The sequence below is a fragment of the Pleomorphomonas carboxyditropha genome, assembly GCF_002770725.1.
GTDB classification, from domain to species: domain Bacteria; phylum Pseudomonadota; class Alphaproteobacteria; order Rhizobiales; family Pleomorphomonadaceae; genus Pleomorphomonas; species Pleomorphomonas carboxyditropha.
Map to the genome: position 1 here is coordinate 1 of NZ_NQVN01000001.1, position 114,542 is coordinate 114,542.

The following is a 114,542-nucleotide window of genomic DNA, read 5'->3' on the forward strand; positions in this document are numbered from 1 at the left end:
CGGCCTGGTGGTCATGGCGGGGAGAAATGCACCCGATCCCATCCCGAACTCGGCCGTGAAACTCCCCAGCGCCAATGGTACTCCGTCTCAAGACGCGGGAGAGTAGGTCGCCGCCAGGCCTGCAAAGAGCAAGACACTAAACACAAGATCAAACCAAACAAACAACATCACACGACAACCTCTTCGCAAAACCACACAACACAACACACAAAAGCCCTCCGAGAGTAATCTCCGAGGGCTTTTTGCTATGCAGAAACAGGCAATCCCCAATCCATTGAAGCGGAGAGGCCCATAACCGCCACTCGCCAAGTCCGCAGGAGGGCCGCCGCCGAACGCGCAGGAGGACAGATCTATAGTTCTGTTCGCATATATAAATCTGTCATCCTTCGCTTCAGGCGGAGGACCTCAGCCAGAAAAGCGCAAAAGGCAAATATAAAACGCCTTGGAGGATTCTTTATTGTTTCAGGTGCGGCCCAAGCCGGTAGCAATCCTCAGCAGGGACTCTTCTCGGATGTTCCGGCCGCCACGAAGGCCAGCAATTCCTTCTCGTTATAGGGCTTGAGGATGATCGGCGATCCCCGGAGATCGGCGGGCAGCAGGTCCGTCATGACCAGGCCGGTCATGAAGGCGAAGCGGATGCCCCGCTGCTTCAGTTCGCGGGCCACGCCGAACGACAGTCCGTTGAAGAGATAGACGTCGAGCAACGCCGTCTCCGGCTGGGTTCGATCGAGGCTGTTGATGGCGTCGTCGGCCGTCGCGTACGGTCCGATGACCGTATGTCCGTTGGCGATCAGCAGATCCTCGAGATCCATGGCAATCAGCGGCTCATCCTCGAGGATGAGAATTCGCTTGCCGCCAGCCATGTATCACCTCGCGATCTTCAAGTTCACTTGCAATAGTTCTTGCTTTGATATTAAGGATGTTAATCGCGAAGGTCTTTTGTGTATGTCCAATGTTGAACATACCAAGTTGATCTTATGCGATTTTTACATCCGTAGGAAAACGTATGGCAGCGATAACGACGTCCGAGGGCAAGACCGGCAACAATCTCATCGATGCGTTGCGCCCCCGGGAAAGGGAGCTTCTGGTCTCACGTCTGCAGACATGGTCCGGCGCCGTCGGCCGCACGATACAAACGCCGGGCAGCCCGGTGGAATGGGCCTATTTCCCGATCGGCAAGGCGATGGCGTCCTATCGGATCACCTTCAGCGACGGACGGGAAGTGGAAACCGCGCTCATCGGCAGGGAAGGCGCCGTGGGCGGCATCGTCAGCCGCGGCCACCTGCCCGCCTTCGCCCTGGCCGTGGTTCTGTTCGGCGGCACCTTCGCCCGGATATCCCTCTCCGAGCTCGAAGCGCTGAAGGCCAAGGAGCCGGCCATCGAGTCGCTGTTCAATCGCTACGCCGATTGTCTCCTGGCGCAGGTATTCCAGGCGAGCGCCTGCAACGCCTCCCACACGCTTCAGCAACGCGCCGCCCGCTGGCTGGTCGCCGCCTGCGAGCGCACCGGATCCGACGAGCTGACGCTGACCCAGGAACAACTCGCCGGAATGCTCGGCGTCGGCCGCAGCTACACGACGCGCGTCCTCGGCCGCTTCAAGGCGGAGGGCGTCGTCGACATGCGCAGGGGACACCTCACGGTGCTCGATCACGACAGTCTGGCGGCTATGTCCTGCTACTGCAACGATGTGATCCGCAGCCATTTCAATACGGTGCTGAAGGGCGTCTATCCCGAGACCGAGCCGGAAAATGGCAAAGCCTACGGCTTGACTACAGCACCCTGAGGCCCAGCTCCTTCAGGAGCGACGTCGCCTGGGCGCGCGAGATGACGGCGCCGCGGAAATGCGCCGCGTCGCCGAGCCGGATGCCGCCGAGGTCGGCGCCGCGCAGGTCGGCGCCTTCGAAGCGGGCGCGCATGAGCTGCGCGTCGCGCAGGCTGCAGTCTTCGAACACCACGCCGCGGAAATCGGCGCCTTCCAGCAGGGCGCCGGACAGGTCGACCCGCGTCAGCGTCCGGTCGCGGAAGGACACTTTCGGCAGGCGCGCGTCGACCGCCAGCACCTCTTCCAGCCCGAGGTCGACGGTGCGGGCGTCGGTGAAGTCGGCGCCGGTCAGCTTCGAGCGGCGGAAGGTCGTGGAGGTCAGGATCGCCTGACGGAACAGGGCGTTGTTGAAGTCCGAGGCGACGATCTCGGCGTCGACCAGATCGGCGCGGCCGAAGTCGGCGAAGGCGGCCTTGCAGGCCGACCAGCGGCTGTCGGCGAGCCGGGTGCGGACGAGGCGGCAATGGCCGAGGTTGCAATTCTCGAACCGCCAGCCGCCGAGGTCGACCTCGCCGAACGTCAGGCCGCCGAGCTCGGCGCCGACGAGGCGACGCGGCGCGCCGGCGGCCAGCAGCCTGTCGAGGCCGGCCTGATCGACGGTCGCACCGGCAAGCTCGATCGTCGGGATCTCTGCCATGAGAGACTTGCCTTTGTCCCGCGATGCCGCCGAAACGGCTTCCTCATACCCATTCGCGAAGATGCTGCCGCATCCGCTCATTGAGGCAAGCGGAATACCAAGAGGCATTTTCAATGCCTCTTGGTATCACTCGCCTTCGAAGGCGATCAGCGTGCGGACGGCGACGTTGAGCGCCCGGAGCTTGTCGGCGCCGCCGAGCCCCGGCAGGTCGACGATGAAGCAGGCCGCCTCGAGCTCGCCGCCCATCTGTCGGATCAGGTTGGCGGCGGCGCTCGCCGTGCCGCCGGTGGCGATCAGGTCGTCGACCAGCAGGACGCGCTCGCCGGGCAGGATGGCGTCCTTGTGCATCTCGATCTCGTCGACGCCGTATTCGAGGCTGTAGACCATCGACACCGTCTCGTGCGGCAGCTTGCCCTTCTTGCGGATCGGCACGAAGCCGGCGCTGAGCTGGTGGGCGACGGCGCCGCCGAGGATGAAGCCGCGCGCCTCGATGCCGGCCACCTTGTCGATCTTGCCGCCGGCCCAGGGCTGCACCAGCTCGTCGACGGCGCGGCGGAAGGCGCGGGCATTGCCCAAGAGGGTGGTGATGTCGCGGAAGATGATGCCCGGCTTGGGATAGTCGGGGATCGCGCGAATGGTGTCGGCCAGGTTCATGGAGAGGCTTCCCGAAGAAGTTACGGCCCGTTCTAGAGCATCGGACCGAAAAGTGGAATCCGGTTTTCGGTCCGATGCGACGATCTAGCCAACCATCCCCCGGCCGCAACCGTTTCGGCCGGGTATCCCGCTTGGTCGGCAGGCAGGAAGGGCGCGTCCATCATCAACAGCGCGGGTAATTGAAGATCCCGATCATGGCGTTGAAGCGGAGCTGGAAGGTTCCCTGATCATATTGGAGCGCGTTGTTGAGATTCCAGGCAGGGGCGTCGGGCCGTGGAACGTAATCGCCATGCTCGGCATGCTGAATGACCGTCCGGCCCAGCGCCAGAAAGTCGTTGATGGCGCCCATCATGCTGGTGCAGCCGTTCGGCGTCGCTTCCTTGACCTTCCTGTCCCAGCCGTCGGCCATGGCCGCGACCTGATCCAGGCTGGCGCGGAACGGTTCGATCGCCTCCTTCGATCCCTGGGTCTCGAAAACGGCGTCGCCGAGCCTGACGGCCTGCTTGGCATTGAGGATCAACCCGGCGCGGTAATAGTCCTGCGAGTCCTTGGCAGCCTTTTCGAAAGCCGTTCGGGTATTGAGTTCATCCCGCTTCTCGATGCCGGACAGGAAGGCCGCCTCGGCATTCGCCACGTCCGTCAGGGCGGCGACATAGGCCGCGTTCCGCTCGCGCGCCTTCTTGCCGCCGTCGGACAGGTAGCCCTTCGAGTCGGCATAGTTGCCGAGCTCGGAATCGATCGGCTCGAACTTCTTCAGCGCCTCCTCGAAGCTTTTGGCCGGCGCATCGATTTCCGGCATGGCGAAGGGCAGGGCCGTCGCCTTGCCCAGCTTTTCCTTGATGTTGGTAACGGCGAGCGAGGACGCGACGGAATAGTTGTCGAGCTTGTTGCCGGATATCACGTCCGGCTCGCGATATTGCCGATAGTCCGACAGCTCCTTGGCAAAGGGCGTATTCAGGCTGTTCGCGGTCTCGACATAAGCATTGTACTTGGCAATTTCCTGCTGTTCGGCGGAGGATTGCGTTTGCTGCTCGGCGGAGGATTTCTGATCATTGCATGCGGAAAGCGCGAGGCTGCAGGCGAAAAGGATGCCGGCGGAAATGGTATTCAAGCGCACGTTTTTCTCTCTATCGGCTGTGGGTATCGGTCGATGGACTCAGGTTTGCTGAACGCGATAATGAAATGCATTTTCCTCCGGGTCCAGTTCCGGAAACGTTCGGCCGGTTTGTTGAAACGCAAAAAAGGGCCCTGTGGAGGGCCCTTTCTGCGTTGGCCGTGCGAGGGTCAGTGGGCGATGTCGCGCCAGACCTGCCGCTTGACGAAGTAGAGGATGCCGGCGAAGACGATCAGGTAGAGCATCACCTTGAAGCCCAGCTCCTTGCGGGCGTCGAGATGCGGCTCGGCCGCCCACATCAGGAAGGCCGACACGTCCTCGGCATACTGCTGCTTGGTCTGCGGCGTGCCGTCGGCATATTCGACGACGTCGTCGTCGATCGGCGGCGGCATGCGCAGCGAGATGCCGTTGATGAAGTGCGGATTGTAATAGGTGCCTTCGGGCACCGTCACGTCTTCCGGCGGGTCCTGGTAGCCGGCGAGCAGCGAGGTGATGTAGTCCGGCCCCTGCTCCTGGTAGGGCCAGAACGCGTCGAATATGAACCAGGGGAAGCCGCGATGGACGGCGCGCGCCTTGGCGATCAGCGACAGGTCGGGCGGCAGGGCGCCGCCGTTGGCGGCCCGCGCCGCGTTGTCGTTGGGGAAGGGCGAGGGGAAGGGATCGGAGGGCAGGCGCGGCCGCTCGAACATTTCGCCGGCGTCGTTGGGGCCGTCCTCGATGGCATAGGTGGCGGCCAGCACCTTGACCGCGTCCTCGCTGAAGCCCGGCCCGCCCTCGTCGGCGAGGTTGCGGAAATTGACCAGCTTCATGGCATGGCAGGAGGAGCAGACATCCTTGTAGACCTGATAGCCGCGCTGGAGCTGCGCCTGATCGTAGCGGCCGAAGATGCCGGCGAACGACCATTCGTGGCGGGCGGGCTTCAGAAGCGGATACTCGACCGCCTCCTCCTGGGCGACGGCGATCGAGGCGGTGAGGGCGATGCCGGCGGCGAGAGCGGCGGCGGCCCAACGGATCATCTTGGCAGTCATGATTTCTCTCCGTCGGGCGTCAGTGTGCCGATTTCGCCAGGATCGCGTCGTTGATCGATATCGGCAGCGGCTTCGGCTTCTCGATGTAGCCGAGCACAGGCAGAATGACCAGGAAATAGGCGAAATAGTAGAAGGTGCTGAGCTTGGCCCAGACCACGGCCTGCGCGCCGAGGATGATGTCGTCGGTCTTCACCGAGCCGAGGAAGCCGAGGAAAAGCGCGTTGAGGCCGAACAGCCAGAAGGCGACCTTGAAGATCGGCCGGAAGCGGCCCGAGCGCACCTTGGAGGTGTCGAGCCAAGGCAGGAAGGCCAGGACGGCGATGGCGCCGAACATGGCGAGCACGCCGCCGAGCTTGGAGTCGATCGGCCCGATGTTGAAGTCGATGGCCCGGAGGATGGCGTAGAACGGCAGGAAATACCATTCCGGCACGATGTGGGCCGGCGTCGACAGCGGGTTGGCCTCGATGTAGTTGTCCGGGTGGCCGAGGAAGTTCGGCTGATAGAAGACGAACCAGCCGTAGAAGATCATGAACAGCACGATCCACAGCACGTCCTTGGACGTGGCGTAGGGCGTGAAGGGCACGGTGTCCTTGTCGCTCTTCGCCTCGATGCCGAGCGGATTGTTCTGGCCGACCACGTGCAGCGCCCAGACGTGCAGCACCACGACGCCGGCGATCAGGAACGGCAACAGATAGTGCAGCGAGAAGAAGCGGTTGAGCGTGGCGTTGTCGACCGAGAAGCCGCCGATCAGCAGCGTCTGGATCGGCTGGCCGACGAAGGGCAGGGCGGTGAAGAAGTTGGTGATGACGGTGGCGCCCCAGAAGGACATCTGGCCCCAGGGCAGCACGTAGCCCATGAAGGCGGCGGCCATCATCAAGAGGTAGATGATGACGCCGAGGATCCACAGGATCTCGCGCGGCGGCTTGTAGGAGCCGTAGTAGAGGCCGCGGAAGATGTGGACGTAGACGGCGATGAAGAACATCGACGCGCCGTTGGCGTGGAGATAGCGGATCAGCCAGCCCCAGTTGACGTCGCGCATGATGCTTTCCACCGAGTGGAAGGCGACGCGGCTGTCGGCGGCATAGTGCATGGCCAGCACGACGCCGGTGACGATCTGCACCACCAGCATCATGGCGAGGATGCCGCCGAAGGTCCAGAGCGCGTTGAGGTTGCGCGGCGTCGGGTAGGAAACGGCGGTGTCGTGCAGGAGGCGGACGACGGGAAGGCGCGCCTCGAACCACTTCCCGATGGCCGTCTTCGGGACATAGGTCGAATGACCGGACATGGAATACCTCGTCGGGAAGGGCGATCAGCCGATGCGGATCTTGGTGTCGGAAAGGAAGGCGTAGGGCGGGATCGGCAGGTTTTCCGGCGCCGGCCCCTTACGGATGCGGCCGGCCGTGTCGTAGACCGAGCCGTGGCAGGGGCAGAACCAGCCGCCGAATTCGCCGGACTCGTCGAGCGGAATGCAGCCGAGATGGGTGCAGACCTTGGTCATGACGAGGATGTTCTCCTTGCCGGCGGCGGCGCGGTTGGCATCGGAGGCGTCGGCGGAGGCGTCGGCATTGGCGTTGCGGGCCAGCGGATCCTTCAACTCCTCGAGCTTGACGGTCTTGCCTTCTTCGACTTCCTTCTCGGTACGGTTGCGGATCACCACCGGCTTGCCGCGCCACATGATGGTGATCGCCTGACCGGGCTGGACGGCGGCGATGTCGACCTCGACCGACGCCAGGGCGCGGGTGGAGGCATCGGGGTTCATCTGGTCGATGAACGGCCAGGCCGCGGCAGCAACACCAACCACGCCGAAAGCACCGGCTGCATGCAGGAGGAAATCGCGGCGGGTTGGTTCTGCCGGTGTGTCACTCTCAGCCAAGATCGCTTCCTTTCGCGCGGGGAGCGGCCGCCGCCGACCGGCTGGCGACCGCCTCACGGCCCCGCCGCCGCCACCCCGTCCGTGGCAGTCGGTGCGGGCGTGAAGAAGAGGTTTCAACAACTTGCCCGGCCTCCGCGGCGGGCGTCACTACGCCTTGCTACGGATGGCTCTCCGGCCCTCTTTATGCATCAACGCCAAGCGTTGTCCAGTTGGTCCGGTTGAGAATTTGGTCTGATTTTTGGATTTATTCCAAAAAGATCGGGCGCCCTACAGCTCGCCGGCGATCCGTTCCCTTTCGGCGTCCGCGTCTTCGTCGTCGAGGTCGAGGAAGCCGCCGGTCTGGCGGCTCCACAGGCCCGCATAGACGCCGCCCCGGGCGACCAGCTCGGCGTGGCTGCCCATTTCGACGATGCGGCCGCCCTCCATCACCACCAGGCGGTCCATGCGGGCGATGGTGGAGAGGCGGTGGGCGATGGCGATCACCGTCTTGCCTTCCATCAACAGGCCGAGGCTGTCCTGGATCGCCGCCTCGACGTCGGAATCGAGCGCCGAAGTGGCTTCGTCGAGGACGAGGATGGGGGCGTTCTTCAGGAGCACGCGGGCGATGGCGATGCGCTGGCGCTGGCCGCCCGAGAGCTTGACGCCGCGCTCGCCGACATAGGCGTCGTAGCCGGTGCGCCCCCTGTTGTCGGTCAGCTCGGGGATGAATTCGTCGGCGTGGGCCATGCGGGCGGCGGCCAGCATCTCCTCGTCGCTCGCGTCGGGCCGGCCGTATTTGATGTTGTCGCGGATCGACCGGTGGAGCAGCGAAGTGTCCTGGGTGACGACGCCGATCGCCGCCCTCAGCGAGTTCTGCGCGACGGTGGAAATATCCTGGCCGTCGATGCGGATCACGCCGTCGGTCAGGTCGTAGAGGCGCAGCAGCAGGCTGACCAGCGTCGACTTGCCGGCGCCGGAGCGGCCGACCAGGCCGATGCGCTCGCCCGGTGCGATGGTCAGCGTCAGGTCGTCGATGGCCGGCCGGCTGCCGCCATAGCCGAAGCTGACGCGGTCGATATCGATGCCGCCACCCTTGACGGCGAGCGGCCGGGCGCCGGGACGGTCGGTGATCAGCTGCGGCCGCGACAGCGAGCGCACCGTGTCGTCGAGCGTGCCGACGCTCTCGAACACGTCGGACAGGCTCATGGTGGCGAGGCGGGAGAGCTGCTGGATCTGCAGCGTCATGGCGATCACCGAGGCGATGTCGCCGGGCGTGGCGAGGCCGTGGCTCCACAGCAGCACGCCGACGAGGCCGCTGGCGGCGAGCAGCAGGCCGTTGAGGAAGGTGAGCAGGCTAGACAGGCCGGTGAGCAACCGCATCTGCTTGCCGGTGGCGGTGACGCCGCTTTCCAGCGCCTCGCGCACGTAGGCGTCCTCGCGCGTCGAGGCGGTGAACAGGCGCACCGTCAGGTAGTTGGAATAGCCGTCGACCAGGCGGCCGGAGAACACCGAGGCGGTATCGGCCACCTCGCGGGCGGCGGCCCGGCTCCTCGGCACGTAGGCATAGACCAGGATGGCGTAGGCCACCGTCCAGACGATCAGCGGCGCGGCGAACAGCGGATGGCGGACGAGCAGGTAGCCGACGACGCCGGCCATGTAGAGCACGACGAACAGCAACTGGTCGGCGAACAGACGGATCAGCGAGCGGATCGCCTGGCCGGTCTGCGTCACCTTGGTGGCGATGCGGCCGACGAAGTCGTTCTGGAAGAAGGAGATATCGGCGCGGGCGACGAATTCGTGGGTGCGCCAGCGGACCAGCGTGCCGATGTTGCGCGACAGCACCTGGTTGCGGACGAGCTGGGAGAGGAAGGTGACCAGCGGCCGGGCGGCCAGGAGCAGCAGGATGAACAGGACGACGATGCGCCAGTCGATGACGCGGACGCCGGCCCGGTCGGCCTCGGTCACCGCGTCGATCAGCCAGCCGATGCTGATCGGCAGCAGCACCTCGATCAGCGACAGCATGAGGGTCAGCACGGCCATCACTGCCAGCGGCCAGCCGGTCTCGCCGAGGAAAAAGCGCAGGATGCGCCACTTGGTGGTGGGCGGCGTCAGCGGATGCACGCCCGACGTCGGCTTGAAGGGATCGATCCGACCCTCGAACCAGGCAAACAGGCGGGCGATGGGCGAGAGGAGGGAGGGCATGAAGCGAATGTGGCTGTGACGGCGGGAAGGGCAAGGGAGAAATGGTAGGGGCGGGGAAATTTCGCGTGATTCCGGTGGTTCCTTGCCTCAGTCAGTCGGACGGGACGTAACGGAGCGTGCCCGCTCGGCGCGTTGGCTTGCCGGTGTCGTTCGTATGATTGATGCCGTCCATCACGGGCACCTCGGAGAAGTCGAATGGGCTTACCCCGTCGAGGCAAGCGACGTTCACGGCATGGAGGTTTGGATCGGATCGACGCTGATGATGGGTATATATGCCGCAGCGGGAACAGAAGAAATGCTTCACTGTTCTGGTGTTGAAGCGATAGGTGGTCAGCATGTCCTCGCCCTTGAGGATATTGACCCCGCCCATTTCCGCCATGACGACGACGGCGCCGCGCATCCGGCAGTAGGAGCAATTGCAGCGGCGGATCGAGCTGAAGCCGTCACTGAGCGCCACTTCGAAGTGTACTGCACCGCAATGGCATCGACCCGTCCGAATGTTCGTATCTCCCGGCATGATATGCCTCCTATTCGGATCGCTTCGACATCCGGCCTTGGCGGAAGGGTTCGGTCTCGTTGTAGACGTCCTCGGGCGGACCGGTAGTTCGCCGGCATCCGCCTTATCCAAGGTGGCTGTCCCCGCCTCCATGCCGGTACCAGCTATTCCTCGTTCGGCCCTGTCCGCCGGTACGATTTGGCCACGAAACGGTTATTAGCGGAAAGTACTATCTATGCCGCTCTGAAGAAGCTTTTTCCTTCGTCATAGCTTTCCGCTTGACCGAGCCGTTCCAGAGAGTGAAGCACGTCTCGCACGTCGGCTAAGGTCTCGGTCGACGATGTAAATGCAACGGCGATTTCCTCTGCTGTGAGAGGTGCTTTTGCACGGGCCATAAGGCTGAGGACCACCTGTGCTTGGTCCTGTCTTGCGGCTGGGAAGGGGATCTTCTTCGCCCGTACCTTGGTGGAAAGGATCGCTTGGACGCGGTCGCCGCGATGTGCCAGCGGACCAACCTTGTCGATCTGATACTCGGGCCGCAGCCATTTGATGAAACCCTGGCGCTCTTCGGCGGCTCGGACTTCGTTCAACTGGACAAGGCTATAGAGGATTTCTTCGACATCGATATCCGCGTGCCATCCGTAGGATTTCACGACGGCAGCGTCCAGCCGATCATGAAGCTCTCGCAGGATAAGGACACGTCCACGGCTTCGAATGTCCTGATCCTTGCGGGATAGTGGGGTGCCTGCTCGGACGGCTTCAAGGACATTGTAAAGTGCGGTTAGAGTCAGTTCGGGATGCTCGGCAAGGATTTGCTTGCGCGTAATATCCAATTCCTCTGCGATCACGCTAATTTCGGCGCGGATCGATGCACTGGCATGAGGAAACGGGAAGGGATCGAAGCACCGAGACTTTGAATATCTTGGATCGTTGCCGACGCCCTGGCGACCTCCAGTGCGTAAAGCCCAGGCCACATGCACCTTCGAAGACAATACGCCGAGATGAAAGGAGTTATCCGACGCAATCGCGACCAGCATGTTGTCCGGAAGCACTTCGGCCTCCATGAACTGGAAGATGCGGTGCTTCATGGTCTCCACGGTGGCGATATAGCGGGGCAACCCTTCCAAAGCGGGACGTAATTCGGTTCTGGGCTTTCCGAATAACCACCAATGATCAAGGTAGTCTCGCGCATCCTGAGTAGGAGATTTCGCGAACGTATCAACACGTTGCTTTCGAACTGTCTCAAGAAGGTGTTGGTAGACTTCGGGAAAGTCGCGTCGGGCCTCGTCAGATGTCTTGCCAAACAGGTCGATAACCATCACTCCCCGTGATCGATATGTCAGATCCTTGCCGTTTCGATACTCACGGATGTGCCGACCAAGGCCCGGTCGCTTTCCAAGACCGAGCTCAAGTGCTTTCTCCTGTGTGACAATGAAGCCGTCACCATGCAGCTTCACTCCCGGTGAGCAGATCGCATGGTTTGCCATCAATGCCTTCGATTTGGTGACATCCACGCCGATCGTGAGATCGGGATTGATCCTTCCTTCACGTTCAACGAACTCGATCATGGGTTCGTCCGTGTCGAGACCTCCCTCTTTCGTCACAAGGCGCAAAACGCCATCTCGTTCACCGGCCTCAGCTACGGTCATGGCAATTCTGACCGCGGCCGCATCCTTCGATGCTTTGGTCCACGGATGATCCGGGATAGCGAGCACCAACGAAACGGGCGAAGTGCCTGCCAGATGTCTTTCGAGGACGCGCCGCTGGAATACCTGCGTTATCGAATTGGTCGTGACGAAGCCGAAACGGCGCAGCCGAGTTCCCTTCCTTACGAGCAAATCGGCTGATCGGTCCCACCAATACATCACGAAGTCTGCCGCAGGATTCATCTGCGGATTAGCCCCCCATAGGGCCTGGGCGTAACCCGCACCCAGTCGCCCGCGAATGTCCTTTCCACCAATGAAGGGAGGATTCCCAACAATGAAATCGGCCTCTGGCCAATCGGCGTTGATCGCGTTCGGGTAGACGTAGGTTTCATTGCCTTGACCATCGGCCACTGGTTTGCCCAGTGCATCACGCTTGAGTTGCGGATGGGGGTAGCCCGACCAAGTGATGAGAGCATCCTTCGCGTGAACATGGTCACTGCTGCTCATCACTGGTTCGGAAGGTGCCGTGGATCGGGTTCGTATATGCCATTGTATGTAGCCAATCCAGAGGACTAGCTCGGCAATCTCGACGGCTCGCTTATTAAGCTCCATACCAAAAAACTGCTCGGGCTTTACCGATATGTCCGCAACGCGCGCGACCACTTCGTCGCCACCGATATCCTGCAATTGCTTGAGCGCCTCGCCTTCCAGCTGCTTCATCCGGCGGAGGGCGACGTAGAGGAAATTCCCGGTACCACATGCCGGATCGAGTACCCGCACGGTCGCTAAGTGCCTTAGGAAGTCTTCAATCTCGCGAATGGCTGCTGCGGTCGAGCCGCTCCGCATCGCGCGCTCGGCCGCAGATTGATGACCGATCCAGTCCTCGGTAAGGGGTTCGATGATCGTAGCATCCACGACCCGTTCGACATATGCGCGTGGCGTGTAATGCGCGCCAAGACGTTTGCGCTCAACAGGGTCCAGCGCCTGTTCGAACAGGGTGCCGAATATTGCCGGCTCCAAATCGCACCAATCGGCATCCGACGCATCACGAAGAAGATGTATCTCGTCCTTGGTCAAGGGAAGCGACGCGGCGCCCTTGAAGAGTTTGCCGTTGAAGCGAAGCAATTTCTCGCCGATGCCAGGCGAGTAATCCCCTCGATCCATGTGCCGCCAGAGATCCTCGATCTCGAAGGTAAACCGCTTGGGATCGTCGAGACACCTCGTCAGAAGCTCCGTGAACCCCTTCTTGCGGAGAAGCCCTACGTCCTCGACGAACATCGTAAAAAGACACCGCATGAGGAAAACCGCGACGCTACGAGCCTCAAAACCGCGTCCTTCAAGGGCTTTCGAAATTTTCGCAAGCTGCCCGGCAATCTCTCTGGTTACCTTGGCTGTCTTCCGTGCAGGATCCAGGGATTGAGGCTCTTCCCATACGGCACGTAGCAGTTCTCGTGTATCAGGATTCGCCAACTGGTTAAGTTCGATGCGGAACTGTCGTGCATCGGGGAACTGGGAATAATGACGTCCATGACCGGAAAAGTCGGCGTAGAGTTCTATAGCTCGCCCCACATCGCACGCGATGATGAAGGGCGGATATGGATGATCGAGGGGTAATGAAGCCGCATATCGCTCGGCCTGTCGGCGCGCCTGGACCATGACGTGATCTAGGCCGGAGACCACTGTGTCGGCGGGTTGTCTCTCCATAGTAGCGAATAGGTCCGTCTGACCTTCTGGTATCGCTTTCTTGCCGCCGTGAAGTCGGTTCTGCTTTGCTTCGAGGATAAAGCACCCTCGCTTGTAGAGATCGATGCGCCCGGCCTCAATTGTTCCGTCCGGACGTTTTCTTTCTACGCGCCGTTCAAACACGTAGTCATTGAAGTGATGGGCAGCTAATGCAGGATCGGGGCGTCTGACCTCAATCACATCGCAAAGCTCTGTTAAGAAAAGAGAATAGTTTGCCCGTTCTTGACCACCGTCAAGGTTAGACCATCGCCCAATAAAATCGGCGATTGTTAATTCTTTATTAACGTTTTTCCCATGTTCCATGTAAAAAAATAACATTATTCAGTTACTAAACGATAAATAGGAATCCCCAAGTTGCGGGTAAGCTACTATCGATATAGTCTTGAGAATGTAGGAATTTCGAAAGGGCAGTGGGAGCTAAATGATTACTTCGATGAGATCGCCGTAGAAGCGGACCAAGCGCTTCCGATCCCAAAACTGTCTGGCGCAGTCCCCATTTTCGATGTTTGGACGATTCGCCGCCGTTCCAAATTGGCGAGCTTAAAAGGGCAGAAACGGGGGAATTCCAGATGGTTGGAGCCTAACTCAACCCCGCCAAAACAGGCCTCTGCATCGCTCATCCGCCCGGAAAGTCGTCCGACTTTCCGGGCGGATATTTTCTCTCACGCATCCGCCTTATCCAAAAAGTCCGCGACTTTTCGGGCGGATGCCTCACCCTCGTCGACCAGGAACCCACCAGTCTGCCGGCTCCACAGCCCAGCATAAAGGCCACCCCTGGCGACGAGGTCGGCGTGGCTGCCCATTTCGACGATGCGGCCGCCGTCCATCACCACCAGGCGGTCCATGCGGGCGATGGTGGAGAGGCGGTGGGCGATGGCGATCACCGTCTTGCCTTCCATCAGCGCGCCGAGGCTGTCCTGGATGGCCGCCTCGACGTCGGAATCGAGCGCCGAGGTCGCCTCGTCGAGCACCAGGATCGGCGCGTTCTTGAGGAGCACGCGGGCGATGGCGATGCGCTGGCGCTGGCCGCCGGAGAGCTTGACGCCACGCTCGCCGACGTGGGCGTCGAAGCCGGCGCGGCCGCGGTTGTCGACGAGATCGGGGATGAAGCCGTCGGCATGGGCCATGCGGGCGGCGGCCTGCATCTCCTCGTCGCTCGCGTCGGGCCGGCCGTACTTGATGTTGTCGCGGATCGACCGGTGGAGCAGCGAGGTGTCCTGGGTGACGACGCCGATCGCCGCGCGCAGCGAGTTCTGCGTGACGGCGGCGATGTTCTGGCCGTCGATGCGGATGGCGCCGCTCTCGAGGTCGTAGAGGCGCAACAGCACGTTGACCAGCGTCGACTTGCCGGCGCCCGACGGACCGACTAGGCCGATCTTCTCGCCCGGCGCGATGGAAAGGCTGATGCCGTCGAGCGCGCCCTTCGCCTTGCCGTAGTGGAAGGCGACGCGGTCGAACTCGATGCCGCCGCCGCTGACGGCGAGCGGCCTGGCGTCCTTGCGATCGATCACCGTCTGCGGCTTGGAGATGGTGGTGATGCCGTCCTGCACCGTGCCGATGTTCTCGAAGATGCCGGTCAGCTCCCACATGATCCAGCCGGACATGTTGATGATGCGGACGATCAGGCCGCCGATCAGCGCGATGGCGCCGGTGGTCACCGCACCCTGCATGAACAGCCAGACCGCCAGGACGCCGGTGACGACCATCAACAGGCTGTTGATGGTGGTCAGCGACATGGTCATGGCGGTGATCAGCCGCTGCTGGGCGTAGAACACCGAGGTGTGGTCTTCCAGCGCCTCGCGGGCGAAGTCGTCCTCGCGCTCGGCGTGGGCGAACAGCTTCACCGTGTGGACGTTGGTGTAACTGTCGACGACGCGGCCGGTGAGCAGCGAGCGCGCTTCCGACATTTCCTCGGACTTGCGGGCGATGCGCGGAATGAAGCGCCGGAGCACCAGGAGGTAGGCGGCGATCCAGATGACGAGCGGCACTGCCAGGCGCATGTCCGCCTCGGCGAACAGCACCAGCGCCGATACCGTATAGATCAGCACGAACCACAGGGCGTCGGCCGCCTGCGTGGTGGATTCGCGCAAGGACGGGCCGGTCTGGATGATCTTGTTGGCGACGCGGCCGGCGAAGTCGTTGTTGAAGAAGGCGATCGACTGGCGCAGCACGTAGCGGTGGTTCTGCCAGCGGATCAGGTTGGTGACGCCGGGCGCGATGGTCTGGTGGATCAGGAGGTCGTGCAGGGTCTGGAACACCGGCCGGGCGATCAGGATCACCGCGCCCATGCCGAGAAATTCCCAGCCGTGGCGGGACATCACCTCGGCCGGCGGGGTGTTGCTCAGATAGTCGACGATGGCGCCGATGTAGCGGAAGATCGACACCTCGATCAGCGCCACGAAGAAGCCCACCACCATGACGGCGGCGAAGCTCGGCCAGACCTGCCGGAGATAATGCCAGTAGAAGGGAATGAGGCGGTCGGGCGGCTGGCCGCCCGGCCCCTTGGCATAGGGGTCGATAAGGCGTTCAAAGAAGGCGAACATGATGGCACCGAAAGAAGGCGGTGAGCCGGCGGCCGGATGACCGCGGCGGAGTGCTGGAGGTGGGAATCGGGGGCGAAGGGGCTCGGGACGGCGCGCGTGACGCGGCGCGGTCCAAAACTGACCTCGGGAGCCGGCAAATCGGCCCGACCGGGTCAAGCTATGAGAAGAGAACCACCATTCGACGCTCCTCCTTGTGACTGGAGCGCCGGCAAGGTAGCAGAAGAGCTTCCGAGTGCAACCGGCTGGAGGCCGGCAGCCTAAGACGATTCAAGAAGGGTGGCGGAAATGCCACTCTCCATCACGCCCATCGATCGAAATCCATCGGAATCGTTGATGATCGACCTTGCCCTCTATCAGCCGGACATCGCCCAGAACACCGGCACGCTGATCCGGCTGGCCGCCTGCCTCGGCACGACGCTGCACGTCATCGGTCCGGCCGGCTTCGACCTGTCCGACCGCAGCCTCAAGCGGGCCGGCATGGATTACATCGAGCTGGCGACGGTGGTGCGGCACGTCGGCTGGACGGATTTCGAGGCTTTCGCGACAGGGGCAGGGCGGCGGCTGGTGCTGGCGACCACCAGGGGATCGGTTCCCTACGCGGACTTCGCCTTTCGCGGCGACGACATCGTGCTGATGGGGCGCGAATCGGCGGGCGTTCCCGAGGCGGTGCACGCGCGCGCCGACGGCCGGATCGTCATCCCGATGCGGCCGGGCGTCCGGTCGATCAACGTGGCGCTGTCGGCCGCCATGATCATGGGGGAGGCGCTCAGGCAGGTCGGTGGCTTCCCGGCCGGACATTCTACCGGGGCGGGCATCTAGCATCGAATCCGGCGCTTCCGGTGCTCGTGTTCGTCGCCAGCTTCGCTCCGGGAACCCTATATCGGCCGCTCACTCCATCCTGCCCGAGGTCCTATGCCTTCGCATAGGAAGACAAAATTATATATAGAAAACAAATATATAGCGTAACCATGGCCCGTCCATCGGGTGTCATCCTGCGCGAAGGCGCAGGACCTCGGGCCGAAAAGGGCACGCGTTGGCCATAGGGCTTCCATCTGCCGCACCGAAGCGAATTTCCGGTCAGGCTCCAAACTTCATTGGGCCTGATCGCCGGCATCATCGAAATGCGTTGGACGGGCGGCCGGCTTTGTTCAATTCTCCGTGCGTCAAGTTTCGGAGAGACGACATGAAGCTCCTCATCGCCAACAAGGGTTATTCGTCCTGGTCGCAGCGCGCCTGGCTTGTGCTCCGGCATTTCGGCATCCCGTTCGAGGAGACGGTGCAGCCGATGTATGTCGACGGCTGGAAGGAGGCCATCCTGAAGGTGTCGCCGACCGGCAAGGTGCCCTGCATCATCGACGGCGACATCACCGTCTGGGAAAGCCTCGCCATCATCGAGTATCTCGCCGAAAAGTTCCCCGACCGCGGCATCTGGCCGGCCGATCCGGCGGCGCGGGCGCACGCGCGGTCGGCATCGGCCGAGATGCACGCCGGCTTCCAGAATCTCCGCCGCGACTATACGGCCAACTGGCGCCGCACCTATCCCTGGAAGCTCAGGGGCGACGGCTCGGCGCTGGAGGATGCCGGGCGAATCTTCGCCCTGTGGAAGGAGGCGCGGCAGCGTTTCGGCCAGGGCGGACCGTTCCTCTACGGGGCGTTTTCGGCGGCCGACGCCATGTATGCGCCGGTGGTCGGCCGCTTCACCACCTATTCCTGGCTGGTCGATGCGGAGACGGAAGCCTATATGGAATCCGTCCGGACGCTGCCGGCCTATGCCGAATGGGTCGAGGCCGGCCGGGCGGAGCCGTGGACGATCGCCCAATACGAACACGACGAATAGCAACGGGCGACAGGACGGAACCGGCCGCAGGCGTGCCGCGTTTATGGAGCATGAACAGCCGAGGAGGCCCAATCATGATCAAGATTTTTGCCGCAACCGCCCTTTCCGCCGTCATGGCGATCACCTCGGTCGTGTCGGTGCAGGCATTTCCGATAGCGCCCGTCAGCCAGCCGAGCCAGATCGAAAAGGCCCAGTGGAGCAACAGGGGGGGGCGTCAGGATTACGCCGCCCCGCAGGGATCGGGATCGCTACCGTTATTGGCATGGCCATCGCGGCTATCACGACTACCGTCCGGGCTATCGCCGCCATAACGATGGCTGGTGGTATCCGCTGGCCGCCTTCGGCGTCGGCGCGGCGATCGTCGGCGGCCTGGCCGCCCAGCAGGCGCCGCGGCCGCAGCTCGGCGTCGCCATGCCGGCGAGCCACGTGCAGTGGTGTCAGGCGCGCTATCGCTCCTATGACGCCTACAGCAACACCTTCCAGCCCTATAACGGCCCGCGCCAGGCCTGCGTGTCGCCTTATGCTCGCTGAGAATTGACAGAGCGGGGCGGCGGTAAACGCCGCCGTCTCGCCTCGGCGCTTGGCAAGCAAGGGTGAAAGCGCCTAAATCACGCTCCGTGAAACCGGAGTGTCCGTCTATGCCGACCAGCGCCGCCTCTCTTGCGCCGACCGCGCTGCCGCCCGACCTCGAGGGCAAGAAGGCACTCGCCGCCGACTGGTTCGCCGAGCTGCGCGACCGTATCTCTGCCGTCTTCGAGGAGATCGAGGCCGAGGGCGCGGCGGCGGCCGGGGTGGAGCCGGGCCGTTTCGTGCGCACGCCCTGGCAGCGCACCGACCATACCGGCGCGCCGGGCGGCGGCGGCGTGATGAGCCTGATGCGCGGCGCCGTCTTCGAGAAGGTGGGCGTCCACGTCTCCACCGTTCACGGCGAATTCGCCCCGGAGTTCCGGGCGCAGATGCCCGGCGCCGAGGAAGATCCGCGCTTCTGGGCGAGCGGCATCTCGCTGATCGCCCACATGCAGAACCCGCATGTGCCGGCCGTCCACATGAACACCCGCATGGTGGTGACGAGCCGCCAATGGTTCGGCGGCGGCGCCGACCTGACGCCGATGCTCGACGCCCGGCGCACCCAGGAAGACCCCGACACCATCGCCTTTCACGCGGCGATGAAGGCGGCCACTGCCGCCCATCCGCACATCGACTACGCCGACTACAAGGCCTGGTGCGACGAGTATTTCTACCTGAAGCATCGCGACGAGATGCGCGGCGTCGGCGGCGTCTTCTACGACTACTTGCACTCGGATGCCGGCTGGGCGGCCGATTTCGCCTACACCCGCGACCTCGGGCTGGCCTTCCTAGACATCTACCCGCGCCTCGTCCGCGCCAACATGCGGACGCCCTGGACGGCGGTCGAGCGCGAGGAGCAACTGGTGCGGCGCGGCCGCTATGTCGAGTTCAATCTGCTCTACGATCGCGGCACGGTGTTCGGCCTCAGGACCGGCGGCAACATCGACAGCATCCTGTCCTCCATGCCGCCGGTCGCCAAGTGGCCGTAAAGGTGCCCTTCGCTTGTACGGGGGGTTATAGGGCGCGCCTTGTTCCTTGGAGCGCTATATCGACCCTGTGCCTCTTCCTGCCCGAGGTCCTACGCCTGCGCGTAGGAAGACAGATTTATATAGAGGAAACAGCCGGATAGCGCATCGCCCTCCATCCTTGCCCCCTCCCCATGGATTGTCTTCCTGCGCGAAGGCGTGGGACCTCGGGCAGAAAAGGGCGGAAGGCGCATATAGGGGTGCTCCTGGGAAAAAGCCTCCAGCCGGTTCGACATGGGGCCGGAGCGGCCCGATGCCATTTTTCAGCGCAAACGCCGGAGTCTTGAGCTCCGCCTGGAGAATATGTTGACGTCCATATGCCGTTCTGGTATTTCATGGGGCGAGGAAATAAACGTTTAGGACGAGATTGTAGTCCGCCAGGGCGAGCCGGGTGGCCGTATAGGCCGCCCCGGACCGAGACTGGCGAGGGTGCTAACGGTTTTGCCGTATAAACGCGAAGCCTGGGGTCAGGATCGTCGCTGGAAGTGGCGTGTCCCGATGCTGTTGATTCAACTGGCTTCATAAACGTTTATGATGGAGGTTGGCTTGGGAAAGGTCACCATACGCGACGTGAGCCGGGTCACCGGGCTGTCGACCTACACGGTGTCGCGGGCGCTCAGCGGCGCCCCCGGCGTGTCGGCCGACAGCCGCGAGCAGGTGCTGGCCGCCGCGCGGGAGATCGGCTACATCCCCAACCGCGCCGCGCAGGGGTTGCGCCGCGGCAGCCGCGACTCGATCGCCGTCATCGTCGCCAGCACGGCCAACTCCTACTATCTCGACCTGATGACCGGCATTCAGCAGGCGCTGCGCCATTTCGACTGGACGGTCATCATCGCCGACGTCGCCGTCGACGGCGTCTACAACCCGCGCCTCGAGGATCGCATCGTCCAGCGGCTGATCGAGTCGCGCACCGCCGGCGTCATCACCACGCTGACGCTCAGCCCCGAAAACACGGCGCTCCTCGCCAACTGGGACGTTCCGATCGTCTTCGTCGACTCGGCGCCGCCCGAATCCGCCAACTTTCCGAGCGTCACCACCGACAACTACAACGCCAGCCTGATGGTCGGCGACCATCTGGCCGAGCACGGCTACCGCGACTGGCTGTTCCTGGTCTATCCACGGCGGTGGACGACGCGGATCGACCGCGAGCGCGGCATCCGCGACGCCGCGAGCTCGCACAACGCCCATGTCGAGGTGCTCGAGAGCGAAAACGACGAGGATTCGGCGTTCCGCACGCTCGAAGCCTATCTTGCCGGTTCGGAGCGTATTCCGCGCGTTCTCATCGCCGGCAACAATCCGCTGCTGCTCGGCGCGCTGCGCCTCATCCGCGATCGCGGCATCCGCATCCCGGCCGACATGGCCGTCATCGGTTACGACGAGTTCGCCTGGGCTTCGCTGCTCGATCCGCCGCTCACCGTGCTGGACGAGGACAGCGAGGCCATTGGCCGGCTGGCCGGCCAGACGCTCGCCCAGATCATCAACGAACAGGTCGAGGCCGCCAAGCGCGGAGAGTCGCAATCTCCCGTCTATCGGCCGGAATACCGGCGGCAGGTGGCGGGACGGCTGATCGTCCGCCGCTCCTGCGGCTGTCACGTCGACAACGAACGTCCGCGCTGAAGAGAAGGCGCGACCGATACCGAACTTGCGAGGCCGGCGGCGCCGCCGTCCGGCAGCGCGATGTCGCGGGGTGCGTCCCGCGAAAAGAGCAGACCCCGCAGGCCGTCACGTCACGGCGGCCCGCCGAGTGGAGGAAACGATAATGATGCTCAAGCGCTTTGCCCGACTGGCCATGTCGGTTTCGACCGTGGTGCTGGCGGCTGGGTGGACAGTCGCCGACGTCTCCGCCAAGACGCCGGAAAAGATCGCGCAGATCGGCCTGATGGTTCAGGACATGTCCAATCCGTTCTTCTCGGCCATGGACAAGGGCGCCAAGAAGGCGGCGGCCGAGATCGGCGCCACGCTCAACACCCAGGACGCGCAGCTCGACCTCGCCAACCAGAACACCCAGATCGACGCCTTCATCCAGCAGGGCGTCGACCTGATCGTCGTCTCGGCCGTCGACGAGGCCGGCATCGAGCCGGCCATCCAGCGGGCCAAGGAGGCGGGCATCATCGTCATCGCCGTCGATACGCCCGCCCACGGCGCCGACGTGGTGATCATGACCGACGCCGTGCAGGCCGGCGAGCGCTCCTGCGACTATCTGTTCACCCAGATGGGCGGCAAGGGCGAGGTCCTGCTGGTCGACGGCACGCCGATCCAGACGATCATCGATCGCATCACCGGCTGCCGCAACGTCGCCAAGAACTATCCGGACATCAAGATCGTCGGCCAGCAGGCCTCCAAGAACGACCGGGCGTCGGGCCTGGCGGTGACCACCGACATGCTGACCGCCCATCCGGACGTCACCGGCATCTTCGGCATGAACGACCCGTCGGCCCTCGGCGCCGTGCTCGCCGTCGAGCAGGCCGGCAAGGCCGACCAGATCAAGGTGACCGGCGTCGACGGCAGCCCGGAGGCGGTCGAGGAACTGAAGCGCGAGGGATCGCCCTTCATCGGCACGGCCACCCAGAGCCCGGGCGTCATGGTCGAGGAGGCGGTGAAGATCGCCGTCGAGATGACCAAGGGCAACAATCCGGAGCAGAAAACGGTGCTGATCCCCAGCGTCCTCGTCGATCGCAAGAACGTCGAGCAGTATCCGGGCTGGTGAACCCTTGCTCCGGCGGCGGTCTGACGGCGCCGGAGCATCCGCCGGAGCGCGACCGGCATCCTCCCATGCCGACCGGCAGCCCGCCGGGGCGGCTGGGCGCCGGTCGCCAGAAGCGAGGCAAACATGACCCTCTCCGCTCCACCCCTGCTCCGACTTGAGCAGGTCAGCAAGCGTTTCGGCCCGACGCTCGCCCTCAACAAGGTCGACTTCGATCTTCATGCGGGCGAGGTGCATGCGCTGATGGGCGAGAACGGCGCCGGCAAGTCGACGCTGATGAAGATCCTGGCCGGCAACCAGCCGCGCGACGCCGGTCGCATCCTGATGGACGACCGGGAGATAGAGATCCGCTCGCCGCGCGACGCCGGCGCCTACGGCATCGCCATCATCCACCAGGAACTCAACACCGTCCCCGACATGACCATCGCCGAAAACCTGGCGCTCGGCCACGAGCCGGTCACCCGGTTCGGCACGCTGGACCGCCGGGCGCTCGACCGTCAGGCCCGGGAGAAGCTGGCCCGCATCGGCGCCGACATCGATCCGCAGCGCCGCCTCGGCTCGCTCAGCATCGGCATGCAGCAGATGGTCGAGATTGCCCGCGCCGTCAGCGAGAACGCCCGCGTGCTGGTGCTCGACGAGCCGACGGCGGCGCTGTCGCGCGCCGAGGCGCAGCAGCTCTATCGACTGATCGGCCAGATGCGGGCGTCCGGCGTCGGCCTGATCTACATTTCCCACCGCATGGAGGAGGTCTGGCAGCTTGCCGACCGGGTCACCGTGTTCCGTGACGGCGGCCATATTGGCACCGCCAGGATGCAGGACATCACGCCGCCCGACGTGGTGCGCATGATGGTCGGCCGGCCGATGGGCGATCTCTACGACCATCCGCCGCGGACGGCCGGCGACATCGTGCTCGAGGTCGAGGGTCTCGCCGGCAACGGCGTCGGCCCGGTCAGCTTCCATGTCCGCGCCGGCGAGGTGGTGGCCATGTCGGGGCTGATCGGCTCCGGCCGCACGGAGATCGGCCGGCTGATCTTCGGCTCCGATCCTCGGGATGCGGGCATCGTCCGCATCGACGGCAAGACCAGCACGCCGTCGGATTGCGTCGACGCCATAGCCGACGGCATCGGCATGGTGCCGGAAAACCGCAAGGAACAAGGCCTGTTCCTCGGTCACAGCGTCGAGGACAATGTCGCCATCAGTTCGCTCGATCGCTATGTCACGGCCGGCGTCCTGCATCGCGGCGCCATCCACGCCGCGGTTGCCGAGGAGATGGCGCGCCTCCGTCTCAGGGCCAACGCCATCGATCTGCCGGTGAAGTCGCTGTCGGGCGGCAACCAGCAGAAGGCCGTGCTGGCCCGCTGGCTGCTGCGCGACAGCCGCCTGCTGATCCTCGACGAGCCGACGCGCGGCGTCGACATCGGCGCCAAGCGGGAAATCTACGAGATGATCGACGCGCTGGCCCGCGCCGGCAAGGCCATCCTGATGATTTCCTCCGATCTCCCCGAGGCCATCGGCGTGTCCGATCGGCTTCTGGTGATGCGCGGCGGGCGCATCGTTCGCGAACTCGCCTCCGCCGCCGCTTCGGAGGAGGACGTGATGTTCCATGCCACCGGCACGGCCGGCGACCGGACGGCCCGAGGCCACGGAGGAACCCAATGACCAAAGATACCGAAAACCTTCGCCCCGCCGCCGAGCCGGTCCAGCGCGAACCCTTCGATTTCGCCCGCTGGTGGGATCGCGTCGGCATCCTGGTGGTGCTGGCCGTGCTGGTGGTGTTCATGGCTGTGTTCGCGCCCAACTTTGCCCGCGTCGACAACCTGCTCAATATCGCCCGGTCGATATCGGTCAACGCCATCCTGGCCGCCGGCATGACCTTCGTGATCCTGACGGGCGGCATCGATCTGTCGGTCGGCTCGATCATCGCCGTTTCCGGGGTCGTCGCGGTGATCTCGGCGATCGCCGGCCTGCCGGCGCCGGCGGCCGTGATGCTCGGCATGGTGGTCGGCGCCGCCTGCGGCCTCGCCAACGGCGCGCTCAGCGCCTACATGGGGCTCGCTCCGTTCATCGTGACGCTCGGCACCATGACCTTCCTGCGCGGTCTCGCCTACACCATCACCGCCGGCCAGCCGATCGTGTCGAGCGCCCTCAATTTCCGGGACATCGGCAACGGCTATTTTTCCGGCATTCCCGTGCCGGTGATCGTCATGATCATCGTCTACCTGGTGGCATGGTTCCTGCTCGAACGCACGCGCTACGGCCGGCATGTCTACGCCGTCGGCGGCAACCCGGAGGCGGCCAAGCTGGCCGGCGTGCGCGTCAAGCGGATCATCACGTCGGTCTACCTGTTCGCCGGCGCCTGCGCCGGGCTTGCCGGCGTCATCTTCGCCGCCCGCGTCGTTTCCGCCCAGCCGACGGCCGGCACCGGCTACGAGCTCGATGCCATCGCCGCCGTGGTGCTCGGCGGCACGGCACTGGCCGGCGGACGGGGCCGCATCGTCGGCACGCTGATCGGCTCGGTGATCCTCGGCGTGCTGTCGACGGGCCTGATCCTGATGAACGTGCCCTTCTTCACCCAACTGCTGATCAAGGGCGTCGTCATCATCCTGGCCGTGGCGATCGACAGCCTGAAGCAGCGCAGGTTCAGCTTCCGTCTGCCGCTGTTGTCCCGTTCCACCTCGTCCCGGACCTGAAGCCGCCGCATCGCTTCCCGCATTTCGCCTCCCGGAGATTGTTCCCATGACCCTCGTCGTCGATATCGCCGATCCGCTCGCCGGATCGCGCGTGAGCGAGCCTGTCGTTTTCACCGTTCCCGTCGATCTCGCCGCTCCGCTCTACCGGGCAACGCTCGCCGACGGCACGCGCCTCGCCTGCCAGCGCCTCTCCGATGGATCCGGCAACGGCCATACCGCCTTCGTCGCCTGCCTGAGCTTCACCGGAACCGCCCGCCTCACCCTCGGCGAGCCGCTGGCCGACGCGGAGGCCGCCGCCCTGCCGGGCATTCGCGTCCTGCCGGGGCGGGAGGCCGACTGCTTCGCCCGCCTCGATACCGGCGCCTTCGATCTGGAGCTTTGCTCCGGCACCGCCGAGGGGACCGGGGCCTCCAAATGGGGGGTGCGCCACTTCAAGGGTCTTGCCGACGGTTTCGAGCTGCTGCCATCGGGCAACAACGCCATCGGCGGCTTTTACGGCCCCTTCTTCACGCCGGAGAACGGCCTGATCAATCCGCCCGAGCATACCAGGGTCGACATCGAAATCGTCGAGCGCGGACCGCTCCTTCACCACTACCGCATGCGCGGGGCGATCCCGGACGGCCTGCTGCCCGAGCTGCGCGGCAAGCGCTTCGCCATCGACTGGCGCTTTACCTACGGCACGCCCTATTTCCAGCGCCGCTACCAGGTGGACGATTTCCAGACGGTGATCAACGGCCGCTCGGTCACCAACAAGATCACCGTCGGCGACGAGTTCGAGGGCGGGGTAGGGCAACTGGTCTTCGATCGCTTCGCCGCCTACGGCGGCACGCGCTACCGCGCCGGCGATCCCTATGCCGGGCTGCTGGTCGACATGGTGAACGAAACACTGGCCGAGGCCACCACCGACAATCCCAAGTTCGCCGCGTTCCGCGACAAGCTGAGCCGGATGGACGAGGCGCATTGGGATCTCTACTGGCGGCTGTTCTCGGCCTGGGAAAAGGCGTTGCCGGAGGCGGAGATTGCCGAGCGGCTGGCGCGGGTGCGGGCGGCGGCCCACGTGGCGGCCGACCTCAACGACCGGGCGTGGACGCTGGCCGACCGGCCCGTGGACGTGTCGGCCGTGCCGCATGAAACGATCTTCCCCGGGCCGGCCAGCAAGACGGCGGAATTTCACGTCGCTTCGGGGCGCGCCATGGTCTGGTGGACCTCCGCTCCCTCCGGTGCCTTCCAGATCGTTCAGCGGCGCCAGTCGGGCTGGGTCAATTGGGGCTCGAACGGCGAAAACGAGTGCCCCGAACTGCCGGTGGGCGTCGACATCAAGACCGCCTACGGCCCGTTTGCCGAGAGCTGGCAAACCGTGGCCGACCAGTTGGAGACCGCCCCCTCGGCCGTCGTCAGGCTCTCCCCCTGACGACGCCGACGCGCCGCCCGCCTCGCCTCCCCCCGGAGAGGCGGGCGGCTTCCATGGTGCAGGAGGGATGGTAAATGCCCATTTGATCGATAGGGCGTCCTATATCGGCCCTGTGCCTCTTCCTGCCCGAGGTCCTACGCCTTCGCGTAGGATGACAGTGAATTATATATATGGAACAATAGGATAGGTTGTCATCCTACGCGAAGGCGTAGGACCTCGGGCATAAAAGGGCGGACGGCACATATGGGGTTCTGCTGGAATAGGGCTCCCCCGGAAAGAAAAAGCCTTCCTGAATCCGCCCACCGGTGACTGCCTCCTAACGATATGATGGTTGCTCACTGCGCAAAATGACACTATGTAACGATTCATAAAATCGATTCATACTTGTTTATACGCGTTGTTGTTCTCGTTTGTGCACGTTATAAGGCGGCATGTCCGAGGAACTGCCGCTTGCCCGCCGTGATCTGATCGCCGCCCGTCTCGCCGAGGGGCAGTCGGTGGCGTCGGTCCAGCTCGCCGCCGAGTTCGGCGTGTCCGAGGACGCCATCCGTCGCGATCTCCGGGCGCTGGCCGCCGACGGGCGCTGCCGCCGCGTCTATGGCGGCGCCTTGCCGCTGCCGGTGAGGCCGCTGTCGGCGCGGCTCGGCGAAGGCGTCGGCGCCAAGCGGGCGCTGGCGGCGCGGGCGGCGGTGCTGGTGGGGAAGGGGCAGTTGATCTTCCTCGACGCCGGCAGCACGCATGTGGCGCTGGCCGATGCGCTGCCGGAGGATTTCGGGCTGACGGTGGCGACCAATTCGGTGGACGTCGCCGCCGCCGTGCTCGGCCGGCAGGACATCGACCTGCTGATGATCGGCGGGGCGGTGGATGCCGCCATCGGCGGGGCGGTCGATGCCGTCGCCGTCGAGGCGGTGTCGTGCCTTGCCGTCGATCTCTCCTTCATCGGCGTCTGCGGCCTCACGGCCGCCGATGGCGTCGGCGCCTTGCACCATGCCGATGCCGGCTTCAAGCGCGCCGTGATGGCGGCGAGCCGGCAAAGCGCCGCGCTCGTCACCAGCGACAAGTTCGATGCCCGCGCGCCCTATCGCGTCGCGCCGGCGGGCGCCTTTTCGCATTTTATCGTCGAGGAGGGCGCGCCCGAGGCGTTTCTCGCCGACCTCAGGGGAACCGGCGCCGAGATTCTGACGGCCGGCGGCCCATCATGAATTTCCGGAGCTTGACAGCATGACATCCGTAGATCGGCCGGCCACCCGGCTTGCCACCCGTCTCGCCTTCCTGGTGGCCGGCTTCGGCGTCGCCTGCTGGGCGCCGCTCATTCCCTATGCCAAGGCGCGGCTGGCCGTCGACGACGGCGTGCTGGGCCTCCTGCTGCTCTGCCTCGGCATCGGCTCGGTGGTGGCCATGCTGATGACCGGCATGCTGAGCGCCCGCTACGGCAGCAAGCCGATCATCATCGGCGGGGCGATCGGCATGGCGGTCTTCCTGCCGCTGCTCGCCGTGGCGTCGACGCCGCTGACGCTCGGACTGGCGCTGTTCCTGTTCGGCGGCTCGCTGGGTTCGCTGGACGTCGCCATGAACATTCACGCCGTCGAGGTGGAGAAGGCGGCGAAAAGGCCGCTGATGTCCGGCTTCCACGGCCTCTACAGCGTCGGCGGGTTCATCGGCTCGATATTCGCCATCTTCCTGCTGTCGGTGCGGCTCGGGCCGCTGCCGACCATGCTGGTCGCCGCCGCGCTGATGCTCGTCGCCACGCTGGCGATCGCGCCGCGCCTGATCACGGCGGTCGGCGCCCGGGGCGGCCCGCTGTTCGCCGTGCCGCGCGGCTTCGTGCTGCTGCTGGCCGTGCTGACGGCCATCGTCTTCCTGGTCGAGGGCGCGGTGCTCGACTGGGGCGCCCTCTATCTCACCGGCGCCGGTCTGGTCGCGGCGGAGCAGGGCGGCATGGGCTACATGGTGTTCTCGATCGCCATGACGGTGATGCGGCTCGCCGGCGACGCGGTGGTCGGCCGCTTCGGCGACCGGGCGACGCTGTTCTGGGGCAGCATCATCGGCATCGCCGGCTTCGCCGTGGTGCTGGTGGCGCCGGTCGCCGCTATCGCCATGGCCGGCTACCTGCTGGTCGGCGTCGGGCTCGCCAACATCGTGCCGGTGCTGTTCCGGCAGGCCGGCAACCAGTCGGTGATGCCGTCCGGCCTGGCGGTCACCGCCGTCACCACCGCCGGCTATGCCGGCGTGCTGTTGGGTCCGGCCGGCATCGGCTTCGTCGCCAAGCTGACCAGCCTTCCCGCCTCGCTGTGGATGCTGACGGCGCTGATGCTGCTGGTGACGCTGACGGCCGGCCGGGTGGCGGGACGCAAGCATTGAGGAGAAGACGCATGCGCCTTGCCCACGTCGCCCTCTGGACGCTCGATCTCGACGCCGCCGTCGCCTTCTGGCGCCGCCATTTCGACGCCGAGGTCGGCGAGCTCTACGAGAGCCGCAACCGGCCGGGCTTCCGCTCGCGCTTCATCCGGTTGCCGGACGGTGGCGCTATCGAGCTGATGGCCAGGCCGTGGGTCGAGGCGGCGTCGCCGGCCGAGCGGGCCGGCTGGGATCACGTCGCCGTCTCGCTGGGCGGCGACGCAGCGGTCGATGCGCTCGCCGCCCGCTGCCGGGACGACGGGTGTCTTCTGTCCGGCCCGCGCCGGACCGGCGATGGCTTCTATGAAGCCGTGATCGCCGCGCCGGACGGCACGCGCATAGAGATCACGAGCTAAAGAAGCCGCCTTGTTGCAAATATTTTCGTCTAATAGTTTTTGCAGCCCTGACCATAATTACAAAGTGAAACTGTGCCGAATGCGCTCAATTTAACGGAAGTGAATCCATCCGAACTGGAAATGCTTCCGCCGGTCAGAAGTCCGTGGAGAAATATTGCGATCCCGATAATGAGGGAAGACTTTACAATATCGCTCATTTTATCCTCATATGATCTACTTATATCTAAACCGGGGCCCAGACGACGTCCTCGATGGAGCGGGCGCCGCTGGCCAGCACCACCAGCCGTTCGAAGCCGAGGGCTATGCCGGAGGCCTCGGGCATGTGGGCGAGGGCGGCGAGGAAGTCCTCGTCGAGCGGATAGCGCTCGCCGTAGATGCGCTCCTTGATGTCCATCTCTTCCTCGAAGCGGCGGCGCTGCTCGGCCGGGTCGGTCAGCTCGCCGAAGGCGTTGGCGAGCTCGACGCCGCAGGCATAGAGCTCGAAGCGCTCGGCAAGGCGCGGGTCGCCGGCGACCGGGCGGGAGAGGGCGGCCTCGCAGGTCGGGTATTCGTAGAAGATGGTCGGCCTGTCCATGCCGAGGTTGGGCTCGATGCTCTCGACGAGGACGCGGGAGTAGATGTCGGTCCAACTGTCGTCGGCGACGACGCGGTAGCCGCGCGCCCCTGCCTGCGCCGCCAGGCCGTCGCGGTCGGGCGCGCCGGGGTCGTCGGTGAGGGTTGCGAGCAGATCGATGCCGGCGTAGCGGGCAAAGGCCTCGGCGACGGTGAGCTTTTCCGGCGCGGCGAAGGGATCGGCGGTGCGGCCGCGCCAGACGAACTTGTCGCGGCCGAGCGTCGTGGCGGCGAGCCGCATCAGCGCCACCGCGTCGTCCATCAGTTGCTCGTAGGGCTCGTTCGCCCGGTACCATTCGAGCAGCGTGAACTCGGAGGAATGCAGCGCCCCCTTCTCGCGGTTGCGGAAGACGCGGGCGAAATCGAAGATGCGGCTCTCGCCGGCGGCGAGCAGCTTCTTGGCCGTGAACTCCGGCGAGGTGTGGAGATAGCGCGGCTGCCGGCTGCCGTCGGGGCCGACCTTCTCGGTGGCGAAGGCGTGGAGGTGCGCCTCGTTGCCGGGCGACACCTGCAGCGCCGGGCATTCGACCTCGGTGAAGCCGGCCTCCTCGAACCAGGCCCTGACGGCGCGCTTGATCTCTCCCCGGGCGGCCAGGAACGGACGGCGGGCCAGATGGCGCTCGGTCGACCACCAGGGCGAATCTCCGGCCGTTTCGTGCATTCCGCCTCTTCCTTTTCCGCTGCAAAAATGTCAGGAGAGACGCGAAGCACGCCCGGAGCCACCGCTTCGAGGCCACGCCACCCTTTTGTCAGGATATCCGATACGTCATGGTCAAGGTCATCGCTAGCCAAATCCGCAAGGGCAACGTCGTCGAGCTGGATGACAAGCTCCACGTCGTCCTGCTGGCCGAGAATTTCCATCCGGGCAAGGGCACGCCCACCACGCAGATCGACATGCGCCGCATCAACGACGGCGTGAAGGTGTCGGTGCGCTACAAGACCACCGAAATGGTCGAGCGCGCCCAGATCGACGAGCGTCCCTACACCTTCCTCTACGAGGAAGAGCATGGCTTCGCCTTCATGCAGATGGAGACCTACGAGCAGATCTCCGTGTCCAAGGACGTGGTCGGCGACCGCGCGCCCTTCCTGGCCGAGAACATGGAATGCCATATCGGCGTCTACAACGACGTGCCGGTGTCGATCGAGCTGCCGCAGCGGGTGACGCTGGAAGTCACCGAGACCGAGCCGGCGGTCAAGGGCCAGACGGCCGCTTCCTCCTACAAGCCGGCCATCCTGTCGAACGGCGTGCGCACCATGGTGCCGCCGTTCATCACCATCGGGACCCGCATCGTGGTGATGACCGAGGACGCCTCCTACGTCGAGCGCGCCAAGGACTGATTTCAGGCCGGTCGCCGCCTTTGGCGACGATCCCGGCGAAGCACCGGGGGGCCGGCGATCCTGGCGATCGCCGGAACGGCCGCGGGCGATCGGAAAGCCTACCCCTGATTGCCGTTGAAATTGGCCGCGCTGCAATTCCGCGCGACGGCCTCGAGGCCACCGATGGCAAAATCATAAAGATGATCCGCCAGATCCTGGCGCGGCGAGCCGAAAATGGGATCGGCAAGGATCGGCAGATTCCGTCCGGCGACCAGAAGCATGGCACAGGGCGCTCCGATGCTGATCAGGCACCGGTTCAGAGCCGGATGACCGGCGGGAATCGTGGTGATCTCGCTCAGCAGAGACAGGACGATCTGCAATTTCGGCAGAATTTCCTTCTGCTCCAGGACTTGCAGATGCGATGAGGGAGACAGCAACTCCCGGCCCAGGACCCTGGCCTGCCAGCCCCGATGGCCGACCACAGCGCCGACCAGTCCCTCGATCAATTTCCTCAGCTTGTCGCGTGCCGGCGCTTCGAGCGCCTCGATCCGGCGCAAATCTTCGATGTTGATGAGATAACGGTGCGCCGCGACGAGGACCGCCTCGTAAAGACCGCCACGGCTGCCGAAATGATAATTGATCGAGGCCAGGTCCACGTCCGCCCGGGCAGCGATCATCTTGTTCGTCGTTTCGGCAAAGCCGTTCGATGCGAACAGCTCTCCCGCCGCCTCGAGTATGCGTTGATAGGTTGCCTCGCCATCGGTGCGCTGGGTGCGGACTGCTTTTTTCATGGCGCCGATCCAAACGAGCCCATTTCCTGTTTCCTCAAGCCTTTGGCGCGATGGCCCGGACATCATTGCGATCCGGCAACGATCCGCGCCGCCCCCGTGAACGGCGCCGACAGGACGCGCCCGGTGGTATCTAGCAGATAAACACCGGCCTGTCGGATGCCATCGGGCAATCCGCCGTCCCTTGCGGCGTCCGAATAGCGTGCTGCGAACGCTATGAAGCGATCGTGGTTGAAGCCGTCGCTGGCGGGCATGGTCGTGATATCGATGAAACGCATGCCATCCGAGCGGACGATGTCGAGGATTCGCGGGTCGTCGACGCTCATCGAGCCGAGGCGCGGCCTTCCGCCGGCGAGCCGGCTCGAAATGGCGAGCGCGCGGTCGTCCGCCGATACCAGCACGGTCAGCGGCGAGGAGAGACGGCCGACGGCGGCGGCTTGTTTTCGGAAGACGTCGATATCGATATCCGGCGCCGCGAGCCCGACTTGAAGGTGAGCGATGACTTCGTTCTCGCCCTCGAGCCGGAGCTGCCGAAGCGCCTCCATGACCAGCCAGGCGCCCATGCTGTGGCCGACGACGGCAATCCGCCCGCCGGGTCGCGATCGGCCCAGCATGACCAGCAACCGCGCAAGATCGTCGCGTGCGAAAGTAGTCGAATCCCGGTCCGCGACATAACCCGCGACGCTCGCCTGCGAAGGCCAGGAGAAGAGAACCGGAATGATCGTTTGCCCGGCTTCGGCGCTCAATTGGGCGAGCCGGAAAACGGCCTCCTGATAGCTGTAGTTGTAGCCATGGACGAATATCACGATCGTCTCGCCCCCCTTTTTTTGCATGCTCGCGACGTGTCGGGCGAATGCCGTTTCGTCGAGAGCCCGCCGCTCGGTGGCGACGAAGTCACCTGACGGGTCAGTGTCGGGAGAATGTACGGAGGGGTACGGCCCGCCGTTCGGCGCTTTCTCGAGCATCGTGATTGCTTCGTAGCTCAATATTCCCCGGTCGACGCCGTAGACGGGCGGCGTGACCTGCGCCGGCGCGCGATCGGTTGCCGCGAGAATGGTGATGCTCTTTGCATCTTTCAGGGAACTGGGGATGGGGTCGAGGGTTTCGGGACCGGGGCGCGCGGCACAAGCCGTCAGCGCCATTGCAAGGACCACGGCCGACAGTGAGAAGCCCGGCACCGCCAGCCGGGTGCCGAAAGCGCGCGGTGAGTGTCGGCAAGGCAAGGCCCGGCTCCGGCAGCCGGTAAGGGATGCGCCTTCCGGCCGGCAAATCTTCACCGTGCCGTCGCCGGAGGTGCAAGGGGCGGCATTCCGTTTCGCTCGAAGCCAGGTGTCGGGTGCCAAAATCGTTCCTCTCGCTTTGGACTGGACAATAGCAATGTCATATTCTAAATCCAATTTAAATTTAAAATCTGGTTCGCCGGATCGATTGGGCGATTTAGGATTTTGCAGATGAAGAGAAGCCTTGTTGCCATCCTGTTGCTCGCCGCGATTGCTGCCGCCGGCTGGTATTGGTGGAGCCATCGCGATGCCGATGAGACCGGTGAACTGGTGCTGCATGGCAATGTCGACATCCGTCAGGTGTCCCTCGCGTTTGACAACGGTGGCCGGATCACCGAGCTGACAGCCGAGGAAGGCGACCGGGTAAAGGCCGGGCAGATCGCCGGCCGGCTCGATACGCGCGCCCTGGAGATCCAGGCCCGACAGACCGAGGCCAACGTCGAAGTCCAGCGGCAAACCCTGCTGAAACTCCGCAATGGTCCGCGTCCGGAAGAGATCGCCCAGGTGCGCGCCCAACTGGCCTCGGCCGAGGCTTCAGCCGCTCATGCCGAGCAGGACCTTTCCCGCGCCACCCGCCTGCAGGCGGCCGGCAATGGCACCATCAGCCAGCAGAGCTACGACCAGGCGCAGGCGGACGCCAGGGCTGCCGGAGCCAAGGTCAGCGAGCTGCGCGCCGCCCTGCAACTGGAGGAGGCCGGCAGCCGCGCCGAGGAGATCGCCGGCGCCGAGGCGGAGCTCAAGGCCTCGGAAGCGGGTCTCGACCTGCTGCGTCTCCAGATCGATCAGGGTTTGCTGCGCATCCCCGTCGATGCCGTCGTGCGCTCGCGGCTGCACGAGCCGGGCGACATGGTGAGCTCGTCCTCGGCGGTGCTTGCCCTGGCGCTCACCGAGCCGAAGTGGGTGCGCGTCTACGTCGGCGAGCCGGATCTCGGCCGGATCAGGCCGGGCATGGCGGCGGAGGTGTTCACCGACAGTGAGCCGGATCGCCCTGTCGCCGGCAAGGTGGGCTACATCTCGTCGGTTGCCGAGTTCACGCCGAAGTCGGTGCAGACGGAGGAACTGCGCACCAACCTTGTCTACGAAGTGCGCGTCGTCGTCGAGGATGCCGGGGATGTCCTGCGCCTCGGCCAGCCGGCCACCGTTCGTCTGGCGACCGGGACCGCGCCATGAACGGTGCCGAAATCACCGTCTCGGTCGAAGCGCTGCGCAAGACGTTCGAGGCGCCCGATGGCGGCGCCGTCGCCGCCGTTGACGGCATATCCATGACGGTGCGTGCCGGCGAGTTGACCGCGCTGGTCGGTCCGGACGGCGCCGGCAAGACGACTCTCATGCGGATGATCGCCGGACTCCTGAAAATCGACGCCGGATCGTTGCGCGTGCTCGGCCTGGATGTCGCCGCCGATCCGCAGTCGGTCCAGGACCGCATCAGCTACATGCCGCAACGCTTCGGCCTCTACGAGGATCTGAGCGTGCAGGAAAATCTGGACCTCTATGCCGACCTGCACGGCGTACCGCAGCAGGAACGGCGCGATCGCTTCGCCCGCATGCTTGAAATGACCGACATGGCACGGTTCACCGAACGGCCGGCGGGTAAGCTTTCGGGCGGCATGAAACAGAAGCTCGGCCTTGCCTGCACGCTGGTCCGCTCGCCCGATCTGCTGCTGCTCGACGAGCCGAGCGTAGGGGTCGACCCGCTGTCGCGACGCGATCTGTGGAAGATCGTGCAGCAACTCGTCGACGAGGAACATCTCAGCGTGATCGTCAGCACCGCCTACATGGACGAGGCGGAGCGTTGCGCGCAGGTCTTCGTGATGAACAGGGGCCGGCTCCTGGCCGAGGGCGCGCCCGAAACCCTGCGGACACGAGCGCAAGGCCTGACCTTTACCGCGACGCCGTCCGAGGGGATGCCGGCGCGCGAGTTGCAAGCCAGGCTGATCGACGCGCCGGACCGCATCATCGATGCCGTCCCGAGCGGCGGCAGCGTCCGCTTCATCCGCCAGCCCGAGACGGATGATGCGCGGTTGCGGGACCTGCTGCACGACGCGCCGATCGAGCCGCGTCCGGAAGAACTGGAAGACGCCTTCATGATGCTCCTGCGGCAGGAAGAGGCCGAGGTCGCGACGGCACTGACCGACCAGCCGGCTTCCGAACCCGCTTCGGCGCAGGCCGATCAGGACAAGCCGGTGATCGTCGTGCGTGACCTCGTGCGCAAGTTCGGCGACTTCACGGCGGTCGCCAGTACTTCCTTCGACGTCGCTCGCGGCGAGATATTCGGACTGCTCGGCCCGAACGGAGCAGGCAAGACGACGACCTTCCGCATGTTGTGCGGCCTCCTGCCGGCCACCAGCGGCCATCTGGAAGTGGCCGGTCTCAACCTGCGCACCGCGCGGGCGGCAGCGCGCGGGCGCATCGGCTATGTCTCCCAGAAATTCGCGCTCTACGGCAATCTCTCGGTCCGTGAAAATCTGGAATTCTTCGGCGGCGCCTATGGCCTTCGGGGAAAGAGGCTCAAGACGCGCGTGGCGGCGTCCCTGGAGCAATTCGGCCTCGATCCCTCGGCGCAAAGCGGCATTCTGCCCGCTGGCTACAAGCAGCGCCTCGCCATGGCGACCGGCCTCATCCATCAGCCGGACATCCTGTTTCTGGACGAGCCGACCAGCGGCATCGATCCGCTCGCCCGGCGGGCGTTCTGGCGGACCATCACGGCGCTTGCCGGAGGCGGGGTGACGATCATCATCACCACCCACTTCATGGAGGAAGCGGAATATTGCGACCGCATCGCCATCCAGGATGCCGGCCGGGTGCTGGCGCTCGGCACGCCGCGCGATGTGCGCCAACAGGCCGGTGACGCGGGCGTCATGGACATGAACAGCGCCTTCATCGCCATCGTCGAGCAGGGCCGTGCCAAGCATGACGCCAAGGAGGCGGCGGCATGAGCGCTTCCGGCTTCGCCACCCGGCTGATCGCTCTCACCCGCAAGGAAACCCGGCAGATGTTGCGCGACCGCAGCAATCTGATCGTCGGGCTTCTGCTGCCGGTCGTTCTCATTCTGCTGTTCGGTTACGGCCTCTCCTTCGACGTGAAGGACGCCCGCGTGACCGTGGTGCTGGAGGACAGCTCTCCGACCGCGCGCAATGCCGTCGCGGGAATGCGGGGCTCACCCTATCTGGCGCCCGCCTGGGCCACATCGATGGCCGAGGCAGAGCAGATGATCCGGGCTGGCCAGACCGACGCCATCCTGCGCGTGCCGGGCGATTTCTCGCGACGGCTGGCCGCCGGCGATGCCCAATTGCAACTGCTGCTCAACGGCGTCGACTCCAATACCGCCGCGACCATCGAGGGCTACGTCAGCGGCGCCCTCGCCATTCCGGCGCAGCAGCAGGCCGATCGCGCCGGCAACAAGCCCTCCGGGGTCGCCAGTGTCGTCGTCGTGCAACGCATGTGGTTCAACGAGGCCGGCGAAAGCACCTGGTATCTGGTGCCGGGACTGGTGGTGCTGGTCATGACGCTGATCGGCGCCTTCCTGACCTCGCTGCTGGTCGCACGCGAATGGGAGCGCGGCACGCTGGAATCGCTGTTCGTCACGCCGGTCCGGCCACTGGAGCTGGTGCTGGCCAAGCTGGCGCCCTACATCGTCATCGGCGCCATCGACCTCGCGATGTGCCTGCTGGCGGCGCGGTACCTGTTCGACGTGCCGATGCGCGGCTCGCTCTGGGTGATCATCCTCGCTTCGCTTCTCTACCTGATGGTCTCGCTCGGTCTCGGCCTTTTCATCTCCGCCACGACGCGCAATCAATTCGCCGCCAGCCAGATGGCGCTGCTCACCAGCTTCATGCCGGCCATGATGCTGTCCGGTTTCGTCTTCGACCTGCGCAACGTGCCCGTGGTGATCCAGGTCGTCAGCAAGGTGCTGCCGGCGACGCATTTCATGGGGCTGATCAAGACCCTTTTCATGGCAGGCGACTACTGGCCGGACATCCTGCGCGACTGCGCCATCCTCGCGCTCTACGCCGTGGTGCTGATCGCGGCGACGCGCCGCTCTCTCAAAAAGAAGCTGGACTGATGCGATGCAGAGGGCAATCGACTATCTGGCGAGGACACTGGCGCTCATCCGCAAGGAGCTCCTCGCCTTGCTCAAGGATCCGTCGAGCCGTACGCTTCTCTTCGCGCCCGCCGTATTGCAGGCGCTGCTGTTCGGCTATGGCGCGACCTACGATCTCACCCATGTACCCTATGCCGTCCTCGACCAGAGCCGGGGTGCCGCTTCCACGGATCTCCTGGCCCGGCTCGACGGGACGGGCGTGTTCAAGCGCGTGGCGACGCTGACGACATCCAGCCAGATTGCGGAGATGATCGATGGCGGCGATGCGCTCCTTGTGATCGGCATTCCTTCCGACTTCGAGGCGCGCCTGGCTTCCGGCCGGCAGGCCCCGCTGCAGGTGATCCTCGACGGCCGCAATTCCTCCACGGCCGGTTCTGCGTCGGGGTACGTGTCCTCGATCGTCGCCAGTTACAACCAGTCGCTCGGCAATACGTCATCCATTACCGTCGTGCGACGCGCCTGGTTCAATCCCAACCTCGAATCCCGCTGGAACATGATGCCGGCTCTCATCGCGTCGCTCAGCATGTTGCAGACACTTTTGCTGGCGGCATTGTCGGTGGCGCGCGAGCGAGAACAAGGCACTTTCGATCAACTGCTGGTGACGCCGTTCACGCCGCTGCAGATCCTGATCGGCAAGGCGCTGCCCTCCATCCTGCTCGGTCTCGTCCAGTCGACGATCATTTTCCTGATCATCCTGTTCTGGTTCCAGATCCCGATGAACGGCTCGGTCTGGCTGCTCTATCTCGGGCTCTTCATGTTCACGGTGGCGGCCGTCGGCATCGGCCTGTCGATCTCGGCGGTGTCGCTGACCATGCAGCAGGCCATGCTCTACACCTTCATACTGGTCATGCCCCTCATGCTGCTGTCGGGCCTGCTGACGCCGGTTCGAAACATGCCGGCTATCCTTCAACTCGCCACCTACGTGAATCCTTTGCGTTTCGGCATCGATCTTGTGCGCCGCGTCTATTTGGAAGGCGCCGGCTTTGGCGATGTCGCGTTCGACTTCGTGCCCCTTCTCATCGTCGCCGCTCTTACGCTGCCGCTCGCCGCCTGGTTGTTCAGGCATCGGCTCAATTGAGGCGCCTTTTCACCGACGGGGCGGGGCGATCCGACGGAAACCGGAACCGAGCGGCTGAAAGAGCTCGACCGGAAATTCTACTCCCGAGTGTTTTTCTTTGTGGACGTGGAACCGATCGCCCTCCCGATGCGTCTCATGGAAAGGCCTGCCCGGCCGCGTCTTAACAGGAAAGGCTCCCCCATGTCCGTAAAGTCCATCCTCAGCATCGGTATCGTCGCCCTTTCGGTCGTCGCCTTCGGCGGTTGCGCCAATACGATCCGCGGCGTCGGCAAGGATACGGCCAACGCCGTCGACGCCACCCAGTCCGCCGGCAACAACATCGGCAACGCCGCCGCCCGCTGAGCGGCCGCCGGCGGCGCCGGCATGGGATGACATGGGCGGGCCGGCTTTCCCGGCCCGCTTTCCAGGACAGAGCTCCGCCGATCCCTGGGGATGGCGGGGCTTTTTCTTTTGGCGGAAGGGCGGCCGAAGCCGCGTTCGGCACGGGCAATTTCTGCCGGCCGGCCCCGTCCGTCCGGGCGAAAGGGCCGGCCGAAGGCGGACGCCCGGCTTTTTTCAGTGCTGATTTTGTCCGGATATTGCCGATTGCCGGCCGGGAAGCGCCCCGGCGCGGCCGATTCCGCTTGGTGAACGACTTGTTAAGCCTAACGCCTCATAAATGTGGAGAGCTGTCATCAGGCAGTACGTACCGCTTGGCTTTCGTTGACGCCCCACATGATCCCATGCTATCCCAAATCATCCCGGCAAGCTGGTGATCCGAGCCCGACGTCTCGCGGATTTCGAGGGTCAGGCGGACATTCGAGGCCGGGCTCCGCCGTGACGGGCTCTTGCAGAATGCAACGACCGTCCCGGCCGCCGGTTGTGTCCGCGTCATGCGAGCCGCCAGGTCGGATTGCTTCTGAAGAAGCGGTTCTCCGGCCAACAAAACGGGAAATCAGGCACCGCTCGCGGCGGGTTGCGGGGATCGATGAACGGCTTCGTATCGCGCGTCACCAACAGGATCGATCGGAAGGGGCGGGTGTCCATCCCGGCGCCGTTCCGTCAGGTTCTGTCGCGCGACGGCTTCGAAGGTCTCTACTGCTATCCGTCGATCGACATGGAGGCGGTGGACTGCGGCGGCAACCAGCTCTTGGCCGAGATCGAGCGCAACCTCGCCCGCTACGCGCCGTTCTCCGAGGATCACGATCTGTTGTCGACCGCCTTCTACGGCTCCTCGGATCGCCTGACTATCGACAGCGAGGGCCGGATCGGCCTGACGCCGGCGCTTCTCGAGATCACCGGCATCACCACCGAGGTCACCTTCGTCGGCCAGGGCTACAAGTTCCAGATCTGGGAGCCGTCGCGCTTTGCCGCCTACGAGCTGACGGCGCGCGAGCGGGCGCGGGCGCTGCGGCGCGCGCCGAAGCCGGCCCAGAAGCCGGAGGACGGCGCATGACCGCTGTCGAGCCCGGCGCCGCGCCGCATATTCCCGTGCTGATGGCCGAAGTACTTTCGGCGCTGGCGCCGCTCGACGGCGCGGTAGCGATCGACGGCACCTTCGGGGCCGGCGGCTACAGCCGCGCCATGCTGGCCGCCGGCGCCGGCCGCGTCATCGCCATCGACCGCGACCCCACGGCGATCGAGGCGGGCGCCGCCCTGGTCGAGGCGAGCGCCGGCCGGCTGACGCTCCTGCCCGGCACCTTCTCCGAGCTCGATCGCCTCGCCGCCGAGGCCGGCGCGGCGCCGGTCGACGCCGTGGTGCTCGACATTGGCGTTTCGTCCATGCAGCTCGACCGGGCCGAGCGCGGCTTTTCCTTCCGCGCCGACGGCCCGCTCGACATGCGGATGAGCCTTGCCGGACCGACGGCGGCCGACGTGGTCAACACGCTGCCGGTCAAGGAGCTCGCCCGCCTGTTCTGGATCTACGGCGAGGAGAAGCAGTCGATGCGCATCGCCCGGGCGATCGCGGCGCGGCGCGAAAGCCAGCCGTTCAGCCGCACGGCGGAGCTGGTGTCGGCCATCGAAAGCGTGCTGGGCGGCAAGCGTTTCGGCGAGATGCACCCGGCGACGCGCGCCTTCCAGGCGATCCGCATCCACGTCAACGGCGAACTCGATGAGCTGTCGGATGCGCTGGCCGCCGCCGAGCGCGTGCTGAAGCCGGGCGGCCGGCTCGCCGTCGTCACCTTCCATTCGCTGGAGGACCGCATCGTCAAGCGCTTTTTCGCCGACCGTTCGCGTGAGCGGGCCGGCGGATCGCGCCACCGGCCGGAGGCGGCGGTGCCGCCCGCCACGTTCTCTCTTTCGGGCCGTCTCGAAGGCCGGCAGCCGGTCGAGGCCGGCGAGGCGGAGCTTGCCGTCAATCCGCGCGCCCGCTCGGCCAAGCTCAGGTTCGGCATCCGCACCGAGGCGCCGGCCCGGCCGCTCGACCGCGCCGCGCTCGGCGTTCCCAGCCTTTCGGGGGAGAGGCCATGACCCGCTATATCAACGCCCTCCTGGTGTTCCTGATGGTGCTGTCCGCCGCCGCCGTCTACGACATGAAATACGAGGCGGAGATCGCCGCCGAGAACATCAGCAAGAAGCAGGCGGAAATCGCCCAGGCGCGCGAGGACATCTCGCTGCTCAAGGCGGAATGGGCGCTGTTGACGCGGCCGGCCCGCATGCAGGACCTGCTGGCGCGCCACCAGGACATCCTGAACCTGACGCCGATGTCCTCCGATCACATCGGCACGCTCGCCGACATTCCCGAGAAGCCGGTGATGCCGACGGCCGGCGCGCCGGCCGAGCGGTCGGCCGACGGCTCGGCGGTGCTGCCCCACATTCAAGACGACACGAGACGGGTGCAATGAATTTCTGGTTTGGTCCGTTCCGAAAGTCCGCCGAGCCGACGGCCGCCGCCGCCGGCCGGGATTTCCGTGCCCCGGCACGGCGCGGCGCGGGCGATACCATGCGCGGTCGGCTCATCCTCGCCTCGGCCTGCTTCGTCCTGGTCTACGGCGCCATCATCGGCCGCCTCGTTCAGATGGGCGTCAGCCTGCCGCAGGAATCGGTGACACTCGGCAACGCCCAGGCGGCGGTGTCGGCCGCCCGCCCCGACATCCTCGACCGCAACGGCGAGATCCTCGCCACCGACATCAAGTTCGCCTCGCTCTACGCCGAGCCGCGCCGCGTCGTCGATCCGGACGAGGCGACCGAGCAGCTCGCCACCGTGTTCCCCGACCTCGGCACCGACGCGGTGCGCCAGCGTCTCGCCTCCAAGCAGGGCTTTCTCTGGCTGAAGCGCGAGATCACCCCGGCCCAGCAGGCGGCGGTGCACGCCCTCGGCATTCCCGGCATCGGCTTCCTGACCGAGAACAAGCGCTTCTATCCGTCGGGCCGCACGGTCGCCTTCGTCACCGGCCACGTCAACATCGACAACCAGGGCATCGCCGGCATCGAGAAATACATCGACGACCAGTGGCTCGGCGACCTGCAGAAGGCGGGCATGGCCTCGAGCAACCTCGAGCCGATCCGCCTGTCCATCGACCTGCGCGTGCAGCAGGTGCTGCACGACGAGATCACGGCGGCGATGCAGCGCTACACGGCCAAGTCGTCGGCGGCGATCGTGATGAACGTCAAGACCGGCGAAGTCGTCGGCATGACGTCGGCGCCCGACTACAACCCGATGAACCCGGCCGAGGCGCTCGACCCCAACAACATGAACCGCGCCTCGGCGGCGGTCTACGAGATGGGCTCGACCTTCAAGATCTTCGCCACCTCGATGGCGCTCGATTCGGGCAAGGTGAAGCTGACCGACAGCTTCGACGCCACCCAGGGCCTGACCATCGGCGGCTTCACCATCCACGACTTCCACGGCAAGCACCGCGTGCTGAGCGTGCCGGAGATCTTCATCTACTCGTCCAACGTCGGCACCGGCCGCGAGGCGCTGAAGGTCGGCTCCGAGGGCCAGCAGGAATTCCTGAAGCGCATGGGCCTGATGGACAGGGTGCCGACCGAGCTGCCGGAGATCGCCCGGCCGATCCTGCCCAAGCGCTGGTCGGACCTCGTCACCGTCACCGTGTCGTTCGGCCACGGCATCTCGGTGTCGCCGCTGGCCACCGCCATGGCGGCGAGCGCGGTGATGAACGGCGGCATCCTGATCCCGCCGACCTTCTTCCCGCGCAGCGAGGAGGAGGCGCGGCTGATCGGCAAGCGGGTGCTGAAGCAGTCGACCTCCGAGCAGATGCGCTACCTGATGCGCCTCAACGTGCTGGCGCCCGGCGGCTCGGGCAAGTCGGCCGACATCCCCGGCTACCGCATCGGCGGCAAGACCGGCACCGCCGAGAAGGTGGAAAACGGCCGCTATTCCAACAACAAGCGCTTCAACGCCTTCGTCGCCACCTTCCCGATCGACGACCCGCAATATCTGGTGCTGGTGGTGCTCGACGAGCCCAACCCCGAGCGGCCCGGCCTGCCGGCCACCGCGGGCATGAACGCCGGCCCGACGGCCGGCAACATCATCGGCCGCATCGCGCCGATGCTCAACGTCGAGCCGCGTTTCGACGACGTCGACGTGCCGCTGATGGCCGCCTACTGACGGCGCCGCCCCTCGCGGCAGGGGCGCGCAGGGCGGTGTGGAAAGAGTGAGTTGTCCTCATTTCGATCGCAAATCGAGGACAGTGTGCGGCGTCTTGCGATCAACTTATGGACCGACAGATGAAGCTCGCCGAACTCGCGCCCGACATCCTCACGCTCGATCCGGCCCTGCGCCGGATATCGATCACCGGCGTCACCGCCGATAGCCGCGAGGTGGTCCCCGGCTCGCTGTTCGTGGCCTTGCCCGGCACCCGCGCCAGGGGCGTCGACTTCATTCCGCAAGCCATCGAGAAGGGCGCGGCGGTGGTGCTCGCCGACACCGAGGACGAGCTGCCGGGCGGCCTCAGCGTGCCGGTGCTGCGCGACAACGATCCCGCCCGCCGCTTCGCCCGCATGCTCGCCCGCTTCTACGGCCCGCAGCCGAAGACCGTGGTGGCGGTGACCGGCACCAACGGCAAGACCTCGGTCGCCGCCTTCGTCCGTCAGATCTGGCTCGCCGCCGGCTACCAGGCGGCGTCGATCGGCACGGTCGGCGTGACGACCAGGGCCGGCAACGCCTACGGCAACATGACGACGCCCGACGCGGTGACGCTGCACCGCACGCTGCACGATCTCGCCGCCGACGGCGTCGACCACGTGGCGATGGAAGCCTCCTCACACGGCCTGATCCAGCGCCGGCTCGACGGCGTCGAGGTGGCGGCCGGCGCCTTCACCAACCTCTCGCGCGACCATCTCGACTATCACGGCACGATGGAAGCCTACATGGCCGCCAAGATGCGGCTGTTCGACACCATCCTGCATCCCGGCTCCCCCGCCGTCGTCAACCTCGACGACGCCTACGGCGAGGCCTTCGCCTCGGCGGCGCGGATTTCCGGCCTCGATCTCCAGAGGGTCGGCGCCGCCGGCAGCCGCATCCGCATCCTCGACGTCGCCCGCGACGGCTGGGCGCAGGTCGCCACCGTCGACATCGGCGACGGGCCGCGGCCGGTGCGCATCCCGCTGGTCGGCGCCTTCCAGGTGTCGAACGCGCTGGTCGCCGCCGCCTTGGCCGCCGCGCCCGGCGAGGTGTCGCTGTCCGACGCGCTCGACGCGCTCGACGGCATCAAGGGCGCCAAGGGCCGGCTGGAGCTCGTCGGCTACGCGCCGTCGGAAGCGCCGGTGTTCGTCGATTTCGCCCACACGCCGGCCGCCCTCGAGGTGGCGCTGCAGTCGCTGCGTCCGTTCACCACCGGCCGCCTCGTCGTCGCCTTCGGCGCCGGCGGCGACCGCGACAAGGGCAAGCGGCCGCAGATGGGCGAGGTCTGCGCCCGCCTCGCCGACGTCGCCATCGTCACCGACGACAACCCGCGCACCGAGGACGCGGCGACCATCCGCGCCGAAGTGCTGGCCGGCTGTCCCGGCGGCGTCGAGATCGGCGACCGGACGACGGCGGTGCGCGAGGGCGTCGCCATGCTCGGCCCGGACGACGTTTTCCTGATCGCCGGCAAGGGCCACGAGACCGGCCAGATCATCGGCCGCGAGACGGTGCATTATTCCGACCACGAGGCGGTGCTGGCGGCGCCCGGCGTGACGCCGGCCGACCGGTCGCTGTGGCTCGCCGACGATTTCGTCAAGGCGATGGGCGGCCGCGCCGAGGGCGCGGTGCCGCCGGTCGACAGCATTTCCATCGACAGCCGCACCGTCGAGCGCGGCGGCGCCTTCTTCGCCATCGCCGGCGACCGCTTCGACGGCCACGATTTCGTCGTGGCGGCGTTCGACAAGGGCGCGGCGGTGGCCGTGGTGTCGGAGGCCAAGCGCGCCGCGCTGCCGGAGGGCGCCGGCCCGCTGGTGGTGGTGGAGGACGTGTTGGCCGGCCTCGGCCGGCTCGGCATCCGGGCGCGCGAGCGGACGGCGGCCAGGGTGATCGCCGTCACCGGCTCGGTCGGCAAGACCTCGACCAAGGAGGCGCTGCGCGAGGCGCTGGCGCCGTCGGGCGCCGTGCATGCCTCCTCCGCCTCCTTCAACAATCACTGGGGCGTGCCGCTGACGCTCGCCCGCATGCCGGCCGGCAGCCGCTACGGCGTGTTCGAGATCGGCATGAACCACGCCGGCGAGATCACGCCGCTCGCCCGGATGGTGCGGCCGCACGTCGCCATCGTCACCACGGTGGCGCCGGTGCATCTCGAGCATTTCCCGTCGGTCAAGGCGATCGCCGAGGCCAAGGCGGAGATCTTCGCCGGGCTGGAGCCGGGCGGCACCGCCATCCTCAACCGCGACAGCGAGTTCGCCCCCCTGCTGGCCGAGCGGGCCCGCGCGCAGGGCGCCAGGGTGGTGTTCTTCGGCGAGCATGCCGACGCCGACGCCCGGCTCGTCAAGTGCTCGCTGCACGAGGACTGCACCACCGTCACCGCCGACATCCTCGGCGACAGCCTCACCTACAAGCTCGGGGCGCCGGGCCGGCACATCGCCCAGAACTCGCTCGCCGTGCTGGCGGCGGTGAAGATCGTCGGCGGCGACCTGCTGCGGGCAACGCTGGCGCTGCAGGGCCACCAGCAGCCGAAGGGCCGCGGCAGGCGCCACGTGCTGCCGGTGTTCGGCGGCACGGCGCGGCTGATCGACGAGAGCTACAACGCCAACCCCACCTCGATGCGGGCGGCGATCGCCCTGCTCGGGGCGGCGTCGGTGGAAGGGCAGGGCCGGCGCGTCGCCGTGCTGGGCGACATGCTGGAGCTCGGCCCCGAGGCGGCCAAACTGCACGCCGGGCTGATCGAGCCGCTGGCGGCGGCCAGGGTCGACACGGTGTTCTGCGCCGGGCCGCTGATGCACAACCTCTGGCAGGAGCTGCCGCGCGGCATGCGCGGCGCCTACGCCGAGACGTCGAGAGCGCTGACCGACACGCTGCTCGACGACGTCAGGGCCGGCGACGTGCTGATGATCAAGGGCTCGCTCGGCAGCGCCATGGGACCGCTGGTGGACGCGCTGATCGCCCGTTTCGGCAGCGAGGCGAATGGCTGAGCCGTCATGTCCGGCGCGGGTAGGCAACGCGGGACGGAGGGACTAATACGGGGCCGCGTTGCCGGCCAAGAGGGCGAACACGCCCCGGCGGCGGCGCTTGATGGGATCTCCGGCCAATTGCCTGGCAGGGCCGGAGGGGGATTTCCGAATATCCGCGGCGCAGGGGCGGATATCCGGAAACAGGACATGCGAGCTCCGGCCCGGTCGGCCGGATTCCGCATCATGGAGAGCGTGGGAAAATGCTGGTCTATCTGGCCGATTTGGCGGGGCAGTTGTCGGTCCTGAATGTCTTTCGCTACATCACCTTCCGCACGGGCGGGGCGGTGATCACGGCGCTTCTGTTCGTCTTCCTGTTCGGGCCGACCATCATTTCCTCGCTGCGCATCCGCCAGGGCAAGGGCCAGCCGATCCGCGACGACGGCCCGCAGAGCCACCTCGCCAAGAAGGGCACGCCGACCATGGGCGGCCTGATGATCCTCTCCGGCATCCTGGTGGCGACGCTGCTCTGGGCCGACCTCAAGAGCCCCTACGTGTGGACCGTGCTCTTGGTCACCGTCGCCTTCGGCACCATCGGCTTCTACGACGACTATCTCAAGGTGACCAAGCAGTCGCACAAGGGGCTGTCCGGCCGCGCCCGGCTGATGCTGGAGGCGGTGATCGCCATGCTGGCCTGCCTGGTCATCATGTCGGCCGGCCAGGCGGCCGCCGTGCCCAGCGAGGAGCATCTCGCCACGTCCCTGACCTTCCCCTTCGTCAAAGACCTGATGATCAACCTCTGGTACTTCTACGTGCCGTTCGGCGCCTTCGTCATCGTGTCGGCCGGCAACGCGGTCAACCTGACCGACGGCCTCGACGGCCTCGCCATCGTGCCGGTGATGATCGCCGCGTCGAGCTTCGCGCTGATCTCCTACCTCGCCGGCAACTACGTGTTCTCGGGCTACCTGCAGATCCATTTCGTGGTCGGCACCGGCGAGCTCGCCGTCATCTGCGGCGCGGTGATCGGCGCCGGCCTCGGCTTCCTGTGGTTCAACGCGCCGCCGGCCGCCATCTTCATGGGCGACACCGGTTCCTTGGCGCTCGGCGGCCTGATCGGCACGGTGGCGGTGGCGGTCAAGCACGAGATCGTGCTGGCCATCGTCGGCGGCCTGTTCGTGCTGGAGGCGGTGTCGGTGATCATCCAGGTCGGCTCCTACAAGCTCACCGGCAAGCGCGTCTTCAAGATGGCGCCCATCCATCATCATTTCGAGCAGCTCGGCTGGACCGAATCGCAGGTGGTGATCCGCTTCTGGATCATCGCCGTCGTGCTGGCGCTGATCGGTCTGTCGTCCCTCAAGCTGCGCTGACGGAGGCCCGGCGATGATCCCCATCACCTCGATGAAAGGCAAGCGCGTCGCGGTGTTCGGCCTCGGCGGCTCCGGCCTTGTCACCGCGGAAGCGCTGGTGGCCGGCGGCGCGGAAGTCATCGCCTGGGACGACAACGAGAGCGCCCGCGCCGCCGCCGAGGCGCGCGAGATTCCCATCACCGACTGGCGGGGCACCGAGTTCGGCGCCTATTCAGCGCTGGTGCTGGCGCCCGGCGTGCCGCTCACCCACCCCGAGCCGCACTGGTCGGTGAAGATCGCCCGCGAGGCCGGCGTCGAGGTGATCGGCGACATCTGCCTGTTCGCCCGCGAGCGCAGGTTCCGGGCGCCGACGGCGCCGTTCGTCGCCGTCACCGGCACCAACGGCAAGTCGACGACGACGGCGCTGATCCACCACATCCTGAAGTCGGCCGGCAAGGACGTCGAGATCGGCGGCAACTTCGGGCCGGCGGTGCTCGGCCTCGATGACCTCGCGTCCGACCGCTTCTACGTCATCGAGTGCTCGTCGTTCCAGATCGATCTCGCGCCCGGCATCGACCCCACGGTCGGCATCCAGCTCAACCTCACCGAGGACCACATCGACCGCCACGGCTCGATCGAGGGCTACGCGGCGGTGAAGGAGAAGCTGGTGGACGGCGCCAAGGTGGCGGTGGTCGGCACCGACGACGCCTTCAGCGCCGCCATGGCATCGCGGCGGGAATCCAAGGGCCTCGAGACGCTGCGCGTCTCGACGCGCGGCGCGGTGGCGCGCGGCGTCTGGGCGGTGTCCGGCCGCATCATCGAGCCGATGGGCCTTGCCCAGACGGTGGTCTACGACCTACACGGCCATCCGATCCTGAAGGGCGTCCACAACGCCCAGAACGTGGCGGCGGCGGTGGCGGCGACGCGGCGGCTCGGCCTCGGGCTCGACGAGGTCCGCAAGGGCATCGAGACCTTCCCCGGCCTTGCCCACCGCATGGAGCCGGTCGGCCGCGCCGGCCCGGTGATCCTGGTCAACGACAGCAAGGCGACCAACGCCGACGCGGCGGCCAAGGCGCTTTCGAGCTACGACACCATCTACTGGATCGCCGGCGGCAAGCCGAAGAGCGGCGGCATCGCCCCGCTGGCCGGCTTCTTCCCGAAGATCGCCAAGGCCTACCTGATCGGCGTCGCCGCCGAGGAGTTCGCCGCCACCATCGGCGGCGCGGCGCCGCACGCCATCGTCGAGACGCTCGACCGCGCCGTCCCGGAGGCGCTGACCGACGCGCTGGCGGCCACCGAGGAAAATGGCGGCGAGGCGGTGGTGCTGCTGTCGCCGGCCTGCGCTTCCTACGACCAGTTCAAGAACTTCGAGGTGCGCGGCGATCATTTCCGCGAACTCGTGCTGACCGATCCCCGCGTCAAGCCGTTCCAGGAGAACGCCTGATGGTCTCGCGTGCCGAACGAAACCCGGTGGCCGACTGGTGGTTCACCGTCGACAAGCTGCTGCTGATCGCCTTCCTGGCGCTGATCTTCGGCGGCATCGTGCTGTCGCTGGCGGCCAGCCCCGCCGTCGCCGAGCGCATCGGCATCGCCGACAGCTATTATTTCGTCAAGCGCCAGGCGATCTTCGCCATCCCCGGCGTCATCACGCTGATCGGCGTCTCCTTCCTGTCGCCCAAGCAGATCCGGCGGATGGCGTTGGTCGGCTTCGTCGTCTGCGTCGGCCTGCTCATCCTGACGCTGCTGATCGGCCCGGAGGTGAAGGGCTCGCGCCGCTGGATCACCATCCTCGGCATGTCGGTGCAGCCGTCGGAATTCATGAAGCCGATGTTCGCGGTGCTGGTCGGCTTCCTGCTGGCCGAGGGCCAGAAGCGGCCCGACCTGCCGGGCCGCAGCTTCTCGATGCTGCTGCTCGGCATCGTGGCGGCGCTGTTCGTCGCTCAGCCCGACTTCGGCCAGACCATGCTGATCTGCCTGACCTGGGCGGGCCTGTTCTTCATCTCCGGCATGAGCTGGATGTGGATCCTGGCGTTCGCCGGCGCCGGCGCCGGCGGCATCCTCTCCGCCTACGCGCTGGTGCCGCACGTCCGCTCGCGCATCGAGCGCTTCATGAACCCCGAGGCCGGCGACACCTTCCAGGTGCAGACGGCGCAGGAAGCCTTCATCAACGGCGGCTGGTGGGGGCAGGGGCCGGGCGAGGGCACCTTCAAGCGCATCCTGCCCGACAGCCATACCGATTTCGTGTTCGCCGTGCTGGGCGAGGAATTCGGCCTCATCCTCTGCATGTTCCTGGCGCTGGTGTTCGCCTTCGTGGTGCTGCGCGGCATGAGCCACGCGCTGAAGGAGAACGACGGCTACGTGCGCCTCGCCGCCACCGGCCTGATCATGCAGTTCGGCCTGCAATCCTGCATCAACATGGCGGTGAACCTGCACCTGATGCCGGCCAAGGGCATGACGCTGCCGTTCATTTCCTACGGCGGCTCGTCGCTGGTGGCGGTGGCGCTGTCCATGGGCATGCTGTTGGCGCTGACCCGCAAGCGGCCCGACCAGACCCGCTTCGTGGCGCCGATCGAATTCTCGCCGCTGCCGAGCCGAGGCTGACCCATGACCCGCACCATCCTGATCGCCGCCGGCGGAACCGGCGGCCATCTCTTCCCGGCCGAATCGCTGGCCTACGCGCTGGCGCCGCGCGGTTTCGAGGTGCATCTCGCCACCGACCACCGCGCCAACACCTACGGCTCGGAGTTCCCGGCCAAAGAGATCCATATCATCGCCTCGGCCACCTTCGGCGACCGCTCGCCGCTCGGCCTGATGAAATCGGCAACGAACCTCGCATGCGGCGAGGCGCAGTCGCTGTCGCTGGTGCGCCGGCTCGATCCGGCGGTCACCGTCGGCTTCGGCGGCTATCCGACGCTGCCGCCGCTCGTCGCCGCCTGGCTGACCAGGCGTCCGACCATCGTCCACGAATCCAACGCGGTGATGGGGCGGGCCAACCGCTTCCTCGCTTCGCGCGTCACCGCCATCGCCACCACCTTCAGGGACACCGGCCTGATGGGCGCCGGCGCGGCGCGCACCGTGGTCACCGGCAATCCGGTGCGACCGAAGGTGCTGGCCGCCGTGGCGCCCTATCGGGAGCCGACAGCCGACGGCAAGATCGACCTCCTGGTATTCGGCGGCAGCCAGGGCGCCCGGGTGTTCGGCGAGCTCGTGCCGCGGACGATCGAAAAGCTGCCGGCCGAGGTGGCGGCGCGGCTGCGCCTGGTGCAGCAGGTGCGGCCGGAGGATATCGACCGCGTTGCCGCCATCTACGCCCGTCTCGGCATCGACCACGAGATCGCGCCGTTCTTCGCCGACCTGCCGGCCCGCATCGCCAATGCCCATCTCGTCATCTGCCGGTCGGGCGCCTCGTCGGTGGCCGAGCTGACCGTCATCGGCCGGCCGTCAATCCTGGTGCCGCTGCCGCACGCCCTCGACAACGACCAGAAAACCAACGCCCTCGGCCTCGAGAAGGCCGGCGGCGCCGTGATGGCCGAGCAGGCGTCGCTGACGTCGGACAGACTGGCCGACCTCATCGCCGGCTTGGTACGGGCGCCCGAGCGTCTTTCCGCCATGGCCGCCGCCGCCAAGAGCGAAGGCCGCCCCGACGCGGTGGAGCGCCTCGCCGATCTCGTCGCATTCATCGCCTCCGGCGGCAAGCCCGCCGATTTCGCTTCCAAGGAAATACGTCCATGAAAATGCCCCGCGACATCGGGCCGGTCCATTTCGTCGGCATCGGCGGCATCGGCATGAGCGGCATCGCCGAGGTGCTGGCCGATCTCGGCTACCGTGTGCAGGGCTCCGATCAGGCCGAGGGCGGCAACGTCGAGCGTCTCAGGGCCTCCGGCATTCCGGTGATGATCGGCCACAAGGCGGAAAACCTCGGCGCCGCCGAGGTGCTGGTGGTGTCGTCGGCCATCCGGCGCGACAATCCCGAGCTGGTGGCGGCCCGCGAGCGGCATCTGCCGATCGTCCGGCGCGCCGAGATGCTGGCCGAGCTGATGCGCTTCAAGCAGGCGATCGCCATCGGCGGCACCCACGGCAAGACGACCACCACCTCGCTGGTGGCGGCGCTGCTCGACGCCGGCGGCTTCGATCCCACCGTCATCAACGGCGGCATCATCAACGCCTACGGCACCAACGCCCGCATGGGCGCCGGCGACTGGATGGTGGTGGAGGCCGACGAGAGCGACGGCACCTTCGTGAAATTGCCGGCCGACATCGCCATCGTCACCAACATCGACCCCGAGCATCTCGACCATTACGGCACCTTCGACGCCGCCCGCGCCGCCTTCCGGCAGTTCATCGAGAACGTGCCCTTCTACGGCTTCGCGGTGATGTGCCTCGACCATCCGGAGGTGCAGGCGCTGGTGTCCAAGATCGAGGACCGGCGGATCATCACCTACGGGCAGAACCCGCAGGCCGACGCCCGCTTCACCGACCTCCGCATCGAGGGCGGCCATTCGCGCTTCTCGGTGGAGATCCGCGACCGGGTGAGCGGCGTCGAAACGGTCATCCCGGCGCTGGAGCTGCCGATGCCCGGCCGGCACAACGTTTCCAACGCCACGGCGGCGATCGCCGTCGCCCACCGGCTGGGCATTCCGGCCGAGGCGATCCGCAAGGGGCTCGGCGCCTTCGGCGGCGTCAAGCGCCGCTTCACCCGCACCGGCGACTTCAACGGCGTCACCATCTACGACGACTACGGCCACCATCCGGTGGAGATCATGGCGGTGCTCCGGGCGGCGCGCGAAGGCGCCACCGGCAAGGTGGTGGCGGTGATGCAGCCGCACCGCTACAGCCGCCTGCATTCGCTGTTCCCTGACTTCTGCAAGGCGTTCAACGACGCCGACACGGTGATCGTCGCCGACGTCTATCCGGCCGGCGAGCAGCCGATCGAGGGCGCCGACAAGGATCATCTGGTCTCCGGCATCAAGGCGGCCGGCCACCGCGACGCCCGCGCCCTCGAAGCGCCGGACAAGCTCGCCGGCGCCATCGCCGCCATCGTCAAGCCCGGCGACATGGTGGTCTGCCTCGGCGCCGGCAACATCACCCAGTGGGCCTATGCGCTGCCCGGCCAGCTCAAGGCGCTGGCGGAGGAGGCATGATGACTCTTCGCGCCCGCCTCGGCGACACCTCGCATATCCGTGGTCCGATCGAGGATAACCGGCCGCTCCGGGACCTCGTGTGGTTCAAGGTGGGCGGACCGGCGGAAATCCTGTTCCAGCCGGCCGACGAGGCCGATCTCCAGGCCTTCCTGAAGCTGGTGCCGGAAGATGTGCCGGTCACCGTCATCGGGCTCGGCTCCAACCTTCTGATCCGCGACGGCGGCATTTCCGGCGTGGTGATCCGCCTGTCGGTGCGCGGCTTCGGCGGCACCGAGGCGCTGTCGCCGACCCGCATCCGGGCCGGCGCCGCCATACCCGACAAGTTCCTCGCCGCCAAGGCGCTGGAGCTCGGCCTGTCGGGCTTCGCCTTCTATCACGGCATTCCCGGCGGCCTCGGCGGTGCGCTGACCATGAACGCCGGCGCCCATGGCTCGGAGACCGCCGAGCGGCTGGTCGAGGTGCGCGGCGTCACCCGCCAGGGCGAGATCGTCACGCTGCCGGTCGGCGCGCTCGGCTATTCCTATCGCCATTCGGCGCCGCCGCCCGGCTTCATCTTCACCTCGGCGGTGCTGGAAGGCGTTCCCGCCGACAAGGAGAGCATCGCCCAGGCGATGAAGGCGGTCGCCGAGCATCGCGAGGCGGCGCAGCCGATCAAGGCGCGCACCGGCGGCTCCACCTTCAAGAACCCGCCGGGGCATTCGGCCTGGAAGCTGATCGACGAGGCCGGCTGCCGCGGCCTCAGGATCGGCGACGCAGAGGTCAGCGAGATGCACTGCAATTTCCTGATCAACACCGGCGAGGCGACGGCGCACGACGTCGAACTCCTGGGCGAGACGGTGCGGGCGCGTGTCTTGGAGACCCACGGCATCCGCCTCGACTGGGAGATCAAGCGGCTCGGCGCCTTCGTGCCGGGCGCCGGGGTCGAGCCGTTTCTCGGAAAATAATTCGGGCGTTGGAGCGCCAGCAAGGGGACAGAGCTTATGGCCAAGCATGTGGCGGTACTGATGGGGGGATGGTCGTCGGAGCGGCCGGTCAGCCTCAATTCGGGCAAGGCCTGCGCCGACGCGCTGGAGGCGCGCGGCTACCGCGTCACCCGCGTCGACGTCGACCGTACCGTCGCCGCCGTGCTGGAGGAGCTGAGGCCCGACGTCTGCTTCAACGCGCTGCACGGCATCTACGGCGAGGACGGCACCGTCCAGGGCATCCTGGAGGTGATGGATATTCCCTATACCCATTCGGGCGTCCTGGCCTCGGCGCTGGCCATGAACAAGCCCAAGGCCAAGCACGTGATGCGGGCGGCGGGCATCCCGGTGGCCGAGCACAAGCTGGTCCACAGGCTCGAAGTGGTTAACGGCCACGTGCTCGAACCGCCTTACGTGGTCAAGCCGCCGGCCGAGGGATCGAGCTTCGGCGTGATCATCGTCGCGGCCGGCGCCGCCCATCCGCCGCAGGAACTCGGCCGCCCGGACTGGCGGTTCGGCGACACGGTGATGGTGGAAAAATACGTTCCGGGACGGGAACTTACCTGTGGCGTGATGGGGGACCGCGCCCTCGACGTCATCGAGGTCCTGCCGCAGGGCGAAGCCTTCTACGACTACGACGCAAAGTATAGGCCCGGTGGATCGAAGCACGTTCTGCCTGCCGATCTTTCACCGTTTATTTACCAAAATATTCAAACATTGGCCCTCGAAGCGCACCGCTCGCTCGGTTGCCGTGGCGTCAGCCGGGCTGATTTCCGCTTCGACGACAAGGGCGACGGGACCGGGCAGATCATCTGCCTCGAAGTGAATACGCAACCGGGAATGACGGCGACCTCGCTCGTGCCGGAGATGGCCGCCCATGCGGGCATCGGCTTCGGCGAGCTGGTCAGTTGGATGGTGGAGGACGCAAGTTGCAGGCGATGACGACAGGCATGGCGAAGCCGGCGCGGCGCAAGAGGTTCATCCTCTTCGGCCGTCGCGGTGTTTCGCGCCTGCGTCGCAAGCCCGTCTGGCGTCCGGCCGGCCTGCTCGCGGCACTGCCGCGCGGCGCCGGCGTCGCCATGTCCGTTGCCTATCTCCTCGCCTGGGGCGCCTACGGCATGGTGCTGTCGGGCCGCACCGTCGAGGTTCTGAACGATACCACCGCCGAGCTCGGCTTCCGCATTTCCGCCGTCCGCATCACCGGCCAGCGCGAGATCGACGAGGGCGACGTGCTCGACACGCTGTCGATCCATTCGGGCCAGTCGCTGTTCTTCTACGACGCGGCCGCCGCCCGCGAGCGCCTGCAAACCATTCCCTGGGTCGAGGACGTGTCGGTGATGAAGCTCTATCCGGGCACGCTCCGGGTGATCATCGAGGAGCGCGTTCCCGCCGCCCTGTGGCAGCCGTCGATCGACGCGCCGGTGGTGGTGGTCGACAGCGCCGGCAAGGTGATCACCGACCGGCTGGAGACCCGCTATGCCCGCCTGCCGCGCGTGGTCGGCGAAGGCGCCCAGCTCAAGGTCGCCGAGATCACCTCGCTGCTCGACGACGTGCCGGAATTGCAGAAGAAGGTGCGCGCCTCGATGCTGGTGTCCGACCGGCGCTGGGACCTGTTCCTCGACAACGGCGTGCAGGTGATGCTGCCGGAGGTCGATCCGCAGAAGGCGGTAACCGAACTGGAAAAGACCGACCGGGAGTCCGGCCTGCTCGACCGCGACATCACCGTCGTCGACCTGCGCCTCGCCGACCGGCTGGTGGTCCGCCTTTCCGACGACGCGCGCAAGGCCCGCGACGAGCTGGTGGCGGCGCGCAACAAGGCCCTCAAGAAGCGGGAGCAGGGCGCATGACGCACGCATCCGAAGCCCGCGTCCAGCGCATGCGGCCGCTGCCGCCCAAGCGGCCGGTCATCGTGTCGGTGCTCGACGTCGGCACCTCCAAGATCTGCTGCGTCATCGCCCGCTTGACGCCGCGGCCGATCGGCGACGTGCTGCCCGGCCGCACCCATCTCATCGAGGTGCTGGGCTTCGGCTACCAGCGCTCGCGCGGCATCAAGGCCGGCGCCGTGGTCGATCTCGACCAGGCCGAGAAGGCGATCCGCCTCGCCGTCGACGCGGCCGAGCGCATGGCCGGGCTGACCGTCGAGTCGCTGATCGTGTCGATCTCCTGCGGCCGGCTCGGCTCGGAAACCTTCTCGGTCAAGTACGACCTCTCCGGCTCGGAAGTGTCCGAGAACGACATCCAGCGGGTGCTGGAGATCGGCGCCTCCTACAAGGTCAAGGACGGCCGCACCATCGTCCACGCGCTGCCGATCGGCTACGCGCTCGACAACAACCGCGGCATCCGCGATCCGCGCGGCATGATCGGCTCGTCGCTGGCCGTCGACACGCACCTGGTGTCGGCCGACGCCGTGCCACTGCGCAACCTCGAGATCTCGGTCAATCGGGCGCATCTCGAAGTCGAGACCATGGTGGCGACGCCCTACGCCTCCGGCCTCTCCACGCTGGTCGACGACGAGACGCAGATGGGCGTCGCCTGCGTCGACATCGGCGGCGGCACCACCAAGATTTCCGTGTTCGCCGACGGCCAGTGCGTCCACGTCGACGCCTTCGGCCTCGGCGGCCATCACGTCACCATGGATCTGGCGCGGGCGCTGTCGGCGCGCCTCGTCGACGCCGAGCGCATCAAGACGCTCTACGGCTCGGTGATCGCCACCGACAGCGACGAGCGCGACATGGTCACCGTCGAGCCGGTGGGTGACGACGACGTCGCCCATCAGGTGACGCGCGCCCAGCTCGTCGAGATCATCCGGCCGCGCGTCGAGGAGACGCTGGAGGTGGTGCGCGACCGGCTGCACGCCTCGGGCTTCGCCGGCCGGGTGGGGCGCCGCGTCGTGCTGACCGGCGGCGCCAGCCAGCTCACCGGCCTGCCGGAGCTGGCCCGCAAGGTGCTCGGCCGCAACGTCCGGCTGGGACGGCCGGTCGGCGTCGCCGGGCTGCCGGAAGCGGCGCGCGGGGCGGCATTCGCCACGGCGGTGGGTCTGATGATCTACCCGCAGGTGGCCCAGATCGAACAGTTTTCCGGCCGCCGGAAGTCGATGGCACTGGTCGCCAACGGCGGTTTCGTCTCCCGCATGGGGGCGTGGTTCCGGGAGAGTTTCTGATCCGCGCCGGCAACGGAACGGGTCAGTGCGTAACAGGCGTAAAATAGCGTGCGGTTGCAGCGGCGGCCGCTGATCTGAGGACAGAAGGACGTATCGGCGAGAGCCGCTTGCAGAATAACGAGGCAACCATGACGATTAACCTAAAGATGCCCGACCTCACGGAGCTCAAGCCGAGGATCACCGTCTTCGGTGTGGGTGGCGCCGGCGGCAACGCCGTCAACAACATGATCCAGTCCGGCCTGCAGGGCGTCGAGTTCGTCGTGGCGAACACGGATGCCCAGGCCCTGGCCTCCTCGCGGGCCGAACGCATCATCCAGATGGGCGTCGCGGTCACCGAGGGTCTCGGCGCCGGCTCGCAGCCGGAAGTCGGCCGCGCCGCCGCCGAGGAAGTGATCGACGAGATCAACGACCACCTCGCCGGTAGCCACATGGTGTTCATCACCTGCGGCATGGGCGGCGGCACCGGCACCGGCGCGGCGCCTGTCATCGCCCGCGCCGCCCGCGAGCACGGCATCCTCACCGTCGGCGTCACCACCAAGCCCTTCCAGTTCGAGGGCGCCCGCCGCATGAAGATCGCCGACGCCGGCATCCAGGAATTGCAGTCGTCGGTCGACACGCTGATCTGCATCCCCAACCAGAACCTGTTCCGCATCGCCAACGAGCGGACGACCTTCGCCGACGCCTTCGCGATGGCCGACCAGGTGCTCTATTCGGGCGTCGCCTGCATCACCGACCTGATGGTCAAGGAAGGCCTGATCAACCTCGACTTCGCCGACGTCCGCTCGATCATGCGCGGCATGGGCAAGGCGATGATGGGCACCGGCGAGGCGTCCGGCGAGAAGCGCGCGCTGCAGGCGGCCGAGGCGGCGATCGCCAATCCGCTGCTCGACGAAGTGTCGATGCAGGGCGCGCAGGGCCTGCTCATCTCGATCACCGGCGGCAAGGACCTGACGCTGTTCGAGGTGGACGAGGCGGCGACCCGCATCCGCGAGGAAGTGGATTCGGAAGCCAACATCATCCTCGGCGCCACCTTCGACGACAGCATGGAAGGCATGATCCGCGTGTCGGTGGTGGCCACCGGCATCGAGCCGGACCTCGTCCGCCAGGAAGCGGTGGTTCGCAATTCCAGCGCCGACGCCGTCGGCCGCGCCGCGCCGACCCGGCCGGTGCAGGTGACCACCTCGACTGCCGCCGCCGTCGCGGCACAGGAGGTGCGGCAGCCTTTTAGCCAGCCGGCCGTGCGCCCGGCGGCGATCCGCGAGGCCGCCTCGGCCACGGCGATCGCCCCTGCGCCCGCGCCGGTTCCGAACTACACCGAGGCCGCCGCCGCTGCCGCGCAGGTTTCCGTCGAGGCCTTCGAAGCGGCGCTGGCGCTGCCCGAGGCCGACATCGAGCCCGAACCGGTGCGCACCGTGACGACGCCGCACGACCCGCGCGTGTCGATCGAGCCCTACGAGCCGGCGATGAACCACTACGACGCGCCCGCTCCGGCCGCCCAGCCGCAGCAGACGCGCGTCGCCGAGCCGGCGCCGGCCCAGCAGCCCTACGTGCCGCCGGTCGCCGAGCGTCCGTCGGGCGCCGTCCAGCGCAGCCGCGTGCCGTCGATCGACGAGTTCCCGCCGATCGCCCAGCGCCAGGCCGCCGCCTCGGTGCAGGTGCATCCGGAGGACCATGACGGCGAGCGCCGTCCGCTCGGCCTTCTCCGCCGTCTCGCCACCGTCGGCCTCGGCCGCCGCGAGGACGAGGCCCAGCCCGAGGCGCCGCGCGCCGCCGCCCCGCAGCCGGCGGTGCGTCCGTCGGCGGCGAGCGAGTTCGTCAAGCGTCCGGCCGCGCCGGTCCAGGGGGCCGCCGGCCGCCTCGATCAGCAGGGCCGCATGGCGCCGCAGCCGGCGCCGCGCGCCGCCGACGACGACATGGAGATCCCGGCCTTCCTGCGCCGCAAGTGATCCGGTCGCTTCCTTGAAAAAAGGCCCGCGAAGGCGACTTCGCGGGCCTGCTGCTTTTATGCACTATGCTCAGTCGTAGAGAACGGCGGAGATTTCCGGCGTGTCCATGTTGGACTTGTCGTAATAGTAGAAGCCGGTGTCGATGTTCTTGGGCACCGTTTCGCCCTTCACCGCGGCGACGGCCGCCTTGACGGTCTCGTAGCCGATGCCGATCGGATTCTGGGTGATCGCCCCGGCCATGATGCCGTCGCGGATCGCCTGCTTCTGGGCGGCGCCGGAATCGTAGCCGATGATCACGACGTCGGACCGCCCGGATTCCCGCACGCCGTTGACGACGCCGATCGCCGACCCCTCGTTGGCGCCGAAGATGCCCTTGAGATCGGGATTGGCCTGCAGGATCGACTTGGTGATTTCGGTCGACTGCAACTGGTCGCCGGCGCCGTACTGGATCGAGACGATCTCGATGTCCGGATAGGCTTCCTTGATGCGGTTGACGAAGCCGTCGCGCCGGTCGATGCCGGTGCGGGACGTCTGGTCGTGCACCACCAGCGCCACCTTGCCCTTGTTGCCGATCAGCCCGGCCATCTTGTCGGCGGCGAGCGCCGCGGCGGCGAGGTTGTCGGTCGAGGCGGTGGCCAGCGGGATGTCGCTGTCGACGCCGGAGTCGAAGGCGATCACCGGAATCTTGGCGTCCTGCGCCTGCTTGAGCAGTGGGATGGCGGCCTGGCTGTCGAGCGCGGCAAAGCCGAGGGCGGCCGGGTGCTTGGCGAGCGCCGCGGCGAGCATGTCGATCTGCTTGTCGACCATGGTCTCGTTGTCAGGCCCCTCGAAGGTGACGTTGACATTGAGCTCGGCCGCCGCCTTGTCGGCGCCGGCCTTGACCGCCTGCCAGAACTGGTGCTGGAAACCCTTGGAGATGAGCGGGATATACAATTTGTCCTGGGCCTGGGCGAAGCCCGCCGAGGCGGCAAGAAGAGCCGTGGCGCCGATGGCGCCGAGCACGCTGCGTCTGGTGAACATGTTCTTCCTCCTGGACTTTGTTCATGTGAACAGCCGAGCTTAGGTTCGGAGTATTCTGCTACTCTCTTGTCGTTGCGCCCCTCCTCGGGCGGATTGGGTCAATTCCGGCGGCGGCGCATCATGTCGGCGTAGACGGCGACGATGATGATCGATCCGGTGAGCACGGTCTGCCACTCCTGGGCGACCGACAGGATGCGCAGGCCGTTGAGCAGCACCGACATGATCAGCGCGCCGATGATGGTGCCGAGGATGGTGCCGCGGCCGCCCGACAGCGACGTGCCGCCGATGACCACGGCGGCGATGGCGTCGAGCTCGTAGCCCTGGCCGAGCGCCGGCTGGGCGGAATTGAGCCGCGAGGCGATCAGCAGGCCGGCGATGCCGCAGATGGCGCCGGTCAGCGCGTAGATCGCCATCTTCCAGCCGTCGGTATTGACGCCGGACAGCCGCACCGCTTCCTCGTTGGAGCCCAGCGCGAAGCAGTAGCGGCCGAGCACCGTGCGCCCGAGGACGTAGGACACCGCCCCGGCCACCAGGAACAGGATCAGCACGCCGTTGGGGATCGGCAGCCCCGGCACGATGGCGCTGATCAGCGAGCTGGTGGAGATCATCGGAAAGTTCGGCGTGCCGTTGAAGTAGATCGGCTTGGTGCCGGAGATGACCAGCGACAGCCCCTTGAGGATCAGCATCATGCCGAGCGTGGCGATGAACGGCGGAATGCGCATCTTGGCGACCAGCGTGCCGGAAATCAGCCCGCAGACCGCGCCGGCGGCGATGGCCGCCACGATGCCGAACGGCAGCGGCAGCCCCCAGTAGGTGAGAACGACGCCGGCGATCACCGCGCAGAAGGTCATCAGCGTGCCGACCGACAGGTCGATGCCGCCGGTGATGATGACCAGCGTCGCGCCGATCGCCAGCACGCCGTTGACGCTGGTCGCCTGCAGGATGGCGATGATGTTGGATGTCTGCAGGAAATTGGGCGAGGCCAGGCTGAAGACGATGATCAGCGCCACCAGGCTCGCGAAGGCCAGGAGCTTCTGATAGGCGCCCGATGATTTCAGTCCCGCATCCCATCCAAGTTTGATCGCGCTCATGCTGCGTGTTCCTTCGAGATCGTGTCGCGCTGGGTGGCAAGGTGCATGATGTCTTCCTGGCTGGTCGCCGCGCCGCCGGGCAGGATGCCGGTGAGGCGGCCCTCGCACATCACGGCGATGCGGTGGGAGACGCGGAGGATTTCCGGCAGCTCGGAGCTGATGACGATCAGCGCCTTGCCCTGCTCGGCGAGCGAGGCCAGCAGGCGGTAGATTTCCGCCTTGGCGCCGACGTCGATGCCGCGGGTCGGCTCGTCGAAGATCAGCACGTCGCAATCGCGCAGCAGCCACTTGGCGACGACCACCTTCTGCTGGTTGCCGCCCGACAAGAGGCGCACCTCCTGGCGATCCGACGGCGTGCGGATGGTCAGCGAGGCGACGTATTTCCGGGCGGCGGCGGCCAGCCCCTTCTCGTCGATCCGGCCGAAGCCATCGGAGTAGCGCTTCAGCGTCGCCATGCCGATGTTGGCGCGCACGTCCATGCCGAGCGCCAGGCCGAAGTTCTTGCGGTCCTCCGACAGGTAGCCGATGCCCGCCTGCACCGCTTCCCGCGGCGAGCGGATGTTGCGCGGCTGGCCGTCGACGATGATCTCGCCGCCGTCGCGCGGATCGGCGCCGAAGATGGCGCGCGCCACTTCCGTGCGGCCGGCTCCCATCAGACCGGCAAAGCCGAGGATCTCGCCGCGCCGCAGGGTGAAGCTGACGTTCTTGATGACGCGGCCGCGCGACAGGTTGCGGACCTCCAGCGCCGTCGGCGCATGGGCGAGGTCGGGAACCCTGACGGCCTCGTCGGTCAGCGCCCGGCCCACCATCATCGAGATGATGGTCGACACCGGCGTCTCGGCGGCGCCGACGGTGCCGACGAATTCGCCGTCGCGCATGACCGTCACCCGGTCGGCGATGCGCTTCAGCTCGTCCATCTTGTGCGAGATGTAGACGATGCCGACGCCCTCGGACTTGAGCACGCGGATGATGGCGAACAGCTCGGCGATCTCCGAGTCGGTCAGCGCGGCGGTCGGCTCGTCCATGATCAGGATGCGCGAGCGGTTGGAGAGCGCCTTGGCGATCTCGATCATCTGCTGGCGGGCGATGGTCAATTCGGATACCGGGGTGCGCGGATCGACGTTCATGTGGATCGAAGCCAGCGCCGCCGCCGCCCGCCGGTTCAGTTCGCCCTCGTCGAGGCGGCCGAACGACTTGCGCGGCTCGCGGCCGATCATGATGTTCTGCGCCACCGTCAGATCCTTCATCAGGGACAGTTCCTGATGGATGATGCCGATGCCGAGCGCCTGGGCGGCGCGCGGCCCGGCGACGGTGACCTCCTCGCCGGCGACCTCGATCTTGCCGGCGTCGGGCTGGTAGATGCCGGCCAGCACCTTCATCAGCGTCGACTTGCCGGCGCCGTTTTCTCCCATCAGCGCGTGCACTTCCCCGGGCTGAAGCTCGAACCGGGCGTTCCTCAGCGCATGAACGCCGGGAAAGTGCTTGTCGATTCCCGTCATCCGGACCAGATCGCTCATCCTGCCTCCCTTATCGATCAGGCTTCGGCCGGACATATCCGGCCAGGTCTCTTGTGGGGGAGGGCGCCGGCGGCGGTATCAGGCCAGGCGAAATCGCCGCGCCGGACCGCACGGAACCGCCAATCGCCGGAACGGCGCAAGCGGCCGCGCCCAAGCAGCCGGGACGGCAAACGCCGGCCGGACTGCTCGCCGCAGCCCATGGGAACAGGAATGGCGCTCATGATGTCGGCGGCCTCCCTTCCGCCTCGTCACAACGTCCCGAATGCTAGTCTAAACGTTTAGAAGACGCTACCATCCTTTGTGATAGATCTGTCTGCCATACCGGCCGTTTGCTCAATTTTGTTGCATTATTGACCGGAAGAAGCCAAACTCAAGTGAGAAAATAGTATGAAACGTTTAGAGAAATGACTTCGACACCACGCAGGGCCAACGGCAAGTCGAGGGCGCCGACCATGCTTGACGTAGCACGGACCGCGCAGGTGTCGGTCGCCACCGTCTCGGCGCTGATCAACGGCACCACCCGGGTCAGCCCTGCCCTGACGCAGCGCATCGAAGCGGCCATTTCCGCCATCGGCTACGAGCGCAACGCCATCGCCCGCAGCCTGAAGCTCGGCGCCACCAACACGATCGGTCTGATGGTGAGCGACATCCGCAACCCGTTCTTCACCGATATCGTGGCGACCATCCAGTATGCCCTCAACCGGGTCGGCTACGCCGTCATGGTGTGCAGCAGCGACGAAAATACCGAGTTGCAGGACATGCAGATCAAGCTGCTGCTCGACCGCGCCGTCGACGGCCTGATCATCGCGCCGGCCGGCGAGGATGTCATGCTGAAGGATTTCCTGGCCTCGGTGCGCCGGCCGATGGTGATCGTCGACCGCACGTGCGAGGGGCTGGACGTCGATACCGTCACGCTCGACAACCGCAAGGCCGTGCTGGATGCGACGAGCTATCTCATCGGCCTGGGGCACCGGCGCATCGGCTACATCGCCGGTCCGCTGATCACCTCGACCGGCCGCGATCGGCTGGCCGGCTACCGCGACGCCCTGGCGGCGGCGGAGGTTCCCTATGTCGACGAGCTGGTCCAGGACGGCGATTCCCGCGAGGCGGGCGGCTACCGCGCCGCCATGCAGCTTCTCACCCAGCGGGACCGGCCGAGCGCCATCTTCTCGGCCAACAACCTGATGACCATCGGCGCCATGCGGGCCATCCGCGACGCCGGGCTTTCCTGCCCCGACGACATATCGGTCGCCTGCTTCGACGACTTTCCCTGGGCCGACGTGTTCCGCCCGCACCTGACCACGATCGCCCAGCCGGTGCAGGCGATCGGCGAGTATGCCGCCAACCTGCTGCTCGACCGCCTGTCCGGCAAGGCCGACGAGGCGCCGCGCCGGCTGGTCATCCAGGGCCGGCTGATCGTCCGCGAATCCTGCCGGGCGCTGGCGAGGCCATAGTACTAGCCGAAAGCCAACCGCAGCAGCGCGGCGGTGGCGACGCCGACGGCGACCGTGGCGATCAGCGGCAGCCGCAGCGCGAGGACCAATACCACCAAGCCGGCGGCCGCCTCGATGGGGCCGGACATGACGATCGGCGCGATGACGGCGACCAGCACGGCCGGCGGCAGCGCGTCGAGGGCGACGCGGACCGGGCCGGACTTCGGCAGCCGGTCGGCGATCAGGAAGCCGAGGATGCGCGTCATGTAGGTGAGGACGCCCATGGCCAGGATGGCGGCGAAATTGACGGGATCGATGGTCATCGCGTCGCCTCCCCGGCAGAGGCCGGCACTTCGTGCGGCGCGGTGACGACGGCGGCGGCGATGCCGGCCAGCGCGCCGGCGATCACGTACCAGGCGCCGGGCACGGTGGCGTGGACGGCCACCGCCACCACGGCGCTCGCCACCAGCACCGGGCCGGTGCGGCGGGCGCCCTTCCAGAAGCCGAGGGCAAGGGCGATGAAGATGGCCGGGAAGGCGAAATCGAGGCCGAAGGTCTCGGGGTGCTCGAGATAGGCGCCGAACAGCGTGCCGAGCACCGAGGCGACCTGCCAGCAGACGAACAGCGTCAGCGCCACGGTGAAGTAGAAGGTGCGGCTGATCGGCTTGTCGAGGGCGCGGCGCTCGCTGAGCGCCCAGGCCTCGTCGGTGAGCAGGAAGGCCGCCACGAACCGCAGGCGGCCGAAATGGGCGATCTTGCCGGACAGCGAGGCGCCCATCAGCACATGCCGGAGGTTGACCAGCAGCGCCATCAGCGCCAGGGCGGCGACCGGCGCCGGCATGCTCCACAGGCCGACGGCGATCAGTTGCGACGAGCCGGCGAAGACGATCGACGACATGGCGAGCATCTCGGCCGGCGTCAGGCCCTTGGCCGTCGCCTGCTGGCCGAGGATGAGGGCGAAGGGCACGGCGGCAGCGACGGTTGGAAAGACCGCGACCAGGCCGGCCCGGAAGTCCGCAAGAGGTGTTGTCATGTCCAGCTTTCTTTAGGTCAATATTATTGACCTTTTATAGGTCAGCTCTTATGACCTAGTTTGTGAAGGCTGTCCACCCGAAAATCGCAATATCCGGAAAATCAGTCGGGCGATGCCGCAACAATTCTAAACGATCCGATCGCTGGTCGTGCGTGCCACGCCGGCGGCGGCCATGTCGGCCCAGGCGCGCTTCAGCGAGCCGGAGAGGTCGATGGCGCGGCAGGCGTCCTCGATCACCGTGACCCTGAAGCCGGAGCCGGCGGCGTCAAGCGCCGTCCAGGCGACGCAATAGTCGGTGGCGAGGCCGACGACGTGCACCTCCTCGACGCCGCGTTCCCGGAGATAGCCGGCGAGGCCGGTCAAGGTCTCGCGGTCGGCCTCGCGGAAGGCGGAATAGCTGTCGACGCCCTGGTGCCAGCCCTTGCGGATGACCAGCTGGGCGGTGGTGACCTCGAGGTCGGGATGCAGCTCGGCGCCGGGCGTGCCCTGCACGCAATGGTCCGGCCACAGCACCTGCGTGCCGTAGGGCATTTCGATGGTGTCGAACGGCTCGTGGCCGTGATGGGCGGAGGCGAAGGAGGCGTGGCCCTTCGGGTGCCAGTCCTGGGTGACCACCACCTGCCGGTAGCGCGGCACCAGCGCGTTGATTACCGGCACGACGGCGTGGCCGCCGCCGACCGCCAGCGCGCCGCCGGGGCAGAAATCGTTCTGGACGTCGACGACGATCAAGGCGGTGGCGGGCGAAGGCATGGCGCGACTCCGGGCAGGATGTTCGGAGCCGATTTATTGCATTGGTCCGGAGAGGCGGCAAGCGCTCCCCTGCTGGGTCAGCTCGGGAAATAGGCGGAGCTGTCGAGATCTTCGATAAGGCCGATGCCGGTCGGCTGCCAGCCGAGCTCGCGGCGGGTCCGGTCGCTCGACGCCGGGCAGTCCATGGCGGCGAAGGCGGCGAACCAGCCGAAATGGTCGGCCGCTTCGTCGGCGGCGATGCTTTTCACCGGCAGGCCGAGGCGGCGGCCGATGATTTCGGCGATGGTCTTCAGCGGCACGCCCTCGTCGGCGACGGCGTGGTAGCGGGCGCCCGCGGTGCCCTTCTCGACGGCGAGCCGATAAAGGCGGGCGGCATCGAAGCGGTGGACGGCCGGCCAGCGGTTGGCGCCGTCGCCGACATAGGCCGCCGCGCCTTTGTCGCGGGCGATGCCGACGAGCTGCGGCGTGAAGCCGTGATCGCCGGCGCCGTGCACCTGAGGCAGGCGAATGGCCATGGCCCGGACGCCGCGCGAGACGAAGGCGAGGGCCGCCTGCTCGGACACGCGGGGAACATGCGCGTCGGCCGGCGGCACCATGTCCTCGGTGGCGAGGCGGCCGGGCGACAGCATGCCGAGGGCGGAGGTGACGACCAGCGGCCGGCCGGAGCCGGCGAGCGCCTCGCCGAGCGCCGCGATGGCCTGCCGGTCGATGTCGCAATTCTCCCCGAACCTGGAGAAGTCGTGGACGAAGGCGGTGTGGACGACGGCGTCGCTGGCCGCCGCGCCGGCCTTCAGGCTGGCGATATCTTCGAGCGAACCCGGATGGACGTCGGCGCCGGCGGCTCTGAGCGCGGCCGCTCCCGCCTGCGAGCGGCTGAGGCCGAGGACGGAATGGCCGGCGGCGATCAGGTCGGAGACGACGGCCGAACCGACGAAGCCGGTGGCTCCGGTCACGAAAACGCGCATGAAAAATCTCCCGAGAGGATGACGATGCCAGTGTCGTCCGGCCACGTATCGGGGTAAAGTAGTGATCGTATCATGGTATAAGGACTAACAGGATGGACGCTCCGCTGACCGACGGCAACGCGCTCGGCGCCTTCCTGCGCGACCGGCGCTGCCGGCTGGACGCCGCCGCCTTCGGTCTGCCGATGACGCGGCGGCGGACGCCCGGCCTCCGGCGAGAGGAGGTGGCGCAGCGGGCCAACGTGTCGGTCACCTGGTACACCTGGCTGGAGCAGGGGCGGGGCGGCGCGCCGTCGGCCGACGTGCTCGACCGCATCGCCCGGGCCTTGATGCTGACCGACGTCGAGCGCGAACACCTGTTCCTGCTCGGCCTCGGCCGGCTGCCGGAGGTGCATTACCGGGAGAGCGACGGCGTGTCGCCGCGCCTGCAGCGCGTGCTCGACGCGCTGGAGCTCAGCCCGGCCATCATCAAGACGGCGACCTGGGACATCATCGCCTGGAACCGCGCCGCCGCCGTGGTGCTCGGCGACTATGGCGCGCGGCCGCCGCGGGAACGCAACGTGTTGCGCATGATGTTCTGCGATCCGGCGGTGCGGGCGCGCCAGCTCGACTGGGAGAGCGTCGCCCGCTTCGTCGTCGCCACCTTCCGCGCCGACGCGGTGCGCGCCGGGGCGGCCGGCAACGTCGAGGCGATGGTGAACGAATTGAGCCGGGCCAGCCCGGAATTCGCGGCGATGTGGCGGGAGAAGGAAGTCGGCCACCACGGCGAAGGCACCAAGCTGCTGCGCCACCCGACGCTCGGACTGATGTCGCTGGAATATTCGGCCTTCGCCGTCGACGGCCGGCCCGATCTGTCGATGGTGATCTACAATCCGGCGACGCCCGAAGTCGCGGCGGAGGTCAAGCGGCTGATCGGGGCGGCGAACGCCGGGTAGAGTGTTGCCGTGTTTCCCCTTCCTATGTCCTGGCTTCGGCATGTCGGGCACATGACCCTGGGGGATAAAGCCCAAACTCTTTGGTTGTATTATAACACTAATACGTTATATTTGATGTAATATAAATCGCAATTCACGCTTTGATTGGATTGGGACGACAATGCAGCCAAATGAGGCACGACTCGATCGGGCGGTCGATCTCATTAGCTCGTCTACTTCTATCGATGCTCTCCAGGCCGCTCTTTTCGAGATCCGGGATCTTTATTGCGCGGCGCACCTCGATTATCACCCCCTCCATATCAACAACGTGGCACGAACCAATCTCCCGATCCTGTCGACAACGGACCGAGCCTGGATTTCGCATTATCAGCGCCACGAGTTCGTCAGGATTGATCCGATGGTGTCGACCAGTCGAAAAACGGTGCTCCCCATAGACTGGCAGCTCCTAGTCGACAGCACCAAGGAGTCCCGGTTTTATTTCTCGGAAATGCGCCGCTTTGACATCGGCTCGAACGGCATCGGGATTCCAATCAATGGGGCACAGGGAGACAGGGCGATTTTTACGGTTACGTCCCACGTCTCTGATTGCGGACGATGGGAAATGTTTATCCGCCGCTGCGTACCGGAACTTGTCGTTGTCGGGCGTTATCTCCATGAATATGTCATGAAATTCATTGTGCCAGTGGGCGCGAACGCTGGGCCTCTCAGCCGCCAGGAGCACAACTGCCTTCAATTGTTTGCGGATGGCCATGATGCCGCAGCCATCGCCGATATGCTCAAGCTTTCGATCCATACAGTTAGGATGCACCTTCGTCGGTCGCAACGTCGGCTGGGCGCAGCATCACGACCGGAAGCCGTCGCCATAGCCTTGGTTCAAGGCTTCATCAAAAGAACTTCGCTTGTCGTTGCAGCAACAGCGGCGTGTGCGAACTTCTGGAGCGATCTTTTGGCAATTCTTGTCTAGTACGTTTCTAAAAACATTTTTTAATGACAATGAATCTGAAAAATTTCAAATAGTTGCACCAAGAATACATCAGTTTGCGCATATTGCGCGTTTCTCCACTCAGCATCAGACTGCATGCGTTCTTGCACCTTAAGGGTGCATCCTTCAGGGGGAAGGAATGCGTGCAACTGGTGTTGGCAAGCCGAAAACCCACCGGGGGGCTAGATGGCTCGTAATCGGCGCCATTTGCGGTGGCCTATTTTCGGGGGCCGTGAATCTCCTCGGCCTTGCTGCACCTCTATTCATGCTCGAAATTTACGATCGCGTCATTCCGAGCCGCAGCGTCCCGACACTGGTGGCACTGCTCGTACTCGTCGTCGGAGTCTACGTCTTCTCGGCAGTTCTGGACATTGTACGCGGCCGAGCCATGAGCCGTATCGCCGGCCTTCTAGATGCTGAGATTTCCAGCCGGGTCATTACCGCTATCGCCGGAGCTTCATTGCGTACACGGATAACGGGCGATGTTCTCCGCCCTGCACAAGAAGCGGATCAGATCAGAGCATTTCTGGCCGGTCCCGGCCCGATGGCCCTGTTCGATCTTCCGTGGATGCCAGTCTATCTGGCGATATGCTTCTTTCTGCATCCGATGATCGGCTGGTTGGCGACGGTAACAATGGTCTTCCTCATGGCTCTCACGCTTGCGGCGGAACTGCTGGGCCGCCGTAAGGCGAAGTCGATCTCGGATGCCCACTCTACGCGGAACCAGCTTGGGGAGGCGGCGCAACGCAATGCAGAAGCGATTGCCGCCATGGGATTGTTACCTAGGGTTCGAGAGCGCTGGGCAGAGGCACACGAGCGAGTGGTAGAACTCCAGTTCGGCAATAGCGACGTGACCGGCCTGTTCGCCGGGGTGTCGCGTGGAATTCGCTTGACGGTACAATCAGCTTCTCTGGCTTTGGGAGCCTGGATCGTTCTGCAGGGCGATATGACGGGGGGTGCGATTGTCGCGGCGTCGATCATCATTGCCCGTTCACTTCAGCCGGTTGAACAAGTGATTGCTAACTGGCGCAGTATGATCGCGGCGCGAGACGCCTGGAGGCGTCTTCAGGCGCTCTTCCTCGCCTTTCCCGAAGACCAGGACAGGACAAAACTCCCGTCACCGGTAGGCTCTTTACTTGTCGAGGGACTGTTCGCCGCGCCTCCGGGCGATCGGCAGCGCATGACGGTGCAGAACGTCAGCTTTCGCGTCGAGGCGGGTATGGCGATCGGTATCATCGGCCCGAGCGCATCGGGTAAATCCTCCCTGGTTCGGGCCATAACCGGCGTCTGGCCGGCTCTGAAAGGACGCGTTTGCCTCGATGGTGCCTCGCTCGAGCACTGGCCTCCGAACGAACGAGGTCGCCATATCGGCTACATGCCGCAAAGCTCCGACCTGTTTCCTGACACGATCGCGCAGAACATCGCGCGCCTCGACCGGGATGTCGCCGACGACACCATTGTCGCGGCCGCGCGGGCCGCTGGTGTCCACGATATGATCGTCTCTCTGCCAGACGGCTACGAGACCCAGGTAGGTGATGGCGGCCACAATCTGTCGGCGGGTCAGCGCCAGCGTATTGCCCTTGCTCGCGCGCTCTATGGAGATCCGTTCCTGGTTGTTCTCGACGAGCCGAACGCCAACCTCGACGCAGACGGTGACAGGGCTTTGGCTGAGGCGATCTTCGGTATCAAGGCGCGCGGCGGCATTGCGATTATCGTCGCGCATCGGAATAGCGTGCTGTCCCTACTCGACAGGCTGCTGGTTATGGAGGGGGGAGGCGCCAAGGCGTTCGGCCCTCGCGACGAAGTCCTCAAGTCGCTCCAACAACAGCATCTTCTGCGTCCTCGTCCAGGACGTGTCTCGCCGACGCCGGCTCTTGCCGTCATCAATGGCGAAGGAGGAGGCACCCATGAGCCCTGATACACGGTCTCATCTTATCCGGTCTCTTAGGCGCAACCTTCTCGCCGGAGTGGCGGGCGTCCTGATGTTAATCGGCGGCATTGGCGGCTGGGCCGCCACTACAGAACTGTCTGGTGCAGTCATCGCAACCGGTGTCCTCGTGGTGGAGGGCAACGCCAAAAAAGTGCAGCATCCCGAAGGCGGCATCATTGATGAACTGCTGGTCCGGGAGGGACAGGAGGTTCTGGCGGGCGAGATCGTGGTCAGGATGGATGATACCAGTGTCCAGGCCGGCCTATCCGCCGTCGAAAAGAACATCCTCCAGCTTCTTGCCCGCCAGGCCCGCCTCGAAGCCGAAAGGGATGGTCGACCGGATATGTCGCCTCCGGATGCGTTATTGGCTCGCCTGCAAGGTGAAGATGCCAGCGTGGCGCTGGCGAGCGAGCGGCGCCTGTTCGAGGATCGCCGAGCGTCACGCGACAGCCAGAAGGCTCGCCTCCGGGAACAAATCCAGCAACTTCGTGAGCAGATCGGTGGTGTCGAGATCCAGCAGCAGGCGAAGACGAAGGAAATCGAACTCATTGCTAAGGAACTGGACGGCCAGCGCAGTTTGTTCGCGAAGGGGCTGACGTCGCTCAGCCAGGTCAACAGTCTCGATAGGAGCGCCACGCGGCTCCAGGGCGAGCGTGGCCAGCTCATCGCAACGACGGCGGCGGCTCGTGGCAAGATCGCCGAGATTGGCTTGCAGCTTGTGCAGGTCGACCAGGATCTTCGGACCGAAGTCGCGGCCGAACTCCGGGATGTCACCAACCAGCTAGCCACGCTGGCCGAAGACGAGGTGACCGCCCGCGACCGGCTGAAACACTCCGACGTGCGGGCACCGATCGCAGGGACTGTGCATCTGCTTGCCGTCCACACGGTCGGGGGAGTGGTCACGGCGGCCGAAACGATGATGGAGATCGTACCGGGAAAAGACGACTTGACGGTCGACGCGCGCATATCGCCGCAAGACGTCGACCAGATATCCGTTGGCCAACCGGCAACGCTTCGCCTGACGGCGTTCAACCGCAATACCACGCCCGAATTAGCCGGAGCGGTCATTCGCGTCTCGGCGGACCTTGAGACGGACAGGACGACCGGCGCCAGCTTCTATCGGGTCGGGGTGTCTATCCCGGACGAGGAAATCGCGCGGCTTCCCGTGGGACTGTCGTTGGTCCCAGGAATGCCAGTGGAAGCCTTCGTCACGACGGGCAACCGTACGGTCGCCTCCTATCTTCTCAAACCCATCCGCGACCACGCGGGACGCGCTTTCCGGGAGGAATGAGACAGTTTCGTGCCTCTCTCCCGAACAGGAAACGGGCGCGGCAGCCCAAGGTCAGCAAACCACGCCGCCGCGCCCGCCCCAGACCGGCGAATGGTTCGCCGGTAGCCGAAGGAGATGAAGAATGCCTACCTTCAACGGTACCAGCGGCAACGATACCATGGACTACAGGGCCTACAACACGCCGCCGCCGCCAGAATACACCCCGGACATGCAATGGCTGATCCTGAACGGCCTCGAAGGCAACGACACGATCTACGGCAGTGTCTATAACGATGCTATCTATGGCGGAGGCGGCGATGACGTTCTCGTTGGAAACAGCGGGCATGACTATCTGAACGGCGGAAGCGGCGATGATCTCATTTATGGGGGGATCGGCAACGACTCCCTTTATGGAGATATCGGAGAAGATCACCTCTACGGTGAGGCCGGGGACGATTGGCTCGATGGTGGGGAGGGCAACGACTACATGGAAGGTGGGGCGGGTAACGACGTCCTTGTTGGTGGTGGCGGTAGCGACTTCATGTTCGGGCAAGCCGGAAACGACCAGTTCTTCGGTGACGCTGGCGCCGATATTTTGGACGGAGGCGCCGGAAGTGATCAGCTTTGGGGAGGCTCGGGGAATGACCAGTATCAGTACAATGGCCAAGGCTTCGACTACATCAATGACGGCGTAACGAATACTGGTGCGGCCCGTACGGATAATACATATGATTCCAGTGACGTTCTGATCGTCAGCTACACTGCCGCCGATCTTGGATATGCCCAGGACGGTAACGATCTCTGGTTCTTTTCGTGGGCCGACTATTCGAACGACAACAGGGTTGACAATGCAGTCATCATCGAAGGCTTTTTCCTCGGCGGTCACTATACGGTCGAGTACCTGGTTACCGCAGATGGCGCTGGTCCGACCTATGATCTGACCACTCTTTTAGCTGCTTAACTATGATCTTCTGAATGATAAGCAGAATGCTGGGGGAGTGGATCAACCCCAGCATTCAGACCTTTCAAGCGGTACAATGAATTCAAGGTAAGGTGTCTGCTCCCGTCATTTGTTGAGTCAAGCCGCCTTGCCGTCTAAATCTTAATATCGACACCAGCCCCCTGCTCCAAATAGCTGCGAACCGTATTTCCAGGCTCTAGATGCAATGTGCCACTATCGGGGATTTTGGCAAAACCCAAAGAATCAGGGCCAAATACCTTACCCGCAAGTTTGAAAGTACGGCCTTCAAAATTTACGCCAAAATGGTCTAGGTCTTCTCCTGCGTTGAGCCTCTCAGTGGATATCTGCTCCTTCAGCGTAAAATTCGCCAGAAGATAGTCATTAATGGACATGTTCAACTGATGCTTCTTAAGCTCTTCCAGCTGGGCTAGCAGACTCGTCAGCTTGTCAGCTTCGGGCTTTGTCGTTGAGGCGGTTTCCGATCCTAGTTGATTGGCAAAATCGGTGGGGGACTCTGGCCGATTCACAGCAGAATAGCGGTTATCAAAGGTAAAATAGGACGTCGATCCGATCGTGTTCATCGTAATGGCCGTCATGATTGTTTCTCCTTAGAAACGCTTGTTACGCTAGCGTGCAATTGCCGGGCCAACGAAAGGTTGAAAAAGTCGCGCTAAAACAACCAGTTGCGCAGCTATGCGCTGGGTCAGCATTGCCACGTCGGAAAAATGTTCTAGACGACCGGCAACAATTTCCGCTCTCAGCGTCGATCGGGAAGGGAGCGTTTCTCCCTGGTGCGCCGCGCTCAATGCCCCTTGAGCAGTTGCTCGGCGGCGGCGCGGGCTTCTTCGGTGATGCGGCTGCCGGCCAGCATGCGGGCGATCTCCTCGCGGCGGTGGCCGTCGGGGAGCTGGGAGACCGAGGTGGCGACGCGGGCGCCGCCGTCGACGCTGTCTTTCGCGATCAGGAAATGATGATCGGCGCGGGCGGCGACCTGCGGCGCGTGGGTGACCGACAGCACCTGCACCTTGCGGGCGAGCCGGGCGAGGCGGGTGCCGATCGCCTCGGCCACCGCGCCGCCGACGCCGGTGTCGATCTCGTCGAAAACCAGCGTCGACGCCGAGCCCTTGTCGGCGAGCGACACCTTGAGCGCCAGGAGGAAGCGGGAGAGCTCGCCGCCGGAGGCGACCTTCATCATCGGCCCGGGCCGGGTGCCGGGGTTGGTCTGCACCCAGAATTCCAGTGTGTCGATACCGTCGGCGGTGCGCGTCTCCGGATCGGCGAGCTGATTGACGATGAAGCGGGCGCGTTCGAGCTTCAGCGCCGGCAGCTCGGCGGCGACGGCGTCCTCCAGATGGCGAGCGGATTTCTCGCGGGCGGCGGAGAGCTTCAGCGCCAGGCGGTCGTAGTCGGTCCGCGCCGTGGCCGCCGATCGGGCGAGCGCGTTGAGCCGGTCCTCGCCGGCGTCGAGGTCGGCGAGGTCGGACGCCATGCGGGTGGCCAGCGCGCCCAGTTCGTCGGGCGGCACCGAATACTTGCGGGCGGCGGCGCGGATGGCGAACAGCCGCTCCTCGGTGCGCTCCAGCTCGGCCGGATCGAAGTCGGCGGCGCGCAGCGCTGCCTCGAAGACGGAGCGGGCGTCTTCCAGGGCGTCGAGGGCGGTGGAGATCGACTGCAGGGCCGGGCCGGCCAGCGCCGCCACTTCGCCCTTGCGTTCCAGCCGGCGCAGCAGGCTGGACAGCTCCGGCACCGGCGAGCCGGAGCCGTTGAGATGCTCATAGGCCTCGCGCAGGTCGACGGCGACCTTCTCGGCCCGCATCATCTCCTGCCGGCGTTCGGCGAGCGCCGTCTCCTCGCCCGGCTTGGGGGCGAGCTTCTGCAATTCCTCGACGGAGGCGCGCAGATAGTCGCCCTCGCGGCGGGCGTCGGCGATGCGGCGCTCGAGATCGGCCAAGGCCTTCTCGGCATCGCGCCAGGCGCGGTGGGCGGCGGCGACGGCCTTCGCCTCGGCCTCGAGGCCGCCGAAGGCGTCGATCAGGCCGCGATGGATGGCCGGATCGACCAGCGCCCGATCGTCGTGCTGGCCGTGGATCTCGACCAGGGCGGCGCCGAGCTGGCGCAACAGGTTGGCGGAGACGGCGCGGTCGTTGACGAAGGCGCGGGTGCGGCCGTCGCTGGTCTGGACGCGGCGGACGATGACGTCGCCGTCGTCGTCGAGGTCGTTTTCCACGAGAAGGGCGCGGGCCGGGTGGCCGGCCGCCAGGTCGAAGACGGCGGTCACCTGTCCCTGGTCGGCGCCGTGCCGGACGAGGCCGGCGTCGCCGCGCCCGCCGAGGGCGAGCGACAGCGCATCGAGCAGGATGGATTTTCCGCCGCCGGTTTCGCCGGTCAGCACCGTCAAGCCGTCGGAGAAGGCGATCTCAAGCCGCTCGATCAAAACGATGTCGCGGATTGCGAGCGTCTGGAGCATGGCATCCCGTCAGAGCATGGCGGCCTTGAATGCCTTCGAGATCCAGGACTGGGTGTTCTCGCGGGGCTCAAGACCGTTGGTGGACAGGAGCTTATAGGCGTCCTTGTACCAGCGGCTGTCAGGATAGTTGTGGCCGAGCACGGCAGCCGCCGTCTGCGCCTCGTCGACGATGCCCATGGCGTAATAGGCTTCGGTGAGGCGCTCCAGCGCCTCCTCGACGTGGCGCGTCGTCTGGTAGGTCTGCACCACCGTCTTGAAGCGGTTGATGGCGCCGATGTACTGGTTGCGGTTCAGATAGAAGCGGCCGACTTCCATTTCCTTGCCGGCGAGCTGATCCTTGGCGATGTCGAGCCGCTTGCGGCCCTCGGCGGCGTAGGGGCTGTCGGGGTAGCGGTCGACCAGCTCCTGCATGGCCTGCATGGCCTGCTGCGTCTGCTTCTGGTCGCGGGTGATGTCGGGCATCTGGTTGAAATAGGACTGCGCGATCATCCACTGGGCATAGGCGGCGTCTTCCGAGCCGGGATAGAGCGTCAGGTAGCGCTTGGCCTGGGTGATGGCCTCGTCGAAGTTGCCGCGCGTATAGTTGGTGTAGGTGGTCATGATGAGGGACTTGCGCGCCCACTCCGAATAGGGGTGCTGCTCGTCGACCTCGGCGAATTTCTTGGTGGCGTTCTTGTAGTCGCCCTCTTGCAGGTAGGCGATGCCGGCGTTGTAGGACTGTTCCGCCGGGATTTCCACGAAGGGTTCCAGCGGCTCGTCGGAAGAACAGCCGACGAGAGCGGTGGCGCCTCCGAGGAGAACGAGCACGGCGGCCACACGAACGAAACTCTGCCTCATGAAAACCCCATCACCGTACGCAACCGCTCGCGGCCGCCCATCCATCCCACGCGCACTGCCCGTCGAGCACCGCCCGATGCCGGGCCGCCCCGCGCCCCCGGTGCGAGTCAGGCGCCCGGACGACAGGAAGCTCTTTTATCGTAAAGCCGTCGCGGATGCTACGTGCCCGTGATGTTCGGCCACATTATGGCGGCAGGGGGCGCCGCCCACCGCTCGTCGCGGTGCAAGGTCAGTCGCGCGACGGCGCCAGCGCGGCCGCCTGGAGGATGCCGCCGGCCGGCTCGCGGACCGTCGCGGTGTCGTGGACGATCTCGTAGGCGCCGGTATCGGCGATGAGCGCCTTGACGGCCATCCAGTTGAGCTTGTGGCCGCCCTTGTAGGAGCGGAAGTGGCCGAGGAAGGGCATGCCGATCAGCGACAGGTCGCCGACCGCGTCGAGCGTCTTGTGGCGGACGAATTCGTCGGACCAGCGCAGGCCCTCGGGGTTGAGGATGCGGCCGTCGCCGATCGCCACCGAATTTTCCAGCGACGAGCCGAGCGCGAAACCCATCTTCCACAGCTTCTCGACGTCGGCCATGAAGCCGAAGGTGCGGGCGCGGGCGATGTCGCGGGCAAAGGTCTGCGGGCTGAGGTCGAGCACGTAGGACTGGCGGCCGATCAGCGGATTGGCGAAGTCGATGGTGACGTCGTAGCGGGTGCCGTCGTGCGGCAGGAACTCCAGGACGGCGTCGCCGACCTCGAGCCGCACCGGCCTCAAGACGCGCAGCAGCTTGCGCGGCGCCGCGAGGCGGCGCAGGCCGGCTTCGGCGATCATCTCGATGAAGGCGGCCGAGCAGCCATCGGCGATGGGCATTTCCGGGCCGTCGATCTCGACGACGACGTTGTCGACGCCGGAGGCGGCCAAGGCGGCCATCAGGTGCTCGATGGTGGCGACCGTGCGGCCGCCGACGCCGATCATCGTGCAGAGCTCGGTGGCGACCACGTTGTCGTGGCGGGCGGCGATCTCCACCTCCTCGCCGTCGGTGCGAACGAAGACGATACCCCGGTCCGCCTCGGCGGGATGCAGCACGATGGTCGCCGGCTTGCCGGAATGCACGCCGGCGCCGGAGAACTGGACGCTTTCGCGGAGGGTGGTCTGCTTGCCGTAGGTCGTTCGCATCGAATGTTTCCAAAAAAGACCGGTGAACGGCTGCAAGCCGATCCGGCACATTTTTCATAAAACACGAGGCGAGCGCTCCAGGAAAGTCACTCTTTCTTACCGAGTGTTACGTTGGCGGAAGCCCTGTTTTCCGTTCGATTTCAATGGGCTATCGGGAAGGGTGAAATGCGCGGCGAGACAGCCGCGCAAGGCCCGTGAAAAGCCGAATCAGGCGGTCAGGCCGCAAGAGGCGCCGTGGCGGCGACGAGCCAGGCCCGGTCGGCCTCGTCGTCGAGGAGCGGCAGCAGCTTTTGCCGGACCTCGGCGTGATAGGCGTCGAGCCAGGCGCGCTCGCGCTCGGTCATCATCGCCGGCCGGATCAGCCGCCGGTCGATCGGGCAGAGCGTCACCGTCTCGAAGCCCATCATCGGCCGCTCGCCGCCGTCGATCGCCTCGGGCGGCGTGACGATGACGAGATTCTCGATGCGGATGCCCCAGGCGCCGGCCTTGTAGAAGCCGGGCTCGTTGGACAGCAGCATGCCCGGTTCGAGCGGCACGTGGCCGGTCTTGGCGATGCGGGCTGGTCCCTCGTGGACGGAGAGATAATGGCCGACGCCGTGACCGGTGCCGTGGTCGAAGTCGAGGCCGGCTTCCCACAGCTTTTCGCGGGCCAGCACGTCGAGATGGGCGCCGGTGGTGCCCCTGGGGAAGCGGGCGAGCGTCAGGCGGATATGGCCGATCAGCACGCGGGTGAAGCGGTCGATCATCTCCTCGGTCGGCGTGCCGACGATCACCGTGCGGGTGATGTCGGTGGTGCCGTCCTCGTACTGGGCGCCCGAATCGACCAGCAGGATGCCATCCACCTCCACCTTGCGGTTGGAGGCGGTGCTGACGTGGTAATGCGGGATGGCGGCATTGGGGCCGGCGCCGGCGATGGTGTCGAAGGAGATGTCGCGCAGCGCGCCGGTGGCGCGGCGGAACTCCTCGAGCCTTTCGGTGACGGCGATCTCGTCGAGCCCGCCGTTGATCGCCTCGCGGTCGATAAAGGCGAGGAAACGCACCATGGCGACGCCGTCGCGGACATGGGCGGCGCGGATGCCGGAAAGCTCGGTGGCGTTCTTCAGCGCCTTGGGCAGCAGGACCGGGTCGGGGCCGGCCACCACCTTGCCGCCGCCGGCCTCGATGCGGCGCACCACCTCGAAGGCGGCCGACGCCTTGTCGACCAGCACGGCGCCGCCGAGCGTGGAAAGCGCCGGCGCGAAGGCGGCCGGCGGCTCGACGGCGGCTACCTGTTCCAGCCGGTCGCGGACGGCGTTGTCGAGCTTGGCGCCGTCGATGAACAGGGCGGGGCGGCCTTCACGGCGCAGGATGGCGAAGGATAGCGCCTCCGGCGTATGCGGCACGTCTTGCCCACGAATGTTGAAGGCCCAGGCGATCGAATCGGGGCGGGTCAACACGGCGGCCTCGGCGCCGGCCTTGCCGATTGCCTCGCCGAGGCGGGCGAGCTTCGCCTCGGCGCTCTCGCCGGCCAGCTTTTCCGGGAACAGCGACACCCGGCCCTTGGGCGGCTCCGGCCGGTCGGTCCAGACGGCGTCGACCGGGTTGCCGTCGGTGGCGACGAACTCGGCGCCGACGGCGGCGAGCGCCGTCTCGAAGCGGCCGACTTCGGCGGCGGTCATCAGCCAGGGATCGAAGCCGATGCGATCGCCCTTTCGGGCGACGATCTTCAGCCAGTCGTGCGGCGGCTCCTCGATCAGATGATGCGGCTCGATGACCTCGGTATCGACCTGCTCGCGCACCTGCAGCGTATAGCGGCCGTCGACGAAGATGGCGGCGCGGTCGTCGAGAACGATGGCGAGGCCGGCCGAGCCGGCGAATCCGGTCAGCCAGAGCAGGCGGCGGGCCGAGGCGGGAATATACTCGCCCTGGTGCTCGTCGGCGAGCGGCACCAGGAAGCCCTTGAGGCCGCGGCGCGCGAGCTCGGCCCTCAGGGCGGCGAGCCGCGCCTTGCCGTGGCTGGGATCGTTGACGTTGTCGAATGTCTGAAACACCTCTGTCACTCCGCCATGCTCGAAAGGCTGGAGTTGTGGCCCCTGGCTTCGGCTGCCGTCAAGGAGGGGCCTTTTATTCTGGCCTCAGTTGTCGGCAAGCTTTGACAAGAGACCGATATCCGCCGATCGCTTCATTCTGCCCGAGGTCCTATGCCTTCGCATAGGATGACAGATTTATATATAAGAAACAAATATATAGCCGCTTGCGGCGGTTCTTATAGATTGTCATCCTGCGCGCAGGCGCAGGACCTCGGGCAGGAAAAGCGCGGGGCATATATAGGGCTCCGCCTGTTTGGCACCGGAAATCGATAGAAGGCTTCGGACAAGTTCCGGGCGTCATCCGGCGTTCATGTTTCCGGCGGAAATCCGGCGGCCACGGCTGGTTGCGGCGAAAGGGAGGCGGCAGCCATGAGTCCGCTGCAAGGGTGGCCTGCGAGGTCGTCCGTTCATACTAAAGTAGCAGTCAGCTAGTATATGCGGAGTTCGGAGGGCTGGATTCGCGTCCCATGAGGATAACGGCGCTTTTGAGAACGGTCGGCGGAAGCCGATGACATTCAAGAGGTGCTACGATGAGCCGATTTGCCCCGACGACCGCCACATCCAATCGAAGCGGTCTTTTCCGCCGGACTTATGAGGCCACCCTCGGCACGCGCGAGCGGCAGGCGCAGCGCTATGTCGCGCCCTATCTCGCATCGCTCGACGATCAGGCGGCGCGCGAGCACGGCTTCGGTCGCGCCTCGACCGGCGTCATGCGGTCGCGGGCGGTCGACGCCGCGCTCTAGGTTTTTGTTTGCGCATCGGATTCTCCGAAAACCGGATTCCACTTTTCGGTTCGATGCGTTAGCGGCTCAGCCGGCGTAACGTAGCACCAGCGTGCTCCATCCGTCCTTGACGAGGTGCCGCTCGCGCACGAAGCCCTGCGCGCGGAAGGCGGCGAGCACGCTTTCGGCCTGCGTCCGCAGGATGCCGGAGAGCACCACGGCGGCGCCCGGCAGGGCGTGGGCGCGGAATTGCGGCGACAGCATCTTCAGGGGATCGGCCAGGATATTGGCGACGATCAGGTCGAACTTGCGGCCGACGATGGCCGGATGGGCGAAGCCGGCGGCCGTCACGGCGGTGACGAGGTTGGCAGCGCCGTTGATTCCGGCGTTTTCGAGAGCGATCTCCACCGCCAGCGGATCGATATCCGAGGCGAGCACCGGCCGTCTGGTGGCCAGCGCGATGCCGATGGCCAGGACGCCCGAGCCGGTGCCGAGGTCGAACACGCTGTCGAAGCGGTAGACGGCGAGCAGGCGAGTCAGCGCCGTGAGGCAGCCCCAAGTGGTCGGATGATGGCCGGTGCCGAAGGCCTGGTTGGCCTCGATCTGCAGGCCGATCAGCCCCTTGGGGATGCGGTCGCGGTCGTGGGCGCCGTGCACCACGAAGCGGCCGGCCACCACCGGGCTCAAGCCTTCGAGGCTTTGCGCCACCCAATCAATATCCTCGGGTACCGGCTCGACCGTTACGACCTCGGCATCGACGAGGCCGTCGAGGGCGGCGCGGGCGGCCGTCGCGATTTCCTCGCCGTCGTCGGCAAAGAAGAAGCCATCCACCGCCCAGCCGCCATCCGTCTCGTACCAGGACACCGGCCCCGCCTCGACGAAGGCGGCCTCGATGGCGTCGGCGATCGTCTCGGCGCCCGCCGCGTCGGCGGCGGGGATGTGAAGCTGGTACTGGCGCATGACGGTTCCTGGACTGAATTCCGAGGCTGGCGGAGTTGCGGCCGGTTTAGTCGGAGCCCGGGTGCTTGTCAAAGCAGGACCGCATTGACGCGAATGGGCAATCTCCGGCAACCGTGAGATGGTCTCGCCGTCACGGGCGAACGCAGCATGACGCCGGACCAGCGGCGTCGCCGGGGAAGATCGGCTCCCCCGGCTGGAAACAGGCGACAGCCTCTGCCTGCGATAACGGAGGTGAAGAGATGCGGAAACTACCGCTGATCTTCGCGCTTACCTTGAGGAAGACCCGGACGGGCTGGTCTGTCACCGTCCGGATCACTCTTAGGTAAGAAAACGTCGGGCGGAGCGCCAACTCCGCCCGACACTCCGAATATAGCGCCGAAACCGCTCTTTTCCAAGTCGGCCCGTGCGTGGTCAGGCTGTTCCAACCTGATCGGGATGGCTCTTGCCGGCTGGAGATGCGGAGGTTTTCCGCCTTTTCGCGTGCCGGTCGCTCGAACGCACCACCAGTTCGGCGCCGACCAGGATCTTCACCGACGGCTGGCGCTCGGAGGCGTTGATCAGGTCGTCGAGTATGGTGATGGCCAGGTAGCCGATCTTGCGTTTCGACACGTCGATGGTGGTGAGCGGCGGGTCCATGGTGCCGCTCATCGGCAGATTGTCGAAGCCGATGATCGACACGTCGGCGGGAATGCGGATGTTGTGTTCCCTGAGCGCCTTGATGAAGCCGTAGGCAATGATGTCGTTGGTGCAGAAGTAGCATTCGGCAAGCTTGCCGCCCGAGGCGAGATGCCGCAGCGTCGCCTCGTAGGCGCCGTCGAAGGTGGATTCCACCCAGAGGATGTTCTCCTCGTGCAACGGCAGGTCGAGCCGCTCCATGTTCTTGGCGAAGGCGTCGCGGCGCAGGCGAAAATTGGTCGTTTCCACGGGGCTGGCGACGAACCCGATGTCCCGGAAGCCCTGCGACTTGAAGCGCGACAGGACCTTGTGGACGGCATCCTCGTTGTTCATGTTGACGAAATTGGCGTCGATCAGCCCATGGAAGGTGTCGATGAACACCGTGGGTATGCCGGTGGCGAGCAGCAGCCGGATGTCGGCTTCGCTGAGCTCCGTGCCGAGCGCCACCACCCCCTTGATGCCGGCGCCGGCCAGCGACTGGACGATGTCCTGGATAGCCTCGCGCTCGTGGCTGACGACCTCGAGGGCATAGCCGCGCCGTATGGCTTCCTGCGACATGCCGTCGATGTAGTCGGAGATGAAATGGCTGTGGTCGCGATTCACGGTGTGGCCGTGCTTGGCGATCTTCAGGAAGCGCAGGGTATCGTTGGCGTCGTCGGGCACCCGGATCCGCGCCGGACGCGGCACGTAGTTCAGGTCGGCGACGACGTCGAGCACCTTGGCGCGGGTCGCGCCGGATATCTCGCCCTTGCCGTTCAGGACCAGCGAAACGGTGGCCGCAGAGACGCCGGCCGCCTTGGCGATGTCCCTCATAGTCAAGGTCTTCTTGTCGCTCATTCCACGCTTGCTTCTTCGATTTTCCACGCGCCGCCACCAGTTTATCGCGCTTGCCGAACCAAAGCCAACCTGGCTCGCCAATGCCGCCCGAGCAGACGCGACTTTTGGCTAATGCCGGCACTTGCCCTTGCGTCGTCATTAAACGTCGCCTATGATTTAGTAAATAAATAAATTGTTTAATAAACAAATGGAGGGAGCGGTGCGGAGAGTGGACGGCCAGTTTCTGGTCCTCGCTGCCATCAACGTCGTCCTGCTGGCGCTGGGAGCGGCCATTTCGGGCGGATCCTTCCTGTCCGTCTTCAATCTGCAGTCGATGGCCGGGCAGGTGCCGGAGATCGGGCTCCTGGCCATCGGCGTCATGCTGGCCATGTGTGCCGGTGACGGCGGCATCGACCTCTCGGGCATCGCCCTCGCCAACCTGTCGGGCGTGCTGTCGGCCGTGCTCGTGGCGGGTCTGGTGTCGAGCGCCGAGCAGGAGGGGCTCTACTCGGCCCTGTTCATTTTGGGCGCGTTGGTCATTGGTTTCCTGGGCGGCTTGGTCAACGGCACGCTGATCACGCGCTTCAGAATCACGCCGATCCTCTGCACGCTGGGCACGCAGATGGCGTTCACCGGCCTGGCGGTGATCGTCTCCGGCGGCAAGGCGGTGGTCGTGGGCAGCCCCGAGCCGCTGTCGTCGATCGGCAACGAATTCTGGTTCGGCGCGCCGATCAGCTTCATCCTGTTCGTCGCCGTCGCGGCGCTGATCGGCGTCGCGCTCAAGGTCTCGCCGTTCGGCCGCTGGCTGATGCTGTCGGGCTCCAACCCCAAGGCGGCGCTCTACGCCGGCTTCCCCCGCTCGGCGGTGGTCACGGCCACCTACGCGCTGAGCGGCACGCTTTCGGGACTTTCGGGCGTAATCATCGCGGCGCGTAACGTAAACGTTAAGTGGGATTACGGCGCGTCCTATCTGCTGATCGCCATCCTGATCGCCGTGATGGCCGGGGTGCGCCCGGAGGGCGGCTACGGGCGAATCGTCTGCGTCGTCTTCTCGGCCGTCGCCCTGCAGCTCATGTCCAGCCTGCTGAACTTCGGCGGACTTTCCAACTTCGTTCGCGATTTCGCCTGGGGGGCGCTGCTGCTCGCCTTCCTGGCGATCGCCCGCTACGACCTCGTCGGCTTCGTCTTCTCCGACAGGCGCCGCTAGGTCAACCGATCGCGCACCCCCACGCGTCGGACGGAAAATCCAGGGGGACTGGTGGAGGAGAAAACGATGAAGAGAAGCATTCAGACGATAGCGGCCGCGCTCCTGGCCGCAACGGCCGTCGCCGGCACGACGGGTCTCGCGATGGCCGCCGACAAGCCGGTGATCGCCACCGTCGTCAAGATCTCGGGCATTCCCTGGTTCGACCGCCTCGAGACCGGCGTCAAGGCTTTCCAGGCCGCCAATCCCGATGTCGAGGCCACCCAGTACGGTCCGGCGACCTCCGACTCGGCGCAGCAACTGCAAATCGTCCAGGATCTCGTCGCCAAGGGCGTCGACGCGCTGGCCGTCGTGCCGATGGACCCGGCCGTGCTCGAGGGCACGCTGAAGCGCGCCATGGAACGCGGCACCGTCGTCGTCACCCACGAGGCGGACAATCAGGTCAATACCATGGCCGACGTCGAGGCCTTCGACAATTCCTACTACGGCGCCTCGCTCAACGAGCGCCTTGCCCAGTGCATGGGTCAGAAGGGCAAGTGGACGACCTTCGTCGGCTCGCTCGGCAGCCGCACGCACATGCAGTGGGTCGGCGCCGGCGAGGAAAATGCCAAGAAATACCCGGACATGGTGCTGGTCGATCCCAACAACGAGTCGTTCGACGACGCCAACGGCGTCTACGAAAAGGCCAAGGAGCTGCTGCGCAAGCATCCGGATCTCGCCGGCTTCCAGACGTCGGCCGGCAACGACGTGCTCGGCGTCGGCCGCGCCATCGAGGAGGCCGGCCTTGCCGGCAAGGTCTGCCTGGTCGGCACCGGCCTGCCGAACCCGTCGGCGCCCTATCTCGATTCAGGCGCCATCACCGCCATCGGCTACTGGGATCCCCAGAAGGCCGGCATGGCGATGAACGTCGTCGCCAAGCTGCTTCTCGAGAAGAAGGAGCTCAAGTCCGGCATGGACCTCGGCGTCGAGGGCTACAACAACGTCACCGTCACCAAGGGCGCCGGCGACGGCCTCCTGGTGGTCGGCAACGGCATGGTGCTCGACGACAAGGACAGCTACAAGGCGCACCTCTTCTGATCGCCCCAAACCGCAATGAGAACCCGAAGGACTCCGGTCCTTCGGGAACCCCGGTGGTTCGCCGTTCCGGGCGGCCCCGGTGCGTCGTGAAAGGATGCTGGGAGTGGCGGAAGACTCTGAGGCCAACCATTGTTTCCTGCAATTGAGGCAGATCCACAAACGGTTCGGCGGCGTCCACGCGCTGCGCGGCGTCGACCTGGCGCTGGAACTCGGCCAAGCCTATCACCTGCTCGGCGAGAACGGCTGCGGCAAGAGCACCGTCATCAAGGTGATGTCGGGCGCCATTGCGCCGACCGAGGGTGAAATCGTCCTGAACGGCGAAAGCTTCTCGGCCCTGACGCCCATTCAGTCGCTAGCTGCTGGCATCGAGACGGTCTACCAGGACCTGTCGCTGATCCCCAACCTGTCGGTCGCCGAGAACGTCGCCCTCAGCGAGCAACTGGTGCATGGCGAGGGCCGCCTTGCCCGCCGGCTCGACAGAAATCAGTTGCGGGTCACCGCCAGCACGGCGCTCGCCTCGGTCGGGCTGCCGACCACCCGGACCTTCCTGACGACCGCCGTCTCCGACCTGCCGCTCGCCCAGCGGCAGCTCGTGGCCATCGCCCGTGCCATTGCTACCAAGGCGAAGCTGGTGATCATGGACGAGCCGACGACCTCGCTGACCCGGCGCGAGGTTGAGAACCTGATCGAGGTGGTGGCCCGCCTGCGGGCCGACAACATCGCCGTGCTGTTCGTCACCCACAAGCTCGACGAATGCTACCGCATCGGCGGCCATGCCATCGTCTTTCGCGACGGCGAATGCGTGGCCCAGGGACCGCTTTCGAGCTATAGCAAGGCCGACATCGCCGAGTTGATGACCGGCCGCAAGATCGACGCGCATCGCTACCGCGCCGGCAAGCCCGCCGAGGAAAAGCTGCTGGCCGTGCAGGGGCTAACCGCCGCACCCAATTTCTTCGACGTCGAATTCAGCCTCCGCAAGGGCGAGATCCTCGGCATCACCGGCCTCGCCGATTCCGGCCGCAACGAGCTGGCGCTGGCCATTTCCGGCGTGCGCCCGGCCGATGCCGGCTCGATCGCCGTCGGCGGCGCGGCGGCCCGCATCCGCCATCCCTCCGACTCCATCCGCCACGGCATCGGCTACGTGCCGGAAAACCGCCTCGACGAGGGCCTGTTCCTCGAGAAGTCGATCCTCGACAACGAGATCGCGTTGGTGGTGGCCAGGCTGGCCAATGCCTGGGGCGTCATCGACGACGGCAAGGGACGCGACATCGCGGCCGGGGTGGCGAGGGACATGCGCCTCAACACCACCGACATCGACATGCCCGTCGGCTCGCTGTCCGGCGGCAACCAGCAGCGCGTGCTGATCGGCCGCTGGCTGACCATCGAACCGAAAATCCTGCTGCTGCACGGCCCGACGGTCGGCGTCGACGTCGGCTCCAAGGACACCATCTATCGCGCCATCCAGGTACTGGCCGAGCGGGGCATCGGCCTCATCGTGATCAGCGACGACCTGCCGGAACTGCTGCAGAACTGCGACCGCATCCTCGTGATGAACGGCGGCCGCTTCGTCGCCGACCTCGATGCCTCCCGGGCGACCGAGGAGGACATCTATCGCGCCATGCTGGCGTCAACGCCGGAGACCGTCCAATGACCCTGTTTCCGATCGAAAAGACCGGGGCCGCCGAGCGGGACGCCGGCGATCGCCTGAGCATTGGCGGCTTCGTCCGCAGGCATCCCGAGACGGTGACGGCGGCGATGCTGGTGGCGATCTGCGTCGCGGTCGCCATCCTCAACCCCGATTTCCTGCAGCCTTCGTCGCTGATCGACATCGTACGCGCCAGCGTCGTCACCGGCCTGTTCGCGCTCGGCGTGTTCGTCATCCTGGCCGCCGGCGGCATCGACGTCTCCTTCACCGCCATCGCCGCGCTGACCATGTATTCGATCACGCTCCTGACGACGCGCTATGCGCCGGGCCTGCCGATGATCCTGGTGCTGGTGCTCGCCGTCGGCGGCGGCATGCTGCTCGGCATGTTCAACGGCCTCTTGGTCTATAATTTCGCGGTGCCGGCGATGATCGTCACCATCGGTACCCAGTACCTGTTCCGCGGCATCCTGCTGGCCTTCGTCGGCACCGTCTGGATCATGGCGCTGCCCGAGCAGATGCTCACCTTCGGCCGGGCGCCGATGGTGCAGTTCGCCAATTCCAACGGCGCCGTCGTCACGCTGCCGCTCTACGTGCTGGTGCTGCCGGCCGCGGCCGTGCTGACCTGGTGGATCCTGAACCGCACGCTGATGGGCCGGGCGATCTTCGCCATGGGCGGCAGCGCCCGGGTCGCCGAGCGGCTCGGCTACAACCTCAGGACCGTCCATCTGTTCGTGTTCGGCTTCGCCGGGGCGTTGGCGGGGCTCGCCGGCATCATCCACGTCTGCAGCAACCGCCTGGCCAACCCGTTCGATCTGGTCGGCACCGAGATCAACGTCATCGCGGCCGTCGTGCTCGGCGGCGCCCGCATCACCGGCGGTACCGGCACGGTGATCGGCACGCTGCTCGGCGTGCTGCTGGTGACCGTCATCAACAACGTGCTGGTGATGGTGGGCATTCCCAGCACCTGGCAGCGCTTCGTCGTCGGAACGTTCATCCTGCTGGCCGCGGCCTTCTTCGTCGTTCGCCAGCGCCGGACCTGACCCTCTCAAGAAGGAAACGCCATGAAGAAATTTCTCAACGCTCCCGCGGATTTCGTCGACGAGATGCTGGAGGGCATCTACGCCGCCCATCCCGACGTCACCTACACCAACGACGACAAGCGCTGCTACGTCACCGCCCATCCCAAGAAGGGCAAGGTGGGCATCGCCACCGGCGGCGGCTCCGGCCACCTGCCGCTGTTCCTCGGCTATGTCGGCGACGGCATGCTCGACGGCTGCGCGGTGGGCGGCGTGTTCCAGTCGCCGAGCTCGGACCAGATGTACGAGGTGACCAAGTACATCGACCAGGGCGCCGGTGTGCTCTACATCTACGGCAACTACACCGGCGACATCATCAACTTCGACATGGCCGCCGAGATGGCCGACGTCGACGGCATCCGCGTCAGGTCGGTAGTGGGCAACGACGATGCCGCCTCGTCGATCGTCGGCGAGGAGCACAAGCGGCGCGGCGTCGCCGGCATCTTCTTCGTCTACAAGGCGGCCGGCGCGGCGGCGGCCGAAGGCCTCGACCTCGACGAGGTCGTCCGCCTCGCCGACAAGGCGCGCCTCAACACCCGCACCATCGGCGTGGCGCTGTCGAGCTGCGTCGTGCCGGAGGTCGGGCACGCCACCTTCTCGATCGGCGACGACGAGATGGAGATCGGCATGGGCATCCACGGCGAGCCCGGCATCAGCCGCAAGAAGCTCGCGCCGGCCGACGCCGTGGTCGACGAGATGATGGAGCGCATCTTCGGCGAGCAGGATTACGGCGCGGGCGGCGAGGTGGCCGTGCTGGTCAACGGCCTCGGCGGCACGCCGCGCGAAGAGCTCTACATTCTCTATCGCCGTGTCTCGCAGCTGTTCGCCGAGCGCAGCGTCAAGGTCAGGCACGTGTGGATCGGCGAGTTCGCCACCGCCATGGAGATGGCCGGCGCCTCGATCTCCGTCCTGAAGCTCGACGGCGAACTCGCCCGCCTGATGGCGGCGCCGGCGCGCACGCCGTTCTTCACCCATGTCGAGCGCTGAGGATAGGGCGATGCAGGCACTGACAGCCAATGACGTGGCCGGTCTGTTCGCGGCGCTGGAAAAGACGTTCTCCGACCAGCGCGAGTTCCTGATCGCACTGGACGGCAAGGTCGGCGACAGCGATCTCGGCATCACCATGAGCAAGTCGTTCACCGCCGCCCACGCCGCCGTTGTCGCCGCGGCCGACGCGTCGGTCGGCAAGCTGTTCGGCAGGGCCGGGCTGTCGATCGCCAAGGCGGCTCCCTCGACCATGGGAACGCTGACCGCCACCGGCTTCATGCGCGGCGGCAAGGCGGTCGAAGCGGCGACGACGATCGGCACCGCCGAGATGGCTGCCTTCTGGCGCGCCTATCGCGACGGCGTCCAGGAGCGCGGCAAGGCCAAGGTCGGCGACAAGACGGTGCTCGACGTGCTCGACCCGATCGCCGTCAGCCTGGAGGCGTCGGCGGCGGCCGGCAAGCCGCTCGATGAAGCGCTCGCCGAGGCCGCGCAGGCGGCATCGGAGGCGCTCGAAGCCACCAGGCTCCTGGTGGCGCAACACGGCAAGGCGGCGGCGTTCCAGGAGAAGTCGCGCGGCCTGCAGGACGCCGGCGCCACCGTCGCCGTGTTCATCGTCGAGACCATGGCGAACTTCGTGAAGGCGGGCTGACACTTCCTCCGGGTGTCAGGACAAATGAAGCCGGGGCATGCGGTCATGGCATGCCCCGGCTTCGTGCATTTGGTGGCCGGCCTTACTTCTTCGGCGGCACGTAGCCGGCCGGCGTCGCGTCGGTGATGCGGCCGTCGGTATAGGGCGTGTAGGGATTGTGGGTGGTCAGGTATTCGGCCACCACGTCCTCGAGGTTGGGGCCGTAGTCGTAGGCGTTGACCGCCTTGTCGGCGAAGGTCTTGAAGCCGTCGCCGCCGGCGCGGACGTAGTTGTTGGTGACGACGCCGTAGGTCTTGGCCGGGTCGAGCGGCACGAAGGCGTCGCCTTCCTTGACCTCGACGCCGGTGATGCGGCTGCCGACCGGCTTCGAGCGGTCGAAGGTGTATTTCAGGCCGGACACCTGCGGGAAGCGGCCGGCGCCCTCGTCGACCTGGCTGACGCCGTTCTCCAGCGCTTCCCTGATGCCGTCGCCGGTGATCTGGAAGGTGGCGAGCGTGTTCTGGAACGGCAGCACCGTCAGCACCTCGCCCATGGAGACGTCGCCGGCGTCGATCGACGCCCGGAGACCGCCGCCGTTGGCGATGGAGATGGTGATGCCCTGGCCGGCGACGCGCTCCAGCGTCGCGTCGGCGACGAGGTTGCCCATCGAGCATTCGACGGCGCGGCAGGATTTGCGGTCGCCGTCGATGATGGCGGCGGACGAGCCGACGATCTTGACCTTCAGTTCCTCGAGCGGCTTGCCGAGCTCCTCGACCCGCGCGACATAGCCTTCGTCCGGCTTGACCGAGGCGTCGAGCAACAGCGGCGCACCCTTGGCGGCCGTGACGACGCCCTTGTCGTCGAAGGTGACGGTGAGGTCGCCGAGATACTTGGAATAGGCGTAGGCGGTGACGATCGGCACCGGCACGCCCGACGGGCTGTTGACCAGCGTCGGATAGGGGCCGGCCGCCTTGTCGTCGGTGGACGACAGGTAGGTGTGGCTGTGGCCGCCGACGATGACGTCGATGCCGTCGATCTTGGAGGCGATCTCCTGGTCCTTGAGGTAGCCGACGTGGGTGAGGGCGATGATCTTGTCGACGCCCTCGGCCTCGATCTCCTTCACCGCCTTCTGCAGATAGGTCACCTCGTCCTCGAAGGTGATGTCCTTGCCCGGCGAGGAGGTCTCGGCGGTGTCGGTGGCCAGCACCGAGACGACGGCCACTTTCTGGCCGCCGATCTCCTTGACGACGTAGCCCTTGTACTTGCCGTCGAGCAGCGAGCCCTTGGCGGGAACCGTGTTGCCGGAAATGATCGGGAACTTCACCGCGCCGATCAGCTTGTCGAGCTCGGCCGGACCGTCGTCGAACTCGTGGTTGCCGATGGCCATGGCGTCGAAGCCGATGCCGTTCATGAACTCGGCGACCGGCCCGCTCTTGAAGGTGCTGTAGTAGAGCGAGCCCTGGAACTCGTCGCCGGCGTCGAGCACCAGGAGATTGGCGCCGGAGAGTTCCTGGCGCTTGCCGTCGATGGCGCTCTTGACGCGGGCGATGCCGCCGAAGCACTCGCCGGCCTGGCTTTCCTCGGCCGAGCAGGTCGAATCGAACTTGTTGATCGGCTCGATGCGGGAATGAAGATCGTTGATATGCAGGATGGTGAGCTGGAAGTCGGCCAGCGCCGTGCCGGCCGAAAGCGCCAGTGCGCCCGCCGAAAGAATGCCGATGGCCAGTCTTTTCGTCATGCTCCTGTCTCCCCGTTCATGCGGCGCCGGCCGTGCGCCGTGGCCGCCCAGGCAATCTTGGCGTGTCCGGCCGGCCGGCTTCAAGCGGCAATGCGCAGTTTTGCACGCCGAGGATCGGCTTTTATGACGAGAGAAACACTTTGGTCGGTCCCGGCCTCAAGGCGTCATGATGACCCGGCCGATCGTGGTGCGGTTCTCGGCGCAGGCATGCGCGCGCGCCGCTTCCGCGAGGGGAAAGGTTTCGGCGATGATCATCTCCAGTTCGCCCTGCGCGGCTCTTTCCAGCATGTCGCTAACGGTGCGGTGGACCGGCGGCTTTTCGAACTGCGTGCCCATGAAGACGCCCAGCAGCGTTTGATTGTGCTGAAGCGCCGGCCAGAGATTGGGGGCGAGCGAGCTGCCGCCGGCATTGCCGACAAACACGAGGCGCCCCTCGGGCTTCAGCGCCGCAAGCGAGCCGTCGAGCGTCGAGCCCACCGGATCGATGACGAGGTCGACGCCGTCCCCAGCCGTCAGCCGCTTCACCTCCTGGAGGACATCGACCTGCCGATAGTTCACGGTGTGGTCGGCACCGAGAGCGATGAGCCGTTCGGTGCGTTCCGGCCCGGAGACCGTTGCAACCACCCTGGCGCCGGCCCTATGAGCCAACTGGATGGCGGCAAGGCCAACGCCACCGGCACCAGCCTGGACCAGCACGATTTCCCCGGCCGTCAGGGCTCCCCTGGCGAACAGGCAGTGATGCGCGGTTCCGAACGAGATCGGCAGCGCCGCCGCCGCGGCCATGCCGAGACCGGCCGGCACCGGCCAGGTTCTGCTCGCCTTGACTGCCCTGAGGCTGGCGTGCGACCCGTCGATGTCGAAACTCGTCACCTTCTGGCCGACATGACGGTCACGGACATTGGCGCCGACCGCCAGCACTTCGCCGGCCGCCGCGTAGCCGGGGACGTGGCCGGGCTCCAGCGGCAGCGCCGCGCGGGTGATGACGTCGCCGCCTTCGATCGAGATCGCCTCGACGCGGATCAGTACGCCATCGGGCGGGCAGGCGGGGTCGGGCATGTCCACGTAACGCAAAACATCCGCGCCGCCCGGTTGGTGATAGATCACAGCCTTCATATCGATGCCATCCAGTCCCGTACCTGAGCGCACTCAGGCAGATGTTCACAATCGAGGATTGGTCCCACCGGATACAGGAGCGGACAAAGCCAAAAAACTCACGTTTTGGTGAGTTTATTCAGTCGTTTGCCGGCTTCGGGCTTGCGGGCGGTCAGGCCTTGTCGAGGAGGCTGTCGACCACCCGCTTCCGGCCGGCCTTGTCGAAATCGACGGTGACCTTGTTGCCGTCGACGGCGGCGACCGAGCCGGGGCAGGCGGGTTCGAGCGGGAAGATGTTCGGCGGACTGCATCGCCGTGGCCTCTCGTCGGTCGAACATCCGGCCCGAGTGTCAATGCCGAGAACCGGCCTCTTCGACCCGAGGGGCCGCCCCGCTCCTATGCGGGGTTTTCCTTAATGAAAATGACTTGCAATATCATCTTGGAAAATGCTTTCCTTCCCCATGGAGGGATTTTCTATCTTCTTAGGCAATAGGTCCAAGTACCTTGCCCGCCCCATCCCGCCGCCGGAGGATGACGCACTGGTCTTTTGGCCGGCGGCCTTCGGGAAGACTTGGATATATTCCAAGTTTTGCACCCATTCCGCGACATGAACTCGACAACTCGAGAGGTCCGTATATGCATTTCTCCAAGAGCCTGGCCTTTTCTCTGATGGCTGCGTCCCTGTTCACCGGCGTGGCGAATGCCGAGGTGAAGACCATCACGGATGTCATCGGCCGCGAGGTCGAGGTCGACCTGCCCGCCAAGCGCATCGTTCTGGGTATGTATTACGAGGACTTCATGGCGGTCGGCACCGCCGCTGCTTATGACAACGTTGTCGGTATCTCGAAGGACGTCTGGGCCGGCTGGGTCCCGGCCAACTGGGCGATGCACGTCGCGGCGCGGCCTTCGCTCGACCAGATTCCCGACGTCGGCGAAGTCGAGGCGCAGAATTTCTCGATCGAGAAGGTGCTGAGCCTCAAGCCCGACCTCGTGGTTCTGGCCGACTGGCAGTATCAGGGGCTCGGCCTCGACGTCGACCACATCGAGGAAGCCGGAATTCCGGTCATCGTCGTCGACTACAACGCCCAGACGCTCGAGCGGCATCTGGCATCGACCCGCCTGTTCGGCGAGATCACCGGCCAGACGGAGCGGGCCGAGGAGATCGCCGCCTTCTACGAGACCGCTCTGAACGACGTCGCCGCCCGCGTCGCCAAGGCCGGCGGGCCGAAGCCGAAGGTCTATGTCGAGTTCGGCAACAAGGGACCGGCCGAGCACTCCTTCACCTACGGCAAGAACATGTGGGGAGCGATGGCGACGGCTGCCGGCGGCGACAACATCGCCGCGCCCTTCGTCGAGTGGTGGGGGCCGATCAACCCCGAGCAGGTGCTGTCCGCCAAGCCAGACGCGATCTTCATCGCCGGCCGCGAGAACAACAAGAGCGAGACGGCGCTGCCGATGGGACAGCAGGTCGACGCCGCCGAGGCCCGCGCCAAGCTCTCGGCTTTCGCCGGCCGCCCCGGCTGGTCCGATCTGCCGGCCATCAAGAACGGCAAGCTGTTCGGCGTCTACCAGGGCGCCTCGCGCACGCTTTCCGATTTCGCCATGGTGCAGTTCATCTCCAAGCAGCTCTACCCGGAAGCCTTCGCCGACGTCGATCCGGTCGCCAACTACCTCGGCTACTACGAGAAATACCTGCCGGTGAAGCCGGCCGGCACGTTCGCCATCTCGGCAGCCGAGGGCTGACGGCAAGCGCTTTCCGAAGGCCGGGGCGGCCTGCCGTTCGCCCCGGCCGAAATCGCTTCCTTCCGCCGACACGGAGCCAGTTCTCATGCCGACCTCGAAGGCCGACATCGTTGCCGACGTCGACGCGACACTCACCATCTTGCAGCATCGCCGCCGCGAAGGCCGCCGGTGGCGCGTTACCGGCCTGTTCGCGGCCATCCTTTCAGCATCAATCGTTCTCGACATCGCGACCGGGCCATCCATGCTGTCGCCGGCCGAGGTGCTGCGCTCGCTCACCGGCTGGGCCGAGCGGGCGCCGATGACCGACGCCATCGTGCGCAGCCTGCGGCTGCCGATGGCGCTGATGGCGCTCGTCGTCGGCGCGGCGATGGGGGCCGGCGGGGCACAGATGCAGACCCTGCTCGCCAACCCGATGGCCAGCCCCTACACGCTCGGCATGGCGGCCGCGGCCGGCTTCGGCGCGGCGCTGACGCTGACGGTCGGCGGCTTCGGACTGCCCGACATGGTGGCGGTGCCGGTCGGCGCCTTCATCTTCTCCATGCTGGCGGCCGGCTTCCTGCTGGCGCTGACCGCCCTGCGCCGGCGCGGCGGCGATACGATCATCCTCGGCGGCATCGCCGTGCTGTTCCTGTTCCAGTCGCTGGTCTCGCTCATCCAGTTCATCTCCTCGCCGGAGCTGTCGCAGCAAATCCTGTTCTGGCTGTTCGGCAGCCTGACGAAGGCGACGTGGACGACCCTTTCGATCACGGCGGCGGTGACGGTCGTCTGCGGCATCCTGCTGTTTGCCGACTCCTGGAAGCTGGCGGCGCTGTCGATGGGGGAGATGCGGGCGGCAAGCCTCGGCATCAACGTCCGGCGGCTGCGCTTCAAGGTGCTGGCCATCGTCGCCATCATGACGGCGACGGCGACGAGCTTTGTCGGCGTGATCGGCTTTATCGGCCTGGTCGCCCCGCATGTCGCCCGCATATGCGTTGGCGAGGACCAGCGCTTCTTCCTGCCGATGTCGATGCTGGCCGGGGCGCTGATGCTGTCGGCCGCCTCGGTGCTTTCCAAGTCGATCGTGCCGGGGGCGCTGTTTCCGATCGGCATCGTCACCGCGCTGGTCGGCGTGCCCTTCCTGCTCTGGCTGATCTTCCGCAGGGGAAGCGTCGCATGATCCGCCTCGACGACATCGCCATCCGCCGGGGCGGCGTGGACCTGATGACCGGCGTTTCGTTCACGATGCAGCCGGGCTCCGTCTACGCGGTGATCGGCCCGAACGGCGCCGGCAAGACCTCGCTGCTGCGGGCGATCTTCGGCGACCTGCCGCTCAGCGCGGGCGCCATCACCGTCGGGAGGGACAGGCTGACGGCGGCGGGCGGCCGGCGCTTCCGCGAGCCGCGGCGCTGGCGCGACCGCTTCGCCTACATGCCGCAGGACACCCATCTCGACGTTGCCCTGACCGTGCTCGAAGTGGTCGTCCTCGGCCGTCTCGGCCGGCTGGGGCTGCATGTCGACGACGCGACGCTGGCCCTCGCCACCGAACGCCTGAGGGAGGCGGGCATCCTGCATCTCGCCGACCGCTACATTTCGACGCTGAGCGGCGGGCAGCGGCAGATGGCCCTGTTCGCCCAGGTGCTGATGCGCGAGCCCACGGCCATGCTGCTCGACGAACCGGTGAGCGCCCTCGACCTGCGGCATCAGATCCACCTCCTGGATCTCGTGCGCCGGGAAACCCGCAAGCGCAATCTCACCACGGCCGTCGTGCTGCACGACCTCAACCTGGCCTGCCAGTTCGCCGACCGGATCGTGGTGCTGAGGCCCGGCGGCCTTTCCGCCTTCGGTCCGCCGCAGGAGGTCATGACGGCCGAGCTCATCGCCGAAACCTACAGGGCGCGCGTGGAAATCCTGCGCGACAGTTGCGGGCGCCCCGTCATCCAGCCGCTCGGCGAGATGGGGGAGGCCGTTTCCGGGGCGGAGGGACGGGAACCGTGATGCCGGCCGGGCCGCTGCGGCCCTCCTTCCTGGACAGCGTCACCGGCGACATCCTCCTCCGGCTCGGGGCGACCTTCCTGTTCGCCCTCATGAGCCTGTCGGTCCGCCTCGCCGCCGTCGAGGCGCCGGTCGGCCAGATCGTCTTCTGGCGGTCGGGCGTGGCGCTCCTGCCTATCCTTATCTACCTCTGGTGGCGCGGCGACTTGCCGAAAGGGCTGATGACGCGCCGGCCGTGGGGACATTTCAAGCGCAGCGCGCTCGGCGCGGCGGCGATGTTCCTGTCCTTCCTGTCGCTCGCCCACCTGTCGCTGGCGCTCGCCACGGCGCTGTCGTTTCTCGCGCCGCTGATCGTCGTCCCGGCGGCGATCGTCTTCCTGCGGGAGCGCCCGGGCGGCATCGTCGTCGGGGCCACGGTCGCGGGCTTTATCGGCGTCCTTGTGATGCTCGCTCCCGCCTTCGTCCGCCCGGACGCGGGCCTCGGCACGCTGATCGGCGTCGGCGCCGGCGTGCTCTGCGCCGTCGCCACCGCGTTCGCCAAGATCGAGATCAAGAAGCTGACCGCGACCGAAACGCCCGCCGCCATCGCGTTCTATTTCGCCGTCGTCTCCGCGGCCGGCGGTCTCGCGACGCTGGCCTTCGGCTGGGCCGAGCCGTCGACACGCGGCCTTCTGGCGTTGATAGCCTCCGGTCTCCTCGGCGGCCTCGCCCACATCGCCATGACCGAGGCGATCGCCAGGGCGCCGGCGTCGACGCTCGCCCCTTTCGAATATACCTCGATGATCTGGGCGGTGCTGTTCGATCTCGTCGTGTTCGCCCTGCCGCCCGATCTCTTCGGTTTCACCGGAGCGCTGGCCATCGTGGCCGCCGCGGCCGTGGTCGGCATGAGCTCGAACGGACCGAGGCCCGCGCGCCGGGCGCCGGCATCGGCCGCCCGTCCGTTTTCATCGTCCTGATCGACAAAAAGGAAGCCAAGTGAAGTACACAGTTCCGGCCCTGATCCTGTCCGTGCTGATTCCGGCGCCCGCCCTCGCCGATGGCGACCCCGCCAAGGGCAAGAGGGTCTTCAACAAGTGCGCCATCTGCCACGCCGTCGGTCCCGATGCCAATGCCAAGGTCGGCGTCGAGCTCAACGGCGTCGTCGGCCGTCCCATCGCCTCGGTCGAGGGGTTCGACTATTCGCCGGCTCTGCAGGCATTCGGGGCCGGCGGCAAGGTCTGGGACGAGGCCACGCTTTCGGCCTACCTCGCCGATCCCATGAAATTCATCGACAAGGGAAAGATGGCCTTCGTCGGCATCAAGAAGCAGAACGAGATCGACCACCTGATCGCCTATCTCAAGACGTTCGATCTCGATGGATCCCTGCGCCAGTCCGGTCCGGCCCCCCAGATCGCCGACTGATGCGATCGCAATCGGTGTAGATCCCCATGCGTCCTGGCGGACGCATGGGGATCTAGTCTTTTGTTCCCGCATCGGATTTACCGAAAACCGGATTCCACTTTTCGGTCCGATGCTGTAGCCCTAGTTGCCGGCACGCTCCAGGAAGCTGTCGACCACCCGCTTCTGGCCGGCCTTGTCGAAATCGACGGTGACCTTGTTGCCGTCGACGGCGGCGACCGAGCCGGGGCCGAACTTGACGTGGAACACCCGGTCGCCGGCCGCGAATTTCGGCGCGCCTTCCACCACCGACTTGGCGATCAGCTCGCCCTCGATCAGCTTGGGCTGGCCGCGGCCGTAGGACGGTTGCGCCGGCGAGGAGAAGCCGCCACGGCCGGTGGAGCCGGCCGCCTTCTGGGCCTTCTGGGCGCGCTGCCAGCCGGGCGTGTCGTAGTTGGACTGGAAGCGCTCGACGCTGTCGAAGCGCGAGGCGCCGTAGGGATTCTGGCGGCCGAAGGACGAGCCGTAGCCGCCGTAGGCGCTGCCGGTCTCCTTGATCTCGACGTGGCCCGCCGGCAATTCGTCGAGGAAGCGCGAGGGGATCGACGACTGCCAGGAGCCGTGGATGCGGCGGTTGGAGGTGAACCAGATCAGGCAATGCCTTTTCGCGCGCGTCAGGCCGACGTAGGCGAGGCGGCGCTCCTCCTCGAGGCCGGCTCTACCGCCCTCGTCGAGGGCGCGCTGGTGCGGGAACAGGCCTTCCTCCCAGCCGGGCAGGAACACGGTGTCGAATTCGAGGCCCTTGGCCGAGTGCAGCGTCATGATCGAGACGGCGTCGAGCTGCTCGCCGGCATCACGGTCCATCACCAGCGAGATGTGTTCGAGAAAGCCTTCCATGCTCTCGAACTCGTCCATGGAGCGGATCAGCTCCTTGAGGTTTTCGAGGCGACCCGGCGCATCGGCCGAGCGGTCGTTCTGCCACATGGCGGTGTAGCCGCTCTCGTCGAGGATCAGCTCGGCCAGCTCGGTGTGCTTCATGGCGGGAACGAGGTCGCGCCAGCGGCCGAGGCTGTCGAGGAAGTCGCGCAGCGCCGTGCGCGTCTTGCCCTTGAATTCCTCGGTGGCGACCAACTGGTGGGTCGCTTCGGTGAGCGGCACCCCCTCGGCCCGGCCGTAGTCGTGCAGCGTGCGGACGGAGGTGTCGCCGATGCCGCGGCGCGGCGTGTTGACGATGCGCTCGAAGGCGAGGTCGTCGGCCGGCTGCATGACGATGCGGAAATAGGCGAGGGCGTCGCGGATCTCGGCCCGCTCGTAGAAGCGCGGGCCGCCGATGACGCGATAGGGAATGCCGGAGGTGACGAAGCGGTCTTCGAACTCGCGCATCTGGAAGGAGGCGCGCACGAGGATGGCGATGTCGTTGAGCGGCGTGCCGCCCCGCTGATAGCGCTCGATCTCGTCGCCGATCGAGCGGGCCTCCTCCTCCGAATCCCAGGCCGAGGCGACGAACACCTTGTCCTCGTCGTCGGCCTGCGGCAGGTCGGTGAACAGCGTCTTGCCGAGCCGCGCCTCGTTGTGGGCGATCAGGTGCGAGGCGGCGCCGAGGATATGGGCGGTGGAGCGGTAGTTGCGTTCGAGCCGGATCACCTTGGCGCCGGGGAAATCGCGCTCGTAGCGCAGGATGTTGTCGACCTCGGCGCCTCGCCAGCCGTAGATCGACTGGTCGTCGTCGCCGACGCAGCAGATGTTGTGCGAGCCCTGGGCCAAGAGGCGCAGCCAGAGATACTGGACGACGTTGGTGTCCTGGTACTCGTCGACCAGGATGAAGCGGAAGCGCTTGTGGTAGTCGGCCAGCACGTCCGGGTTCTCACGCAGCAGCGTCACCGCCTCGAGCAGCAGGTCGCCGAAGTCGACGGCGTTGAGTACCTTCAGCCGCGCCTGGTAGGCGGCGTAGAGCTCGCGGCCGCGGCCGTTGACATAGGCGCGCGCCTCGCCCTCGGGGATGTCGGCGGGCCTCAGGCCCTTGTTCTTCCAGCCGTCGAGCGCCGAGGCGAACTGGCGGGCCGGCCAGCGCTTCTCGTCGATGCCATCGGCCTGGATCAACTGCTTGATCAGGCGGATCTGGTCGTCGGTGTCGAGGATGGTGAAGTTGCTCTTGAGGCCGACCAGCTCGGCGTGCTTCCTCAACATGCGGACGCCGATCGAGTGGAAGGTGCCGAGCCAGGGCATGCCCTCGACGACGCCGCCGACCAACTGGCCGACGCGCTCCTTCATCTCGCGTGCCGCCTTGTTGGTGAAGGTGACGGCGAGGATCTGCGAGGGAAAGGCGCGGCGCGTCGCCAGGATATGGGCGATGCGGGTGGTCAAGACGCGCGTCTTGCCGGTGCCGGCGCCGGCCAGCACCAGCACCGGGCCATCCAGCGTCTCCACCGCCTCGCGCTGCTCGGGGTTCATGCCCTGCAGGTAGCCGCCGGCGGCGCCTGGACGGGCGGCGGCCATGGCGCGGGCGGCGATGCCCAGCGAGGGGGAGGCGTCGAAATCGCTGTCGTCGTGATTCTGGGAAGCGGTCATGACGAGAACAATAGAGCAACGGCGCGGCGGTTGCGAGAGTGTCGTGTTTGCGGTCCCCCTTGGTCCGCCATTTCGACAATCTTCTCCCGCTCCTGCGGCCCAAGTTTGCGCGGCCGTCCGAAACCTCACCACGCTGGCGCGCCATCTCGCGGTCGCGGGCGGGGCCGCCCAACGGAAGCGCTGCCGGCAAACATACAACCGGCCTTCGCCCGCTCCATCGAGATACGGTCAGGCAGGATGACGCGTCACATTAGGACGAAGAATCCGAAAACCGAGCCTCGCCACGCTCACCACAAAATAGTGGTTTATAGTGTTTGACACTTCTCGTGCCGCCGCCCATAGTAGAACAAGAGGAGTACGAGCCATGAAGCCAGCGGGGCAGATGACCATCACCCTGACAGACGAACTGGAGCAGTTTGTCCGTTCCGAGGTCAACGAAGGCGCTTTTGCGTCCAACAGCGAGTACATCCGGGAACTTGTCCGCGAGCGCTACCGGAAAAAGATGGCGCGTGACGAAAAGCTCAAGGCGCTGGATGCCGCCCTGGCGCGCGGGATCGCGGACGCGGATGCGGGCAGGGGCCTGCCCCTCAAGGAGGCGTTTCAGCATATCCGCGCCACGCTCGGTCTGCCCTCCGACTGAAAGCCCGCCGTCGTGAAAGTGATCTTGACGGATCAGGCCCTTGGCGACCTGATCGCCATTGGCCGTTACATCCAGCAAGACAATCCGGCCCGGGCGGTCACATTCATCGCCGAACTGGAAGAAAAATGCGTGCAGATCGGCCGAGCGCCGCAAGCTTTCCCGCTCATCCCCGGCCGGGAAGCCTCCGGCATCCGGCGGAGGGTCTACAGCAATTACCTGATCTTTTACCGCGTCCGGGACAATACCGTCGACGTTCTTCACGTCCTGAACGGCGCCATGGATTACGAACCGATTCTTTTCCCGGACGCCTAGCGGAAGGCAAACCCCGTTTGCCGCTGCGGCCGCAATGCACAGCAGTGGCGAAGGCACAGGACCTCAGGCCGAAAAGGGTGCGAGGCGGCTATAGGGCTCCATGCGGACGATGCGTTAGCTTGGAACTCTGCGCTTCCGGTGTTCTTGGGGCTCGCTAAAGCCCCCTGATCCGTTCAAGCCAGGTGTCCTCGTCGATCACCTCGATGCCGAGCTCGGCCGCCTTGGTCAGCTTGGAACCGGCGCCGGGGCCGGCGACCACCAGGTCGGTCTTCTTCGACACCGAGCCGGCCACCTTGGCGCCGAGCCGCTCGGCGGTGGCCTTGGCCTCGTCGCGCGTCATCTTCTCCAGCGAGCCGGTGAAGACCACGGTCTTGCCGGCCACCGGGCTGTTGGTGGTGACCGGCGCCTCGGCGTCGAGCGGCGTGATCTCGTTGAGTAACGCGTCGATGGCGGCGCGGTTGTGATCCTCGCCGAAGAAATCGGTCAGCGCCTCGACCACCACTACGCCGACGCCGTCGATGGCGTCGAGCTCGGCCAGCGTCTCCGGGTCGCGGGCGGCGGCCTTCCGCATGGCGTCGTAGAAATGATCCCACGAGCCGTAGGCGCGGGCGAGCAGCTTGGCGTTGCCCTCGCCGATGTGGCGGATGCCCAGGCCGAAGATCAGCCGGTGCAGGTCGATTTTCCGCCGCGCCTCGATGCTCTCGAAAAGGTTCCTGACCGAGGTGGCGCCGAAGCCGGGGAAGTTGGCGAGCCGGTTGAGGCCGGTGGCTTCGCGCCTGGCGAGCGTGAAGATGTCGACCGGTGTGCGGATGGCAAGGTGCTCGTCCTCCAGCGCGTGGAAGAACTCGATCTGCTTGTCGCCGAGGCCCTCGATGTCGAAGGCGTGGCGCGACACGAAATGCTTGAGGCTTTCCACCTGCTGCGCCGGGCAGATCAGGCCGCCGGTGCAGCGGCGCACCGCGTCGGTCTTGCCGGTCTTCTCGTTGGTCTCGCGGGTGGCGTGGCTGCCGCAGCGCGGGCAGAGGGTCGGGAAGGCATAGGGCACGGCGTCATCAGGGCGCTTTTCGATCAGCACGTCGACCACCTGCGGGATGACGTCGCCGGCCCGCTGGATCACCACGGTGTCGCCGATGCGGATGTCGCGGCCGTCGCGCAGCGGCGCGCCGTCCTGGCCGATACCCTTGATGTAGTCCTCGTTGTGCAGCGTGGCGTTGGAGACGACGACGCCGCCCACCGTCACCGGCTCCAGCTTGGCGACCGGCGTCAGCGCGCCGGTGCGGCCGACCTGGATCTCGATGCCCTTGACGGTGGTGGAGGCGCGCTCGGCCGGGAACTTGTGGGCGGTGGCCCAGCGCGGCGAGCGCGAGCGGAAGCCGAGCCGCTCTTGTAGCGCGAGACTGTCGACCTTGTAGACCACGCCGTCGATGTCGTAGCCGAGGTCGGCGCGCCGGCTTTCGATCAGCCGGTAGTGGGCGAAAAGCTCCTCTTCCGAATAGCAGCGTATCATCAGCGGGTTGACGGTAAATCCCCAGTCGGCGAAGCGCATCACCGTGTCGTATTGCGTCAAGGCCAGCGGCTCGGACAGGTCGCCCCAGGCATAGGCGAAGAAGCTGAGCGGCCGGCCGGCCGTCACCTTGGGGTCGAGCTGGCGCAGCGAGCCGGCGGCGGCGTTGCGCGGGTTGGCGAACAGCCGGCCGTTGTCGTTCATCATCCGCTCGTTGAGGGCGGCGAAGTCGGCCTTGCGCATGTAGACCTCGCCGCGCACCTCGACCACGTCGGGCGCGCCCGGTGGCAGCTCGTCCGGGATCTCGGCGATCGTCCGGACGTTGGCCGTCACGTTCTCGCCGACGGTGCCGTCGCCGCGCGTCGCCGCCGTGACGAGGCGGCGATCCACGTAGCGCAGCGACATGGAGAGGCCGTCGATCTTCGGTTCGGCGGTGAACACCGGCGTCTCGGTGGTGCCGAGGAAGTTCCTGACCTGCTTGACGAAATCGTGGAGGTCGGCCTCGCTGAACAGGTTGTCGAGCGACAGCATCGGCCTGACATGGCGGACCTCCGAGAAGGCTTCCGACACCGGCGCTCCCACCTTGAGCGACGGCGAATCGGAGCGGACGAGTTCGGGAAAGCGCGCCTCGATCTCGCGGTTGCGGGCGCGCAGCGCGTCGTAGTCGGCGTCGGAAATCTCCGGCGCGTCGTTGCCGTGATAGAGCCGGTCGTGACGGGCGATCTCGGCGGCGAGGCGTTGAAGCTCGGCGGCGGCCTCCTCCTGGGTGAGGTCTTCGACAGGAATGGAGGAAGTCTCGGCCGACATCGCGCGTCTCCCGTTGGGGCTCGTTCTGACGCCCGGTTAGAACGTAAGCCTAGGCAGCATGCAAGCCTGTCAGAAGGCGGCAACAGCGGTCGTCACCATCAGCGCGCCGGCGAAGGCGGCGAGCACGCCGGCGGTCGCCCGGTTGAGGGCGCCGGCGCCGACATAGCGGCGGCCGAGACGGCCGAGGACGAGGCCGGCAAATCCCCAGACCGCCGTCGCTACGGCGATGGCGGCCGCCGTTCCGGCCACCAGCGCCGGCGACGGCGGGCCGGGCGGCAGGACGGCGAAGGCGAGCACCAGCGCCTTGGGGTTGATCAGGGTGATCAGGAACACCCGGCGCGTCGGCACCACTGTCCCCGCCGCCGGATCGGCGCGCCAGATTTTCACCGCCGACAGGACGAGCGCCGCCGCCGCCAGGAGCTTCAGGACAGGGGCGGCGGCCGGCGCGGCCTCGGCGAGCAGGCCGGCGCCGAGGCCGAGCAGCGTCAGCGCCAGCCCATAGGCGAGAAGAACGGCGCCGATTGCACCCGGCAGGCGGCGGAGGCCGCCCGTTGCCGTGGCGGCGGCGACCAGCGCGTTGGTCGGGCCGGGCAGCAGCAGGAGCAGGAGGGCGGCGGACAGCGGAACGGCAAGCGGCATGACGGCCTTGAGGGGATCACCATAAGGGTCACTCCGAATGCCATATTTTCCGGTCGGGAAAAAGCGGCTCCGGTATGGGTTCCGTTGGTTTGGGTTGGAGCCGAAGGCCTCATCGGGCGCTGGATGTCAAAAGTCGGCGATGGCGGTCTACGGCGCTTCTTCCAGATCGATGTCCCGTCCGGCGTGGAACATCCTCAGGATGATGACTGTATCTCCGGAAACTGTGAAGGCGATCGTCGCCTTGCGACGGAATCCAGCTAGGCGGAGGCCAGGCCGGATGTCGTCGCGCAACGTGCCGCGTTCGGGGAAAGTCTCGAATCCCAGGCAATAACCATAGATCGTGGCAACATAGTCCCGCGCGACGCGTGCTCCCGCCCTCGGCAGGAGGTAATCATACAGCGCCGCAAAGTCGCGCTGAGCTTCGACCGCGAACCGCACGGCATATTTCATTTCCCGGACGCCGGGTCGACCGCCTTGGCGTCCATATGCGCCTGAAGCTGCCGCCATGTTTCGGCGGCGCTGGCCGTCGTTCCGGCCGGATCGGCCTCAACGGCGTCGAATGTCGCGGCGACTTCCTCGCGCAACCATTTCTCGACGATGGAATCACGGGTGGCGAGAATCCGCAGGCCATCCCGGACGACTTCGCTCTCCGTGGCATATTGGCCGGAGCTGACTTTGGCTCGGACCATCTCCGCCATGTCGTGGGGCAGCGTGATGCTGAGCGATCGGGTCGTGCGCATGGGGAACGTCCTCGGTTGCTGTCCGGCTTTCATAGCACGAAGCACGATTTAATCCTACAGCCCTTTTGGCTTGGCCTCCTTTCGGTGCTCAAACAGCGAGGTTGATTCCATCGCCCGCAGGGGGCTGCCCGCGGAATGGTCAATTCTGTCTTAATCCCGTTTCCCAGCGGCGTCGCGATTTGCTAAGTCTTCCGGAAGGGGCGGTGGCGCCATGGTGCGATGTTTGCACGGCGGCGCGATGGCCGGTCGGGGCGTGGCGCGGCGGACGGTGAGCGACGCCATCGCCCGAGGGCGGGTAAACGGGAGCCAAAGCGCTGAATTCGCTGTATTTCGGTATCGGATTCACGGTCATCCTGGCGCTCCTCGTGGCGCTGGTCGGGCCGCTGTTTGTCGATTGGACGGCCTATCGGGCCGCTTTCGAGACGGAAGCGGCGCATGTCCTGGGACACAAGGTGTCCGTTCGCGGCACGGCCGACGCCAGCCTTCTGCCCTATCCCTCGCTGTCCTTCTCCGACGTGGTGATCGGCGACGACCCCAACGCGCCGCTGATGACCGTCGGCCGCTTCAACATGGAGATCGAGCTGTTCCCACTGCTGTCGGGGGAAATCCACGTTACCGAGATGCAGGTGGTCCAGCCCGAGCTCAACGTCCGCATCGACGACGACGGCGCCTTCGAGTGGATGGCCGCCGAGGGCGGCATCGGCATCAACCCGAGCCGGGTGATGCTGTCGGGCGTCGACATCGAGGACGGCCGTCTCGTCGTCTCCGACGCGCGGCACAGCCGGCCGGTGGTGGTGGACGGCATCGAGGCCCGCCTCGACGCGCCGGCGCTGGCCGGTCCCTACAAGGTGGAAGGCACGGCGCGGGCCGGCGGCGACACCTTCACCATCAAGGCGGCGACCGGCGCCGCCTCCGGCAACGGCGCCTTCGCGCTCAAGGCCAACGTGCGCTCGGCGGTTCATCCGGTGGTCGCCAATTTCGACGGCCAGCTCAAGATCGCCAACCACCGGCCGACCTGGGCCGGCAAGGCGACGCTCGACCGCCTCATCGCCAAGGAGGACCAGGCGACCTTGCCCTGGTCGCTCGCCGCCGATCTCGACGTCTCCAACCGGGCGGTGCTCGCCAAGGCGCTGGAGTTCCGCTACGGCGCCGAGGAGCGGCCGTTCACCATCTCCGGCGCCGCGACGCTGGATCTCGCGGCGGTGCCGAGCTTCGAGGCGGTGCTCTCGGCCCGCCAGATCGATCTCGACCGGACGCTCGGCGAGGGACCGGACAAGCCGGTGTCCTTCGACGGGGCGCTCGCCGCCTTCGGCGCGACCATCGCCGGCCTGCCGGTGCCGAGCGTGCCCGGCCGCATCGGCTTCGACATTCCCGGCGTGGTGGTCGGCGGCAACATCGTCTCCGATCTCCGGGCCGACCTCGTCACCGCCGCCTCCGGCTGGACCATCGACACGCTGGAGGCGACGCTGCCGGGCAAGTCGTCGCTGACCGCGCGCGGCGCGCTCGCCACGGCGCCGACCGTCGGCTTCAACGGCGACGTCACGCTCGCCTCCGACCAGCCGGCGACGCTGATCGCCTGGTGGGCGCCCGACCGGCCGAAGCTCGGCCTCGATCCCTTCCGCCTGTCGGCCAAGGTCACCGCCTCGGCGGACGGGCTGGCGCTGCAGGACGTCGACGCCCGCCTCGACGAAGGCCGGGTGAGCGGTTCGCTCGACTTTTCGCCCGGCGTCGCCGGCCGCAAGCCGCGACTGACGCTGTCGCTCGACGCCGACCAGCTCCGCCTTTCCGACGTGCAGACGGTCGCCGGCCTCGCCACGGGGCAGGGCGCCGGCGCCGACGTGGTGGTCAAGGCGGCGATCGGATCGCTAATCGCCGGCGACGCCCGCGCCGAAGGGTTCGACGTGTCGGCTTCGCTGGTCGATTCGACGCTCGACGTCGACCGCTTGTTCGTCCGCTCGCTGTCCGGCGCCCGCGTCACCGCCGCCGGCACCATCCGCGACGTGACGACGACGCCCGACGGCTCGATCCAGATGCGGGTCTCGGCGGAAAAGCTGGACGGCATCGCCGATCTCGCCCGCGCGCTCGTCCCCGACACGCCGGCCGCCGCCTTCCTGCGCGACGCCGCCCCCCATCTCGGGCCGGCCAGCCTGGAAGGCACTGTGCAGGCCAGGGCGTCGGGCGAGGGCACCGATATCCGGGTGGACCTGAACGGCTCGGCCGCCTCCACCAACATTCGCGGCGAGCTCGCCTTCAAGGGGCGGATCGACGCCTGGGACGCCGCCGACATCTCCACCGACGTCAGCCTCACCGGTCCCGACGGCGCCGAGCTGATGCGCCAGTTCGGCCTTGCCGTGCCGGAGGTCGGCCGGCCGGGCGCCGGCAGCCTGACGCTGTCGGCCATGGGCAAGTCGAAGGACGGCCTCGCCGTGGTGCTGCGCGGCGCCATGGGGCCGACCGAGGTGACGCTCAACGGCTCGGCGACGCTGACGCGCGGCGCCGCGCCGAGCGCCGAGCTCGACCTCGACCTGAAGTCGCCGGACGTCGGCTCGCTCCTGGTGCTCACGGGCAACATCGTCCAGGGCGTCATCGGCTCGACGCCGGCCGACGTCGCCGCCCATCTCTCCATCGGCAACCGCAAGGTCCTGGTCAACCGCATCGAGGGCAAGCTCGACGAGGTGCCGACGGCCGGCGACATCGCCATCGATTTCGCCCCCAACGTGCCGAAGGTGACCGGCAGCCTGTCGTTCGACGAGGGCTCGCTCGCCGGCCTCGGCGAGGCCATACTCGGGCCGGCGGTGTTCGATTTCCCGATCGTCCAGAGCCGCAATCCCTGGCCGGAGGCGCCGTTCGGCGCGGCGCTGATCGACGGCTTCGACACCGATCTCGCCCTGAAGTTCGACCGGCTCGACATCGAGGGCGGACCGCCGGCCAAGGGCGTGTCGCTGTCGCTGGCCAGCAACGCCTCGGGCACCGGGCTCGACGGCATCTCGGCGACGCTGGCCGGCGGCAAGCTGTCCGGCGACCTGATGATCAAGCGCGATCTCGACGGCACGGCAGGCGTTTCCGGCACCTTGCGCCTCGATGGCGCGGCGGCCGAGGAATTCGCCTGGCGGCGCGACGACCGGCCGATGGTGACCGGCGCCTTCAGCATCGACACCCAGATCAACGCCACCGGCCGGACGCTGGCCGGCTGGATGTCGTCGCTGACCGGCGGCGGCAGCTTCTCGGTTCAGAAGGGCCGGCTCGCCCACATGACGACGCGGGCCTTCGACCAGGTGATCCGGCTGGCCGACGCCGGCAAGGAGCTTAGCGAGGACCGCATCCGCCAGGCCTTCACCGATAATGTCGACATGGGCGATCTCGCCTTCGACCGGCTCGACGCCGCCTTCACGCTGGCCGGCGGCACGTTCCGGGCGCCGAACATCGTCGTCTCGGGCAAGGACGGCGCCACCACCGGCTCGGCGACGGTGGACATCGCCCGCGCCACCGTCGACAGCGAATGGCGGCTTTCGCTCGATGCCGGCGACGCGGCGGCCGCCGGCGGCGTGCCGCAGGTGTCGGTGCTGTTCAAGGGGCCGGTCGCCAATCCGTCGCGCCGCATCGACGTCACCGCCTTCGCCTCATACCTCGGCATCCGCGCGCTCGAGAAGGAGACGCAGCGCGTGCTGACCATGCAGGCCGACATCCTCGAGCGCGAACTGCTGTCGCGCCAGGTGCTGCGCGACCGCGAGGCGCTCGACCGCCGCAACCGCCTGATGCTGGAGGCGCGCGAACGGGCCGCCGCGGCGGCGCTCGCCGAGAAGGCCAAGGCGGCGGCGCTCCTGGCCGCCCAGAAGGCGCGGGCGGAAAAGACCGCCGATCCGCTCGACGCCATCGGAAAAATCCTCGAAGACGGCGCGGCGCCCGCCCGGCCCGGCGCCAAACTGAAGGAGTTGCCGAGCTCCGACGTCGGCCTGCCGCCCGGCGGCGTGACGGAGACCGCGCCATGAGCCCGCCGTCCGACCGTCCCGGCCGCCATCGCCGCCCGAAGCCGACCACCCGCGCCGCCACGCCCGGCGACGTCGAGGTCATCGTCGGCTTCGTGCGTTCGCTCGCCGCCTACGAGAACCTGTCCGAGAAGATGGTGGCGACGCCGGAGGACTACGCGGCCGCCTTCTTCTCGGACAATCCGCGCGTCTTCTGCGAGCTCGGCTTCATCGGCGACAAGCCGGCCGGCATCGCCGTCTGGTTCTATTCCTTCTCGACCTTCCTCGGCCGGCACGGGCTCTATCTCGAGGATATCTTCGTCGATCCGACGGCACGCGGCCAGGGCGTCGGCAAGGCATTGCTGGCCCGGCTCGCCCGGCGCTGCGTCGACGAGGGGCTCGGCCGCTTCGAATGGACGGTGCTCGACTGGAACAAGTCGGCCATCGGCTTCTACGCGGCGATGGGCGCGCCGCTCAACGACAGTTGGCTGCCGGTGCGCATGACGCGCGAGGCGATCGAGAAGCTGGCGAAGGAGTGCCCATGAGCCGACCGCTTCTCGACATCGTCGTCGCCATGGCGGAGAACGGCATCATCGGCCGCGACGGCGACATGCCCTGGCGCCTGCCGACCGATCTCAGGCATTTCAAGGCGCTGACGCTCGGCAAGCCGATGGTGATGGGGCGCAGGACCTTCGAGGCGATCGGCCGGCCGCTGCCGGGGCGGGAGACCATCGTCGTGTCGCGCGATCCGGCGTTCGCGCCCGACGGCGTCAGCGTGCTCTCCGACCTCGACGCGGCGCTGGAGACGGCAGGGGCGAGCGCCGAGGCGAAGGGCGTTGCGTCCTTCGTGGTGGCCGGCGGCGGCGTGCTCTACGCGGCCACCATCGGTCGCGCCGACCGGCTCTACGTCACCCGCGTCGCCGCCTCGCCGGAGGGCGACACCCGCTTTCCGCCGATCGATCCGGCGGTCTGGGTGCTGGACGCCGCCGAGCCGATGGCGCGCGGCGAGCGCGACAGCGCCGACGCCACGTTCGAGACCTGGCTGCGGCGCCGCTGATCCGCGCCAAAAGAATCGGTCACGGATGGTTGATCGGCGGGCCCTCGCACCCCAAATGGCGTTTGATCTGTATGCGCATTGATGACAGGGGTCTCGCCTCCTATGATCGCCGCACCAGACGAAGCCGGAGCGGTTTCCGGTTGGGCGGCATCGCCCGACCGATGTGAAAACGCTCCAGATTTTCATATTCGGAGGAAGGTATCCATATGCCCTGGAGCAATCAGAGTGGTGGCGGCGGCTGGAAAGGCGGCGGCAATGGACCGTGGGGGCAGCCGCCCCGGGGACCGCAGGGCGGCGGCGGTAACGAGCCCCCCGATCTCGAGGAGTTGCTCCGGCGCGGACAGGACAAGATCCGGCGTCTGCTTCCCGGCGGCGGCCGGCCCGGACCGGGCGAGCCCACCGGCCTGATGACGGCGCTGCCGTTGATCGCCATCGCCGCCGTCGGCTTCTGGCTCTACCAGAGCATCTACGTCGTCCAGCCGGACGAGGTGGGCGTCGAGCTGTTCTTCGGCAAGGTCAAGCCGGAGCTCAACGAGCCGGGCATCCATTTCGCCTTCTGGCCGATCGAGCAGGTCGAGACGCCGGCTCTCCTCAAGGAAAACCAGGAAGTGCTCGGCGGCGGGGCGACGGCCGGCACCGACTCGATCATGCTGTCGGGCGACCAGAACCTCGTCAGCGTCGAGTTCTCGGTGCTCTGGCGCATTTCCGACCCGGTCAAGTATCTGTTCCGCGTCGGCGACCAGCCGGACATCGTCCGCAAGGTGTCGGAATCGGTGATGCGCGAAGTGGTCGGCCGCACCCGCGCCGACGAGTTCCGCACCACCGGCCGCGAGGCGGCCCAGACGGCGGTGCGCGAGCGCATCCAGCAGACGCTCGACGCCTATGACGCCGGCGTGTCGATCACCGCCGTCAACGTCACCCGCGCCGACCCGCCGCTCGAGGTGCAGGACGCCTTCGGCGAGGTGCAGCGCGCCCAGCAGGACCAGGACAAGTTCAAGCAGGACGCCCAGGCCTACGCCAACAAGCGGCTCGGCGAGGCGCGCGGCGAGGCATCGCAGATCCGCGAGGCGGCGCTCGGCTACCGCGACCAGGTGATCGCCGAGGCGACCGGTGGCGCGCAGCGCTTCACCTCGGTCTACCAGCAATACGTCAAGGCGCCCGACATCACGCGCGAGCGCCTCTATCTCGAGACCATGGAGAGCGTGTTCTCCAGGACCAACAAGGTGATCCTCGACAGCGGTTCCACCCAGGGCGTGCTGCCCTACCTGCCGCTGCCCGAAATCGGGCGTCCGACGACCCCCTCCAGCACGGGAGCCGCCCAGTGATGCGCACGATCGCCTTGCCCTTCGTCCTGATCGCCATCGCGGTCATCGCGCTGATCGTCTATTCGTCGACGTTCATCGTCACCGAACGCGATCAGGCCATCCAGTTGCGCTTCGGCGAGATCCAGAGGGTGATCACCGAGCCCGGCATCTATTTCAAGCTGCCGACCAACGCCGTCGACAGCGTGCAGATCATCGACAGGCGCCTCAACACCATCGAGATCGACAACAACGTCGTGCAGGTGCGCGACAGCCGCCAGTATGTGGTGGACGCCTTCGCGGCCTACCGCATCGTCAACGGCAGGGCGTTCCGCGAAAGCGTCACCGGCAACATGGCGGTGGCCGAGACGCGCATCCGGACCCGCCTCGATTCGGCGTTGCGCCGCGTCTACGGCACGCGTTCGTTCGGCGACGCGCTCTCCGAGGAGCGCGGGGCGATGATGCGCGAAGTGGCGGAGTTCGTCCGTCCGGAGGCGGCCAACCTCGGCATCGACATCGTCGAGCTCAGGATCCGCCGCACCGAGCTGCCGAACAACGTTCTCGAGCAGACCTACGACCGCATGCGGTCCGAGCGTCTCGCCGAGGCGGCCGAGCTGCGCGCCGAAGGCACGCAGGAGGCGGCCCGCATCCGCGCCGAGGCCGACCGTCAGGCGACGGTGCTTCTGGCCGAAGCGCGGCGCGACGCCGACATCCTGCACGGCGAGGGCGATGCCGAACGCAACCGCATCTTCGCGGAAGCCTACGGCGCCGACCGGAGCTTCTTCGAGTTCTACCGCTCGATGCAGGCCTACGCGTCGTCGCTGGCCAGCGGCACCACCATGCTGCTGAAGCCGGACTCGGAGTTCTTCCGCTATTTCCGCGGACCGACCGGGTCGCTGCCCGAGGTGTCGACGCCGGCCGCCGCGGTCCAGCCGTGAGGTCGCCTTGAACGACTTCCTGGTCGCCGTCGGCCTGATGGCCGTCCTCGAGGGGCTGCTCTACGCGGCAGCCCCTTCACTGATGCGCAAGGGCATCCGCCAGATGCTGGAAGCCTCCGACGTCTGGCTCAGGACCGGCGGCATCGCCGCCATGGCGGTGGGCGTCGCCGTCATCTGGGCGGTGCGCGGCGGGTGATCTTGCCGAACGGGCGGGGTTTGTCTCCATCCGTGAAACGGATTATGACTCCGCCGAATGCGTGGGCAGGCCGCTTGGCCGCGCCTTCCGGAGCAAGGACCTATCGGCCTTTGCTCCGGCTTTTGGTTTAGCGTCCGCGTTGCCCGAGACGTCCGTCGTTCTCGGGTCGGCGCTCCAGGGGAGGAAGACCTCTATGGTCTCATGGATCAGGACAGTGCCGGGCGCCGGATGGCGACGCGGACCGGGCCTTGCGGCACTGACGCTCGCGGCGGCGCTTGCCCTTACGGGCGCCGGGCCGGCCGCCGCCGAGCAGGGACCGGATTCGGTCGCCGATCTCGCCGAGAAGCTGATCGGCGCGGTGGTCAATATCTCGACCACCCAGACGGTGGCCGAGACGCGGCAGGTGCCGCTGCCGCAGGTGCCGGAAGGCTCGCCCTTCCAGGACTTCTTCGACGAATTCTTCGACAAGAACGGCAAGGACGGCGGCAACGGCGGCAACGGCGACGGCGCCGACAACGGCGATAACGGCGGCGACGAGGGCGGCGGCGACGAGGGCAGCGATCCGCGCAAGGTGCAGTCGCTCGGCTCCGGCTTCGTCATCGATCCCTCCGGCATCATCATCACCAACAACCACGTGATCGAGGATGCCGACGAGATCGTCGCCAACTTCTCCGACGGCACCAAGCTGAAGGCCGAACTGGTCGGCCACGACGCCAAGACCGACCTCGCGGTGCTGCGCGTCAAGCCGGACAAGCCGCTCACCGCCGTCAAGTTCGGCGACAGCGAGCACATGCGCGTCGGCGACTGGGTGATGGCGATCGGCAACCCGTTCGGCCTCGGCGGCACGGTGACCACCGGCATCATCTCGGCGCGCAACCGCGACATCAATTCCGGCCCCTACGACAACTACATCCAGACCGACGCGGCCATCAACCGCGGCAACTCCGGCGGTCCGCTGTTCAACGAGGTGGGCGAGGTGATCGGCATCAACACCGCCATCATCTCGCCGTCGGGCGGCTCGATCGGCATCGGCTTCGCCATTCCCTCGGAGATCGCCGTCGGCGTCGTCGACCAGTTGCGCGAGTTCGGCGAGACCCATCGCGGCTGGCTCGGCGTCAACATCCAGGAGGTGACCGACGATCTGGCGGAAAGCCTCGGCATCGCCAGCCCGCAGGGCGCCCTGGTGGCCGGCGTCACCGAGGGCGGGCCGGCGGCGGTGGCCAAGGTGGAGCCGGGCGACGTCATCGTCGCCTTCGACGGGCACGCCATCAAGACCATGCGCGAGCTGCCGCGCCTCGTCGCCAACACGGCGGTGGGCAAGGAAGTGTCGATCACGCTGATCCGCAAGGGCAAGGAGCTGACGCTTCCCGTCAAGCTCGGCCGCCTCGACGAGGGCGAGAAGGTCGCCGCGGCGAAGGGCGACGAGCCCAAGGCCGAGCCGCCGAAGGATCAGACGAAGATCCTCGGCCTGACGCTCGGCGCGCTCGACGACGGCGCCCGCGAAAAGTACCACTTCAACGCCGAGGTGAAGGGCGTCCTGGTCAGCGCCGTCGATCCGGCCAGCGCGGCGGCCGAAAAGGGCATCGCGGCCGGCGACCTGATCGTCGAGGTGGCGCAGGAGGAGGTGCTGTCGCCCGAGGACGTCGCCAAGACCGTCGACAAGCAGAAGGGCATGGGCCGCAAGTCGGTGCTGCTTCTGGTCTCCAACGCCGGCGGCGACCTGCGCTTCATCGCGGTGAAGATCGACTGACGGACGCGCCGTTTCGAAAAGACGTGCGGCCGGTTCCGGATGGGACCGGCCGCTTTCGTTGGGAAAGGGCGATCGCGCCACAAGGCGGGCAAGGCCGGCCGGTTACGGGCGTTTGGCCGTCGTCCGCTAGTCCCGGGCGGCCTGGGCGCCGGCGGCGGCGCTGAAGGAGGCGATCACCGCTTCGGCGATCGTCACGAAATTGGCCGAGGCGCCGTCCGGGCCGACGGTGCGGCGGTTGACCCGCGCCCCTTCCAAGAGCAGGCCGAGTGCGTCGGCCAGCCGTTCCGCCTCGACGATGCCGGCGGCGCGGCAGAGCGCCGCCAGCCGGTTGCGCTGCTCGTGCTTGAAGGCCTCCACCACCAGCCGCGCCGGGTGGTCGGGCTCCGGCAGCTCGAAGGCGGCGGTGAGGAGATCGCAGCCGCCGCCTTCCATGCTGGCGTAGGAGGCGACGGCGCGCACCCATTCGTGCAGTTGCGCCATGCCGTCGCCGGGATGGGCGGCCTCAAGATCCCGCCAGAAGGGTTCGACGCCGCTCGCGGTGTCGCGCAGGCATTCGGCGATCAGCTCGTCCTTGGAGCCGAAATGGCGGTAGAGCGTCATCTTGTTGGTGCCGGCCTCTTCGGCGATGGCGTCGACGCCGACGCCGCGAATGCCGTGCTTGCGGAACAGGAGCTGCGCCGTGTCGATGATCCGGTCGCGCGGCCGTTTCACGCACTCGCTCACCAATTCGTCATTTCCCATCATGCCAAGGCGCCTTGACGCCCATGTTACCGACCTGTAACGTTTGACCCGTTACTGACAGGTAACACCCCACCCCAATGACGTCAAGGCCAGCTCCCCCGGGTGCGGCATCGACCTTATGCGCCTTTCGTATCAGGGCTGAAGGAGACTTGGCATGAAGAAAGAACTCACGCTCGACGAGCTGCTTGCCGACCCGCTCGTGCTGACCGTCATGCGCGCCGACCGGGTGCACCCCGGCCACGTCGGGCGGGAGCTCAGGGCGGTCGGCCGCCGGCTGAACAACGGCCCAGGTTTCAAAAACGGCGCAGCCAGCCAGGCGGTTCCCGCCTGGCTGGCGGCCGGCCGGCAGGGCGAGGCTTGCGCATGGTAAGCTTCTTCACCGAGCGCCCGATCTTCGCGTCGGCCATCGCCATCATCATGGTGCTGGCCGGCGCCATCTGCTACCTGCTCTTGCCGGTCGCCCAGTTTCCCGACATCTCGCCGCCGCAGGTGGTGGTCTCCGCCCATTATCCCGGCGCCAGCGCCCAGGTGGTGGCCGACACGGTGACCACGCCGCTCGAGCAGCAGATCAACGGCGTCGAGGGCATGACCTACATGTCGTCGACCAGCTCCAACGACGGCTCGTCGACCATCACCGTCACCTTCAACGTCGGCTACGACATCAACACCGCCGCCGTCGACGTGCAGAACCGGGTGTCGCAGGCCTCGTCGTCGCTGCCGGCTATCGTCAACCAGTCGGGCGTCTCGGTCAAAAAGCAAAACCCCAACTTCGTGCTGATCGTCAACCTGACCTCGCCCGACGGTTCGGTCGATCCGGTGGCGCTCAGCAACTACGCGGCGCTGCAAATCCTCGACCCGCTGAAGCGCGTGCCCGGCGTCGGCGACGTGCAGGTGTTCGGCGAGCGGCGCTATTCGATGCGCATCTGGCTCGATCCCGACAAGCTCGCCAACCTCGGCCTCACCGCCGTCGACGCGCAGCAGGCGATCGCCGAGCAGAACGTCCAGGTGGCGGCCGGCAAGATCGGCCAGGCGCCGGCACCAAGCGGCACCGCCTTCGAGATGCAGGTCAACGCCGTCGGACGCCTGAGCGACCCGGCCGAGTTCGGCGAGATCGTATTGCGCGCCGACGGGCCGAGCGGCGCCGTGGTGCGCCTGAAAGACGTCGCCCGCATCGAGCTCGGCGCGCTGCAATATTCCTCGTCCGCCTTCTTCGGCAAGGATCCCACCGTGGCGCTGGGCGTGTTCCAGATGCCGGGGTCGAACGCGCTCGCCCTTCAGGA

General features: G+C 66.4%; 99 protein-coding genes, 1 rRNA gene and 2 pseudogenes (1 of these 102 running past the window's edge). 66 read left to right on the plus strand and 36 right to left on the minus strand.

The window, feature by feature from the left end:
- The first annotated feature begins 3 nt into the window (after positions 1-3).
- A 5S ribosomal RNA gene (rrf, locus tag CJ014_RS00005) occupies positions 4-119 on the plus strand.
- Positions 120-491: 372 nt separating this feature from the next.
- Here the strand turns inward: rrf and CJ014_RS00010 are convergent.
- Complete coding sequence (locus CJ014_RS00010) at positions 492-863, minus strand: response regulator (RefSeq protein ID WP_100078475.1); 372 nt, start codon at positions 861-863, stop codon at positions 492-494.
- Positions 864-1,006: 143 nt separating this feature from the next.
- On the opposite strand from CJ014_RS00010, the gene CJ014_RS00015 reads away from it, so the two are divergent.
- Positions 1,007-1,783, plus strand: a complete 777-nt coding sequence (locus CJ014_RS00015; RefSeq protein ID WP_100078476.1) for a Crp/Fnr family transcriptional regulator — start codon at positions 1,007-1,009, stop codon at positions 1,781-1,783.
- On the opposite strand, the gene CJ014_RS00020 is transcribed toward CJ014_RS00015, so the two are convergent.
- The 10 genes from CJ014_RS00020 to CJ014_RS00065 form a co-directional block, all read right to left on the minus strand.
- Positions 1,770-2,459: a pentapeptide repeat-containing protein gene (locus tag CJ014_RS00020; protein WP_100078477.1), complete on the minus strand. Its 690-nt coding sequence runs from the start codon at positions 2,457-2,459 to the stop codon at positions 1,770-1,772. The genes CJ014_RS00015 and CJ014_RS00020 overlap by 14 nt on opposite strands.
- A gap of 126 nt (positions 2,460-2,585) precedes the next feature.
- Positions 2,586-3,113 (minus strand): adenine phosphoribosyltransferase, encoded by a 528-nt coding sequence (locus tag CJ014_RS00025; RefSeq protein WP_100078478.1) that lies wholly within the window; start codon positions 3,111-3,113, stop codon positions 2,586-2,588.
- 163 nt (positions 3,114-3,276) lie between these two features.
- Positions 3,277-4,224 (minus strand): YiiG family protein, encoded by a 948-nt coding sequence (locus CJ014_RS00030; protein ID WP_165790690.1) that lies wholly within the window; start codon positions 4,222-4,224, stop codon positions 3,277-3,279.
- Positions 4,225-4,397: 173 nt separating this feature from the next.
- On the minus strand, positions 4,398-5,255 hold the full coding sequence (locus tag CJ014_RS00035; RefSeq protein ID WP_245426917.1) for a cytochrome c1: 858 nt from the start codon (positions 5,253-5,255) through the stop codon (positions 4,398-4,400).
- Between the two features lie 19 nt (positions 5,256-5,274).
- On the minus strand, positions 5,275-6,540 hold the full coding sequence (locus CJ014_RS00040) for a cytochrome b (protein ID WP_100078480.1): 1,266 nt from the start codon (positions 6,538-6,540) through the stop codon (positions 5,275-5,277).
- Between the two features lie 24 nt (positions 6,541-6,564).
- Positions 6,565-7,128 (minus strand): ubiquinol-cytochrome c reductase iron-sulfur subunit, encoded by a 564-nt coding sequence (gene petA, locus CJ014_RS00045; RefSeq protein WP_100078481.1) that lies wholly within the window; start codon positions 7,126-7,128, stop codon positions 6,565-6,567.
- A 267-nt stretch (positions 7,129-7,395) separates the two neighbouring features.
- Positions 7,396-9,309 (minus strand): ABC transporter ATP-binding protein, encoded by a 1,914-nt coding sequence (locus CJ014_RS00050; RefSeq protein ID WP_245426920.1) that lies wholly within the window; start codon positions 9,307-9,309, stop codon positions 7,396-7,398.
- Positions 9,310-9,400: 91 nt separating this feature from the next.
- Complete coding sequence (locus CJ014_RS00055) at positions 9,401-9,826, minus strand: GFA family protein (RefSeq protein ID WP_100078482.1); 426 nt, start codon at positions 9,824-9,826, stop codon at positions 9,401-9,403.
- Positions 9,827-10,038: 212 nt separating this feature from the next.
- Positions 10,039-13,497: a class I SAM-dependent DNA methyltransferase gene (locus CJ014_RS00060; RefSeq protein WP_100079284.1), complete on the minus strand. Its 3,459-nt coding sequence runs from the start codon at positions 13,495-13,497 to the stop codon at positions 10,039-10,041.
- Positions 13,498-13,856: 359 nt separating this feature from the next.
- Entirely contained in the window at positions 13,857-15,737 is a 1,881-nt protein-coding gene (locus CJ014_RS00065) for an ABC transporter ATP-binding protein (RefSeq protein ID WP_118847904.1), read from the minus strand.
- Between the two features lie 333 nt (positions 15,738-16,070).
- Here CJ014_RS00065 and CJ014_RS00070 point away from each other — a divergent pair, with 333 nt between their 5' ends.
- The 13 genes and pseudogenes from CJ014_RS00070 (at position 16,071) to CJ014_RS00125 (ending at position 28,724) form a co-directional block, all read left to right on the plus strand.
- Positions 16,071-16,556 carry a tRNA (cytidine(34)-2'-O)-methyltransferase gene (locus tag CJ014_RS00070; protein WP_100078483.1) on the plus strand — a complete coding sequence of 162 codons (486 nt, stop codon included), beginning with the start codon at positions 16,071-16,073 and terminating at the stop codon, positions 16,554-16,556.
- A 364-nt stretch (positions 16,557-16,920) separates the two neighbouring features.
- A complete protein-coding gene (locus tag CJ014_RS00075; RefSeq protein ID WP_100078484.1) occupies positions 16,921-17,574 on the plus strand; it encodes a glutathione S-transferase family protein in 654 nt (217 codons plus the stop codon).
- A gap of 74 nt (positions 17,575-17,648) precedes the next feature.
- Positions 17,649-17,885 (plus strand): hypothetical protein, encoded by a 237-nt coding sequence (locus CJ014_RS27420; protein WP_133121771.1) that lies wholly within the window; start codon positions 17,649-17,651, stop codon positions 17,883-17,885.
- Positions 17,830-18,105, plus strand: a pseudogene (locus CJ014_RS00080) (BA14K family protein); the annotation flags it as partial. The gene CJ014_RS27420 and the pseudogene CJ014_RS00080, both read left to right, overlap by 56 nt.
- A 107-nt stretch (positions 18,106-18,212) precedes the next feature.
- On the plus strand, positions 18,213-19,130 hold the full coding sequence (gene hemF / locus CJ014_RS00085; RefSeq protein ID WP_100078486.1) for an oxygen-dependent coproporphyrinogen oxidase: 918 nt from the start codon (positions 18,213-18,215) through the stop codon (positions 19,128-19,130).
- A 582-nt stretch (positions 19,131-19,712) separates the two neighbouring features.
- Positions 19,713-20,783 (plus strand): LacI family DNA-binding transcriptional regulator, encoded by a 1,071-nt coding sequence (locus CJ014_RS00090; RefSeq protein ID WP_100078487.1) that lies wholly within the window; start codon positions 19,713-19,715, stop codon positions 20,781-20,783.
- 142 nt (positions 20,784-20,925) lie between these two features.
- On the plus strand, positions 20,926-21,873 hold the full coding sequence (locus tag CJ014_RS00095) for an ABC transporter substrate-binding protein (RefSeq protein ID WP_100078488.1): 948 nt from the start codon (positions 20,926-20,928) through the stop codon (positions 21,871-21,873).
- 123 nt (positions 21,874-21,996) lie between these two features.
- Positions 21,997-23,529, plus strand: a complete 1,533-nt coding sequence (locus tag CJ014_RS00100; protein ID WP_100078489.1) for a sugar ABC transporter ATP-binding protein — start codon at positions 21,997-21,999, stop codon at positions 23,527-23,529.
- Positions 23,526-24,560, plus strand: coding sequence for an ABC transporter permease subunit (locus CJ014_RS00105; protein WP_100078490.1), 1,035 nt, complete (start codon positions 23,526-23,528; stop codon positions 24,558-24,560). The genes CJ014_RS00100 and CJ014_RS00105 overlap by 4 nt, the downstream gene beginning before the upstream one ends.
- A gap of 46 nt (positions 24,561-24,606) precedes the next feature.
- On the plus strand, positions 24,607-25,971 hold the full coding sequence (locus tag CJ014_RS00110; protein WP_100078491.1) for a hypothetical protein: 1,365 nt from the start codon (positions 24,607-24,609) through the stop codon (positions 25,969-25,971).
- A gap of 431 nt (positions 25,972-26,402) precedes the next feature.
- The gene (locus CJ014_RS00115; RefSeq protein WP_100078492.1) at positions 26,403-27,173 is read left to right on the plus strand and encodes a DeoR/GlpR family DNA-binding transcription regulator; all 771 of its coding nucleotides are present in this window, start codon (positions 26,403-26,405) and stop codon (positions 27,171-27,173) included.
- 19 nt (positions 27,174-27,192) lie between these two features.
- Positions 27,193-28,332 carry an MFS transporter gene (locus tag CJ014_RS00120; RefSeq protein WP_100078493.1) on the plus strand — a complete coding sequence of 380 codons (1,140 nt, stop codon included), beginning with the start codon at positions 27,193-27,195 and terminating at the stop codon, positions 28,330-28,332.
- Positions 28,333-28,343: 11 nt separating this feature from the next.
- Positions 28,344-28,724, plus strand: a complete 381-nt coding sequence (locus CJ014_RS00125; protein ID WP_100078494.1) for a VOC family protein — start codon at positions 28,344-28,346, stop codon at positions 28,722-28,724.
- A 223-nt stretch (positions 28,725-28,947) separates the two neighbouring features.
- Here CJ014_RS00125 and epmA read toward each other — a convergent pair whose 3' ends face one another.
- Complete coding sequence (epmA, locus tag CJ014_RS00130) at positions 28,948-29,997, minus strand: EF-P lysine aminoacylase EpmA (protein ID WP_100078495.1); 1,050 nt, start codon at positions 29,995-29,997, stop codon at positions 28,948-28,950.
- A 107-nt stretch (positions 29,998-30,104) separates the two neighbouring features.
- Between epmA and efp the strand changes: the two genes are divergently transcribed.
- Positions 30,105-30,674 (plus strand): elongation factor P, encoded by a 570-nt coding sequence (efp, locus tag CJ014_RS00135; RefSeq protein ID WP_100078496.1) that lies wholly within the window; start codon positions 30,105-30,107, stop codon positions 30,672-30,674.
- A 98-nt stretch (positions 30,675-30,772) separates the two neighbouring features.
- Here the strand turns inward: efp and CJ014_RS00140 are convergent, their stop codons facing one another.
- Entirely contained in the window at positions 30,773-31,444 is a 672-nt protein-coding gene (locus CJ014_RS00140) for a TetR/AcrR family transcriptional regulator (protein ID WP_100078497.1), read from the minus strand.
- A 62-nt stretch (positions 31,445-31,506) separates the two neighbouring features.
- Positions 31,507-32,784, minus strand: coding sequence for an alpha/beta hydrolase (locus CJ014_RS00145; RefSeq protein ID WP_165790691.1), 1,278 nt, complete (start codon positions 32,782-32,784; stop codon positions 31,507-31,509).
- A 108-nt stretch (positions 32,785-32,892) separates the two neighbouring features.
- On the opposite strand from CJ014_RS00145, the gene CJ014_RS00150 reads away from it, so the two are divergent.
- From CJ014_RS00150 to ftsZ, 21 genes and pseudogenes are all read left to right on the plus strand, one after another.
- Positions 32,893-33,891 (plus strand): HlyD family secretion protein, encoded by a 999-nt coding sequence (locus CJ014_RS00150; protein WP_100078499.1) that lies wholly within the window; start codon positions 32,893-32,895, stop codon positions 33,889-33,891.
- Positions 33,888-35,657 carry an ATP-binding cassette domain-containing protein gene (locus CJ014_RS00155; protein ID WP_100078500.1) on the plus strand — a complete coding sequence of 590 codons (1,770 nt, stop codon included), beginning with the start codon at positions 33,888-33,890 and terminating at the stop codon, positions 35,655-35,657. Before CJ014_RS00150 ends, CJ014_RS00155 begins: the two co-directional genes overlap by 4 nt.
- Positions 35,654-36,784 (plus strand): ABC transporter permease, encoded by a 1,131-nt coding sequence (locus tag CJ014_RS00160; RefSeq protein ID WP_100078501.1) that lies wholly within the window; start codon positions 35,654-35,656, stop codon positions 36,782-36,784. The genes CJ014_RS00155 and CJ014_RS00160 overlap by 4 nt, the downstream gene beginning before the upstream one ends.
- 4 nt (positions 36,785-36,788) lie before the next feature.
- Positions 36,789-37,901: an ABC transporter permease gene (locus CJ014_RS00165; RefSeq protein WP_100078502.1), complete on the plus strand. Its 1,113-nt coding sequence runs from the start codon at positions 36,789-36,791 to the stop codon at positions 37,899-37,901.
- A 180-nt stretch (positions 37,902-38,081) separates the two neighbouring features.
- Positions 38,082-38,243, plus strand: a complete 162-nt coding sequence (locus tag CJ014_RS00170) for an entericidin domain-containing protein (RefSeq protein WP_100078503.1) — start codon at positions 38,082-38,084, stop codon at positions 38,241-38,243.
- 625 nt (positions 38,244-38,868) lie between these two features.
- Positions 38,869-39,336: a division/cell wall cluster transcriptional repressor MraZ gene (gene mraZ / locus CJ014_RS00175; protein ID WP_100078504.1), complete on the plus strand. Its 468-nt coding sequence runs from the start codon at positions 38,869-38,871 to the stop codon at positions 39,334-39,336.
- A complete protein-coding gene (gene rsmH, locus CJ014_RS00180; RefSeq protein ID WP_100078505.1) occupies positions 39,333-40,352 on the plus strand; it encodes a 16S rRNA (cytosine(1402)-N(4))-methyltransferase RsmH in 1,020 nt (339 codons plus the stop codon). Before mraZ ends, rsmH begins: the two co-directional genes overlap by 4 nt.
- The gene (ftsL, locus tag CJ014_RS00185) at positions 40,349-40,726 is read left to right on the plus strand and encodes a cell division protein FtsL (protein WP_100078506.1); all 378 of its coding nucleotides are present in this window, start codon (positions 40,349-40,351) and stop codon (positions 40,724-40,726) included. Before rsmH ends, ftsL begins: the two co-directional genes overlap by 4 nt.
- Before the next feature lie 98 nt (positions 40,727-40,824).
- The gene (locus CJ014_RS00190; protein ID WP_245426926.1) at positions 40,825-42,453 is read left to right on the plus strand and encodes a peptidoglycan D,D-transpeptidase FtsI family protein; all 1,629 of its coding nucleotides are present in this window, start codon (positions 40,825-40,827) and stop codon (positions 42,451-42,453) included.
- 119 nt (positions 42,454-42,572) lie between these two features.
- Positions 42,573-43,997 (plus strand): annotated as a pseudogene (locus tag CJ014_RS28075) (UDP-N-acetylmuramoyl-L-alanyl-D-glutamate--2,6-diaminopimelate ligase); the annotation flags it as partial.
- A gap of 21 nt (positions 43,998-44,018) precedes the next feature.
- Positions 44,019-45,446: a UDP-N-acetylmuramoylalanyl-D-glutamyl-2,6-diaminopimelate--D-alanyl-D-alanine ligase gene (locus tag CJ014_RS28080; RefSeq protein WP_425351891.1), complete on the plus strand. Its 1,428-nt coding sequence runs from the start codon at positions 44,019-44,021 to the stop codon at positions 45,444-45,446.
- 239 nt (positions 45,447-45,685) lie between these two features.
- Positions 45,686-46,789, plus strand: a complete 1,104-nt coding sequence (gene mraY, locus CJ014_RS00200) for a phospho-N-acetylmuramoyl-pentapeptide-transferase (RefSeq protein ID WP_100078508.1) — start codon at positions 45,686-45,688, stop codon at positions 46,787-46,789.
- A 13-nt stretch (positions 46,790-46,802) separates the two neighbouring features.
- Positions 46,803-48,212: a UDP-N-acetylmuramoyl-L-alanine--D-glutamate ligase gene (gene murD, locus CJ014_RS00205; protein ID WP_100078509.1), complete on the plus strand. Its 1,410-nt coding sequence runs from the start codon at positions 46,803-46,805 to the stop codon at positions 48,210-48,212.
- Entirely contained in the window at positions 48,212-49,369 is a 1,158-nt protein-coding gene (locus CJ014_RS00210) for an FtsW/RodA/SpoVE family cell cycle protein (RefSeq protein WP_100078510.1), read from the plus strand. The genes murD and CJ014_RS00210 overlap by 1 nt, the downstream gene beginning before the upstream one ends.
- Before the next feature lie 3 nt (positions 49,370-49,372).
- Complete coding sequence (gene murG / locus CJ014_RS00215; RefSeq protein WP_100078511.1) at positions 49,373-50,500, plus strand: undecaprenyldiphospho-muramoylpentapeptide beta-N-acetylglucosaminyltransferase; 1,128 nt, start codon at positions 49,373-49,375, stop codon at positions 50,498-50,500.
- Positions 50,497-51,909: a UDP-N-acetylmuramate--L-alanine ligase gene (murC, locus tag CJ014_RS00220; protein WP_100078512.1), complete on the plus strand. Its 1,413-nt coding sequence runs from the start codon at positions 50,497-50,499 to the stop codon at positions 51,907-51,909. The genes murG and murC overlap by 4 nt, the downstream gene beginning before the upstream one ends.
- The gene (gene murB, locus CJ014_RS00225; protein ID WP_425351878.1) at positions 51,906-52,853 is read left to right on the plus strand and encodes a UDP-N-acetylmuramate dehydrogenase; all 948 of its coding nucleotides are present in this window, start codon (positions 51,906-51,908) and stop codon (positions 52,851-52,853) included. The genes murC and murB overlap by 4 nt, the downstream gene beginning before the upstream one ends.
- Before the next feature lie 36 nt (positions 52,854-52,889).
- Positions 52,890-53,813, plus strand: a complete 924-nt coding sequence (locus tag CJ014_RS00230) for a D-alanine--D-alanine ligase (protein WP_100078513.1) — start codon at positions 52,890-52,892, stop codon at positions 53,811-53,813.
- A gap of 8 nt (positions 53,814-53,821) precedes the next feature.
- Positions 53,822-54,718 (plus strand): cell division protein FtsQ/DivIB, encoded by an 897-nt coding sequence (locus CJ014_RS00235; RefSeq protein WP_207765631.1) that lies wholly within the window; start codon positions 53,822-53,824, stop codon positions 54,716-54,718.
- 29 nt (positions 54,719-54,747) lie between these two features.
- On the plus strand, positions 54,748-56,031 hold the full coding sequence (ftsA, locus tag CJ014_RS00240; protein ID WP_245427078.1) for a cell division protein FtsA: 1,284 nt from the start codon (positions 54,748-54,750) through the stop codon (positions 56,029-56,031).
- Positions 56,032-56,159: 128 nt separating this feature from the next.
- Positions 56,160-57,977: a cell division protein FtsZ gene (gene ftsZ, locus CJ014_RS00245; protein ID WP_100078515.1), complete on the plus strand. Its 1,818-nt coding sequence runs from the start codon at positions 56,160-56,162 to the stop codon at positions 57,975-57,977.
- A 69-nt stretch (positions 57,978-58,046) separates the two neighbouring features.
- On the opposite strand, the gene CJ014_RS00250 is transcribed toward ftsZ, so the two are convergent.
- The 3 genes from CJ014_RS00250 to CJ014_RS00260 all read right to left on the minus strand — a co-directional run bounded on the left by CJ014_RS00250 (position 58,047) and on the right by CJ014_RS00260 (position 61,605).
- Positions 58,047-58,997: an ABC transporter substrate-binding protein gene (locus tag CJ014_RS00250; RefSeq protein WP_100078516.1), complete on the minus strand. Its 951-nt coding sequence runs from the start codon at positions 58,995-58,997 to the stop codon at positions 58,047-58,049.
- Positions 58,998-59,095: 98 nt separating this feature from the next.
- Positions 59,096-60,088, minus strand: coding sequence for an ABC transporter permease (locus tag CJ014_RS00255; RefSeq protein WP_100078517.1), 993 nt, complete (start codon positions 60,086-60,088; stop codon positions 59,096-59,098).
- Entirely contained in the window at positions 60,085-61,605 is a 1,521-nt protein-coding gene (locus tag CJ014_RS00260) for a sugar ABC transporter ATP-binding protein (protein WP_100078518.1), read from the minus strand. Before CJ014_RS00260 ends, CJ014_RS00255 begins: the two co-directional genes overlap by 4 nt.
- A gap of 452 nt (positions 61,606-62,057) precedes the next feature.
- On the opposite strand from CJ014_RS00260, the gene CJ014_RS00265 reads away from it, so the two are divergent.
- Entirely contained in the window at positions 62,058-63,059 is a 1,002-nt protein-coding gene (locus tag CJ014_RS00265; protein ID WP_100078519.1) for a LacI family DNA-binding transcriptional regulator, read from the plus strand.
- A gap of 2 nt (positions 63,060-63,061) precedes the next feature.
- On the opposite strand, the gene CJ014_RS00270 is transcribed toward CJ014_RS00265, so the two are convergent.
- The 4 genes from CJ014_RS00270 to CJ014_RS00285 form a co-directional block, all read right to left on the minus strand.
- Positions 63,062-63,361, minus strand: coding sequence for an AzlD family protein (locus CJ014_RS00270; protein WP_100078520.1), 300 nt, complete (start codon positions 63,359-63,361; stop codon positions 63,062-63,064).
- Positions 63,358-64,071, minus strand: a complete 714-nt coding sequence (locus CJ014_RS00275) for an AzlC family ABC transporter permease (protein ID WP_100078521.1) — start codon at positions 64,069-64,071, stop codon at positions 63,358-63,360. The genes CJ014_RS00270 and CJ014_RS00275 overlap by 4 nt, the downstream gene beginning before the upstream one ends.
- Positions 64,072-64,197: 126 nt before the next feature.
- Positions 64,198-64,821 carry a bifunctional nicotinamidase/pyrazinamidase gene (gene pncA / locus CJ014_RS00280; RefSeq protein WP_100078522.1) on the minus strand — a complete coding sequence of 208 codons (624 nt, stop codon included), beginning with the start codon at positions 64,819-64,821 and terminating at the stop codon, positions 64,198-64,200.
- 77 nt (positions 64,822-64,898) lie between these two features.
- Positions 64,899-65,786, minus strand: a complete 888-nt coding sequence (locus tag CJ014_RS00285; RefSeq protein ID WP_100078523.1) for an SDR family oxidoreductase — start codon at positions 65,784-65,786, stop codon at positions 64,899-64,901.
- 92 nt (positions 65,787-65,878) lie between these two features.
- Between CJ014_RS00285 and CJ014_RS00290 the strand changes: the two genes are divergently transcribed.
- The 5 genes from CJ014_RS00290 (at position 65,879) to CJ014_RS00310 (ending at position 71,861) form a co-directional block, all read left to right on the plus strand.
- On the plus strand, positions 65,879-66,718 hold the full coding sequence (locus CJ014_RS00290; protein WP_100078524.1) for a helix-turn-helix transcriptional regulator: 840 nt from the start codon (positions 65,879-65,881) through the stop codon (positions 66,716-66,718).
- Positions 66,719-66,878: 160 nt separating this feature from the next.
- A complete protein-coding gene (locus CJ014_RS00295; RefSeq protein WP_100078525.1) occupies positions 66,879-67,682 on the plus strand; it encodes a LuxR family transcriptional regulator in 804 nt (267 codons plus the stop codon).
- A 223-nt stretch (positions 67,683-67,905) separates the two neighbouring features.
- Entirely contained in the window at positions 67,906-69,618 is a 1,713-nt protein-coding gene (locus tag CJ014_RS00300) for a type I secretion system permease/ATPase (RefSeq protein WP_425351892.1), read from the plus strand.
- Positions 69,608-70,921, plus strand: coding sequence for an HlyD family type I secretion periplasmic adaptor subunit (locus CJ014_RS00305; RefSeq protein WP_100078527.1), 1,314 nt, complete (start codon positions 69,608-69,610; stop codon positions 70,919-70,921). Before CJ014_RS00300 ends, CJ014_RS00305 begins: the two co-directional genes overlap by 11 nt.
- Before the next feature lie 121 nt (positions 70,922-71,042).
- Positions 71,043-71,861, plus strand: a complete 819-nt coding sequence (locus CJ014_RS00310; protein ID WP_100078528.1) for a calcium-binding protein — start codon at positions 71,043-71,045, stop codon at positions 71,859-71,861.
- Between the two features lie 134 nt (positions 71,862-71,995).
- On the opposite strand, the gene CJ014_RS00315 is transcribed toward CJ014_RS00310, so the two are convergent.
- The 5 genes from CJ014_RS00315 to CJ014_RS00335 all read right to left on the minus strand — a co-directional run bounded on the left by CJ014_RS00315 (position 71,996) and on the right by CJ014_RS00335 (position 78,354).
- Positions 71,996-72,457: a hypothetical protein gene (locus CJ014_RS00315; RefSeq protein ID WP_100078529.1), complete on the minus strand. Its 462-nt coding sequence runs from the start codon at positions 72,455-72,457 to the stop codon at positions 71,996-71,998.
- A 206-nt stretch (positions 72,458-72,663) separates the two neighbouring features.
- Positions 72,664-74,328, minus strand: a complete 1,665-nt coding sequence (gene recN, locus CJ014_RS00320) for a DNA repair protein RecN (RefSeq protein WP_100078530.1) — start codon at positions 74,326-74,328, stop codon at positions 72,664-72,666.
- A 9-nt stretch (positions 74,329-74,337) separates the two neighbouring features.
- Positions 74,338-75,165: an outer membrane protein assembly factor BamD gene (locus tag CJ014_RS00325; protein ID WP_100078531.1), complete on the minus strand. Its 828-nt coding sequence runs from the start codon at positions 75,163-75,165 to the stop codon at positions 74,338-74,340.
- 229 nt (positions 75,166-75,394) lie between these two features.
- Positions 75,395-76,324, minus strand: coding sequence for a UDP-3-O-acyl-N-acetylglucosamine deacetylase (gene lpxC, locus CJ014_RS00330; RefSeq protein WP_100078532.1), 930 nt, complete (start codon positions 76,322-76,324; stop codon positions 75,395-75,397).
- Between the two features lie 215 nt (positions 76,325-76,539).
- The gene (locus CJ014_RS00335) at positions 76,540-78,354 is read right to left on the minus strand and encodes an aminopeptidase P family protein (RefSeq protein WP_100078533.1); all 1,815 of its coding nucleotides are present in this window, start codon (positions 78,352-78,354) and stop codon (positions 76,540-76,542) included.
- Positions 78,355-78,923: 569 nt separating this feature from the next.
- Here CJ014_RS00335 and CJ014_RS00340 point away from each other — a divergent pair.
- Positions 78,924-79,136, plus strand: coding sequence for a hypothetical protein (locus CJ014_RS00340; RefSeq protein WP_100078534.1), 213 nt, complete (start codon positions 78,924-78,926; stop codon positions 79,134-79,136).
- A gap of 66 nt (positions 79,137-79,202) precedes the next feature.
- Here the strand turns inward: CJ014_RS00340 and CJ014_RS00345 are convergent, their stop codons facing one another.
- Positions 79,203-80,075, minus strand: coding sequence for a 50S ribosomal protein L11 methyltransferase (locus tag CJ014_RS00345; RefSeq protein WP_100078535.1), 873 nt, complete (start codon positions 80,073-80,075; stop codon positions 79,203-79,205).
- Between the two features lie 411 nt (positions 80,076-80,486).
- Positions 80,487-81,587: a LacI family DNA-binding transcriptional regulator gene (locus CJ014_RS00350; RefSeq protein WP_100078536.1), complete on the minus strand. Its 1,101-nt coding sequence runs from the start codon at positions 81,585-81,587 to the stop codon at positions 80,487-80,489.
- Between the two features lie 199 nt (positions 81,588-81,786).
- Between CJ014_RS00350 and CJ014_RS00355 the strand changes: the two genes are divergently transcribed.
- The 6 genes from CJ014_RS00355 (at position 81,787) to CJ014_RS00380 (ending at position 88,204) form a co-directional block, all read left to right on the plus strand.
- Positions 81,787-82,773, plus strand: a complete 987-nt coding sequence (locus CJ014_RS00355; RefSeq protein ID WP_165790692.1) for an ABC transporter permease — start codon at positions 81,787-81,789, stop codon at positions 82,771-82,773.
- Positions 82,774-82,839: 66 nt separating this feature from the next.
- Positions 82,840-83,847, plus strand: a complete 1,008-nt coding sequence (locus CJ014_RS00360) for a substrate-binding domain-containing protein (RefSeq protein WP_100078538.1) — start codon at positions 82,840-82,842, stop codon at positions 83,845-83,847.
- A gap of 94 nt (positions 83,848-83,941) precedes the next feature.
- On the plus strand, positions 83,942-85,498 hold the full coding sequence (locus tag CJ014_RS00365) for a sugar ABC transporter ATP-binding protein (protein WP_100078539.1): 1,557 nt from the start codon (positions 83,942-83,944) through the stop codon (positions 85,496-85,498).
- On the plus strand, positions 85,495-86,532 hold the full coding sequence (locus tag CJ014_RS00370; RefSeq protein WP_100078540.1) for an ABC transporter permease: 1,038 nt from the start codon (positions 85,495-85,497) through the stop codon (positions 86,530-86,532). The genes CJ014_RS00365 and CJ014_RS00370 overlap by 4 nt, the downstream gene beginning before the upstream one ends.
- Before the next feature lie 21 nt (positions 86,533-86,553).
- Positions 86,554-87,555, plus strand: a complete 1,002-nt coding sequence (locus tag CJ014_RS00375; protein WP_100078541.1) for a dihydroxyacetone kinase subunit DhaK — start codon at positions 86,554-86,556, stop codon at positions 87,553-87,555.
- A gap of 10 nt (positions 87,556-87,565) precedes the next feature.
- On the plus strand, positions 87,566-88,204 hold the full coding sequence (locus CJ014_RS00380; RefSeq protein ID WP_100078542.1) for a DAK2 domain-containing protein: 639 nt from the start codon (positions 87,566-87,568) through the stop codon (positions 88,202-88,204).
- A gap of 82 nt (positions 88,205-88,286) precedes the next feature.
- On the opposite strand, the gene CJ014_RS00385 is transcribed toward CJ014_RS00380, so the two are convergent.
- Both CJ014_RS00385 and CJ014_RS00390 read right to left on the minus strand, forming a co-directional pair.
- Positions 88,287-89,921 (minus strand): bifunctional metallophosphatase/5'-nucleotidase, encoded by a 1,635-nt coding sequence (locus tag CJ014_RS00385; protein ID WP_100078543.1) that lies wholly within the window; start codon positions 89,919-89,921, stop codon positions 88,287-88,289.
- 156 nt (positions 89,922-90,077) lie between these two features.
- Positions 90,078-90,977, minus strand: a complete 900-nt coding sequence (locus CJ014_RS00390) for a quinone oxidoreductase family protein (RefSeq protein WP_342588515.1) — start codon at positions 90,975-90,977, stop codon at positions 90,078-90,080.
- Between the two features lie 705 nt (positions 90,978-91,682).
- Here CJ014_RS00390 and CJ014_RS00400 point away from each other — a divergent pair.
- From CJ014_RS00400 to CJ014_RS00420, 5 genes are all read left to right on the plus strand, one after another.
- The gene (locus CJ014_RS00400; RefSeq protein ID WP_100079289.1) at positions 91,683-92,756 is read left to right on the plus strand and encodes an ABC transporter substrate-binding protein; all 1,074 of its coding nucleotides are present in this window, start codon (positions 91,683-91,685) and stop codon (positions 92,754-92,756) included.
- Positions 92,757-92,841: 85 nt separating this feature from the next.
- Positions 92,842-93,912: a FecCD family ABC transporter permease gene (locus CJ014_RS00405; protein WP_100078546.1), complete on the plus strand. Its 1,071-nt coding sequence runs from the start codon at positions 92,842-92,844 to the stop codon at positions 93,910-93,912.
- Positions 93,909-94,730 (plus strand): ABC transporter ATP-binding protein, encoded by an 822-nt coding sequence (locus CJ014_RS00410; protein ID WP_100078547.1) that lies wholly within the window; start codon positions 93,909-93,911, stop codon positions 94,728-94,730. Before CJ014_RS00405 ends, CJ014_RS00410 begins: the two co-directional genes overlap by 4 nt.
- Positions 94,730-95,683, plus strand: a complete 954-nt coding sequence (locus CJ014_RS00415; protein WP_100078548.1) for a DMT family transporter — start codon at positions 94,730-94,732, stop codon at positions 95,681-95,683. The genes CJ014_RS00410 and CJ014_RS00415 overlap by 1 nt, the downstream gene beginning before the upstream one ends.
- Before the next feature lie 19 nt (positions 95,684-95,702).
- Positions 95,703-96,128 carry a c-type cytochrome gene (locus CJ014_RS00420; protein WP_100078549.1) on the plus strand — a complete coding sequence of 142 codons (426 nt, stop codon included), beginning with the start codon at positions 95,703-95,705 and terminating at the stop codon, positions 96,126-96,128.
- Between the two features lie 120 nt (positions 96,129-96,248).
- Here CJ014_RS00420 and CJ014_RS00425 read toward each other — a convergent pair whose 3' ends face one another.
- Positions 96,249-98,672, minus strand: a complete 2,424-nt coding sequence (locus CJ014_RS00425; protein ID WP_100078550.1) for an ATP-dependent helicase — start codon at positions 98,670-98,672, stop codon at positions 96,249-96,251.
- A gap of 382 nt (positions 98,673-99,054) precedes the next feature.
- On the opposite strand from CJ014_RS00425, the gene CJ014_RS00430 reads away from it, so the two are divergent.
- Positions 99,055-99,312 (plus strand): type II toxin-antitoxin system ParD family antitoxin, encoded by a 258-nt coding sequence (locus CJ014_RS00430; RefSeq protein ID WP_207765635.1) that lies wholly within the window; start codon positions 99,055-99,057, stop codon positions 99,310-99,312.
- 18 nt (positions 99,313-99,330) lie between these two features.
- The gene (locus tag CJ014_RS00435; RefSeq protein ID WP_342588516.1) at positions 99,331-99,624 is read left to right on the plus strand and encodes a type II toxin-antitoxin system RelE/ParE family toxin; all 294 of its coding nucleotides are present in this window, start codon (positions 99,331-99,333) and stop codon (positions 99,622-99,624) included.
- Between the two features lie 154 nt (positions 99,625-99,778).
- On the opposite strand, the gene ligA is transcribed toward CJ014_RS00435, so the two are convergent.
- The 4 genes from ligA to CJ014_RS00455 form a co-directional block, all read right to left on the minus strand.
- Positions 99,779-101,935, minus strand: a complete 2,157-nt coding sequence (gene ligA, locus CJ014_RS00440; protein WP_100078553.1) for an NAD-dependent DNA ligase LigA — start codon at positions 101,933-101,935, stop codon at positions 99,779-99,781.
- A gap of 69 nt (positions 101,936-102,004) precedes the next feature.
- Positions 102,005-102,574, minus strand: a complete 570-nt coding sequence (locus CJ014_RS00445; protein ID WP_100078554.1) for a hypothetical protein — start codon at positions 102,572-102,574, stop codon at positions 102,005-102,007.
- Positions 102,575-102,721: 147 nt separating this feature from the next.
- The gene (locus CJ014_RS00450; protein WP_100078555.1) at positions 102,722-103,024 is read right to left on the minus strand and encodes a type II toxin-antitoxin system RelE/ParE family toxin; all 303 of its coding nucleotides are present in this window, start codon (positions 103,022-103,024) and stop codon (positions 102,722-102,724) included.
- Entirely contained in the window at positions 103,021-103,314 is a 294-nt protein-coding gene (locus tag CJ014_RS00455) for a type II toxin-antitoxin system ParD family antitoxin (RefSeq protein ID WP_100078556.1), read from the minus strand. Before CJ014_RS00455 ends, CJ014_RS00450 begins: the two co-directional genes overlap by 4 nt.
- A gap of 335 nt (positions 103,315-103,649) precedes the next feature.
- On the opposite strand from CJ014_RS00455, the gene CJ014_RS00460 reads away from it, so the two are divergent.
- The 7 genes from CJ014_RS00460 to CJ014_RS00490 all read left to right on the plus strand — a co-directional run bounded on the left by CJ014_RS00460 (position 103,650) and on the right by CJ014_RS00490 (position 112,521).
- Positions 103,650-107,303: an AsmA family protein gene (locus CJ014_RS00460; RefSeq protein WP_280952318.1), complete on the plus strand. Its 3,654-nt coding sequence runs from the start codon at positions 103,650-103,652 to the stop codon at positions 107,301-107,303.
- On the plus strand, positions 107,300-107,824 hold the full coding sequence (locus CJ014_RS00465) for a GNAT family N-acetyltransferase (protein WP_100078558.1): 525 nt from the start codon (positions 107,300-107,302) through the stop codon (positions 107,822-107,824). Before CJ014_RS00460 ends, CJ014_RS00465 begins: the two co-directional genes overlap by 4 nt.
- Positions 107,821-108,336: a dihydrofolate reductase gene (locus tag CJ014_RS00470; protein WP_100078559.1), complete on the plus strand. Its 516-nt coding sequence runs from the start codon at positions 107,821-107,823 to the stop codon at positions 108,334-108,336. The genes CJ014_RS00465 and CJ014_RS00470 overlap by 4 nt, the downstream gene beginning before the upstream one ends.
- 206 nt (positions 108,337-108,542) lie before the next feature.
- A complete protein-coding gene (gene hflK / locus CJ014_RS00475) occupies positions 108,543-109,661 on the plus strand; it encodes an FtsH protease activity modulator HflK (RefSeq protein ID WP_100078560.1) in 1,119 nt (372 codons plus the stop codon).
- On the plus strand, positions 109,661-110,575 hold the full coding sequence (hflC, locus tag CJ014_RS00480; RefSeq protein ID WP_100078561.1) for a protease modulator HflC: 915 nt from the start codon (positions 109,661-109,663) through the stop codon (positions 110,573-110,575). The genes hflK and hflC overlap by 1 nt, the downstream gene beginning before the upstream one ends.
- 7 nt (positions 110,576-110,582) lie before the next feature.
- Positions 110,583-110,771 (plus strand): DUF2065 domain-containing protein, encoded by a 189-nt coding sequence (locus CJ014_RS00485; RefSeq protein ID WP_100078562.1) that lies wholly within the window; start codon positions 110,583-110,585, stop codon positions 110,769-110,771.
- Positions 110,772-110,964: 193 nt separating this feature from the next.
- Positions 110,965-112,521, plus strand: coding sequence for a Do family serine endopeptidase (locus CJ014_RS00490; RefSeq protein WP_100078563.1), 1,557 nt, complete (start codon positions 110,965-110,967; stop codon positions 112,519-112,521).
- A 126-nt stretch (positions 112,522-112,647) separates the two neighbouring features.
- Here CJ014_RS00490 and CJ014_RS00495 read toward each other — a convergent pair whose 3' ends face one another.
- Positions 112,648-113,244, minus strand: a complete 597-nt coding sequence (locus CJ014_RS00495; protein WP_425351879.1) for a TetR/AcrR family transcriptional regulator — start codon at positions 113,242-113,244, stop codon at positions 112,648-112,650.
- A gap of 172 nt (positions 113,245-113,416) precedes the next feature.
- Between CJ014_RS00495 and CJ014_RS00500 the strand changes: the two genes are divergently transcribed.
- Positions 113,417-113,632 (plus strand): hypothetical protein, encoded by a 216-nt coding sequence (locus CJ014_RS00500; RefSeq protein ID WP_100078564.1) that lies wholly within the window; start codon positions 113,417-113,419, stop codon positions 113,630-113,632.
- Positions 113,626-114,542: the beginning of an efflux RND transporter permease subunit gene (locus CJ014_RS00505; protein ID WP_100078565.1), read on the plus strand. The gene runs 2,251 nt beyond the window's last position; the window shows 917 of its 3,168 coding nt (coding positions 1-917); the start codon lies at positions 113,626-113,628; its stop codon lies off the right edge, out of view. Before CJ014_RS00500 ends, CJ014_RS00505 begins: the two co-directional genes overlap by 7 nt.

What these genes read in the sequence shown, in the direction of transcription:
- CJ014_RS00170 (WP_100078503.1), top strand. Translation starts at nt 38,082, where the DNA reads ATGTCCGTAAAGTCCATCCTCAGCATCGGTATCGTCGCCCTTTCGGTC.
- CJ014_RS00265 (WP_100078519.1), top strand. Translation starts at nt 62,058, where the DNA reads ATGCTTGACGTAGCACGGACCGCGCAGGTGTCGGTCGCCACCGTCTCG.
- hflC (WP_100078561.1), top strand. Translation starts at nt 109,661, where the DNA reads ATGCGCACGATCGCCTTGCCCTTCGTCCTGATCGCCATCGCGGTCATC.
- CJ014_RS00290 (WP_100078524.1), top strand. Translation starts at nt 65,879, where the DNA reads ATGGACGCTCCGCTGACCGACGGCAACGCGCTCGGCGCCTTCCTGCGC.
- ftsZ (WP_100078515.1), top strand. Translation starts at nt 56,160, where the DNA reads ATGACGATTAACCTAAAGATGCCCGACCTCACGGAGCTCAAGCCGAGG.
- CJ014_RS00390 (WP_342588515.1), bottom strand. Translation starts at nt 90,977, where the DNA reads ATGCCCGACCCCGCCTGCCCGCCCGATGGCGTACTGATCCGCGTCGAG.
- murC (WP_100078512.1), top strand. Translation starts at nt 50,497, where the DNA reads ATGAAAATGCCCCGCGACATCGGGCCGGTCCATTTCGTCGGCATCGGC.
- murB (WP_425351878.1), top strand. Translation starts at nt 51,906, where the DNA reads ATGATGACTCTTCGCGCCCGCCTCGGCGACACCTCGCATATCCGTGGT.
- CJ014_RS00075 (WP_100078484.1), top strand. Translation starts at nt 16,921, where the DNA reads ATGAAGCTCCTCATCGCCAACAAGGGTTATTCGTCCTGGTCGCAGCGC.
- mraZ (WP_100078504.1), top strand. Translation starts at nt 38,869, where the DNA reads ATGAACGGCTTCGTATCGCGCGTCACCAACAGGATCGATCGGAAGGGG.
- CJ014_RS00375 (WP_100078541.1), top strand. Translation starts at nt 86,554, where the DNA reads ATGAAGAAATTTCTCAACGCTCCCGCGGATTTCGTCGACGAGATGCTG.
- CJ014_RS00150 (WP_100078499.1), top strand. Translation starts at nt 32,893, where the DNA reads ATGAAGAGAAGCCTTGTTGCCATCCTGTTGCTCGCCGCGATTGCTGCC.
- CJ014_RS00455 (WP_100078556.1), bottom strand. Translation starts at nt 103,314, where the DNA reads ATGCGCACGACCCGATCGCTCAGCATCACGCTGCCCCACGACATGGCG.
- CJ014_RS00140 (WP_100078497.1), bottom strand. Translation starts at nt 31,444, where the DNA reads ATGAAAAAAGCAGTCCGCACCCAGCGCACCGATGGCGAGGCAACCTAT.
- efp (WP_100078496.1), top strand. Translation starts at nt 30,105, where the DNA reads ATGGTCAAGGTCATCGCTAGCCAAATCCGCAAGGGCAACGTCGTCGAG.
- CJ014_RS00050 (WP_245426920.1), bottom strand. Translation starts at nt 9,309, where the DNA reads ATGCCCTCCCTCCTCTCGCCCATCGCCCGCCTGTTTGCCTGGTTCGAG.
- CJ014_RS00040 (WP_100078480.1), bottom strand. Translation starts at nt 6,540, where the DNA reads ATGTCCGGTCATTCGACCTATGTCCCGAAGACGGCCATCGGGAAGTGG.
- CJ014_RS00100 (WP_100078489.1), top strand. Translation starts at nt 21,997, where the DNA reads ATGACCCTCTCCGCTCCACCCCTGCTCCGACTTGAGCAGGTCAGCAAG.
- hemF (WP_100078486.1), top strand. Translation starts at nt 18,213, where the DNA reads ATGCCGACCAGCGCCGCCTCTCTTGCGCCGACCGCGCTGCCGCCCGAC.
- lpxC (WP_100078532.1), bottom strand. Translation starts at nt 76,324, where the DNA reads ATGCGAACGACCTACGGCAAGCAGACCACCCTCCGCGAAAGCGTCCAG.
- CJ014_RS00370 (WP_100078540.1), top strand. Translation starts at nt 85,495, where the DNA reads ATGACCCTGTTTCCGATCGAAAAGACCGGGGCCGCCGAGCGGGACGCC.
- CJ014_RS00035 (WP_245426917.1), bottom strand. Translation starts at nt 5,255, where the DNA reads ATGACTGCCAAGATGATCCGTTGGGCCGCCGCCGCTCTCGCCGCCGGC.
- CJ014_RS00010 (WP_100078475.1), bottom strand. Translation starts at nt 863, where the DNA reads ATGGCTGGCGGCAAGCGAATTCTCATCCTCGAGGATGAGCCGCTGATT.
- CJ014_RS00295 (WP_100078525.1), top strand. Translation starts at nt 66,879, where the DNA reads ATGCAGCCAAATGAGGCACGACTCGATCGGGCGGTCGATCTCATTAGC.
- CJ014_RS27420 (WP_133121771.1), top strand. Translation starts at nt 17,649, where the DNA reads ATGATCAAGATTTTTGCCGCAACCGCCCTTTCCGCCGTCATGGCGATC.
- CJ014_RS00230 (WP_100078513.1), top strand. Translation starts at nt 52,890, where the DNA reads ATGGCCAAGCATGTGGCGGTACTGATGGGGGGATGGTCGTCGGAGCGG.
- CJ014_RS00160 (WP_100078501.1), top strand. Translation starts at nt 35,654, where the DNA reads ATGAGCGCTTCCGGCTTCGCCACCCGGCTGATCGCTCTCACCCGCAAG.
- CJ014_RS00065 (WP_118847904.1), bottom strand. Translation starts at nt 15,737, where the DNA reads ATGTTCGCCTTCTTTGAACGCCTTATCGACCCCTATGCCAAGGGGCCG.
- CJ014_RS00275 (WP_100078521.1), bottom strand. Translation starts at nt 64,071, where the DNA reads ATGACAACACCTCTTGCGGACTTCCGGGCCGGCCTGGTCGCGGTCTTT.
- CJ014_RS00500 (WP_100078564.1), top strand. Translation starts at nt 113,417, where the DNA reads ATGAAGAAAGAACTCACGCTCGACGAGCTGCTTGCCGACCCGCTCGTG.
- CJ014_RS00380 (WP_100078542.1), top strand. Translation starts at nt 87,566, where the DNA reads ATGCAGGCACTGACAGCCAATGACGTGGCCGGTCTGTTCGCGGCGCTG.
- CJ014_RS00070 (WP_100078483.1), top strand. Translation starts at nt 16,071, where the DNA reads ATGATCGACCTTGCCCTCTATCAGCCGGACATCGCCCAGAACACCGGC.
- rsmH (WP_100078505.1), top strand. Translation starts at nt 39,333, where the DNA reads ATGACCGCTGTCGAGCCCGGCGCCGCGCCGCATATTCCCGTGCTGATG.
- CJ014_RS00190 (WP_245426926.1), top strand. Translation starts at nt 40,825, where the DNA reads ATGCGCGGTCGGCTCATCCTCGCCTCGGCCTGCTTCGTCCTGGTCTAC.
- CJ014_RS00310 (WP_100078528.1), top strand. Translation starts at nt 71,043, where the DNA reads ATGCCTACCTTCAACGGTACCAGCGGCAACGATACCATGGACTACAGG.
- hflK (WP_100078560.1), top strand. Translation starts at nt 108,543, where the DNA reads ATGCCCTGGAGCAATCAGAGTGGTGGCGGCGGCTGGAAAGGCGGCGGC.
- CJ014_RS00405 (WP_100078546.1), top strand. Translation starts at nt 92,842, where the DNA reads ATGCCGACCTCGAAGGCCGACATCGTTGCCGACGTCGACGCGACACTC.
- CJ014_RS00365 (WP_100078539.1), top strand. Translation starts at nt 83,942, where the DNA reads ATGCTGGGAGTGGCGGAAGACTCTGAGGCCAACCATTGTTTCCTGCAA.
- CJ014_RS00155 (WP_100078500.1), top strand. Translation starts at nt 33,888, where the DNA reads ATGAACGGTGCCGAAATCACCGTCTCGGTCGAAGCGCTGCGCAAGACG.
- CJ014_RS00385 (WP_100078543.1), bottom strand. Translation starts at nt 89,921, where the DNA reads ATGACGAAAAGACTGGCCATCGGCATTCTTTCGGCGGGCGCACTGGCG.
- CJ014_RS00410 (WP_100078547.1), top strand. Translation starts at nt 93,909, where the DNA reads ATGATCCGCCTCGACGACATCGCCATCCGCCGGGGCGGCGTGGACCTG.
- CJ014_RS00125 (WP_100078494.1), top strand. Translation starts at nt 28,344, where the DNA reads ATGCGCCTTGCCCACGTCGCCCTCTGGACGCTCGATCTCGACGCCGCC.
- CJ014_RS00060 (WP_100079284.1), bottom strand. Translation starts at nt 13,497, where the DNA reads ATGGAACATGGGAAAAACGTTAATAAAGAATTAACAATCGCCGATTTT.
- CJ014_RS00340 (WP_100078534.1), top strand. Translation starts at nt 78,924, where the DNA reads ATGAGCCGATTTGCCCCGACGACCGCCACATCCAATCGAAGCGGTCTT.
- CJ014_RS00345 (WP_100078535.1), bottom strand. Translation starts at nt 80,075, where the DNA reads ATGCGCCAGTACCAGCTTCACATCCCCGCCGCCGACGCGGCGGGCGCC.
- CJ014_RS00360 (WP_100078538.1), top strand. Translation starts at nt 82,840, where the DNA reads ATGAAGAGAAGCATTCAGACGATAGCGGCCGCGCTCCTGGCCGCAACG.
- CJ014_RS00270 (WP_100078520.1), bottom strand. Translation starts at nt 63,361, where the DNA reads ATGACCATCGATCCCGTCAATTTCGCCGCCATCCTGGCCATGGGCGTC.
- CJ014_RS00055 (WP_100078482.1), bottom strand. Translation starts at nt 9,826, where the DNA reads ATGCCGGGAGATACGAACATTCGGACGGGTCGATGCCATTGCGGTGCA.
- CJ014_RS00250 (WP_100078516.1), bottom strand. Translation starts at nt 58,997, where the DNA reads ATGTTCACCAGACGCAGCGTGCTCGGCGCCATCGGCGCCACGGCTCTT.
- ligA (WP_100078553.1), bottom strand. Translation starts at nt 101,935, where the DNA reads ATGTCGGCCGAGACTTCCTCCATTCCTGTCGAAGACCTCACCCAGGAG.
- murD (WP_100078509.1), top strand. Translation starts at nt 46,803, where the DNA reads ATGATCCCCATCACCTCGATGAAAGGCAAGCGCGTCGCGGTGTTCGGC.
- CJ014_RS00110 (WP_100078491.1), top strand. Translation starts at nt 24,607, where the DNA reads ATGACCCTCGTCGTCGATATCGCCGATCCGCTCGCCGGATCGCGCGTG.
- pncA (WP_100078522.1), bottom strand. Translation starts at nt 64,821, where the DNA reads ATGCCTTCGCCCGCCACCGCCTTGATCGTCGTCGACGTCCAGAACGAT.
- CJ014_RS00465 (WP_100078558.1), top strand. Translation starts at nt 107,300, where the DNA reads ATGAGCCCGCCGTCCGACCGTCCCGGCCGCCATCGCCGCCCGAAGCCG.
- CJ014_RS00260 (WP_100078518.1), bottom strand. Translation starts at nt 61,605, where the DNA reads ATGAGCGATCTGGTCCGGATGACGGGAATCGACAAGCACTTTCCCGGC.
- CJ014_RS00015 (WP_100078476.1), top strand. Translation starts at nt 1,007, where the DNA reads ATGGCAGCGATAACGACGTCCGAGGGCAAGACCGGCAACAATCTCATC.
- recN (WP_100078530.1), bottom strand. Translation starts at nt 74,328, where the DNA reads ATGCTCCAGACGCTCGCAATCCGCGACATCGTTTTGATCGAGCGGCTT.
- CJ014_RS00255 (WP_100078517.1), bottom strand. Translation starts at nt 60,088, where the DNA reads ATGAGCGCGATCAAACTTGGATGGGATGCGGGACTGAAATCATCGGGC.
- CJ014_RS00415 (WP_100078548.1), top strand. Translation starts at nt 94,730, where the DNA reads ATGCCGGCCGGGCCGCTGCGGCCCTCCTTCCTGGACAGCGTCACCGGC.
- CJ014_RS00025 (WP_100078478.1), bottom strand. Translation starts at nt 3,113, where the DNA reads ATGAACCTGGCCGACACCATTCGCGCGATCCCCGACTATCCCAAGCCG.
- CJ014_RS00445 (WP_100078554.1), bottom strand. Translation starts at nt 102,574, where the DNA reads ATGCCGCTTGCCGTTCCGCTGTCCGCCGCCCTCCTGCTCCTGCTGCTG.
- CJ014_RS00470 (WP_100078559.1), top strand. Translation starts at nt 107,821, where the DNA reads ATGAGCCGACCGCTTCTCGACATCGTCGTCGCCATGGCGGAGAACGGC.
- CJ014_RS00095 (WP_100078488.1), top strand. Translation starts at nt 20,926, where the DNA reads ATGATGCTCAAGCGCTTTGCCCGACTGGCCATGTCGGTTTCGACCGTG.
- CJ014_RS00165 (WP_100078502.1), top strand. Translation starts at nt 36,789, where the DNA reads ATGCAGAGGGCAATCGACTATCTGGCGAGGACACTGGCGCTCATCCGC.
- CJ014_RS00490 (WP_100078563.1), top strand. Translation starts at nt 110,965, where the DNA reads ATGGTCTCATGGATCAGGACAGTGCCGGGCGCCGGATGGCGACGCGGA.
- CJ014_RS00120 (WP_100078493.1), top strand. Translation starts at nt 27,193, where the DNA reads ATGACATCCGTAGATCGGCCGGCCACCCGGCTTGCCACCCGTCTCGCC.
- CJ014_RS00350 (WP_100078536.1), bottom strand. Translation starts at nt 81,587, where the DNA reads ATGAGCGACAAGAAGACCTTGACTATGAGGGACATCGCCAAGGCGGCC.
- CJ014_RS00315 (WP_100078529.1), bottom strand. Translation starts at nt 72,457, where the DNA reads ATGACGGCCATTACGATGAACACGATCGGATCGACGTCCTATTTTACC.
- CJ014_RS00305 (WP_100078527.1), top strand. Translation starts at nt 69,608, where the DNA reads ATGAGCCCTGATACACGGTCTCATCTTATCCGGTCTCTTAGGCGCAAC.
- CJ014_RS00105 (WP_100078490.1), top strand. Translation starts at nt 23,526, where the DNA reads ATGACCAAAGATACCGAAAACCTTCGCCCCGCCGCCGAGCCGGTCCAG.
- ftsA (WP_245427078.1), top strand. Translation starts at nt 54,748, where the DNA reads ATGCGGCCGCTGCCGCCCAAGCGGCCGGTCATCGTGTCGGTGCTCGAC.
- CJ014_RS00325 (WP_100078531.1), bottom strand. Translation starts at nt 75,165, where the DNA reads ATGAGGCAGAGTTTCGTTCGTGTGGCCGCCGTGCTCGTTCTCCTCGGA.
- mraY (WP_100078508.1), top strand. Translation starts at nt 45,686, where the DNA reads ATGCTGGTCTATCTGGCCGATTTGGCGGGGCAGTTGTCGGTCCTGAAT.
- CJ014_RS00210 (WP_100078510.1), top strand. Translation starts at nt 48,212, where the DNA reads ATGGTCTCGCGTGCCGAACGAAACCCGGTGGCCGACTGGTGGTTCACC.
- CJ014_RS00450 (WP_100078555.1), bottom strand. Translation starts at nt 103,024, where the DNA reads ATGAAATATGCCGTGCGGTTCGCGGTCGAAGCTCAGCGCGACTTTGCG.
- epmA (WP_100078495.1), bottom strand. Translation starts at nt 29,997, where the DNA reads ATGCACGAAACGGCCGGAGATTCGCCCTGGTGGTCGACCGAGCGCCAT.
- CJ014_RS00235 (WP_207765631.1), top strand. Translation starts at nt 53,822, where the DNA reads ATGGCGAAGCCGGCGCGGCGCAAGAGGTTCATCCTCTTCGGCCGTCGC.
- CJ014_RS00285 (WP_100078523.1), bottom strand. Translation starts at nt 65,786, where the DNA reads ATGCGCGTTTTCGTGACCGGAGCCACCGGCTTCGTCGGTTCGGCCGTC.
- CJ014_RS00115 (WP_100078492.1), top strand. Translation starts at nt 26,403, where the DNA reads ATGTCCGAGGAACTGCCGCTTGCCCGCCGTGATCTGATCGCCGCCCGT.
- CJ014_RS00400 (WP_100079289.1), top strand. Translation starts at nt 91,683, where the DNA reads ATGGCTGCGTCCCTGTTCACCGGCGTGGCGAATGCCGAGGTGAAGACC.
- CJ014_RS00020 (WP_100078477.1), bottom strand. Translation starts at nt 2,459, where the DNA reads ATGGCAGAGATCCCGACGATCGAGCTTGCCGGTGCGACCGTCGATCAG.
- CJ014_RS00425 (WP_100078550.1), bottom strand. Translation starts at nt 98,672, where the DNA reads ATGACCGCTTCCCAGAATCACGACGACAGCGATTTCGACGCCTCCCCC.
- ftsL (WP_100078506.1), top strand. Translation starts at nt 40,349, where the DNA reads ATGACCCGCTATATCAACGCCCTCCTGGTGTTCCTGATGGTGCTGTCC.
- CJ014_RS00430 (WP_207765635.1), top strand. Translation starts at nt 99,055, where the DNA reads ATGACCATCACCCTGACAGACGAACTGGAGCAGTTTGTCCGTTCCGAG.
- murG (WP_100078511.1), top strand. Translation starts at nt 49,373, where the DNA reads ATGACCCGCACCATCCTGATCGCCGCCGGCGGAACCGGCGGCCATCTC.